Below are 115,343 nucleotides of genomic sequence, written 5' to 3' on the forward strand. Positions count from 1 at the left end.
CCGGACGGAGGGAACGGCGATCGGCCGGCGGGGCGAGCCGGCGGGGCCGGAACGGGATGGAACAGGGCGGTACAGGACGGTACAGGACGAGGCGGGGTGGGACGAGGCGGGGCGGAGGGGGTGGCACGGGTCCGCCGGCCGTAACCTGTCCGGCGGGTCCGAGGGCGCGAGGGGGCGGCATGCCGACGGTGGTTCCGGCGCGGGGCGGTCTGGAGTACGGCGCGCGACTGGCGCTGCTGTTCGTCCTCACGCTGTCCTTCGTCGTCATCCTGGCCGACCAGGACCTGCCGCGCCGCGACGCCGAGGAGCTCATCGCGGACCTGCGGGCGGGGAGGGTCACCACGGTCGTCTACGACCGCGACTGGCCCGCCTACGGCACCCTGACGTGGTCACGCGGCCCGCTGTCCTGGACCCAGGCCGCCCACCGCCAGCCGGACGACGTCTGGGACCACCGGACCGGCGAACTGGTCCGCCCGGCCCTGGAGCGCCGCCAGGGCGCGTTCCTGGCCCGGGTGCGCGCCGCCGCGGACCCGTCGGTGGAGATCGTGCCGGGCGGGCCCTCGTGGTTCCGGGTGGGCTCGCCGGCCTACGCGCGGTGGTGGCCGCCGTTCGCGCCGGTCGCGGTGGCGGCCGAGGTGCTGGTGTGGATGATGATGCTCACCCGCCGCGACCACCGTTTCGCCGGCCGTCGGGCGTGGTTCTGGATCCTGCTGGCCGGGGGCTCACCGCTGTACGCGCTGCTGGAGCCGTACCCGCTGTGGCGCCGGCCGTACGAGGCGCTGCCCGCGCCCGCCAGGCTCGGCGGCCCCGCGGCGTTCGCCCTCGCCGTGACCGCCATGCTCGCCCTGACGATGCTGGGCACCCCCGCCTGACCGTCTTCCGCCTTCCGCCGGACGGGCCGCCGAGGTAGGAAAGAGGGATGACCCCCTTCCCCGCCGGGGTGCGGGAGGGCTGGCGGATCGCCGGCCTGGTCGTCCGGATCGTGCTGCTGGCCGTCCTCCTCGCGGGCGCGCTGGTCGCGGCGCTGAGTTCCGCGCCCACCGCGCGGACCCGGGCCGAGTTCCGCGCCGCCGTGGCCGCGGGTCGGGTGTCGGCCGTCCTGTACCGGGAGCACGGCGACCTGGTCCAGGAGGTCAGGTGGTCCGAGGGGCCCCTCGTCTGGCATCGGGTCGGGGACCCGCCGGTCCATCGCGGCAGGCCGGGGTACACCGCCGCCGAGTTCTGGGCAGAGATCTCCAGGGTGCCCCGGAAGGCGGTGTCCTCCTTCGGCGACCGGAGCGACCCGTCGGGATTCGTCCCCGACTGGCCGTTCCGGGTCCTGCGGTACGGCGGCGTCCCCTGGGTCGCGTTCGCCTGGGGGATCGCCTTTCTGATCATGCTCGGCTCGACGCCCCGGCTGGGCAGCCGGTGGGCGTGGATCTGGCTGTTCACCGTGGGGCAGGTCGGCGCGATCGGCTTCCTGCTGCTGGAGCCCCGGCCGCTGTGGTATCGGGCCGATCGGCAGCCCGCCCCGGTGGTGAGGATGAACGGCGGGCAGGGTTGCCTGATGTCGGTCGGCCTGGCGATCGCCGCCGTGTTCACCGCGATGGGCGTCGGCCTGCTGGCCAGGCTGCTGCTGGACTAGGTTCCGCCCGGCGGGTCTCCGCCGTGGCGAGGACCGGCCGGGCGGCCTTTCGGCGGGGGCGGCTTCCCCGGTCGCGGAGACCGCGCACGGCCCGGACGTGCCGCAGGGCGGCTTCCCCGCCGTGCTCGCCCGGCGGGAGCCGGTCGGCGTCGGTGGGGCGTCGGTGGGGCGTCGGTGGGCGTGGGGACCGGTCAGGCGTCGATCGGCTCGGTGGGCTCCTTCGTGTCCCGCTTCGATCCGTCCTCCGCCTGGCCGGCCCGGATGTCGGCGGCCTCGCGGCGGATCAGCAGGATCCAGCCGCCGATCGCGACGGCGATGAAGAGCCACCACTGCACGCCGTACGCGAGGTTGAGCCCGCCGCCCTCGCCGACGTCCGGCTCGGGCACCGGGACGGGCGCGGCGGCGGCCTGAGGCGACTGGGAGGTCAGCTCCACGAACCCGCCGTAGAGCCGGTACGGCAGGCCGCCGCCGATCCGTCCGGTGTCGATCAGCATGACCTGGCCCGGGGGAAGGCCGGGCCGGTCCTTGATGCCGCTGGTGTCCTCGGTCTCGGCGGGGCGCAGCCGGCCGGTGACGGTCACCCGGCCAGGGGCCGGGGCGGGGACGTCGGGCACGGCGTCGGCCGACGCGCCCGCCTTGACCCAGCCGCGGTTCACCAGCACGGCCTGGCCGTCGCCGGTGACCAGCGGGGTGAGGACGTAGAAGCCGAGCACGCCCTCCTGGGGACGGCGGCGCACCAGGAGCTGGTGGGCCGCGTCGAACGTCCCCGCGGCCGTGACGGTGCGGTACTTGTCCTGGACGCGCACGGTGCCGCCGGGCGTGGTCAGCCGGTCCACGGGCACCGGGGCGGCCGCCAGGTTGGCGGTGGCCTGGTGGCTGGTGAAGGACCGTTCCTCGTAACGCCCGAACTGCCATCGGCCCAGGAACACGAAGGCGGGTATGACCAGCAGCACCACCACGTGCAAGGAGATCCAGCGAGGGGTCAGAAGAAACCGGTACACGCATTCAGGGTAGGCACCGCGGGCACCGCCCCGTCCTTCCGGGTGGGGGGACGGCGTGGTGCGGTACGTGGACACCGGCGCGAGCGCCGACGTGGGCCGACGTGGGGCCGACGTGGGCGCCGGCTTGGTGCCGTCAGACGGAGGCGTTAGGATCACCCGGGCCGGAGCCGTTTCCCGGATCGTTTGCGGAACAAGGTTCTGTTGCCGCACCATGGAATCCGTGAAGACTGCCAAGAGCGGACGTGACGGCCGGTCCCGCATCATCGAGGGCGCCCTGCGGCGGTTCAGCCAGGATGGCGTGTCGGCCACCACTCTGGCCAGCCTCCGCGACGAGAGCGGCGTCAGCGTCGGAAGCTTCTACCACCACTTCGCCAGCAAGGAACACGTCTTCGGCGTGCTCTACGCCGACACCCTGCGCATGTACCAGGAGGCGTTCCTCGACGAGCTGCGGCGCCACGAGACCGCGCGGGAGGGCATCGAGGCCATCGTCGCAATGCACATGACCTGGTGCGGCGAGAACCGCGAGCGCGCCCACCTGCTGATCAGCGAGCGACCGCCCCGGCGCGACGAGCCCGGCGGCACCGAGGTGTCGGAGTCGCGGCGGGCGTTCTTCCGCCAGGTGTCCGACTGGTGGCGTCCGCACATGAAGGAGGGCCTGCTCCAGCCGGTCCACCCGACCATGTGCTACGTGCTGTGGCTGGGCCCGGCCACCGAGATGTGCCGTCTGTGGTTCGCCGGCGCCCACCAGCCGACCCAGGACGAGATAACGGGCCTGTGCGAGGCCGCCTGGCAGAGCCTGCGCCAGCGGCCCTCCTCGGAGCCCGCGTAGAGGGGTCCCGGGGGCTCGCCCACCGTGCGGCGCGGCCATCAGAGCCCACGCGGAGGTCCAGGGGCCTTCGCCGGCCGCCGTGCGCGGGCGGGGACCCGCCAGGTCGTCCCGTCCAGGGTGATGTCCAGCCGCGCGTCGTGCCGCCTGCGCCGCAGGCCGGGGACGGGCAGCCGGTCCTCGGCGTCGAACCCGCCGCGCCGGGCGTGGCCGTACACCAGCTCGCCGGTGAAGACCCGCAGCTCGTCCCGGTTGCCGCACCGGGGGCAGGTCCAGGACACCAGGTCGGCGCGACGGTCGTAGTCGTGGCAGGCGGGGAAGTACTCGTCGGGCCGGAAAGGGGCGTCGCAGGCGAGGCAGGGGATCGGCATCCAAGTCCTCCCGGGGCCGCTGTGGTGGCCGGTCATGGCCGCTTACCGTGATCAACGGCTATCCCGGCCCGCTTGACCTGCGCTTTCAGGATGCTTGACACCCTACGTAGTCGATGGTCACTCTCCGTGTCCGACGATGTCCCGGCCCGTACGGCCCGGCCGGGCCGCGGTGCGAGGATGGGCCGGTGAACGATCTGTTTGACCGGCTCAGGGAGCTGCTGCTCGACGCCGGATACACCATCGACGGCGTCCGGGAGCGCCTCGGCGAGGTCGCCGCCACCGCGCTGTCCCGCGAGGAGACGGTGCCCGCGCTGCGCGCCACCCGCGACGGAGACCCGCTCGGCACGCTGATCCGGCTGTGGTGGCTCGGCGTGCCGGTGGACGCCCCGGCGGGCCTGCCGGTGGCCGAGCTGGCCGCCGCGGGCCTGGTGGCCTCGGACGGCGGCCGGGTGGTCTCCACGGTCCACCTCCAGCCCTGGGAGACCGGCGGCTACGTCGTGTCCGACCGCAAGGTCCGCCCCGGTGACCCGGCGCTGCGCCCGGACCACGTCGTCGGCGCGGGCGGCGCGTCGGCGAACCTGGCCCAGCTCGTGACCCGCCGCCCGGTGGAGCGCGCCCTCGACCTCGGCACCGGGTGCGGCGTCCAGGTGCTGCACCTGGACGGGCGGGCGCGGGAGATCGTCGCCACCGACGTCAACCCGCGCGCCCTGGAGCTGGCCCGGATCAGCTGGGCACTGTCCGGGATCCGCGACGTGGACGCCCGCGAGGGATCGCTGTTCGAGCCGGTCGCCGGCGAGCGGTTCGACCTCGTCGTCTCCAACCCGCCGTTCGTGATCTCCCCGGCCGGCCGGTTCACCTACCGCGAGTCCGGCTTCGAGGCCGACGGCTTCTGCCGCGAGCTGGTACGGCAGGCCCCCCGTTTCCTCGCGCCCGGTGGCACCTGCCAGCTCCTGGCCAACTGGCTGCACGTCCGGGGCGAGGACTGGCGCGACCGGGTGGGCGGCTGGCTGACCGGCACCGGATGCGACGGCTGGGTGGTCCAGCGCGACGTCCAGGACCCCGCCGAGTACGTGGAGCTGTGGCTGCGCGACGCCGCCGAGCAGGGCACCGCCCGCTACCGCGAGCTGTACGACGGCTGGCTCGGATGGCTGGAGTCCATGGACGTCACCGGCATCGGGTTCGGCTGGATCACCCTGCACGACTCGGGCACCCTCGACCCGGTCGTGCGGGTTGAGGAGCTCGGTCAGCGGGTCGAGCTGCCGGTGGGCGGCTACGTGGACGAGGTGCTCGCCTCGATCGCGGCGGCGCACCGGCTGTCCGGCGCGGAGCTGCCGGGCGTACGGCTCGCGCTGGCGGAGGGCGTGCTGGAAGAGCGGATCGGTCCGCCCGGCGCCGAGGACCCGTCCAGGATCACGCTCCGGCAGACCCGGGGGCTGCGCCGTACCGCGCGGGTGGGGACGGTGGAGGCGGCGCTCGCCGGGGTGTGCGACGGCGATTATCCACTGGGCCCGCTGCTGGCCGCGATCGCCGAGCTCACCGGCGAGGACGCCGATGACCTGCTGGCCAAGGCCCCGGAGGCGATCCGGCCACTGGTCGCCGAAGGGTTTTTCCACATATCCACAGGGTGACCGTCCACAGCCTGTGGATATTTTCCGGCGATCGGTTGTTGATCGGACGTTGACCCCCGTGGGAGAGGCTCTGACCACGGACGCGGCACCCGGGGGGAAGGGACCGCGTCCGGTCCGGCCGGTCGCCGGCATGAGGCGGCCGGCCGCCGGGAGACGCGCCGGACAACCGGGCCCCCTATGCGTCCCCGGCGGTCTCGCGACCGGCCGGACACCTGCCCTCGCTGTCCGACCGCCCGGTGCCAGGTCCCCGGGGCGGGAACCAAGACGGGAGCCCGATGAACAACCACGCCTGGATGACACGTCTCGACGACGGCCTGTACGACGGGCTGGAGCCGGTGGCGGACCGCCCGGCGACTCCGGCGTCCCCGGCGGTCTCAGCGGACTGCACGGCGACTCCGGCCTCCCTGGCGGTCTCAGTGGACGGTTCCGCGATCTCGTCGGACGTCCCGGTGGTCCCGGCGGGCGGTCCCGCGGTCTCAGTGGGCGGCGGGGTCGCCGCCCGCGGCGGCCGCCCGGTCGAGCAGCGCCCGCAGGTCCGCGGCCTCGGGGGCGCCGAGCCGGGCGAAGACGTCGTGGGCGCGCCGGAGGCAGTCGTGGCTGCGGGCGGCGTCGCCGAGGCCGTCGAGGGCCCGCCCGAGCACCCACAGTGACAGCGCCTCGCCGTACGGGTGGCCGATCTCGCGGCTGACCGTCAGCGCCTGCTCGGCATGCCGGGTCGCGTCGGCGAACCGCCCGGCGGCGATCAGGGTCTCGGCGAGCCGGGAGCACACCCGCTGCTCCCACACCCGCTGCCGGCTCGCCCGGAAGAAGGCCAGGCACTCGGCGTGGTGGTGGACGGCCTCGTTCAGCCGCCCGACGCGCGACAGCACCATCCCCAGGTGGTAGCGGGCCCGCGCGGTGCCGGGGCCGGAACCGATCTCGGTGAAGAGGGCCAGGCCCTGCTCGGCGGCGGCGATCGCCTCCTCGGCCTGGCCGAGGAACAGGTGGTCACGGGCGGAGTAGCTCAGTGTCAGGGCCTCGCCGCCGCGCGCGCCCGCCTCCCGGAACGCCGTCCGCGCCGCCTCGAACCAGGACAGCGCCTCGGCGTGGCGGCGGCGCCGGCCGGTCACCACGGCCAGCGCGTTCATCGTCTCGCCGGTGACGACCCCGTCGCCCGCGCCGGCCAGGTCCAAGGAGGTGCGGAACTCCTCCTCGGCCTCGGCGAGCCGGTTGGCGTTGAACAGCACCCGGCCGAGCACGTAGTGGCAGCGCATCCGGCAGGAGGCGTCCCCGAGGCGCCGGGCGGCGGCCAGCGTCTCCCTCGCCCGCTGCTCGAACTCGCGGACGTGGCTGCCCGACTCCAGCAGCGGTTCCATGGCCAGCAGCAGGTCCGCGCCGGGCAGCAGCCCTCCGGCGTCCCGCGCGCCGGACGCCTGGGCGATCGCCGCGAACAGCGACTCCGCCTCGGCCGACAGCCAGGCCACGGCCTCGTCGGCGGAGGCGAACGCGTGACCGGGCGCGGTCACCGCGATCCGGTCGGCGACCGTGCTGCCGTCGTAGGCGAGGCGGTGCGCCGACCGCGCGGAGGCCAGGTAGAAGTCGAGCAGCCGGCGCAGCGCGGCCGCCCCGGTGTCGGCGGTCGCCGGCCCGGCCGTCCCGGGACCGCCGGCCTCCGCTTCACCCCCGGCCCCCGCGACGCCGCCCGCCCCGGCCCCCGCCCCCGCCTCGGCCCGTTCCGCGATCCGGCGGGCGAAGAGCCTGAGCAGGTCGTGGAAGCGGTAGCGGCCGGGCGCGGGGGCCTCCAGCAGGCTGGTGTCAACCAGGGACTCCAGGACCTCCTCGGCGCCGCCCTGCCCCGAACCGAGGAGGGCGGCCGCCGCCCCGACCGAGATGTCGGGTCCGCCGGGCAGGGAGAGCAGCCGGAAGGCGCGGGCCTGCTCCGGGCCGAGCTGGCCGTACCCGAGGGCGAAGGTGGCCTCGACCGCGAGGTTGCCCACCCGCATCTCGTCGAGGCGGCGGCGCTCGTCGGCCAGCCGGGGCACCAGCGAGGCGACCGTCCAGGACGGGCGGGCCGCCAGGCGGGCCGCCACGATCCGCACCGCGAGCGGCAGGAACCCGCAGGCGGCGACGACGTCCATGGCCGCGGCGCGCTCGGCCGCCACCCGGTCGGCGCCCGCGACCGTGCCGAACAGGGTCAGTGCCTCGTCGGGCTCCATGACGTCGAGGTCGAACAGCCGGGCCGCCGCCAGGTCGGCCAGCTTGCCGCGGCTGGTCACGATCGCCGCGCAGCCGGGCGTGCCGGGCAGCAGGTGGGCGACCTGCTCGGCGTCCCGGGCGTTGTCCAGCAGCACCAGCATCCGGCGTTCGGCCAGCAGCGAGCGGAACAGCGCCGACCGCTCGGCCAGGCCGTCCGGGATGACGTCGGGCGGCAGGCCCAGCCCGCGCAGGAACGCCGCCAGCGCCGACTCGGGCGCGACCGGGTCCTCGCCGTAGCCGCGCAGGTCGGCGTAGAGCTGGCCGTCGGGGAACAGCTCCTGCAGGGCGTGCGCGACGTGTACGGCGAGCGTCGTCTTGCCGACGCCGCCGATGCCGGAGATGGCGGCCACCGGGACGCCGTCGGCGCCGTCCCCGGCGGACAGCAGGGCGCGCAGCCGGGAGATGATCCGGTGGCGGCCGGTGAAGTCGTTCACGGCCGCGGGGAGCTGTGCGGGCCGCGGCAGCTCCGGGGGGCTCGCCGGGCCCGGCGGGTGCGGCGGCGCGGACGGGTGCGGCGTGGCGGCCTCCGGCGCGTCCCGGCCCGGTCCCCCGGCGGGCGCGGAACCCGCCGCCCCGGCGGGCGAGGCGGACGAGACGGACGAGACGGACACAGCGGGTACGGCGGACACGGTGGGTGTGGTGGGCGCCGCGGAGCCCGCCGGGTCCCCGGCGACCGGCGGGGCCGGAGCCGGGGCCGGAGCCGGGACGGGAACGGCCGGCGGGCGCGGGACGAGGCTCGGGTCGCCGCTGAGGACGCGCCGGTGCAGCGCGGTCAGCTCGGGTCCGGGTTCGATGCCGAGCTCGTCGACCAGCACGGTCCGGGTGTCGGCGAAGACGGCGAGCGCGTCCCCCTGCCGCCCGCACCGGTAGTAGGCCAGCATCAGCTGGGCGCGCAGCCGCTCGCGGAGCGGATGCTCGGCGGTCAGCGCGATCAGCTCGGAGACGACGTCGGCGTGCCTGCCCACCTCCAGGTCGAGGTCCATCAGGGTCTCCAGCACGCTCATCCGGCGCTCGGCGAGCCGGTCGCGCTGGTGCTCGGCGTAGGGGCCGACGGCCCCGGCCAGCGGCTCGCCGGTGTACAGCGCCAGGCTCGTCCGCAGGTGCCCGGTGGCCGCGGTGAGGTCGCCGGCGCCCCGGGCCGCCTCGGCCTGCCGTACCCCGTGCTCGAAACAGGCCAGGTCGAGGGCGTCGTCGGCCAGGCGCAGCGCGTAGCCCCGGCCCACTGAGGTGAGCAGCTCCGGACGGGTGCGGGGCGACCTGCCCGGCTCCAGCACCGACCGCAGCCGGGAGACGTAGGTGCGCAGCGCCCCCAGCGCGCGGGGCGGGGCCTCCTCGCCCCAGACCCCGTCGATCATCTCGGTCGGGGTCACCGCCCGGTTCCCGCGCAGCAGCAGCATCGCGAGGATGGAACGTTGCAGGGGCGTGCCGAGATCCAGCTCCCCGCCGTCACGCCAGGCTTGGACGGGGCCGAGTACGGCGAAGCGCAACCCGCCCGCCCTGCCCTGATCAGCCATTCCGTGGATCTCCGCCCTAATGGGAAGTTTTATTCGCAAATAATAGATCCTTTATCCGCGATCCACAGGAGAGCGGCGGTTACCCCTCGATCACCGTTGATCGGGTATTGATCGGCTGTTGAGCCCCGATGCCGATGATTCCCTATGTCGGGCATGGCGCCATACGGGGGCTGTCATGCCCGACATGTCAGTCAATTGCAGGTATGGAGAAAGATGCGGTAAGCGGGGTGCAGGCGGTCCGGCCTATCAATGAGCCATGGCTCCCCGAACGGAGACGGGAGCCGCCTCACCCCCTGGGAGAACCGCAATGCGCACCACCGCCCGCACCCTCCTCGGCCTCGCAGCCGCCACCGCCGTCCTCGCGGTCACCCCGGCGCTGGCCTCCCCCGCTTCGGCCGCCACGCTCGCCGCCGGCGCCGCCGGCACCGCCGCGGCGTCCACGACGGCCACGACGACCGCGAGCCACGACTACGACGACAGCTGGGGCCCCTACTACTCGAAGTACTTCGGTCACTCCCGCGCCATGGCCGCCAGGGGCCGGGTGTGGACCGACGACTCCGACCGGGTCCACGTCGGGGGCAGGCTCTACGACAGGTACTCGCCGAGCTGGCTCTGCGGCTACGTCCAGGTCAAGTTCGAGAACACCGACGGTGACGAGTCGACCTACTGGGCCAAGAAGTGCGGCTCCAGCGGCTACCGCTCCTTCCACTTCGCCTCCGACGACGTCGACAGCGCCCAGGTCCGGGTCTGCTACTGGCACCAGGGCGAGGGCCGGACGAAGATGTGCGGCAGGTGGAACTACGTCTACGAGGCCGACGGCGACGACGAGTGACGCCGGGTCCGGCTTCCGGACGAACGTCAGGCCCGCCCGGTCCCCGGGCGGGCCTTCCGTTCCAAGAGATCGTCGAAGTGACGGATGACGGGGAGGGTCCTCCCTCTCCGTTGTTCGGCTAGGCGGCCTCGACCAGGCCGAGCCGGGCGTGCAGCCGTTCTCGCACGAGCGGCCACTCGGAGCTGAGGATCGAGTAGTACGCGGTATCTCGGACCGTGTCGTCGGCGCCTCGGGATTCCGCCCGCCGCACACCGTCGAGGTGTGCGCCGAGGGCCTCGATGGCGGCCCGGGAGCGTACGTTGCGCACGTCGGCTTTGAGGGTGACGCGGTGGACCTGCCACGTCTCGAAGGCGAGGGAGAGCATCAGGTACTTGCTCTCCCGGTTGACACCGGTGCCCTGGGCCGACGCCGCCAGCCAGGTGTAACCGATGTCCGCCACGGACGGGACCTCGCCCACCGCTCCACGGGCGCCCGGTGGCCAGGGCATGGGGCCCTGCCAGTACTCCAGGTTCATGAGACGGGTGGCACCGACCACGCGGTCGGTGTGCAGCCACCGGACGGCGAAGGGCATCGTGCGGCCCTCCGCCTGCTCAGCCAGGGCGGCCTCCACGTAGGAGACCACCTCGCCCCGACCATGGGGCACACGAGTGAAGCCGTAGGTGGAGCGGTCTTCACTCGCCGCGGCGACGAGGTCGTCGACGACCGCGAGGCTGAGCGGCTCCAGGCGCACGAGGCGCCCGGACAGGGTGACAAAAGCGGGCATGAGCACATGATGAGGGCTGCCGACGTGGGCTTTTGCCAAATGATGCGGGGCGTTTCGGTGGCCGCTGGGTGAATCGCCCTCTCTGCCCCGTTTTCGACGGTGAAACCGCAGGTCAGAGGCGTGAAGGCCGCCCCGGGGACGGCCGGCCCGCGGGTAAATTTTCCGTCAAGCGCTCACATCGCGGACCACCGCGCCGCCGGAGCGGTGGCTTCACCGCTTCCGGACGTCTTCGGAGCGGTCGCTCCACCCCCTCCGGACGTCTTCGGAGCGGCCCGTCCGCCCTCCCCGGAGGCTTTTCCGAGCGGCCGCTCCACCCCGCCGGGCACCGCCGCGGGCACCGCCGCGGTCAGCGTCCGCCCGGCGTTCCGGCGCCCGCGCCGAGACGGCTCAGGACCCCGGCCAGCCGGTCCAGCGAGGCGGAGATCCAGGGCAGCTCCAGGGGGTCGGGGGCGGCCAGCGCGGCCAGCCGCCGCTCGGTCGTCTCGCCGTACAGGAGGCTGGTCGCCATCCGCACCCGCAGGGCCCGCGGGTCGTCACCGAAGGCGTGGCCGGGGAGCACCCCGACGCCGTGCGCGCCTAGCAGGTGCGCGGCCAGGTCGGCGGAGGTGCCGAAGGGCAGTCCGGTGAAGTCGGGGTACAGGTAGAAGCCGCCGCGTGGCGCGCCGGCCGGCACGCCCGCCCCGGCGAGCAGCCCGTGCACGGCCCGCGCGACCGCGCCGTGCAGCCGCCGGCTCCGCTCGATCCGCTCGGTGAGCTCGGGGGGTTCGGTGTAGGCGTGGGCCGCCGCCTGCTGGACGGGGGCCGCGGGACTGGACCAGATCTCGCTCGCCACGGCGAGCAGCCGGTCGCGCAGCTCCTCGGAGGGAAGGCGGGCCACGCCGATCCGCCAGCCGCCCAGGGCGAGGCTCTTGCTGAGCCCGGTGGTGACGATCGTGCGCTCGGGCGCGACGTCGGCCGGGCTGAGGAACCCCGCCGCGGGGTCGTGGACGAGATCGCGGTAGATCTCGTCGGAGATGATCAACAGGTCGAGCTCGCGGGCCAGCTCGGCGACCCGCCGGACCGTCGCGGCGCCGGCCAGCGTGCCGGTGGGGTTGTCCGGCAGCGTGACCAGCAGCGCGCGCACCCGGCGCCCCCGGGAGCGCGCGTCCAGGACCGCGTCGGCGAGGAGGGCGGGGTCGGGCACCCCGCCCTCGCCGGGCGGCGACGGGACGGGCAGCGGACGCGCCCCGGCCAGTTCCGCCTGGGCGGCGTAGCTGACCCAGCTCGGTACGGGCAGCACGACGTCGCCGCCGATCGCCGGCAGCAGGCCGTACAGCAGGGACTTGCTGCCGGGGCCGCAGACGACCGACTCCGGGTCGGTGGGCAGGCCCCTGCGGCGCCAGTACCCGGCCGCCGCCTCGCGCAGCTCCGGAACCCCGGCGACCGGGCCGTACCCGTTGTGCCCGGCGGCGTCGGCCAGCCGCTCCCGCAGTACCGGGTGGACCGGCAGGCCCGCCTCCCCGAAGGCCAGGTGCAGCACGCGCTCCCCGGCACGCCGCCTGCTCTCGATCTCCTCGTTGGCCGCCAGCGTGGCGGAAAGGGCGATGCCCATGGGTGCCTCCGGTCGTTGCGGAACGCTCCCCAGCATGGTGAGGTGGATCCCTCGGAACAACCATCGGTCGCCGTGGGAAGGCATAAGGAAAACCGATGCTCGATCTGCGCCGCCTGACGGTGATCTGCGAGTTCGCCCGCCGGGGCAGCATCGCGGCGACCGCCGAGGCCCTCGGCTACAGCCCGTCCGCCGTCTCCCAGCAGCTCGCGGTCCTGGAGCGTGAGGCCGGGGCCGCCCTGCTCGACCGGACGGCCCGCAGCGCCGCGCTGACCGACGCCGGCCACCGCCTCGTCGAGCACGCCGAGCGCATCCTGGCCATGGTGGAGGCCGCCGAGTCCGACCTGTCCGCCCAGGCGGGGACGCCCTCGGGCCACGTCGCCGTCACCGCCTTCCCCACCGCCGCGGTCGCCTTCGCGCCCGCCCTGGCCCGGACGCTGCGCCGGCACACCGGGCTGACCCTGCGGATGCGGCAGGCGCCCGCCGGGCGCGGGATCGGCCAGGTGCGGTCGGGCGAGGCGGACATCGCCCTGGTGGACGACTGGCACGGCGGGACGCGCGAGGAACCGGCGCCGCTGCGGGTGTTCCCACTGCTGCGCGACCCTCTGGTGCTCGCGGTGCCGCGCCGGCACCGGCTGGCCGCCCCGGAGGAACCCGTCGACCTGCGGGAGCTGCGCGACGAACCGTGGATGGCGACCCCCGAGGGGGAGCCGTCCCGCCTGGCCGTGGACCGCCTGCTGGCCGGCGTCGGCGGCGCCCGGCCGGTGCCGTGGGAGTTCGAGGGGCTGGGCACCGTCCTCGGCCTGGTCGCCAAGGGCATCGGCATCGCGGCCGCCCCGGCGCTGACCCTGGCCGCCGGGGTGCGTGGCGTCGCCGTACGCGAGCTTCCCGGGCCCCCCATCGTCCGCGAGATCCATGCCGTGGCGCGGGCCGGGAGCGTCCACCGTCCCGCCGTCGCGGTCACGCTGCGCGCCCTGCACGTCGCCGCGCGCCTGCTGGCCGCCGACCTCGCCCCGGTCTCCGCTCCGGCCCTCACCCCGATCATCTCCCCGACTCCCACCCCGGTCGGGCCCGCCGGCGGGTGACCGGAGCCGGGAACGCCCCGGGGACCGGGGCCGTGGTGCCGTACCGGGCGGGGTGGGACGGGTGAGCCGGGAACGCCCCGGGGGCCGGGGCCGCGGTGCCGTACCGGGCGGCGGCGGGGCGGGTGAGCCGGTAACGTCGGGGCCGTGCCTCCCTCCTACGCGCTCGAACGCCTGCTGTCGGCCGGCGGCTCGAAGACGGTGGCCGGGATCGACGAGGTCGGGCGGGGCGCCTGGGCCGGGCCCGTCGCGGTCTGCGCCGTCGTCACCGACCTGTCGGAGCCGCCCGCGGGGCTGACCGACTCCAAGATGCTCACCCCCGCCCGCCGCACCGCGATGGCCGCCGAGATCACCGGCTGGGCGGCCGGGATCGGGTACGGCGAGGCGTCGTGCGAGGAGATCGACGAGCTGGGCATGACCGAGGCCCTGCGCCGGGCCGCCCGCCGGGCGCTGGCCGAGCTGCCGGTCCGGCCGGACGCGGTCATCCTCGACGGCAAACACGACTACCTCGGCGCGCCGTGGCCGGTGCGGTGCGAGGTCAAGGCCGACCTGTCGTGCGTCTCGGTGGCCGCGGCGTCGGTGATCGCGAAGGTCCGCCGCGACTCCTACATGGCCTCGCTCGGTTGTGAGGAGTACGGCTTCGCCGACAACGCGGGCTACCCGTCGCCGGTCCACCAGCGGGCGCTGGCCGAGCGCGGGCCGACGGAGCACCACCGCCTGTCATGGTCCTATCTCGACGACCTGCCCCGCTGGCGCCACCTGAAGCGGCACCGCAATCCCCTGACCGGCGAGGGCCAACTGGGCCTCTTCGGCTGAAAGCCCATTCCCTCTCTCGGGGCCCGGGTTCGAATGGCCGGACGATGTCGGATCGAGCGGCCATGAAGTCCGGGAGTAATGGTGGTCTGGTCTTTCTCGGCAGGGTTCGCTGATCCACAGTGGCGGCATGCGGATGGGCGTCTTTCTGATCGCGGCGGGTTTCCCCGGGCGGGACGCGGGAGAGGTGCTGCGGGACACGGTGGAGGCGATCGCCGTCGCCGAGGAGGCCGGTTTCGACGACGCGTGGATCGCCGAGCACCATTTCATGTCGTACGGCGTGTGCCCGTCGGCGGCCACCCTGGCCGGGGTGGCGCTGGGCCGTACGTCCCGGATCGGGGTGGGGACGGCGGTGAGCGTGCTGTCCACCCGGCACCCGGTGGACCTGGCCGAGCAGGCGGCGATCCTCGACCGCGTCTCGGGCGGGCGGTTCACGCTCGGGGTGGGGCGGGGCGGCCCGTGGGTGGACCTTGAGGTGTTCGGCACGGGGCTGGAGCGGTTCGAGCGGGGGTTCGGCGAGTCGCTGGACCTGCTGTGCGCGGCCCTGGACGCGGGGACGGTCTCGGCGGAGGGGGAGTTCTTCCGGTTCCGGCCGGTGCCGGTGGTCCCGCCCGCGCGGCTGCGGCCGGTGGTGGCGTGCACCTCCGCGCCGACCGTCGCGCTCGCCGCGGAGCGGGGGCTGCCGATGCTGCTGGGGATGCACATCGGCGACGCCGAGCGGGCCGCGATGATCCGGTCCTACCGTACGGCGAGCGAGGGGGCGGGCGGGGAGCGGCGCGGGGGCCGGGACGGCGGCCTCGGGAACGGAGACGGCGACCCGGGCGAGGGGCGGGACGTCGGTCCGGGCGGTGGGGGCCGGGACGGCGGCGCGGGCGGGGACGCGGATCCCGGGCACGTGGGGGCGGCCGTCGGGTACGTGGCCGACACCACCGAGCGGGCCGTGCGGGAGCTCAGGGAGGCCATGCCCCGGTGGCTGGCCCCCGGGCTCGCCGGTCATGTGCCCGTGGACGGCCGGCCGGGCCCGCGGCGCGACATCGGGGCGTACGTGGACTTCCTGTGCGACACGCACCCGGTCGGCTCGCCGGGGCGCTGCGCCGAGAGGATCGCGCGCACCGCCGGAGCCACCGGGCTGCGGCATCTGATCCTCATGGTCGAGGGTGCGGGCGACCACGCCCGCACCCTCGACAACATCCGGCGGCTCGGGGAACAGGTGCTCCCCCTGGTCCGGGACCTCTGACCGGTGGCCCCGGAGGCTCCGCCGTACCGGGCGGCGGCCTCCGGGGCGCGGGCCGGGGGTCCCGGCGGTCCGGACGGTGCGCGGCTAGCAGTCGACGAGTTCGGGTGACTGGTTGAGGATCTGGGACCTGGCGGTGACGAACTCGGCGAGGGCGCCGGTGGCCGCCGGGTCGAAGACCGCGACCCGGTGGCAGTTCTGGAAGGCGAGCCTCATGCCGAAGTGACGCTCCAGGGCGCCGCGCATGGAGTCGCTGGCCAGGCAGCGCAGGAGCTGACCGCGGGCCTGCTCGTCCGGCGGTGGAACGGTGTTGTCGGCGAACTCGGCGCCGGTGCGTTCGCGCCTCTCGACCAGCTCGGTGATCACCGCCCAGGCGTACGGCAGGGAGTCGCGGACGCAGGCGACGAACGCCTCGTCGTCGACCTCGCCGGCCCTGGCCTGGTCGAGAAGATCCTTCGAAACGGTCAGCGACATGCTGCGTTCTCCTTTCGCAGATTGCAAAGGGGACGTTTCCCGACACTAGGTCGGCCTGTCGGCCGCTCCACCTAGCGCGGGAGCGACACTCGTGTGGGTCCGAAGATGAAGCCGGGGTCGACCTGGGCGGCCAGGTCCTCGCCGGTCGTCCGGTTCGCCCAGGCCCGGGCGTTGCGCAGGTGGAACTCCACCGCCTGCTGCCCGAACTTCCACCAGTCCTTCTCCTGGGCGTCCAGGCGCGCGAGAAGCGCGCCGAGCGCCTTCATGCCGGCCGGTTCCAGGTCGCCGAGCGTGAACGGCCGGCCCTGCTCCATGGCCCGGACCGCCGCCGAGTGCTCCAGGCACACCAGCAGGTCGTCGCCCACGTGCTCACGCAGGAACGCGACGTCGGACGGGCCGTGCACCTTGTTGCCGACCACCGCGACCGGCACGTCGAAGTCGGCGGCGTAGTCGCGGTACTGGCGGTAGACGCCCACCCCCTGCCGGGTGGGCTCGGCCACCAGGAACGTCATGTCGAAGCGGGTGAACAGCCCGGAGGCGAACGAGTCGGCCCCGGCGGTCATGTCGACCACGACGTACTCGCCGGCGCCGTCGACGAGGTGGTTGAGGTACAGCTCCACCGCGCCGACCTTGGAGTGGTAACAGGCCACCCCCAGGTCGGTCTCCTCGAACGGGCCGGTGACCATCAGGCGCGGCCCGTCGGGCGTGATGGCCGAGAAGCGGGTGTGCACGGGGTCGTCGAACTCCCCCAGGCGCAGCAGCCGCGACCCGCGGCCGGGCGGGGTGGTCTTGACCATCGCCGCGGCGGAGGAGATGAGCGGGTTGTCGCCGCGGAGGTACTCCTTGATCTCGGTCAGGTGCGTGCCCATCGGGCGCGGCAGCGCGCTCTCGGGCATCCCGAGCGCCATGCCGAGGTGCTGGTTGATGTCGGTGTCGATCGCCACGACGGGTCCGCCCCTGGCGGCGACGTATCTCGCGAACAGTGCGGACAGGGTCGTCTTGCCGCTGCCGCCCTTACCGACGAATGCCACCCTCACGTCAACGATCCAATCATGATTATGAAAACCGTTTCACTCCGCTGGAGCATCATGCCACGAAGGGCGGGTGCGCGGGGGCAGAACCGCTGTGACAGGCTCTGCCAGATGACGATCGCATGGGTGGTGCTGGTGTTGTCGGGGCTGATGGAGACCGCGTGGGCGGTGGCCCTGGACCGGTCCCAGGGGTTCTCCCGGCCGGTGCCCAGCCTGATCTTCGTGGTGACGCTGGCGCTGAGCATGGTCGGGCTGGGGTACGCGCTGAAGTCGATCCCGGTCGGTACGGCCTACGCCGTGTGGGTCGGGATCGGCGCGGTCGGCACGACCGTCGTCGGCATGGCGTGGCTCGGCGAGTCCACGTCGGTGGCCAGGATCGCCTGCCTGGTGCTGGTCGTCGCCGGGGTCGTCGGACTGAAGGTCTTCCACTGAGCCGCGCGGCTCAGGTCACCGGCTCCCCGTGGCCGCCGGGGACGGTGTTCCGGGTGATGTGGGCGATGGTGATCTCGGAGAGCAGGGTCTCCTCGTGCTCGCGAAGCACGCTCCAGACGTGCGCGATGGGCCGCGCGACGCCGGGGTAGTCGTCGTTCCTGAAGTGCTCGGGCCTGCCCTCGATCACCATGATCACATCGGCCAGGGTGATCTCCTCGGGGGGCCGGGCCAGCCAGTAGCCGCCGTCCGGACCGCGCTGGCTGTGGATCAGGCCGGCGCGGCGCAGCTGCAGCAGGATGTTGTCCAGGAACCTCCGCGGGATGTTCTGCGCCGCGGCGACCTTCTCCGCGGGCACGGGCCCCGGGCCGGTGGCGGCCAGCTCGGCGACGGCCCGCAGGGCGTACTGGGTCCTGGCGGAGACGCGCATGCCGTCAGGCGCTCGTCCGGGCGAGGCCCCAGCGGCGGCGCAGCGAGGTGTCGGCCGTCTCGAACAGCAGGTCCACCGCGATGCCGATGACCAGGATCACGATCATCGTGGAGAGCAGACCGGCCGAGTCGGCGAGCTCGCGGTCGAAGAACAGCCGCTCGCCCAGCGACGACTGGTGAGCGATGATCACCACCAGCTCCCCGGCCATCAGCGACCGCCAGGCGAAGGCCCAGCCCTGCTTCAGCCCGGCCAGGAACGACGGCAGCGACGCCGGCAGGATCACGTGGCGGTAGAGCTGCAGGCGGCGGAAGCCGAGCACGTGCCCGGCGCGCAGCAGGATGGGCGGCGTGTAGTCCACCCCGGTGATCAGCCCGTTGGCGATGGACGGCGCCGCGCCGAGGATGACCACGAAGGTGATCGCGCTCTCGGTCAGCCCGAACAGCAGGATGGCCAGCGGGAACCAGGCGATCGACGGCATGGTCTGCAGGCCGGTGATCAGCGAGCCGAAGGCGGCCCGCAGCACCCGGACCCGGGAGACCAGGGCGCCGACCACCAGGCCCGCCACCACCGAGACGGCGAAGCCCGTCACCGCGCGGCGCATCGTCACACCGATCGCCTCCCAGTACTCGCCGGTGGTCAGCCGGTCGAGGAGGACCGGGGCGACGTCGGCGGGCCCGGCGAAGACGTACTCCGGCCAGAAACCGGCCCACACCACGCACTGCCACACCGCCAGCACGATGGACACGGCCAGGGCCATCGGCCACAGGCGGCCCCAGACGCGGGCGGCCGGGCCGCCGGACGACTCGCCGCCCAGCTCCAGCGCGTCGAGCCCGGCGAGCTGCCGGGCGTGGGCGTCGGCGGGCGCGCGGTCCGCGGCGCCGGCGGTGGTTCCGGTGACCCCGCCGTCCCCGGCGACCGCGGTGTCCCCGGGAACCGCGGCGCCGTCGGCGCCGATCGCGGTGTGACCGGTGTCGTCGACGCCGGTGGTGACCCTGGTGTCAGCGGCCATGGCGCATGACCTCCTCCCGGAGCCGGCCCGTCACGGTGCCGGCGATCTCCGCCACCTCGGCGGAGTCGGTACGGCGGGGCCGTTCGAGCGTGATGGGGAAATCCTCGACGACCCGCCCCGGACGGCTGCTGAGCAGCACGACGCGGTCGCCGAGCCGTACGGCCTCGCGGACGTTGTGGGTGACGAACAGGACGCTGAGCCGGCGTTCCCGCCAGATCCGCTCCAGCTCGTCGTGGAGCAGGTCGCGGGTCATCGCGTCCAGCGCGCCGAACGGCTCGTCCATCAGCAGGACGTCGGCGTCCTGGGCGAGCGCGCGGGCCAGGGAGACCCGCTGGCGCATGCCCCCGGACAGCTCGTGCGGGCGCTTGCCGCCGAAACCGCCCAGGTGGACGGTCTCCAGGAGCGCCGCCGCTCGCTCACGCCGTTCCCGGGAGGCCACGCCCTGGACCCGCAGCGCCATCTCGACGTTGGCCGAGACGGTGAGCCAGGGGAACAGGGCCGGCTCCTGGAACATCATGGCGATCTTCCGGCCGCCGGTGCCGATCCGGCCGGCCGTGGGGGTGTCCAGCCCGGCGACCAGGGAGAGCAGCGTGCTCTTGCCGCAGCCGGAGGCGCCGAGCAGGCAGACGAACTCGCCCGGGGCGACGGAGAGCGTGACGTCGTCCAGGGCGTGCAGCCCCTTTCTGCCCTGGCCGTAGACCTTGGAGACGCCGTCCAGCCGGACGGCGGGCCCGGCGTCTCCGGCGGCCCCGGTGTCCTCGGCGTCCTCCGGACGGGCGGTCCCGGGGGCCGGGGCGTCCTCGACGCCCCGGCTGTTCCGGGCGCGTTCCCTGAGCGGAGTCCTCACGTCCTCATCCTTCCGATCGGCGGTTGCGACGGGTTCGACGGGTTCGGCGGGTTCACGACTCACCTGTCGGCGATCTCCGGGCGGCCCTCGGCCTTGTGGATCTGGTTGAGGACCGACAGGTCGTAGATGCCGTTCAGGTCGACCGGCTGGAGCAGGCCGATCTTGATCGCGTGGTCGGCACTGGCGGTCAGCGAGGAGGCGATGGGGTCGTCGGTGAAGGTGATGTTGGCGAAGGCGCGGTCCAGGACCTCCTGCTTGAGCGGCTTGCCGGTCAGCTCGGCGAGGGCCGCGTTCACGGTCTTCGCGGCGTCGGCCGGGTCGGCCTCGATCGCCGCGTTGGCCTCGACGTGCCCTTCGAGGAGCTGCCGGACCGTCTCCGGGTGCTCGGCGGCGAAGTCCTGGCGGACGATGAGGTGGGTGATCACGAACTGCTTGCCCGGCCACAGGTCCCGCTCGTCGACGAGGACCTTGCCCTTGCTCTCCAGGACCAGCCGGCTGGCGAACGGCTCCGGCACCCACGCGCCGTCGATGTCACCGGTGGCGAAGGTCTGCAGGGTCTGGGAGTTCTCCTGGGGGACGATGCCGACGTCGCCGCCGCCCTTGGTGTCGGTCTTCAGGCCCTTCTGCTGCAGCCAGTAGCGCAGGGCGACGTCCTGGGTGTTGCCGAGCTGGGGTGTGGCGATCTTCTTGCCCCGCAGGTCCTCGACGCTCTTGATCTCGGGCTTGACGACCAGCGAGACGCCGCCCGAGGCAGCCCCGGCGATGATCTTTATGGCCTTGCCCCTGGACTTGGCCCAGGCGTTGATGGCGGGGTTGGGGCCGATGTAGGTGGCGTCGACCGCGCCCGAGAAGATCGCCTCGATCGCGGCCGGGCCGGCGTTGAAGGTGCTGGTCGTGAGCTTGGTCGAGCCGAGATGTTTGGCGAAGAGGCCCTTCTCCACGCCGACCAGCGCCGTGGCGTGGGTGATGTTGGGGAAGAACCCGAGCCGCACCTCGGCGAGCTTGTCCCCGCCACCGGAGGCGGTCGCGGTGCCCGCCGTCTCCGATCCCCCGCAGGCGGCCGACAAGGTCGTGAACGCCAGGGCGGCCAGCGCCGCCACCACCCCGCGGGCCCTGCGAGCCTTCATGGCCACTCCTAATTCCTACTAAACAAGTCGGCTATGGGTATATAAAGGCCGACTCTACCCACCTGTCAAGTAGGGAAATGACACGTCCCGGTCACGACGCTCTCCGGCGGGCACCGGGCGTCCCGGGACGGGAGCCGGGCGGGAGCCCGGAGCCGGTGCGGGCGCGGCGGCGCCGAAGCGGCCGTACCCCGAGGTCCGTCGCGGGCGGGACGAAGACGGCGGGCATCACGCGACGGGGTCGCGCGATGCCCGCCGTCCCGGACGGCCTCGCGGGTCAGCCGCAGACGGAGTCGAGGACCGTCGCGGTGTTCGGGCGGAACCGCTGGGAGTCGTCGCGGTGCGCGACGACGGGGGGAGCCGGCTTGACCAGGGTCGCCGCGATCTTGTGCTTGATCAGGTCGTAGTCGGGGTACGCGGTGTTGATCAGCGGCGGGACGAACTGCAGGGTCCGGATCTTCGACCGCTTCACCTTCTCCGCCAGCTCGACCAGGTTCGGCAGCAGCCCCTGCGGGATGTCGGTGGAGACGGCGTGCATCGTGGCGTCGGCCAGCCTCTCGAAGCTCCGGAGGACCGTCACCGGATCGGCCTGCTTGGCGACGGCGTTCATCAGGCACTTCTGCCGGCCCATCCGGACGTAGTCGTCGCTGTAGGTGCGGGCCCTGCCGTACCAGAGGGCCTGTTCGCCGGTCAGCCTGCGGGTGCCGGCGGGGATCAGGCCCTCGTTCTGCCGGCCGTACACGATGGGGTCCCTGACGGTGACCCGCACGCCGCCCATCGCGTCGATGATGTCGGCGAAGCCGAACATGTCGACCATCGCGTAGTAGTGGACCGGCAGGCCGGTGATGCCGCTGACGGTCCTCTTCAGCAGCGTGGGGCCGCGGTGCCCCCGGGGGACGCCCGGGACGACGTCGGGGTGGTCCTCGGCGTACTGCCAGACCTCGTTGAGCAGGCCGGGGGTGTAGGGCGGCTCGCCGCCGAAGCCGTAGGGGAAGTGCTGACGCGCCGGGCCGGGCGGCATCGGGACCTTCTCCAGGTTTCTCGGCAGGCCGAACAGCACGGTGTCGCCGGTATGGGTGTCGACGCTGGCCACGGTCATGCTGTCGGTGCGCACGCCGACCCGGTTGGCCGCGGCGTCGCCGCCGATCAGCAGGATGTTGATCCGGTCGCGGCCCTGCCAGGGGTCCACCGGGATGGGCGCGCCGTCGGCGGTGAAGATCGAGGTCACGACGTGCTGGGAGACGTAGGCGAGCCGGGCCGCGTACGCCATGGGGGCGACCACCAGGGCGCACAGCACGCCCACGGCGAGGGCCGACAGCAGCCGGGCCGGGCCGGACAGCGACTCCGGCCGGACGAGCTGGTAGGAGCGCACGGTCACGGTCACGGTCGCGGCGGCGAACAGCAGCGCGGCCAGTCCGAAGACCCACAGCCAGGCCGGCTGGACGATCAGGGCGAGCAGCTCGGCCCGGGAGGTGAGGAGGAGGATCGCGATCCCTCCGACGAGGGTGACGAAGGTCCCCATCAGGGCGATGCCGGCCGCGCGCCGGCCGGCCCACAGGTGGGCCAGGCCCCACAGGACGGCCGATCCCAAGGTGATCGCCAGGCTCGGCCCAATGTTCAAATGACCCCGTTGACCTGCCATCTCTCTAACATCTCCCGTCCGTTGGCCCCAGGCGTCACAGGTTAGTAACGGTTTTCGGATGAATGCGCTATGAGGCGGTGCGACGCGCGGGGAAGTCCGAGTCAAGGTTCGTTGGGAGGTCCCTGCCGTTTCCGGTGATTGCCCTCATCCAAATCGCGGCCAAAAGAGAGACATATGCGGTTTTCCACGGTGAATTCGGGGATTGCCCATTAAGGGGCGGTGAGGGGGATCGGTGCGGGGAGTGATCAGCGCTTTTTCGATCATGTTCGGTTGCGCGCTCACCCCGTTCGCGCTCGCCGGTTTCTGGGTGGCGGACGAGATATCCGGCTCCGGCCGCTACGTGACGGACGTCGCGCCGACGGCGGCCGACCCCGCGGTCCGCGACGCCGTCGCCGACAGCGTCACCGCCGCGATCTCCCGGTCACTGGACGGCATGGACCGTCCGGCCACCGCGGACCTCGTCCGCCGGTCCGTGAACGCGGTCGTCACCGGCGGCGACTTCCCCGCCGTGTGGGCCGAGCTGAACCGGGCGGCGCACCGGCGGGTGGTCTCCGTGCTGCGGGACGGACCCGGGCGGGCGGTCCCGGACGGCGTGGAGCTCGACCTGACCCCGGTGTACGGCATGGCCCGGCGGGAGCTGGCCGCGGCCGGGCAGGCGGGCGCCTCCCGCCTGCCCGACCTGCACCCGCGGATCGAGCTGTTCCCCGTTCGGGCGCTGCTCGGCGCGCGGACGGCCTGCGACTGGCTGGTCCGGCTGAAGTGGGCGCTGCCGCTGCTGCCCGTGCTGCCGCTGGCCGCGGGGGTGGTCCTCGCGGGCGACCGCGGGGAGGCGCTCAGCGGCGCCGGGTTCGGGCTGGCCGCGAGCATGGTCGCGCTGACCGCCGGGCTGGCCGCCGTCCGCTCGCTCTGCCTGCCTCTCCCGGCGGGCGGCGGTCCCCCGTCCCCAGCCGTCTACTCGATCTTCGACGCGCTCGCCCTGTTCCCGAGGATCGGCCTGCGCGTCGTCTTCGCGGCGGGCCTGATCACGGCCGGGGTCGTCGCCGTCGTCCGCGAGCACCGGTCCTCGCGCGAGTCGCCCCCGGTGCCGGACCCGGGCGGTTCCGAAGCTCCCGCCCTGGTCCAGGGTGGCATGAGATGTTCCTCACGGGGTAGCCGGTGGCGCCATGAGCGACGTTGAGACGGGGACGGTGACCACCAAGGTCCCCGCGCGGCTGGACCGGTTGCCATGGTCACGATGGCACTGGATGATCATCATCGGCCTCGGAACCGTCTGGATCCTCGACGGGCTCGAGGTGACCATCATCGGAAACCTCTCGGCGCAGCTCGCCAAGGAGGGCAGCGGCCTGGCGATCACCCAGGCCCAGGTCGCCGGTACGGCGGCGGCCCTCTACGTGGCCGGCGCCTGTGTGGGCGCGCTCTTCTTCGGCTGGCTCACCGACAGGTTCGGCCGCAAGAAGCTGTTCATCATCACGATGGTGGTCTACCTGGTCGCCACCGCGGCGACCGCCTTCTCGTTCTCCGCGTGGTGGTTCTTCCTCTTCCGCTTCCTGACCGGGTTCGGCATCGGCGGTGAGTACGCGGCGATCAACTCCGCCATCGACGAGCTGATCCCCAGCCGCCACCGCGGCCGCATCGACGTCGTCATCAACGGCAGCTACTGGCTCGGCGCCGCCGGCGGCGCGCTGCTGACCGTCCCCCTGCTCAACGACCTCCCGGTCAACATCGGCTGGCGTGTCGCCTTCGGCCTGGGCGTGGTCCTCGGCCTCGGCATCCTCCTCGTCCGGCGGCACGTGCCGGAGAGCCCCCGCTGGCTGTTCATCCACGGCCGGGGCCGGGAGGCGGAGGAGCTGGTCGACGGCATCGAGGAGCGCGTCGAGACCGAGAAGGGCGAGCGCCTCTCCGAGCCCTCCTCCTCCATGACCATCCACCAGCGCCGGTCGATCGGGTTCGGCCAGATCGCGCACACGATGGTCGCCCGCTACCCCAAGCGCACCGTCCTCGGCTTCTCGCTCTTCATCGGGCAGGCGTTCCTCTACAACGCCATCACCTTCGGGTACGCCCAGATCCTGTCGACGTTCTTCAAGATTGACACCAACACCGGTTACTTCTTCGCGGTCATCGCGGTCGGCAACTTCCTCGGCCCGCTGCTGCTGGGTCACCTGTTCGACACCGTCGGCCGGGTGCCCATGATCTCCGGTACCTACATCGGGTCCGGAGTGCTGCTGCTCGGCACGGCGTGGCTGTTCAACCAGGGCGTGCTGACCGCCGTCACGCTGACCGCCTGCTGGTGCGTCGTGCTCTTCTTCGCCTCGGCGGGGGCGAGCGCGGCCTACCTGACGGTCAGCGAGATCTTCCCGATGGAGACCCGGGCCATGGCCATCGCCTTCTTCTACGCGATCGGCACCCTCGTCGGCGGTGTCGCCGGGCCGCTGATCTTCTCGCACCTGGTCGAGAGCGGCAAGCCGGGTGACACGGCCCTGGCCTTCGTCATCGGCGCGGTTCTGATGATCGCGGCCGGACTGGTGGAGGTGTTCCTCGGGGTCAAGGCCGAGGGCAAGAGCCTTGAGGACATCGCGGAGCCACTGACCAGCGCGTCGGCCAAGAGCAGCGCCGCGGCGGCCTGATCCGGCCTTTCCGGGCCCGCCGGGTTTCCCGGCGGGCTTCGCCGCGGCGCGCGGCCCTGGGAAACGGCGAAAGACTTGGTATGATACTCATTATCATTTGAGCAGTCGTTCAGGAGTTTTCCAATGGATGCCCTCGCCGACCCGGACGCCTGCGCCGGCAGTGAGCCGGACACGGGCCGGGTGGCGGCGACGCGCGACCGGCTTCTCAGTGCCGAGGAGGCCACCCGGCTGGCCGAGCTGTTCCGGCTGCTGGGCGACCCGACCCGGGCCCGCCTCCTGTACGCGCTGCTCGACGCCGGCGAGCTGTGCGTCTGCGAGCTCACCGAGACGGTGGAGGTCAGCGACACCGCCGTGTCGCACGCGCTGCGGCTGCTGCGGACCTCGGGTGTCGTGGCGGCCCGCCGGGCGGGCCGGATGGTCTACTACCGCCTCGCCGACCTCCACGTGCGGATGCTGCTCGACCTCAGCCGCGAGCACCTCCGCCACGGCTGACCCGCCCGCCGTACGGCGGCCCCTTCGCCTAGCCTTGCCGGGTCCTGCCCGTCTTTTCCGTCTTTCCCGGCCGGTGCGCGTCCCCCGTGCCGCCGGGCGGCGTCTCCACGTCACCGGACAGCGGCAGCCGCAGGACGAACCGGGCGCCCTCCCCCCGCAGCCGGTCCGTCGCGTACAGCGTGCCCCCGTGCGCCGTCGCGATGTCCCTGGCGATGGACAGGCCGAGCCCCGTCCCGCCGGCCTCCCGGCTGCGCGCGGTGTCCAGGCGGGTGAACCGCTGGAAGATCCGTTCCCGGTCGGCCTCCGGGACGCCCTGACCGTCGTCGACGACCTCCAGCACGGCGTCGTCCCCGTTCTGGCAGACGTTGACCTCGATCATGCCCGCCGCGTGCCGTTCGGCGTTGGCCAGCAGGTTGGTCAGGACCCTGCTGAGCTGGAGCCGGTCTCCCCGGACGACCACGCCCGGGTGCAGCCGCATGAGCACCTCGTGCCGGGACGGCCGCTGCTCCATCTCACCGGTGACCAGCTCCGCCAGGTCGACGCGCCGGGGTTCGGGTCGCGCTCCGGCGTCGAGGCGGGCGAGCGTGAGCAGGTCGTCGATGACGGCCTGGAGTCGCTCGGCGTCCTTCAGCGCCGACCGCATCGTCAGCGCCGAATCCTCGGCCTCCGGGTCGGCCAGTGCCAGCTCCAGCTTGGTGCGCAGGCCGGTCAGCGGGGTGCGCAGCTCATGGGAGGCGTCGGAGGCGAAGCGGCGCTCCATCTCCCTGGCGTGCTCCAGCCGGTCGAGGGTCCCGTTGATCGACTCGATGAGCGTGTTCAGCTCGCTGCCGGAGGCGGGGACGGCTATCCGGTGGCTGAGGCCGGAAGCGGCGATCTCCGCCATCTCGGCGCGCATCCGCCGCACCGGTTCGAGGGCCCGGCCGACCAGACACCAGGTGCCCCAGCCCACCAGCCCGAGGAGTATGAGGCAGAAGGCGGTCAGCGCGCCCTCCAGGGTGTGGCCGGCCAGCAGGGGCGGTTTCCGCTCCGCCGCGTAGACCATGACGTCGCCGTAGGGGGAGGACCTGTCCTGCAGGCCGACGACGACGAAGCACGTCCGCCCTGCCCCGGGGACCGTCACGCAGGGGTCGTCCACCACACGGGTGTCGTCCGGGCCGGGCCACATGCGGCTGATCGGCGGCATCCCCCGCATCATGGGGCTGGCCGCGACGACCCGGCCGGCGCGGTCGACGACCTGCAGCCAGCCGACGGCGTTCGTGGGGACGGTCCCGTCGGGCATCCCCCGATGGACCTCCCTGACCGCCACCCGGGCCGCCCGGGAGGCGCCGTCCGTCACGGCGCCCAGCGCCTTGTACCGCAGGCCCGCCGACGTCGCGAGCGCGCCGATCCCGAGCACCAGCGCGAAGATCAGAACGGTGATGAGCGTCGCCCGCCCCTGTAAAGAGCGCGGACCTCGCCAAACGGCCACGGACCTCCTCCGGTCTCCTTTCGGTCGAAACACGTACCGAACACTAGGAGCCGGGCATCCATCGGCGGGTAAAGAGGGAAGGCCTTTCGTGGCTTTTTACGCAAAAAGGACAATATCCCGTAGTTCGCCCCGGGAAGCGACGCCGAGCTTTGGATACGCCTTGTAGAGGTGGTATCCGACCGTGCGGGGGCTGAGGAAGAGCTGGGCGGCGATGTCCCGGTTGGACAGGCCGCCGGCCGCCAGCCGTACGATCTGCAGCTCCTGGGGGGTGAGGCGGGCCAGCACGCCGGGGGCGGGCGCCTCGGGCGCGGCGGATCCGGTCGCGCCCAGCTCCGTGCGGGCCCGCGCGGCCCACGGCGCGGCCTCCAGTCGCTCGAAGGTCTCCAGCGCGGCCCGCAGGTGCGGACGGGCGTCCGACTTGCGCCGGGTACGGCGGAGCCACTCGCCGTAGAGCAGCTCCGTCCTGGCCTGCTCGAAGGGCCGCGCACCGGCCTCCAGCGCCGCGGTGAAGCACTCCTCGGAGTCCTCCAGCAGGGCCCGGCAGCGCAGCGCCAGGGCGTGCGCCCAGGGCCGGCCGGTACGGCGGGCCCAGTCGTGGTAGCGGGCGAAGGGGCCAGCCGCCCGTTCCGGGTCGCCGAGCCGTACCGCCGCCTCCACCAGGTCGGGCACGCACCGCGTCTCCGACACCTGGTACCCGCCGGCCAGGGGCGCGAGGCGGGTGAGCGCCGCTTCCACGCGACCGTGGCCCAGGTCGAGTGTGCCCAGCGCCCAGGCCGTCCAGCCCGTCCCGACCACTCCGTCGGCCAGGGCGTCGTTGACGAGCGCGTGGCAGCGCCCGTCGTCGCCCTCGACCGCGGCGAGGTAGGCGAGGAAGGCGCTCAGCTGGCCGGCCCACTGCGCCTGGCCGGTGTCCCGGGCGATGCGCAGCCCCTCGTCGGCGGCGGTCAGCGCGTCGCGGTGCCGTCCGTGGAACAGCTCCGTCTCGGCGGAGAAGAACAGCAGCGTCGGCAGCACCCCGATGGTGCCCCGGGTGCGAGCCTCCTCCACCAGGGACCTGGCGACCTCGCCGACCTCGGCGTCCTGCCCGGCCGCCAGCCCGATCCCGCAGACCTGGACCAGGTCGCGCGGGCTGTCGGCGCCCGCCCGCCGGGCCTCGGCGACCACCTCGGTGAGCGGGGGGAGGTCGCCCGACCCCGACAGCACCGCCGTGACGAAACCGGCGACCGGGGCCAGCGGGTCGCCGGGGGGCAGGGTCAGCGCGCGCAGCCGTTCCGCGACGCGCGCCACCTCGGGCTCGCCGAGGTACCAGGCGCTGTGGAACGCCTGGATCAGCATCCGGGCCGCCCGCGCGCCGTCCACCGGAGCGGCGCCGTCGAGCAGCGCGTCGTAGGCCTCGCGCGGCGCCCCGCGCATGAAGCCCGCCGTCGCCCGGACGTGTGTGAGCCTGGCCCGCAACGCCGGGCTCCCGTCACCCTCACCGGTTCCGGCGCCCGCGCCGCTCCGGCCGCCCTCGTCTTCGCGGCTCTCGCCGCCGGGGCCGCCGTGGTCGTCCGCGTCGCCCGTACGGCCGGCGTCACCGGCGAGTACGGCGAGCTGCCGGGCGCCCTGCTCGGCGAGCGCCCCGGCCCGGTCCAGCTCGCCGGCCCAGATCGCCGCCTCGGCCGCCAGCGTGAGCCGCCGCGCCCGCGCCCCGGGCAGCGCGCTGAGCCGGGCCGCCCGGTCGTAGGCCGAGGCCGCGGCGGCGTACCCGCTGCGCTCGCTCGCGCGGGCCGCGGTGCGTTCCAGCTCCGCGGCCACCTCCTCGTCGGGGCCGGTCGCCGCCATGGCCAGGTGCCAGGCCCGCCGGTCGGCGTCGTCAGCGCCGGTGAGCGCCTCGGCCAGCGCCCGGTGCACGGCCAGCCGAAGGCTGGGCGGGATCCCCTGGTAGACGGCGGCGCGAACCAGGGGGTGGCGGAACACGACGGCGCCCGCCTCGACCCGGACCAGACCCGCGCTCTCCGCCGGGTGCAGGTCCTCCAGATGGTCCCCGAACGTGGCCGCCGCGGGCAGCACGACGTCCAGGCCGCCGGTTCCGGAGGCCGCGGCCACCGCCAGCAACCCCTGCGTCGCCTCGGGCAACCGCCTGAACCGGTCGAGGAAGGCGTCCTGGACCCGCTCGGTGAGCGGCAGCGCCGTATCACCGGCCGGGTCGCCGGCCGGATCACCGGGTCGTCCGCCGGGGGATCCGGCCCGGGAGAGGGCGGCGGGCAGCTCGATCAGCGCGAGCGGGTTGCCCCGCGCCTCGGCGAGCACGCGGTAGCGGACGACCGGGTCGATGCCCCCGCCCGCCACCGAGCCCAGCAGCGCCGAGGCGGCGACGGGGTCGATCCCGCCGAGCGTCAGCTCCGCCACGCCCGGCGCGGTGAACGGCTCGCGGGCGGCGAGGACCAGCGCGATCCCCTCGGCGTCCAGCCGCCGCGCGGCGAACAGCAGCGCCTCGGCCGACGCCCGGTCCAGCCACTGCGCGTCGTCCACCAGCACCAGCAGCGGGCCGTCCTCGGCCAGCTCGCTCAGCAGCGAGAGCACGGCCAGGCCGACCAGCAGCCGGTCCCCGGCCTCCGCGGCGGCCAGGCCGAACGCCGCGCGCAGCGCCCGCTCCTGCTGCGCGGGCAGCGCCCCCGCCCGGTCGAGCACCGGACGCAGCAGCAGGTGCAGGCCGGCGAACGGCAGCTCGGACTCCGGCTCCACCCCGGTGCCGCGGATCACCCGCGTGTTCCCGATGGCCTCGGCCGTCTCGGCGGCGTAGTCGAGCAGCGCGGTCTTGCCGATGCCGGGCTCACCCCGGACGAGCAGGGCGCCGCTCCGGCTCTCGCGGGCGTCCGACAACAGCCGGTCGATGACGGACTGTTCGGCCGATCTCCCGTGCAACATGGGCGGAACCCTACTCATTCGCCCGAATTGAGGGATCAGGCACCCGCGCAGGAGTCGTGGGTGGCGTCGAACCCCTTCAGGCTGTCGGTGTCGTTCGTCCTGAGGGGCTTGAGCCCCTTCCAGTCGTCGCCGATGGTCAGGATGAGCCTCGACGTGGTCGCCCGGGGCACCGCCCGGCCGGTCGAGACGAGCAGGTCGCGGCTGAGCGTGGGGACGCCGGGCTCGCCCTTCGGCGAGTACATGATCGTGGTCTTCGGGTACGGCTTACGCGGCGCGTCACCGATCTTGTAGATGTGGTAGCCCCGCTCCTCAAGCTGGACGGCCACCTGCGACCCCAGGCCGGAGCGGTTCGTCCCGTTGCGCACCTCGACCTGGATCTTCGAGCGGGAGACCTTGGTCTGCCCGCCCTTGATCCCGGAACCGGCGAACGTCCTGTCCCGCGCGACCATCTGGAACAGCGTCCTGCTCTGCGGCTGCACCCACTCCACCCGGCCGGGGTGGGTGGCCGAGTATCTCCAGGGCGTGGTGACGAAGTGGATCTGCCCGGCGGCCATGCCCTTGGCGCTCGTCGCCAGGTCCTTCATGACACCCGTGGTGAGGCCGGAGTCGGTGGTGACCGACTTGGTGGCCGCGTCCAGGAAGCCGAAGAGCCTGGTGGGATCGGTGAGCGTGTCGCCGCTCATCACCTTCTTGACCATGGACGCGACGAACATCTGCTGCCGCTGGATGCGCCCGATGTCGGAGCCGTCACCGAGGCTGTAGCGGACGCGGACGTAGCCGAGGGCCTGCTCGCCCATGAGGACCTGCCGCCCGGCGGGAAGGTTGAGCAGGGCCTTCACGTCGCGGATCGGCTCCGGAAGACAGACCTCGACGCCGCCGACCGCGTCCACCATGCTCTTGAAGCCGGTGAAGTCGACCTTCACGAAGTGGTCGATGCGGATCCCGGTGAGCGACTCGACGGTCTTCCAGGTGCAGCCGATCCCGCCGAAGTTGAACGACTCGTTGATCATGCCGATGTGCGCCCGCTGGCCCTGCAGGCCCCCCGTGGCCTTGCAGTCGGGGAGCTGCACCATGGAGTCGCGGGGAAAGCTGATGACCATGGCGTTGTCCCGCTTCGGCGAGATGTGCGCCAGCATGATCGTGTCGGTCCGCTCGCCGACCTCCCGGCCGTACTTGGCGTTCTTGCCGTTGCGCTGGTCGGAGCCGACCACCAGGACGTTCATCGCCTTGGTTGCGATCTTGGCGGGTCGCGCGCCCAGCTCCTCGGCTCCGACGTCGACCCGCTTGACGTTCCCATTCAGCTTGACGTAGGCGGCGGCCGCCGTGCCGGCCACCGCCACCACGACGGCGGTGCCGCCGGCCACCGTCCACCGGAGCCACCGGCGGCGGCGCCGCCCGGCCCGCGCCGGGGGCTGCGCGGGCGCGGTCTGCGCGGAGGGTTCCGCGGGCGCGTCCATCGACCCGTTGCTCACGTGACTCCCAAGGGGACTGGCCGGGGCGCGCGCCCTCGGCTGGGGCCGGATTCCGGCAGGGGGAGTGTACAGATCCCAGGTAAAAGTCAAGTAAGGATTGCGCATATACCCTTTTGACCTTTGGCTAGGCGTTCGTGAAGAACGAGATGTTCTGGCCGGTCGTGGGCCCCGGCGAGACGGGAGTGCCGGAGTGCGCCCACCGGGGCGGTGGGGCCGGAGAGGGCGGCCTTGTTATGATCCGCCGATGATTATCCGAGTCGGCGGTCTCGCCGATGTCCCGGCGGTACTGGCGATGTTCGACGGCGCGGTGGCGTGGCTGACCGCGCGGGGCCGTACCGGGCAGTGGGGCAGCGAGCCCTTCTCCACCGATCCCGTCCGCGTCGAGAAGGCCACCGCCTGGGCCGCCTCGGGCGGGATGCGCATCGCCGAGATCGACGGCCGGCCCGCCGGCTGCCTCGTCGTCGGTTCCGCGATGGAGTACGTCCCCCCGGCGGCCGAGCCCGAGCTGTACGTGCGGGTCCTGATCAACGACCGGCGGTTCCACGGCCGGGGCGTCGGCGCCGCGCTGCTGGAGCGGGCCGTGACCGAGGCGGCGGAGCTGGGTGTCTCGCTGGTCCGGGTCGACTGCTACGCCGGGGACGACGGCCGGCTGGTGCGCTACTACGAGAGCCAGGGCTTCACCAGGACCGAGACGTTCACGGTGGGCGAGTGGCCCGGTCAGATACTGGAGCGGAGGCTTCCCGTCGCGACGGGCTGACCGGGGCGGCCCCGCCGGACACGGCCGGGTGCGGTCGCGGCGCGGCGCGGGGCGGGGCCGGGTGCGCTTGCAGAGCGGCTCCGGGTGGGTCGTGGGGCGGTGCGGGGCGGGGCCGGGTGCGTTCGCGGGGCGGGGCAGTGCGGGGTGGTGCCGGGCCGGGCCGGGTGCGGTCGCGGGCGCCATGCTTCGGCGGCGGGGCGGTCATATATAGGAAATATCGACAAGAGAGGATTGGGACTGGGTTTACCGTCTTATGGGGGTTTCGTGAACACTGCTCTCGATCATTCCTATCGGGGCGAACATCCCGTCCGTACCCTCGCCTACCTCTTCAAGGAAGACCGGCTCAAGCTCGTCGCCGCGGTCTTCGCCTTCCTCTTCAAACACAGCCCCACCTGGCTGCTGCCGCTGATCACCGCGAACGTCATCAACATCGTGGTCGGTCACCGCCCCATCGTCGAACTGTGGGGCAACACGGCCGTCCTGCTCGTCCTGCTGCTCCTCAACCACCCCTTCCACCTCCTCTACGTCCGCTGCATGCACGGCGCGATCCGGCGGGTGGGCATGAACCTGCGCTCCGCGCTCTGCCGCCGCATGCAGCAGCTCTCGATCGGCTACCACTCCCGGGTCAGCGCCGCCGTACTCCAGACCAAGGTCATCCGGGACGTCGAGAGCATCGAGCAGACCAGCCAGCAGGCGAGCGACATGGGCCTTTCGGCCCTCACCACGCTGGTCGGCGGCCTCGTGGTGATCGCCTTCCGGGTGCCCGCCGCGATCCCGGTCCTGCTGGTGGTCGTGCCGACCGCGGCCTTCCTGGTGATGCGGCTCCGCACCCGCCTGCGGGAGGACAACGAGAGCTTCCGCCGCGAGGTCGAGACGCTCTCCAGCCGGATCAGCGAGATGACCACCCTCATCCCCATCACCCGGGCGCACGGCCTGGAGCGCGACGCGCTGCACCGCGTGGACGGCACGCTGACCAAGGTGCTGCGCAAGGGACTCAAACTCGACCTGCTCAACGGCAGCTTCGGCGCCCTCGCCTGGATCCTGCTCAACGCGCTGGGCGTCGCCTTCCTGACGGGCTCCGCGCTCATCGCCTACTACCAGGTCATCCCGATCACCGCCGGCGACGTGGTCATGCTGACCACCTTCTTCACCACCCTCACCTCCGCCGTCACCTCCCTGCTCAGCCTGACCCCGGTGATCAGCAAGGGGCTGGCGTCGGTCCGGTCGATCGGCGAGGTGCTCCAGGCCCCCGACCTGGAGCACAACGAGGGCAAGGTGAAGATCGACTCAGTGCGCGGCGAGGTGGAGTTCCGCGACGTCGAGTTCTCCTACGGCGAGCCCGGCGAACCCCCCGCGGTCACCGGCCTCACCCTCAGGGCGGTGCCCGGCGAGACGATCGCCCTCGTCGGACCGTCGGGCGCGGGCAAGTCGACCGTGCTCAACCTCGTCATCGGCTTCCTGCGGCCGACCTCCGGCCGGATCCTGCTCGACGGCCGCGACATGGAGACGGTGGACATGCGGACCTACCGCCGTTTCATGTCGGTCGTGCCGCAGGAGTCGATCCTGTTCGAGGGCAGCATCAGGGAGAACGTCACCTACGGCCTGGCCGACGTCTCCGAGGAGCGGCTGACACGGGCCCTGCGGGACGCCAACGCGCTGGAGTTCGTCGAACGGCTGCCCGCCGGGCTCGACACGGTCGTCGGGGAACGCGGGGCCCGGCTGTCCGGCGGCCAGCGGCAGCGCCTGGCCATCGCCCGCGCCCTGATCCGCGACCCGCGCGTGCTGATCCTCGACGAGGCGACCTCCGCCCTGGACTCCCGGTCGGAGGCGCTCATCCAGCAGGCGCTGGCCCGGCTGGTCGCCGGCCGTACGGTCTTCGTCGTCGCGCACCGGCTGTCCACGATCCGGAACGCGGACCGCATCGCGGTCATGCGGGACGGCGGCATCGTGGAGGTGGGAACCCACGAGGAGCTGATGCGGCTGCGCGGCGTCTACGCGGGACTCCAGCAGGCCCAGCTCGCCTGACGCGGCGAAGCCGGGAAGAACGGATCCGGGAACGGCGGATCCGGGAACAGCGGGGTCTGGAACGGCGAGGCCGGAAAGAAGGAAGGGCGCGGGACGGTCGCCGTCCCGCGCCCTTCACCGCTCAGGTCGCCCGGCGGGGGATCAGCCCGTACCGGCGGCGTTCAGCGGATAGACCCGCAGCCAGTCGACCTCCATCCACGCCTCTCCCTCGGTGCCTCCGCCGGGGAACCAGTCGAGCTGCAGGCACGGCTGCATCACACCGGTCGTGTGTTTGGTAGAGCGGAACCACTCCTTGCCGTCGATGTAGCCGACCGTGCCCTGCGGGCTGACCTCGACCGCGTAAGTGTGCCAGGTGGTCACGTCCACGTCGGAGTAGGACTGCTCCTCGCCCTGCGGGGTCTGCAGGTAGAAGTTGGGCCGCCACTTGCCCGGGTAGTCGTAGACCCCCAGGAAGTCGATCTCCTCGCCCGTGGTGCTCAGCACGTCGCCCCCGCCGTCACGCGGCCACAGCAGGGCGAGGGGGCGGTAGGCGGTCGCCCCGCCCTCGTACATCCGGACCCGGGTCTCCCAGCGTCCGTACGCCTGCTCGTGGCGGGCGCCGATCCCGGCCGTGGTGCCGTCGGCGCGGCCGTAGAAGTAGAGCGAGCCGTTGCCGACGTAGAGCTGGTCGGGGGAACGACGGCCCTTTCCGGCGTGACCGGCCGAGTTGTAGATCACCCAGTCGGCCGGGTCGAGGACGCCGTCGAACTCCGCGCACCACGACGGCGTGCCCCAGCCGAGGGCTCCGGCCGCGCTCGCCTGGCCGGCCGAAGCCGGGCCGCAGACGGCCCTCGCGGCGCCGGACGCCGCCGCACCGGGGGCGGCGCCGATCGTGCCCGCCGCCAGCGCGGCCACCAGGCCGAGTACGGCCGTCCGCGCCGGTAATCGATGGATCATGGTTGCTCCCTGGAACTGGCACAGAGCGCCGAGGGGCTGAAGCCCCAGCAACCGGCCTTGACCGGTGTCACGGGCTGCGGGACGGACCCGCTCGGCGCGAGCGGAACGGAGTATGCGGGTGGTGCGAAGGCCCACCGGGGCGCCCAGGACGGCGCCTGACGGCCGGTGGCCGGGAGTGGCGCGGCGGAGCCGATCGTACGGCCGTGCCAGGGCGCGAGACTCCAACATGCCGAATCCCGCCACGACGCGCAGCCTCCGGAACCCACGACCCCCGAGGTGAAGAAGGAGCGCGCCAGCGGGGGCAGCGGCAGGACCGGCCTGGTCGCGGGGACTCCGAGGAGGGACGCGGCCGAGTCGGCGCCGGACTCGGCGGCCGGCTGACCGATGGAGAACGCGAGGGTGGTGGGGGTCACGGTGGGGGTCACGGCGGGGGTCACGGCGGGGGTGGGGAAGGGCGCCGCGGTCGGATCGGCCGTGGGCCACGCCGTACGCGCGGGCGGGACCGGGTCGGGGACGGCGGGCGCGTCGCCGGTGACGTCGGCTTCACCCGCGTCATCGGCGGTCGGGGCGGGAGAGGGCCTCGCCGTGTCCTTCGGGGCCTTCCTGGACGTCTTTCCGGACCTGTCCGGGGCGCCGTCCCCGGGCGTGACCTTCTTCGACGACTCCTTGGCACCCTTCCCGGACGGTTCCCTCGCCGACTCCCCGGCGTCCTTCTTTCCGGGGTCCTTCTTCCCGGACTCCTTTTCGGAGGACTCTTTCGTTCCCTTCCCGGCCTTTTCCCCTTTTTCCTTTTGGGTGTCCTTGGCGGTGCCCTTGTCCTTCTCCTTCTCCTCGTTCTTCTTCCCCGAGCCGTCCTGCCCGGTGGAACCCTCGCCGCTCTGGGACGGCTTGGGCTCCGCCGGTTTCTGGGACCGCTCGGGCGCCTGCGGGGCCGGGGACTCACCTCCCGAGGACGGGGGCTGCGCCGTGGTCTCGGGCGTGGCGCTGGGAGCCGGGGCGGGGAAGTCCTTCTTTCCTCCGCCACCGGAGTCGGGCGCGTCCTCGCCCTTGGCGTCCGGCTGCGGCGCGGCCTTGCCCTTGTCATCGGAGTCGGGCGTGCTCCTGGTGTCCGGCTGCGGCGCGGCCTTGCTCTTGGTTTCGGCGTCCGGTGTGCCCTTGCTCTTGGTGTCCGGCTGCGATGCGGCCTTGCTCTTGGTTTCGGCGTCCGGTGTGCCCTTGCTCTCGGTTTCGTCGGCGTTCTTGGCGGTGGAGTCGGACGTGCCCTTGCTCCTGGCGTCCGGTTGCGGCGAGGTGCTCCGCTCGGTCCGCTCGGTCCGCTCGGTCCGCTCGGTCCGCTCGGTCTCACGCCCGGCGTCGCGGTCGGTGTCACGGCCGGAAGGGCGGCCGGAGTCGTCCGCCGCCCTCCGGCCGGTCCCGGGGGCGCCCTCCGCCTTTCTCGGCGCGGATTCGGACCGGGTGGCCGGTCCGGATCGGGGCGCGGAGCGGGGCTCGGGCGCCGGATCGGATCGCGGCGCCCGGTCGGAGCCGGACCGGGGCGCCGTGTCGGACTCGCGGGCCGTATCGGACTCGCGGGTCGGGCCGGTCTCGCCGCTCCCGCGGGAGCGCGAGGACGTGCCGGTCTCCGCGCCGGAGGAGCCGCCTCCTTCGTTCCGGGGCGCTCTTTCGGTGGTGGGTTCGTCGCGGGAGGAGCCGCCTTCTCCGTTGCGGGGCGCTCTTTCGGTGGTGGGTTCGTCGCGGGAGGAGCCGCCTCCTCCGCTCCGGGGCGATCCTTCTATGGTCGATGACTCGTCACGGGAGGAATCACCCGGTGGCGCGGGCGCGTGTTCCCGGCCGCCGGGAGGGGGTTCGCCCGGGGCGATGGCGGAACCGCCGGCCGGGTCGGACGACGCGCCGGTCCAGCCCTGGTCGGCCTTGGCGTACCAGGGCTGGGCGACGACCGCGCCGGCCGCCGCGGAGACCCCTGCCAGGAGGAGGCCGGAGACCAGGGTGACGCGGCGAGGTGAGCTGCGTGGGGACATGTGCGGTCTTCCTCGTTCCGTGGGCGTTCTACGCGTTCCAGGTGTTCTACGGGGTGGGATCGGGAGAGGGATCGGGAGCGGACAGGGACTTCCAGCCCGCGGCGGTGAACTCCGGGGTCCCGGGCAGGGCGACGGCGGGCAGGGCGCCGGGGGACGGGTCCGGGATGTTGACCCAGTCGCCCTTCCCCCCGGCCCGCATGTCGGGGTGCCAGGTCATGAGCAGGTTCATGGCGTACGGGCTGGAGTAGATCGGGTCGGTGTCCTGGGTGCCCTTGGTGGCGGTCACCTGCACCAGCACGGACACCTGGATCTGGTCCTGGGCGCGGACCCGCCACTGGACCCCGATCGTCCGCGTCCGCATGGCGGCGCCGTCCGGGAGAGCGCCGGTCTTCGGCAGGCCGAACGTCTCGCGCCAGCTCGCGACGGTGTCGCGGGCGCCGGTGCGGGCCGCCTCCTGCTGGTCGGGCGGGACGTACAGGACCGCGGCCTGCTCGGCCTGGGCGGCGTCCAGCGTCCAGGCCGCCTCCAGGGTCGCCGCCGCCGCCGAGACCGCGCCCAGCTCGGTGTGGGGGAACCCGACGGGGTAGCCGGCCTGACCCTCGTACCCGGAGGGGGTCGCGAGCACGACGGAGTCGGTGGCGGCGTTCGTCACCCGCACCGTCGGGGGCTCGGCCCCGGGCCGCAGCACGTGCCACGCCCAGACCGCGGCGAGGATCGCCCCGACGATCGAGACGACCACGATGATCATCCGTCGGGGGGAGCGGGACGGCGATCCCAGATCCCAGTCGAGATCGGCGTCCTCGGGAACGGGCGGCACTAGCGGCTCCGGTCGGGACGCTGGCCGAATGCCTGGCCGGCCGCCGCCGCCAGGCGCAGGTACGCCCCCCGGGTCGTGGGCCGCAGCCGGGCGAGATCGACCTCCGCGCCCTCCTTGAGATGCGGGTCGTAGGGGATGCGGACCACCGCGCGGCAGCGGGAGGCGAAGTGCCGCTCCAGCAGCGACAGGTCGACGTCGGTCTTCGGCTCCACGGCGTTCAGCACGACGATGGCGTTCTTGACCAGGTCGGCGTGCCCGTGGGCGGTGAGCCAGTCGAGCGTGGCGGCGGCCGAGCTGGCCCCGTCCACCGCGACCAGGGTGACCAGCACGATCTGGTCGGCCAGCTCCAGCGTCGCGTCCATGGCGCCGTGCAGCAGGCCGGTCCCGCAGTCGGTGATGCAGATCGAGTAGTAGCGCTCGATGATCCCGGCCACCGTACGGTAGTCGTCGGCGTTGAACGCCTCGCTCACCGCGGGGTCGGTGTCGGACGCGAGGACCTCCAGGCGGGCCGACGACTGGGAGGTGAAGGCGCGCGCGTCGGCGTAGCGGAGGATGTGCGGGGCCTCGGCCAGCATGGTGCGGATGGTCGCGGCCGTCTCCGACTTGACCTTCAGGCCGAGGGTTCCGCGGTCGGGGTTGGCGTCGATGGCGATGACCCGGTCACCGCGCAGCGAGGCGAGCGTGTTGCCGAGCGCCACGGTCGTCGTGGTCTTGCCCACCCCGCCCTTGAGGCTCATGACCGCTATCCGGTGGTGCCCGCTCGCGACGGGCGTCTGGGCCTGGGCCATCAGCGTGCGGCGTTCCAGTTCGGCGGAGGACTCGGCCGGGGTGATCCGGCCGCCGGAAAGCCTCCAGACGAGCCGCCGCCATCCGCCCGTGGGTTCGGGGCGGCGGTTGGTGAGCAGGTGTTCCGCGGTGAGCGGGATCACGTCGTGGAACTGCTCTGCCGGGCCGTGCGGCGAACGCTGCGTCCTCGGGGGCGTCTCCGTCATAGCCGGGGTCCTTTCGCGTAGAACTTGCATGAGGCTGGGGGACGGGGCGGTCAGCAGGTGCGCCAGCGCACCGTCGTGGTCACCGAGTCGTCGGGGCCGAACACGGTCAGGGGGGCGGAGACGGAGGCGGGGACCCCGCACCACTGGCGGACCCGGAGGGCGCGCAGCGCGATCACGCTCGTCTCGCCCTGCCGCAGCGTGCCGCTGGACGGGGTCACGGCCAGCCCGGGAGCCGAGATCCGCCACTCCAGCGGCTCGCCCGTGAGGGTGAGGAGCAGGCTGCCCTGTCCGAACTCGTCCAGCGTCACGACGGGCGGCACGCGCAGCCGCCCGGCGAGCCCGCCCGAGGGTGCGGGGGCGGTGCCGGTGTCCGTGGGCGGGGCGGTCTCGGACCCGGTGGCGGCGGACGACTGCAGGGGACCCGCCGGGTCCTCGGCGCCGATGACCGGCCCGAGGAGACTCATCCCGGTCAGCGTGCCGGCCGTGCCCGCGACCACGATGATGGCGACCTTGATCGTCGTGGTGCGGAGCCTCGTCCCGGCCCACGACATCGCCTCGGCGAACCGGACCCCGGCTCCGAACCGGATCCCCTCCGGCCCGTCGTCCGGTCCGTCGTGCGTCCCGGCGTCCGTCCCCGCCCGTGTGCCGCGCCCGCCCGGCGGGGTCCGGCCGGTGACCGCGGGCATGGAGGGAACGGTGACCGCCGCGTCCTGCGCGCGGGTCTCACGCGTCCACGACTGGGAGAGCAGGGCGTTGTAGAGCGGGGTGTCCTGGCCGGGCGGGGGCGGGGACGGCGACCGGGTCTTCGGCGGGGACGGCGGCGCGGGTGTGGAGCGGTCCGGGAGGGCCGGCCGGTAGGGGTTCCTGGAGCGGTCCTGGCGCGCGGGACGCGGCGCGGCGCGGTCGGCCTGCTGCCGTTCGGGGCGGACCGGCATGTAGGGGGGCCTGGCACGACCCGGCCGGGGACGCCGTACGGCGATGCCGGGCATGGTGTCCTCCTGCGACCTCGGCACCGGGCCGGGATCGGCCGCTCCGGCTCCGGCGGTCTCCGCGGACGGCGGCGCGACGGGTGCGGGGGGCACGGCGGACGCGGGGGGCACGGCGGGCGCTGTGGGCGTGGGTGCTGTGGGTGCTGTGGGCGCGACCGGCGCGGGCATGGGAGCCGCGGGAGCGGTGGACGACGCGGGTGCCGCGGTCACCGAGCCGGTCTCCCCGCCCGGTGGCGGGGGCGGGGCGGTGGAGGCGGCCCTCGGTGCCGGCGGCCGCGTGGCGGGCCGGAGGGAGTCCAGGAGTCGCTGCCTGACCTCGGCGGTCAGCGGCGTGATCCGGGGGTGGGAGATCATCTGCGGGACGGTGTAGCGGATGTTGATCGGCCGCGTGCACACGGAGCACCGCACCATGTGGGACAGCAGGTCCTCGCGGGCATCCGCGAACTCCGCGGCTGGTGGGACCGTTCCCTCGCGGGGGAACACGCGCTCGGCCAGCGGGGCGAGGTCGGGGCAGGTGGAACGGCCGTGGGCGAGGGAGTCCAGCCCGCTCACGAGGGTCTCGATCAGGTCCTGGGTGCGGGTCGTGAGACCGGGGACCTCCTCCACGGAGATCGACAACGCGTGGACGAGGTCCTCGGTGGTCAGCTCGTGCCGGTACATCAGCCGGAGCGCCTCCGCGCCCAGCGGATCGACGATCGTCCAGGCGCGTTCGATCAGCCGGCGTTCCGGCATTCCCAGCATGTCGGCATCCGGCACGTACCCCGCCCGATAGCCGGGCGAGATACGGCACTCCCGCCGGAGGAAGGCCAGCAGACGCCCCCGGGGCGTGACGCCCCGGGGCGCCGGTCCGCTCCGGCACGCGGCCAGCGCGGACGCCGCCGCCGCCACCGCCCGGTCGGGCGGGAGGTGGCGGACGGCGTAGTCGATCAGGTGTGCGCCGTGCTCGCCCACCCAGGCCGCGGCCTGGCCGGGACCGAGCACGGCGCGCCCCGCTCCGGGGGACGTGCTCATGAGCCCGAGTACTCGCCCTGGTCCTGCTCGGCCTGATCCGGTTCGACCTGGTCCTGCTCGGTCTGACCCGGTTCGACCTGGCCGGTGCCGGGCTGAGCGGGCTGGACGTCGGACGGGTCGGTCACCACGAGCTCCAGGTTGCGTTCGGGGAGGCCGGTGAACTTGGTCCAGTTGCTGACCTGGCCGGGAGCCGGGTCGGCGTACAGCCAGCGGACGAACGCGGGCCACGCGCACGAGTCACGCGGTACGGCGAAGCCCCCCTGGGACGTGTCCAGGTTCGCGAGCTCGTCCTCGGAGTAGTTCCGGCACTCGGGGGTGCCGGGCGGGGCGATGTTGAGGTCCCACACGCCGTTCTCGTCGGTGTAACGCATGTTCTTGTCCAGCCCCAGGGCCTCCTGGGCCCGCCGCATGAGCTCCGGGTCTCGGAAGATCGGCAGGGTGGAGGCGGAGGGGTCAGGGGCCTCGCTTCGGGGTGCGGACCGGTCCGCCGGGAGCTGGTCGGCCGGAGGCCGCGCGTCCTGGCCGGTCGGCGGGACGTTGTTCCGATCGGTGTTCGGGTCGGTGTTCGGGTCGGTGTTCCGGTCGTTCGGCGGAACCGCGTCCTGGCCGGTGGGCGGGAGCGCGTTCTGGTCGGCCGGCGGGAGCTGGGCGTCACCGGACGGCGCCACGGGCGGGAGCTGTGAGCCGTCGGCGGACGGGAGCCGGTCCTGGGGAGAGGGCAGGGGAACCGGGGTGATCCGGGCGGAGGGCCGCGGGTCCACCGGCTGCCGGGCGGAGCTCGTCGGCTGCGGGCCCGCGGGAACGATCGGCCTCATGGTGCTGTTGGGCGCCGCCGGGGTGAGGGTGCCGGTCGGCCGCGTGCCGATGGACGCGTCGGAAGGCCGGTTCGCCGTGCGCGGGTCGGCCGGCGGCCGGGTCGCCATGCGGCGGTCCACCGGCGGCTGGGTCTCCACCCGGGGAGCGCTCGGCGGCTGGGTCGCCGTGCGGGGGTCCCCCGAGGGCCACGCCTTCACCCGCGGGTCGGCCGACGGCCGGCCGGCTCGCCGGTCCCACCGCGACCGGTCGCCGGGCGAGGGCTGGGCCGTACGGATCGAATAGCCGTCACGCGGGGAGCGGCTCCGCTGGTCGTGGTCGCCCTTCCGGGGGGAACGCGGGTACGCCGACGGCGGCGGGGTCCGGGAGCCTTCGGACGGCCGTGCCACGTCGGGCCCGTCCGAGGGACGGGTGGCGGACCCGTCCGGGGGACGGGTGCCGGGCCCGTTCGAGGGGCGGGCGTCGTTCCGCGGGGAGGGAGGCGGCGGAGGAGGTGCGATGACCTCCTGCTGCTTCTGCTCGGCGGCGGGCTGCTGGATCTTGCTGCCGTTCTCGGAGAGGCTGCGGCCCACCTGCTCCGTCGGGGCGGGCTTGGGAGGCGGCGCCTTGGGAGCGGGGGCCTGCGGCTGGGCGGCCACCTGGCGGGTGTTCGCGGGAGGCTGCTGCACCGGGGCGGCGTCCTGCTGCTGCGCGCGCGGGGCGGCCGGCGGGTTCGGCACGGGCTGGGTCTTCGTCTTCTCGCTGGCCTTCGGCGCGGAGCTCTCCTTGGGGGGCGGAGCCGACTTGGCGGCGTTCTCCGGAGTGCCCGGCCGCAGCAGCGCGCCGACCGCTCCCGCCACGGCCGGGAGCGCGACGCAGCCGCTCGCCCCGCCCGCGATCGCGTGCCCGTCGGTGGTCGCGGCCAGGCAGACCTTCGTGTTGCCGGTGGCGGCGCCCTGGGCGGCCTGGCCGCCCCCGGAGAGCCGGCCCGCGTCGGACGCCCCCAGCGCCGTCCAGGCGCCTATCCGGTCGTCCAGGCGGTAGGTGCCCGCGACCAGGCGCATCCCTCCTGCTTCGGAGGGGCCCGCGGAGTCGGACCGAGTGGCGATGACGGCTCCCAGCCCGGCGCCGGCCCCGAACACGCCGATCGCGACACTGGCGGTGATCACCGTCGCGCGTGAGGCCCTACGTGAGGGTGTCATCATGAACGTTCCTCTTCTTTCGGTGGTACGTCAGTCGCCGTGGCTCTCCAGGACCTCGCTCCAGTCGCCCAGCACGCGGACGGGATCGGGGGAGCCGGCGGGGGGGATGTAGGTCACGTACATGCGTCCGTAGGAGGCCCGCGCCGAGTGCGCGAAGGACCTGTTGCCGGTGCGCACGGCCGCCGCCCCCTTCAGCCCGACCCGCGCCCCCGGCCGTTCGACCTTGCGCGTGTCGGTCGAGCGGGCCCCGTACCAGACCAGGGCGCCCCCGTCGGCGGTCCGCAACGCGCGCACCGGGCCCTCGGGCAGGTACGACAGCGTGAGGCTCCAGCCGGCGTCCTCCAACTGGGCGCGCTCCTCCTGCCAGAACAGCGCGATGTCGCTGGTCCACGGCCCGTCGGCGAACATCGGGTCGATCTCGGCCCGCTCCATGCTCGCCAGGTGGGCGTCGACGACCTGGCGCGGGGTGGCGACCAGGCCCGTGGCGTTCTCGGACAGGCTCGTGGCATAGCCGTCGTCGTCGGTCGCGATCACGGGGAACCGGTCGGGGGTGGGCCGCGTGTCGGCGGCGGAGGCCACCAGTCGCCAGCCGTCGGGGGTGGAACTCATCAGGTCGGCGACCCGGCCCACTCCGGGCTTGGTGGAGATCGCCACGAACCAGTCGGGGCGGCCCGCGACGTGGCGGGGGATCCACACGCGTGGGTTGGGCCATATTCCCGCGGCCACCGAGCCGCCTTCCATCTCCGCGGTTTTGAAACCGGCCCGTGTCATCTGCACCGCGAGACCGCCCTCCAGCTTGCCCATCGCGACCTGGTCGAGGTCTCGCTGGGCAGCCGACAGCCCGTGCTGGTAGTCGCTGTGGATGCGATACGCCTGTTTGGCGGTGAGCTGGGCCGAACCGCCCTTGGCCGAGGAGTCGGCCGGGGAGGGGGAGGAGACGGGGGGAGGAGGCACCACCGCCCTGGTCTCCGTCCCCTCACCGGCGTCGGTCTTGGGCGCCGTGGACGGCGGAACCGCGGGTTTCGTGTCGGCCTTGCCGGACTTGTCGTTCTTCTCGGGTTTCTCGGGTTTCTCGGGTGCGCCGGACGGGCTGGGAGCGTCCGGCTCGGGGGACGAGGCGGGGACGGAGGGAGAGGGGGACGAGACGGAGGCCGACGGGGAGGCGGGGGCCGAGGAAGACGCCGACCCCCAGTCCGCGTCGGGCGGCGCGGATGACGGATCCGCGGCCAGCGCGCCGGGGCGAGGGGTGTTCGAAGTGGTCAGCCAGACCCCCGCGCCGATCAAGATCACCAGAATTGCGCCGAGCAGAATGAGCTTCCGCGGGTCGAATGCGAGCAGTCGCGACGGGTGCCAGTCCGACAGATGATCGAATTCCTGTCCGCGGGAAGATCCTGCGGGGTAGGCGGAACCAGCGTTCCTATCTGGGAAATCTGATGCGCGCCATGACATAGGTCCAAATATTAGACTGACCGTGATCCATAGGGAAGGTAAAGGGGGCGGGTAATCATCACTTATGGTTATTAGGTTTTAATTAGTTCATAATTCTTATAAGTGACTGTCCGAAACCCCGGCCCGCTGGCCCGTTCCACGGGTGGCAGGCGCGTCCCGAACCCCGTCGGGTGGCCGCGACGGGCGCGATGTCCTCGGGTTCGGCCTTTCTTGTTATCCAATATTCATCTCTGGCGGGTTTGGCGTTGCTCTTGCGGTGAATTGCCGCGCTTGCGGGGGATTGCCGTGCCGGTGGCGGTGCCGCATTCGCGGTTCCGGCTCCGACTCCGGCTCTCGGGTCCGTGATCGATATGAACGGTCTTCGTATTCCGGACGGCCGGGTTGCGGTCCGTCGCCGCCGCCCGGAGGACCCGGGGAACGACCTGCCCGGGACCCGTGCGAGCCACCGAAGGAACGACCCGCCGCGCCCCCGAACCCGTGCGAGCCACCGAAGGAACGACCCGCCGCGCCCCCGAACCCGTGCGAGCCACCGAAGGAACGACCCGCCCGGGACCCGCCACGAACCCGTGCGGAGAAGAGCGCTTCGGCGGGCGCGTCACCCCGGCATCGCCGCTTTGTCGTGCGCCCCGCCCCGGTCGTCGAGGACCACCTCGGGGATCACCTTGGGGACGCCGCGCAGGGCGAGCAGCACCGCCACCGCGAGAAGCGCGAGAAGCGCGGCGCCGGTCAGCACCGTCAGCTGCATGGCGGTGACGAACGTCCGCCGTGCCGCCTCGGTGACCGTCCCGGCCAGCGCCGGAGGCAGGGCGGCCGCGGTCTCCAGCGCCCCGCCGAGCGACTCGCCGATCTGACGCGCCGCCTCCGGCGACACCCCGGAGGGCAGCTCCAGGCGGTCGCGGTAGACGCTGTTCAGCACGCTTCCCAGTACGGCGATGCCCAGCGCGCCGCCCATCTCCTGCGCGGTCTCCGCGATCGCGGACGCCGCGCCCGCCCGTTCCCTGGGCACCGAGGCCAGGACGGTGTCATTGGTCACCGCGAAGGCGAGACCCGTGCCGGAGGAGGCGACCAGCATCGCGGCCAGGAGGTACGCGTAACCGGTGCCGGCGTCCATCCGGCCGTACATGAGGAACCCCGCGGCGGTCATCGCCAGCCCCAGGGCGGCGACCCGGGCCCGGCCGACGGTCATGACCAGACCGGAGGCCAGGGCCCCGCCCAGCGCCGCCCCCAGGCCGCCGGGCAGGCTCGCCAGCCCGGAGACCAGCGGTGACCAGCCCCGGACGAGCTGGAAGTACTGGGCGAAGGTGAGGGACGACGCGAGCATCGCGAAGACCCCGATCATGTTGGCCCCGATCGCCCCGGAGAAGGCGCGGCGGCGGAAGAGCCGGACGTCGATGAGGGGCTCGGCCAGCCGCGTCTGGCGCCGGACGAACAGGATGAGCGCGGCGGCGCCGAACGCCCCCGCCCCCCAGACCTCCGCTCCGGTGACGCCGTCGTGGGCGGCGGTCTTCAACGCGTAGATCACGGCGACGACGCCCGCGGCGGACAGCGCCACGCTCACCGCGTCGATCCGGCCGGGGCGGGGGTTGCGCGACTCGGGGAGCACGAAGGCGCCGGCCACCACGATCAGCGCGGCCACCGGGACGTTGATCAGGAAGACCGAGCCCCACCAGAAGTGGTCGAGCAGGAGCCCGCCGGCCAGCGGACCGACGGCGAACCCCAGCGCCGAGACGCTGCTCCAGGCGCCGACCGCGGTGGCCCGCTCCCTCGTGTCGGTGAAGACGTTCCGGATGATCGACAGTGTGGACGGCATGATGGTGGCGCCCGCGACGCCGAGCAGCGCCCGGGCCGCGATGAGCCACGCCGGGGTCGGCGCGTACGCGGTCAGCGCCGAGGCCGCCCCGAAGGCGGCCATGCCGAACAGCAGCAACCGCCGCCGCCCGATCCGGTCACCGATGTTGCCCATGGTGACGAGGAGCCCGGCCAGCGCGAATCCGTACACGTCGGCGATCCACAGGAACTGGGTGGCGGAGGGCCGCATGTCCTCGGCCAGCCTGGGCGCGGCCAGGTGCAGCACCGTGAGATCGATGGAGAGGAGCAGTACGGCGAGGCAGGCGATCACCAGCGTGCCCCACCTGCGTGACGAAGAGGGCGTGGGGGAGGTCATGGACGCAGCGTCGCGGGTCTCTCCTACGGCCGGCTGACCGGACGCTGACGGGCCCCCGACGGTCCGTGGACCACGGTCCGGGCGGCGGCGATCCCTGACCGCGGGTGGCTCGCGGTCCGGGCGGTGGCGATCCTCCGCCCGCGAACGGCCCGCGGCCCGTGGGGCCTTCGGTGAGGCGCGAACCGTGGTCCGGTCGGCGGCCGGACCACGGCGTGCGGGTCACCGCCCGGACGTGGACGGCTGCCCGGCGCCGGTGCGGATCCGGTCGAGGGCGGCGAGCGCCCGGCCAACGGTGAGGCCGCCGCCCCGCCGGTGGGCCGCCTCGAACCTCGCGTCACCGACCAGAGAACGGGCCCCGGCTCCGACCCGGGCGATGTCCGGGTCGTTCGGACCGTCCGGTGCGGAGTCGCCGCACAGGGCCACCCCGAGACCCAGCAGGAAGGCGGCCCGTTCGCCGTCCCCCTCCAGCAGGGCGACGCCCGCCAGACCTTCCGCGGCGAGGGCGGCCAGCGGCGGGTTGCGCCGCCACGCCGTACCGGAGAGCACCGAGAGGTGCCGGTCCAGCGCCTCGCGGGCGTCGCCCTCCATCTCGGCGAGCCGGCCCAGGGCGATGCGCAGCCGCCCGCGCACCTCTTCGGCGAGGTGCCCCTCCAGGTCGCATCCGGCGAGAGCGGCCTTGTAACAGGCGCGGGCCTCGGTGAGGTCGCCGCGGATCCGGGCGACCTCACCGAGACCGAGGCGGGCGCCGGCCAGTGTCGCCGGATCACCCGCCCGGCGGGCGAACCCGGCCGCGCGCTCGTACCCGGCCCGAGCGCCGTCCAGATCTCCCGCCCGTACGTCCAGCTCGGCGCGGCGGCACAGCAGGTCGGCCAGGTCGGTGGTGGCACCCAGCTCCTCGGCGAGGGACATGGCCTCGCCGACCAGCCCGGCGGCTCTGCCGTCGTCCCTCCGCCAGATGGCGAGCTCGGCCAGCGAGGTGAGCGCGGTGACCGTTCCCCAGCGGTCGCCGATGGACCGGGAGTTCTCCAGGGCCGCCTCGAAACCACGCTCGGCCTCCACCGGCCGCCCGTTCGACCACCAGTGGTAGCCGAGTCCGAAGTTGACCAGCGCGCGGGTCCACGGGTCCGGGCCGAGCCGGTCCATCCGCCGGATGGACCGCAGGTGGTGGTCCTCGTCCGGCAGTCCGAGGACCACCGCCTGGACCACGAGGGCGAAGGGCTGCCGGGGCATCCCGTCGAGGCCGGCGAGGATCGACCTGGCGGCCTCGACGTGAGGCTTGAGCCGTGGGTCGTACCCGCCCGCCGACGCCGCGAGGAACACGCACAGGGCGTACTCCTCCTCCGCGCCGGCCGGGGGGTGAAGGCCGATCCGGCCGAGGAGCCGCCGGGCCGGGGCGGCCGCCTCGCCCCGCAACCCTCGCAGCCACCAGTACGGGGTCAGGGCCGACAGCAGCCGCAGAGCGAACACCGGATCGAAGGAGCCGCGGGAGCCGGAGGAGCCGCGGGAGCCGGAGGAGCCGGCGGTACCGGAGGTTTCCAGGGAGCCCGGGAACCCCGGGGCCTCTGGAGGGAGGACCGCCCGGTGCATCGCGGCGCGCAGGTCCTCGTACTCCCGGTCCAGCCGCCGCAGCCATTCGAGCTGCCCGGCGTCGCGCAGGTGCGGGCCGGCGGTCTCCGCCAGGCCGAGGAAGTACTCGCCGTGCGCCCGGCGCAGCGCCTCCTCCTCTCCCGCCTCGGCGAGCCGTTCGGCGCAGAAGGCGCGGATCGTGTCGAGCATCCGGTAGCGGTCGCCCACCATCTCCACCAGCGACTTGTCCACCAGGCCGGCCAGCAGGTCGATCGCGTCGGGCAGCCCGGTCACCCGTTCGACGGCCTCCAGCGTGGCGCCGCCCGCGAAGACCGTGAGGCGTCCGGCCATCGTCCGCTCGTCCTCGCCGAGCAGGTCCCAGCTCCACTCCACCGCCGCCCGCAGCGTCCGGTGACGTGGCTGGGCCGTACGGCTGCCGCGGGACAGCAGGCGGAAGCGGTCGTCCAGCCGCGCGGCGACCTCGGCGGCCGTCAGCGACCGCAGGCGGGCCGCGGCCAGCTCGATCGCCAGCGGCAGGCCGTCGAGGGCCCGGCAGACGCGCAGGACCGCGTCCGCCTCGGACTCCACCGCGTACCCGGGTCGTACGGCCGCCGCCCGCTCGGCGAACAGCCGGACGGCCGGGAAGCCGAGCGCCTCGGCGGCGGGGGTCTCCGGGGGCGGGAGCGCGAGCGGAGGGACGGGGCACAGCGTCTCACCGGTGATGCCGAGCGGCTCGCGGCTGGTGGCGAGGACTCGCAGCCCGGGGCAGCCGCCCAGGAGCCCGGCGGCCAGCGCGGCGGCGGCCTCGACCACGTGCTCGCAGTTGTCCAGGACGAGCAGCGTCCGCCGCTCGGCGAGCGCGGCGACCATCCTCGCGACCGGATCGGGCACGGCTCCGCCCGGGGTGGGCAGCATCCCGGATTCGTGGAGTCCCAGCGCGCCGAGCACCGCGTGGGGCACGGCGGCGCCGTCGGTGAGCGGCGCCAGCTCGACGAAGCAGACATCGTCGTGACCGTGCGCGGCCGCCTCGACCGCCAGCCGGGTCTTGCCGGTGCCGCCGGGACCGGTGAGCGTGACGAGGCGGGCCCCGGTGAGCAGTCCGCGGATCCGGGCCAGCTCGTCCGCACGGCCCACCAGGGGCGTGAGCTGCGCGGGCACGCCGGCCCGCGCGGTCATGCCGTCCCCGGCCAGGGGGACGTCCGGTCCGGGAACGGGCAGGGCGGCCCGGAGGACGGAGAGGTGGATCGCGCTCAGCTCCGGCGACGGGTCGGCGCCGAGCTCGTCGGCCAGCCGCGTGCGGACGTCCTCGTAGACCGCGAGCGCCTCGGCCTGCCGGCCGCACGCGTACAGTGCGCGCATGAGCTGACCGCGTGGCCGTTCGCGCAGTGGATGGGCCGTGACCAGCTCCCGGAGGTCCGTGACCAGCGTCCGGAGGTCCGCGGTCGGCTCGCGGTGCCGGCCGAGGGCGAGCCGGGCCTCGGCGTGGTCCTCGGCGACGGCGATCCGCGCCTCCTCCAGACGGGCGGCCGCCGCGGCGGCGAACGGCGCGTTCAGGACGTCGGCCAGGGCGGGCCCCCGCCACAGGCCCAGGGCCTCGCCGAGCAGTTCCCCGGCCCGTTCGTGCTCCCCCGAGACCAGGGCGGCGCGGCCCTGCCGGGCGAGCCGCTCGAAACGGTGCGCGTCCACGGCTTCGGGCGGTACGGCGAGCCGGTAGCCCGCGGGGTGGCGCGTCACCATCCCGCCGCCTCCACCGCCGTCCGCGGCGTCGTCCACATCGCCATCCGTGCCGCTGCCCGTGCCGCCGTTCGGGTCGTCGCCCACGGTCCCGGCCGTACCGCCGCCCGCGTCGGCGGCGTCCAGCAGGTGGCGGAGCCGGGAGATCTGCGCCTGGAGGGCGTTGCCGGCGCCCGCGGGCGGGTCGGCGCCGTACAGGCCGTCGATGAGCCGGGAAGTGGTCACCACCCGGCCGGGGGTGAGGAGCAGGAGCACCAGCAGCGCGCGCAACCGCGGCCCGCCGACAGGCACGGGGGGCCCACCGGTGAGCCGTACCTCCGTCGGGCCGAGGATGCCGAACCGCACGACTCCGATTCTCCATCATGGGCGCCCGGACGGGGCGTTCCGGCGACCGGAGGATCGCCGGAACGCCCCGGGGCCGGCAGCCCGCCGGGGGATGCCGTTGATGCGCCGTCAGAGAATCGGAAAGAAACCGACAAAACGGTGGAATGGCGAAGAATGGGGGAATTGTCTCTTGAGGGTGCTGTTCTTCAGCATCGATGTCTTCGATGTGCGGAGGGGTGCCGAGGGGCGCCGAGGGACGGGCGCCGGCGCGGGGACGGCCCTCACGGCGACCCGCGGGAAACGGGGGTCGGCATGACATACGGCGCGCGGGCGAGCGGCTGGCTCGGCTGGATATGGTTCGCCGCGGTGATGATGATCCTGGTGGGCGTCTTCAACGTCATCACGGGCCTGTCGGCCATCCTCCGGGGCGCCCTCTACGTGCAGACGGGCGACCAGGTGCTGGTCCTCAACCTGCCGGCGTGGGGGTGGATCCACCTGATCCTCGGCGTCCTCCTGATCGCCGCGGGCATCGCCCTCGTCGCCGGGCAGACGTGGGCACGCGCCGTGGCGGTCGTGCTCGCCGCGCTGAACGCCATCGAGCACATGCTCTTCATCCCCGCCTATCCCTGGTGGTCCCTGATCGTCATCGCGATCGACATCCTCGTGATCTACGCCCTGGTCGTGCACGGGCACGAGATGGAGAGAACGGCCTAGCGGCCGCCGGCGGTCACGGCGCGACGGGACGGCCGCGGAACCGGCGGACTGGGAGGAGCGGCACATGCGGGTGGCGGTGCTGGGAACGGGACGGATGGGCACGGCGCTGACCCGGCGGCTGCTCGCCCGCGAACACGTGGTGCGGGTCTGGAACCGTACCCGGGGCAGGACCGGAGAGCTGGTCCGGGCCGGCGCCGAGGAGGCGGCCAGTCCCGAGGCGGCCGCCCATGGCGCCGACGCCGTCCTGATGACGCTCACCGACGACCGGGCGTGCCGCGACGTCCTGACCCGTATCGCGGCGCACATGGGCCCCGACCCGCCGGTCGTCGTCGACCTGAGCACCGTGTCGCCGGCCACGGCCCGGGAGCTGCGGGAGATGACGCCGGAGCACCGGTTCGTGGCCGCCCCCGTCGTCGGGGGACCGGCCGCGCTCGCCGCCGGTCAGGCCATGGGGCTGCTGAGCGGGGACCGGGAGGTCATGGGCCGGCTCCGGTCCCTGTGGCCGGACGTCTTCTCGGTCCAGCGTTACTGCGGGGAGGACCCGGGCGCCGGCCTGATCTACAAGGTCCTCAACAACCACCTGCTCATGTCCGGTGTGGCCCTGGTCTCCGAGGTGGTCGCCACGGGACAGGCGGCCGGGCTCGACGAGAGGATGCTGCACGACTTCCTCTACCAGTGGTCGACCGTCGCCCCCGGCATGCGCAACCGGCTCGACGACATCTTCCACGGCGACCACGAGGGCTGGTTCACGACGCGTCTCGGCGCCAAGGACCTGCGGCTCGTGATCGAGCTCGCCCGGTCGCTCGGCCTCGACCTGCCGATCGCCCGGACGGTCGAACGCCGTTACGAGGAGGCGGCCGCGAGCGGCTGGGGGGACGCCGACCTCGGCGCGGTCGTGGAACTGCTCCGCTCGGAGCACCACTCCGAACACCCCCCGGGACACGAGTCCCCGGAAAACGAGGCAACGGAACACGGGACCGCGGGACACGGGACCGCGGAACACGAGGCAACGGAACACGGAACCGCGGAACACGAGGCAACGGAACACGGCACGTGACGACGTCCCGGACGCCCGGGACGGGAAGACGAGAGGAAGAGAGGAGCGGTGCGATGGCCGAGCGTGGGAACGGATGGCCGGCGCTGCCGGTGAGCGGATGGCAGCACACCTACGACACGCTGCACATGTACGCGCAGGTGGTCGGGAAGATCTCGCTCGCCCTGCGACCGATGGTCAACCACTGGTGGCAGGTGGCGTTCCACCTCACGGCCCGGGGCCTTTCCACCGGCCCGATCCCGTACGGCGAACGCACCTTCGAGATCTGCTTCGACCTGCTGGACCACTCCCTGCACATCGAGACCTCCGACGGAGGGAGCCGCACGATCGCGCTGGGCGGCGCGGTGCGCGACTTCTACGCCGAGGTCCTGCGCTCCCTGGCCCACCTCGGGGTGGACGTCGAGATCCGCACGATGCCGGTCGAGTTCGCCGACCCCGTACGGTTCGACCGGGACGACCGCCACTCCACCTACGAGGCGGCGCAGGTCCAGCGGTTCTGGCAGGTGCTCCTGCGGGTGGAGGAGATCTTCACCGAGTTCCGGGCCCGGTTCACCGGCAAGTGCAGCCCGGTGCAGTTCTACTGGGGCGCGTTCGACCTGTCCACCACCCGCTACTCCGGCCGGCCCGCCGAACCGCCGGCCGACGCCGACCCCGTCACCAGGCTGAGCTTCAACGCCGAGCAGAGCGACCTCGGCTTCTGGCCGGGCGGAACGTGGATCAACGGCGCGCGGATCGACCAGCCGGTGTTCTACTCCTACGCCTATCCCGAGCCTCCCGGCTTCCGCGACCGGTCCGTCCTACCCGAGGCGGCCTACTACGACGACGCCTTCGGCGAGTTCGTGCTGCGTTACGACGACGTCAGGAACGCCCCCGACCCCCACCGGGCGATCCTCGACTTCGCCCAGTCCACCTTCGAGGCCGCGGCGCGCCTGCAGGACTGGCCGGCCGAGGCGCTCCAGTGGGCCCAGCCCCCGCCCGCCGGCCGGGCCGCGGGCCGGGCGCCCGCCGCCTCGGGTTCCCGGAACGCCCGCTGACGGCACGCCGTCCGCGCCGCGTTCCCGTCCGTGCCGCGTTTCCGTCCGCGTGGCGCCCCGGCCGTGCCACCGGGCGGTCCTCGGACCCGGGCGTGCCCGGGTCCGCGCGGCGTGCCCGGGTCAGTCCTCGAAGGTGATGACCACCTTGACGTCGTCGGGCTCGGCGGTGAACGCCTCCGCGAACCGCTCCAGCGGCACCCGCCGGGTGATGAGCCGGCCGAGCCAGTCGCGGTCGGCCTTGGCCAGCGCCTCGGCGGCCGCGGCGTAGTGGTCGAGGTTGGCGTTGACGGACCCGATCACCGCGTCGTTCTCCAGGACGATCTCCCGGTTCAGGCCGCCCGCGTCGATCGTCAGCCGCCGCCCGGACGAGGAGACGCCCGTCAGGCAGACGATGCCGTAGGGCACCGTGGCGGTGATGGCGTCGAAGACGACCCGGCTGGCCCCGGTCGCCTCGATCACGATGTCGGGCCTGGCGGCGGCGGCCGCGTCGGAGAGGTCACCGGAGTGGTAGGTGGCCCCGAGATCGGCCACGAGCCGCGGCTTGGGCCCCTCGGTGACCACGTCCAGGACGTGGACGTCCAGGCCGCGCTGCACGCCCAGCAGCGCGGCCAGCAGCCCGATCGGCCCCGCGCCGGCGACCAGCACCGTCTCCGGCTCGAACCACGACCGGCCGCCGACCTTCTCGACCTGCTCCCACGCCTTGGCGACCACGCTGGTCGGCTCCATCAGCACGCCGACCTCGCTGAGGCCCGGGTCAAGCTTGACCGCGTAACCGGTCTCCACGGTCCAGGACCGGCTGCCGTAGCCGTCGAGATCCTTGATGCCGCGTTCGGTGTAGCGGCCGTTGCGGCACATGTCGAACTGGCCGCGCGCGCACGCTCCGCAGGGCACCGGGTCCGGGCGCCGCACCACGCCGACCACGAGATCCCCCTCGGAGAAGCCGCTGCCGTCCGGCGCCCGCCGTACACGGCCCAGGGACTCGTGGCCGATCACGAGGCGGTCCCGGCCGTCCGGCGCCGTGCCGTAGTCGCCGGCCGCGATCTCCCGGTCGGTCCCGCACACCCCGAGGGCGAGCGCGTCCACGAGGAGGTCGTTCTCGCCGGGCTCGGGGTCGGGGACGTCGATCACCGCCAGCGAGTCCTTCCGCTGGGGTACGACGGTCAGGGCGCGCATGGTCACTGGTTCCTCCTGGTGGTCCGGTCGGTGGACGGCTGGTCCGAGGCGTGCCCGGCGCCGGGTTCCTCACCGGTCCGCGCGGCGGCGGTGAACTCGGTGAGGGCTCCGGCGAGCGCCCGCCGGGTGCCGGGCGGCAGGCGGGTCAGCGTGGCGGCGATACGGCGGCGGCGGGCGGCGCGCAGGTGTCCGATGGCCCGGCGGCCGGCCGCGGTGACGTCGATGCTGATCTCACGGCGGCTGTGCGGGGACAGCAGGCGGATGAGCAGCCCGGCGTCGTCGAGCCGGGCGACCAGCCGGCCGGCGGCGGAGACCGACACGGCGAGATGGGCGGCGAGCGCGCTGAGGTTGAGGGGGCCGTGCCGGTCGACCGCCAGCAGCACGCGCAGCTGGGTGACCGACAGATCGCTGTCCTCGGCGACGGCGTCGAGCGTCATCTCCACCAGGGCGAGCGACGCCTCCTCGACCCGCCAGGCCGCCTCGGCCAGGCCGTTCCGGGGTCCGGCGGCGGTGTCGCGGGCTTCGTCGGTGTTCATCGCGCCTTTCTCGGGTGGGCCGCCGGTCGCGGGCGCCGGAGGCTCCCGGCGGGTGCGGCCTCGGGTGACCGCCCGTGCGGCGCGTCCTCTCCGGTCCCGGGGTCGCGGCCCGCGGCGGTCGTCGACGTGGTGAGTTCCCCGTGATCCACGGTTCTCACCTCCCGCCGCGAACCGGCCGTGCCCCGTCCGCTCCCGCCCGTGCCGCCTCCGCACCCGCCTGGTCCGCACGCGTCCCGGACCCGTCCGCCCGCGCCGCGTCCGCCCGTGTCCCCTCGGCCCGGTCCCGTACGGCGGCGGCGAGGACCTCCGCCAGGTGCAGCGCCCGGCGGCCGGTCCCGGCCTGTTCGAGCTGGGTCCGGCAGCTGAACCCGTCGGCGAGGACCAGCGTGTCCGGCCCGGCCGCGCGCACGGCGGGAAGCAGCTCCTGCTCGGCGCAGGCCATCGACACCTCGTGGTGGCCGGCGGTGAAGCCGAAGTCCCCGGCGAGGCCGCAGCAGCCGCCGACCACGTCGAGACGGACCCCGGCGCGTTCCAGCAGGCGGCGGTCGGTGTCGTAGCCGAGGATCGAGTGGTGGTGGCAGTGCGGCTGGGAGACCGCCGTCCCGCCGATCCGCGGCGGCTCCCACCCCTCGGCGCCGGTGAGCAGCTCGGCCAGCGTGCGGGTCTGCTCCGCCAGCCGGGACACGTCCCGGTCGTGCGGGAACAGCCCGGCGGCGTCGTCGCGGAACACGGCGGCGCAGCTCGGCTCCAGCGCGACGATCGGCACGCCGCGGCGCAGCAGCGGGGTGAGCGTGCGCACGGTACGGCGCAGCACCCGCCGGGCCGTGCCGAGCTGGCCGGTGGAGATCCAGGTCAGCCCGCAGCACAGCGTGCGGGGCGGGACGAGGACGCGGTATCCGGCCTCCTCCAGGACGTCCACCGCGGCGCGGCCGATCCGCGGGGAGAAGTTGTCGGTGAAGGTGTCGGGCCACAGCAGCACCGGCCCGCGCTCCCCGCCGCCGCGCGGGCCGCGCCGCCGGTACCAGTCGCTGAAGCGGGTGTCGGCGAACTCCGGCAGGCTTCTGGCCGGATCCACGCCGCCCAGCCGTTTGAGCAGCGCCGCCGTGCCGGGCCCGTGGGCCAGCGCGTTGACCGCCCGCGGGGCGAGCGCGGCCAGGCGCGCCCACAGCGGCAGCCAGCCCATCGAGTAGTGGGCGGCCGGGCGGAGCCTGCGGGCGTAGTGGTGGGAGAGGAACTCGGCCTTGTAGGTGGCCATGTCGACGTTCATCGGGCAGTCGTGCTTGCAGCCCTTGCACGCCAGGCACAGGTCGAGGGCGTCCCGTACGGCCTCGGAGCGCCAGCCGTCGCCGACCGGCGAGTCGGCGTGGCCGCCGAGCATCTCGAACAGCAGCCGGGCGCGGCCCCGGGTGGAGTGCTCCTCCTCGCGGGTGGCGCGGTAGGAGGGGCACATGACGCCGCCGTCGTGCCTGCGGCACTGGCCGACGCCGACGCAGCGCATGACGGCGCGCTGGAAGCTCCCGTCGTCGTCGGGGTAGCCGAAGTGGACGCGCGGGTCGGCCGGGGTCCAGCCGGTGCCCAGCCGCAGGTTCTCGTCCACCCGGTAGGGGGCGACGATCTTCCCCGGGTTCATCCGGTCGTCGGGGTCGAACACCGCCTTGACCCGGCCGAACGCCGCCATGACCGTGTCACCGAACATCCTGGGCAGCAACTGCCCGCGCGCCTGCCCGTCGCCGTGCTCCCCCGACAGCGACCCGCCGTAGGAGACGACCAGGTCGGCGGCCCGGCCGAGGAAGGAGGTGAAGGCGGCGACGCCGTCGGCGGTGACCAGGTCGAACGGGATGCGGGTGTGCACGCAGCCCTGCCCGAAGTGCCCGTACAGCGAGGCGGCGCCGTACCCGTGCTCCTCCAGGAGCCCGCGCAGATCCCGCAGATAGCCGCCGAGCCGTTCCGGTGGCACGGCCGAGTCCTCCCAGCCCTCCCACGTCTCATGCATGCCGGGGACGCGCGCGGTGGCCCCCAACCCGGACTCGCGGAGCTCCCACAGCTGCTTCTCGGTCCTCTCGTCGTCGAAGAAGGCGATGTGCGGCTCGTGCTCGGTGCCGTCGAGGTCGTCGGTGAGGGCGCGGGCCCGCTCGTCGGCCTCGCGCTGGGAGCCCGCGCCGAAGGACACCATCAGCCAGCCGCCGCCCTCGGGCAGCCGCTTCACCGCGTCGGGGTGCATGCCCTTGCGCCGCTCGTAGTCGATCAGCTTGTCGTCCACGCCCTCCAGTTGCAGCGGACGGTGGGCGGCGATGCGCGGCACCGCGTCGGCGGCGGCGATGATGTCGTGGTAACCGAGCAGGACGAGGCTCTCGGCGGCCGGGGCCGGCACCAGGCACAGCTCGGCCCGCAGCACGGCGACCAGCGTGCCCTCGGAGCCGACCAGCGCCCTGGCCAGGTGGAAGTCCCCGCCGGGCAGGAGCTGGTCGATGTTGTAGCCCGACACCCGCCGCGGGATGTCGGGGAAGCGGCGGCGGATCTCCCCGGCGTCGGCGGCGACGATCTCCCGCAGCTCACGGTAGATCTCCGCGCGCCGGCCGCCCCCGGCGAGGATCCGCGCGTACTCTTCCTCGTCGGTCGCGCCGACCCACATCCGCGTGCCGTCGTAGGTGAGGATCTCCAGGCGGTTGACGTTGTCGGCGGTCTTGCCGTACGCCTGCGCGGTCGATCCGCAGGAGTTGTTGCCGATCATCCCCCCGAGCGTGCACTGGGAGTGCGTGGAGGGCCGGGGCCCGAACATCAGCCTCGTCGGCGCCAGCCGCGCGTTGAGGACGTCGAGCACGATCCCCGGCTCGACGACGCAGGTCCGGGCTTCGGCGTCCACGGAGACGAGACGGTCGCAGTACTTCGACCAGTCGATCACCACGGCGACGTTGCAGGTCTGCCCGGCCAGGCTGGTTCCGCCGCCCCGCGAGGTGACGGGCGCCCCGTGCTCCCGGCAGACCGCGATCGCCTCGACGGCGGCCTCGACCGTGCGGGGCACCACCACGCCCAGCGGCACCTGCCGGTAGTTGGACCCGTCGGTGGAGTAGGCGCCGCGGCTGCCGGGGTCGAACCGCACCTCACCGTCCACCCGGGCGGTCAGGTCGCGCTCCAGGCCGCGCACCCGCACGTACGGCTGGGCCGGGCGGGTCGTGACCGGAGACGGCACCGGGATGACCGGGCTCATCGCGCTCACCTCCCCAGCTGGGAGATCTTGTCCTTGAACAGGGTGGTGGCGATCGCCGCCCGGTGCGGCTGCCCCCTGAGGAACGCCTCGGCGAACTTGACCGCCTGGTCGTGGCCGACCTTGCCGGGCATCGGCGGCTCGTTCGGGTTGACGTCCACGTCCACCAGGGCGGGACCGTCGTGCGCGAGCGCCTGCCGTACGGCCTCCTCGACGTCGCCGGGGGCCTTCACCTTGCGGCCGTAGGCCCCGCAGGAGCGCGCCCAGGCGGAGAAGTCGGAGGCCGGCTCGGCGAACCGCACACCGTGCTCGGGGTAGCCGAGCACCATCTGCTCCCACAGGATCTGGCCGAGGGCGTTGTTGTTGTTGATCACGACTTTGATCGGCAGCCGGTGCTGCGCGGCGGTGAGGAACTCGGCCATCAGCATCGCGAAGCCGCCGTCGCCGACGAACGCGATCACCTGCCGGCCGGGGAAGGCGTGCTGTATCGCGATCGCGTACGGCAGGCCGGGCGCCATCGTGGCGAGGTTGCCCGACAGGTAGAACCGCCGGTCGCCCCGGATCGTCCAGTGCCGCGCCGCCCAGGTGGCGATCGTTCCGGAGTCGCAGGTGAGGATCGCGTCGTCGGCCGCGGCCCGGTCCACGCAGCCCATCAGGTACTGCGGGGCGATCGGGTCGCGGTCGGGCGACTCCAGGGCCGCCATGTCGGCGCGCCAGCGGTCCATCGCCCGCCGGTACTTCTCCAGGTGGCTCCGGTCGTCCTTGCGCCTCAGCAGCGGCAGCAGCGCGGCCAGCCCCTCCTTCGCGTCGCCGATCATCGGCACCTGGGTCGGCATGCGCACGCCGGCCCGCGCCGGGTCGGCCTCGATCTGCACCACGCGGACCTTGCCCGGCTCCGGCAGGTGCTTGGTGTAGGGGAAGTTGGTGCCGACCATGAACAGGGTGTCGCAGTCATCGACGAGGTCCTCCCCGGGCCTGGTGCCCAGCAGGCCGATCCCGCCGACCGCGTAGGGCGAGTCGTCGGGGATGACGGCCTTGCCGGGCAGCGTCTTGATCACCGGGGCGCCCAGGACGTCGGCGACGGCCAGCACCTCCTCCCGCGCGTGCAGGGCGCCGGCCCCGGCCAGGATCGCCACCCGCTCGCCGGCGTTGAGCACCCGGGCGGCGGCCTCCAGGTCCTCGGGGCGCGGCATGCCGGGCGCGGGCAGGTAGATCGGCGCGGTCGCCGGGGGCCGCGCCGGGGCGACGTGCTGGTAGGGGTCGGCGTCGGCCGGGGCCACCTGCACGTCGTTGGGCAGGCACAGGTGGGCCACGCCGCGCCGGGCGTAGGCGGTGCGGATCGCGAGGTCCACCACCCCGGGAAGCTGCGCCGGGTTGTCCACGACGAGGTTGTACTCGGCGAGATCGGCGTACAGCCGGTCGAGGTGGACCTCCTGCTGGTAGCCGGTGCCCAGCACGCTGGTCTCCTGCATTCCGGTGATCGCCAGCACGGGCTGGTGGTCGAGCTTGGCGTCGTAGAGGCCGTTGAGCAGGTGGATGCCGCCGGGTCCGGAGGTCGCCAGGCAGACCCCGATGCGCCCGGTCGCCTTGGCGTGGGCGGTCGCCATGAACGCGGCGGCCTCCTCGTGGTGCACGAGGACGAACCGGACCCGGTCGGTGTGGCGGCGCAACCCTTCCATGATCCCGTTGATGCCGTCGCCGGGCAGGCCGAAGACGGTGTCGACTCCCCAGGCGGCCAGTCGTTCGATGAGCACTTCGGAGGCGATGTCGGTCATACATGCGAGCGTGCGCCGGGCGGGTGCCACCAAACGTTCGCCGAATGGAAAGTCTCGCCTTTTGCCGAGATTTGCCGTTAATCAAATGTCCCGGGGATATGGCGGCCCGACTTCCGGCGGGAGGCTCGGCAGAGGGGGGAGGCTCCGCAGGGGGAGGCGTGATGACGGCGATCAAGGAGATACGCGCCGCGGCCTACCGGGTGCCGACCGACCGCCCGGAGGCGGACGGCACCCTGGCCTGGGACGCGACGACGCTGGTGGTGGTCGAGGCCGCCGCGGAGAACACCGCCGGCACCGGCTGGACCTACGCGCCCGCGGCCGCCGCGGCCTTCGTCACCGAGGTCCTGGCCGGTACGGTGGCCGGCGCCGACGCGATGGACACCCCCGCGACCTGGACGGCGATGACCCGCCGGGTGCGCAACGCCGGCCGCCCCGGGATCGCCGGATACGCGATCTCCGCGGTGGACGTCGCCCTGTGGGACCTCAAGGCCCGGCTGCTGGGCACGCCGCTCACCCGCCTGTTCGGCGCCGCGCGCCCGGACGTGCCGGTCTACGGGTCGGGCGGGTTCACCACCTACGACGACGACACCACCCGCGCGCAGCTCCGGCACTGGGCGCACGAGCTGGGCATCCCCCGCGTGAAGATCAAGATCGGCGAGTCCCGCGGCACCGCCCCCGGCCGCGACCTGCACCGCGTCGCCGTCGCCCGTGAGGCCGTCGGCCCCGGCGCCGAGCTGTACGTCGACGCCAACGGCGGCTACACCGCCAAGCAGGCCGTACGGCTGGCCTCCCTCCTCGACGGCCAGGGCGTGAGCTGGTTCGAGGAGCCGGTCTCCTCCGACGACCTGGCCGGGCTGCGCCTCGTGCGCGAGCGGATCGGCGCCGACGTCGCCGCCGGCGAGTACGGGAGCGACCTGACCTACTTCACCCGGATGTGCCAGGCGGACGCCGTGGACTGCCTGCAGATCGACGCCACCCGCTGCGGCGGCTACACCGGCTGGTTCGGCGCCGCCGCGATCGCCGCCGGGCACCACCTGGAGGTGTCCGCGCACTGCGCGCCCAACCTGCACCTGCCCGCCGCCGCGGCCACCCCCGGCCTGCGCCACGTCGAGTGGTTCCACGACCACGCGCGCATCGAGGCCGAGCTGTTCGACGGCGCCGCCGACCCCGCCGGGGGGACCGCGCGCCCCCGAACCGACACGCCCGGCCACGGCCTGACCCTGCGGCCCGGCGCCGCCGGCCACCGCGTCGCCTGACCGGGGAAGGCCACCGGAGACCGGCGGAGGGCACGGGGCAGACCGGTAGAAGCCGATAGAAGCCGGTAGAAGACGGCATGGGACGGACCGGTGGGAGGCGCGGGACAGACCAGAAGGCGGCACGGGACGGACCGGCAGGAGGCACGGGATGCGGATCGAGGACTACGCGCTGGTCGGTGACATGCACACCGCCGCCCTGGTCGGGCGGGACGGCTCGGTGGACTGGCTGTGCCTGCCGCGCTTCGACTCCGGGGCCTGCTTCGCCGCGCTGCTGGACGGCCCGCGCGCCGGACGCTGGCTGCTGGCGCCGGCCGGCCGGGAGACCTGCACCGGACGCCGCTACCGTGGCGACACGCTGGTGCTGGAGACGACGTGGGACTCCCCGGACGGGTGCGTGCGCGTCGTGGACTTCATGCCGGCCCGCGGCGAGGCGCCCGACCTGGTGCGCGTCGTCGAGGGCGTCCGCGGCCGGGTCGAGATGCGCACCGAGCTGACGCTGCGCTTCGACTACGGCCGCGTCGTGCCCTGGCTCCGCCACGAGGGCGGCCGGCTCGCCGTCGTGGCCGGCCCGGACGCCGCCTGGCTCCAGTGCCCCGTCCCGCTGTGCCCCGACAAGGAGGCCCACCGGACCACCGCCGCCTTCACCGTCTCCGCCGGGGACCGGGTGCCGTTCGTGCTGACCTGGCGGGAGTCGTGGCTGCCCCGCCCCGAGCGGACCGACGCCGAGGAGTCCCTGACCGCCACCGAGCGGATGTGGACCCGCTGGCTTTCGGGCTGCCGCTACGACGGGGAGTACGGCGAGGCCGTCCGGCGCAGCCTCCTCACCCTCAAGGCGCTGACCTACGCCCCCACCGGGGGCCTGGTCGCCGCCCCCACCACCTCCCTGCCCGAGCGGCCCGGCGGCACCCGCAACTGGGACTACCGCTACAGCTGGCTGCGGGACGCGACCTTCACCCTGCAGGCGCTGATGCACGCCGGGTACGACGACGAGGCCACCGCCTGGCGCGACTGGCTGCTGCGGGCCGTCGCCGGCGAGCCCGCCGACCTCCAGACCATGTACACCCTCGACGGCGGCCGCCGGATCCCGGAGTGGAACCCCGACTGGCTGGCCGGCTACGAGGGGGCGCAGCCGGTGCGGATCGGCAACGCCGCCTCCGCCCAGTTCCAGCTCGACGTCTACGGCGAGATCATGGACTGCCTGGAGCTGGCGCGCGACGCCGGGCTCAGGCCGGACGACGACGCGTGGGACCTCCAGCTCGTCCTCATGGACTACCTGGAGGGCGCCTGGCGCAAGCCCGACAACGGGCTGTGGGAGACGCGTGGCCCGCGCCGCGACTTCGTCCACTCCAAGATCCTCGCGTGGGTCGCGGCGGACCGCATGATCTCCGCCGTCGAGAACCACGGCCGCGAAGGCCCCGCGCACCGCTGGCGGGCGCTGCGCGAGGAGATCCACCGGGACGTCTGCGCCCGCGGCTACGACCCCGGCCGCAACACCTTCACCCAGTACTACGGCTCGACGGGCCTGGACGCCGCGCTGCTGCTCATCCCCAGGCTCGGCTTCCTGCCGCTCGACGACCCCCGCGTCGCCGGGACGGTGGACGCGGTACGGCGCGAGCTGTCCCGGGACGGCTTCGTCCATCGCTACCGCTCCGGCACCGGGGACGTGGACGGCCTGCCCGGGGACGAGGGGGCCTTCCTCGCCTGCTCCTTCTGGCTGGCCGACGCCCTGGCCCTGCTCGGCCGCCGGGAGGAGGCCCGGGAGCTGTTCGACCGGCTGCTCGCGGTCCGCAACGACGTCGGCCTCCTCTCCGAGGAGTACGACGCCGCCCACCACCGCCAGCTCGGCAACTTCCCGCAGGCCTACAGCCACGTGTCGGTCGTCAACACCGCGGTCGCGCTGGCCGGTGACAACCGCACCCGCCGCGCCCGCGGCCACCCGGGCCGCTCCTGACCCCGCCCCCGGACGGCCCGCACCGGCCGGCCGGGCCCGGTTTCCGTACGGCCGGCGACGGGCTGGATGTGGACCGCAAGAGGTCCCTGATCCTCGCGGTCATTGAGGGCTGCCACCTCCATCAGAAGGGGCGTGGTGTTCGCCGCGCCGATGAGCGGCATGTTGATGTGGTGTTCAAGGCAGGAGACTCCGCGAAGGTCGCGATCATCTAACACAGAAGAGGAAGCGGGATGAAATCCCGAAGGGCCCCTGTCCTGGGAAATCCTATTCTCCGGAGGGTGCTCTCAGGAGAGTCATACCCCCACCCTTGACGGCGGCTCCACTCCCTCAAGCAGCGCCGCACAGACATTGATCAGCCGGGCGCGCAGGTGACCAGCGCGTTGAGAGAACGCACGTTGACGGGCCACGTACTCCGCCTTGCCCTCCGGCGTCTCGATGGCTACCGCTGGCTGTCCGTACGAGGACAGGTCATATGGGGACGCCTGCATGTCGAGTAGCCGGATGTCCTTTGCCAGCTCAAAGCAATCGAGCGCCAGTTCACCGGGGACCGCAGGACCAAGTTTGGTTGCCCATTTGTGACAGTCCATCGAGGCATGCAAGCAGCCCGGCTGGTCAAGCTCTGCCTGGCTCTTCCTCGTGGGCCGGAGCCGGTTGAGGCTCACAGCGTCCGGCGTGAAGAACCGGAACGCATCAAAGTGCGTGCAGCGGATCTGGTGAGACTCGACTACCGCATCAGTGCCTTCCTGCCCGAGTCGTAGAGGAAGTGGATGCCGATGCTCGCGTTGACGGTACACCATCGCCCACTCATGCAAGCCAAAGCAGCCGGTGAAGGCCGGCCGCGAAGCGATCGCGGACAGCAACCGATGGATGAAGCGCACCGAGTCGACCCGGTCGGCGAGGAACGCTGCTGCGTTGAAGCTGACGACGCCGTCTGCGTCCGTGGCGTACCAACGCCACTGCTGATGCGGTGCGGAACCGTTCGGCCCGGGTTCCAAGGCGATGCCTACGCCGGGATGCCAGCGTCGCAGAACAGAAGGCCTTGTGCCGTAGTAGTCGTAGAGGAAGTCATCGATCGCGTGGCGTTCTCTCGCCGCCTTGCGGGCACGGTGCTCAGCGGTCAGGGAGGCAGCGCGCTTCTCATGAGCATGTGAGAGGGAAGCCCAGGTGGAAGCGGGCAGAATGGTCATTGGTTTCACCCCCTTTATCCGCTTTGTTCGTCTTCAACACCCTATCTTTCTGGGTTTCTGAGTTGCGCATACGTAGATCCGTGTGACGTGCAGGCAGTCGCACGATCCACTCGACGGAGGATCCGCGCCGGCCCATCAGCGCCATCCACGCCTCGACGCGCCGCTCGTAGGCCGCCGCCCGGGCCCGCCACTCCTCCGGTTCCAGAACCTCCACCGCTGCATGGTATGCGCGCCCGGACGGCGCCCGTCGCACGGCCTGGCCCCCCGGGGCCCGCGCTTCCCGGGGCCCGGGGTCCCGGCAGGCCGACGCCGCCGAGCGGGCCTCCCGGCACCGCGATCCCGCGGGCTCGGGGCCCCGGGCGCCTCCCGCGACCTCGTCATTGATTGCCGTCCGTTGACCCGCTCACGTCCAGCTCCGTGATCAACGGTTCGATAACCTGGCGATCGTCACAGATAGTGACAGTAAGTGGACAGGAGGTCATATGACTGTGATCCGCCGGCTCCTTCTGGCCGGTTCCGTCTGCGCCACGCTCGCCGTCGCGGCGCCGGTCGCCGCTTCGGCGGCCGTCACCGTCCCGGCCCGTCCGACCGGCCTCACCCAGGCCGGTTTCACGGCGGGCGGCCCTGGCTGGGGCGTCCCCGGTGGCGGGTTCGTCCGTCCCGTCGGGGGCTTCTACCCGCCCGGCGCCGGTTTCGTCCGTCCCTGGGGTGGGTTCGTCCGCCCCGTGGGCTACTGGGGTCCGCCGGTCGTCGGTGGCTACTGGGGCGGCACGGCCCTCGTCGGGGGCGGCTGCGTCCCCTCGTACTACACGGGCTACACGGGCTACACGGGCTACACCGCCGGGTGCTGCTGATCCGGGATCCGTCAGCGGATGACCGGAGCTGAGGAGCCCGCGCCTTCGCCCCTGTTCACCGGCGGTTTTCGCCGGTGAACAGGGGCTCCCGTCCGATGCGCTCCGCCGGGGAACCCGGACCGCGCCTCTCCGCCCATCCCGGCCCGGCTCGGACCGGTCAGCCCCCGGGTGTGAGGACCACCACGCCGCCGAGCGCCACCAGCGAGATGAGGACCGTCGACAGGGCGCCGAGCACGACGGCCCGGCGGCCGGTGCGCGCCAGCGCCCGAAGGTCGACCGCGGTCCCCATGGCGAACAGCGCGGCGGTGAACAGCAGGGACTCGGCCGTCTTGAGCGGCGCCAGCCAGGTGGCCGGCAGGGCGCCGAGGCTGCGCAGCGCGACCATCGCGAGGAAGCCGGCCACGAAGAGGGGGACGATGGGCGGCTTCCCGCCCGTCCGGGACCCGGCCGTACGGCGGCGCAGGACGCTGACGCCGGCGATGAGCGGGGCGAGCAGCACGACCCGGGTCAGCTTGACGACCACGGCCGTCGCGAGCGCCGCCGTACCGGCCGTCTGCGCCGTGGCCACCACCTGGGCCACCTCGTGCACGCTCGCCCCGCTCCAGACGCCGAAGCCCTCCGCGGGAAGGCGCAGGAGTCCCTGGAGCAGCGGGAGGGCGACGATGCAGACGGAGCCGAACAGGGTGACCAGGGCGACCGCGGTCATGACGTCCTCCTCCTCGCCGTCGGCCACCCCGTTCATCGCGGCGACCGCGGCCGCGCCGCAGATGGCGAAGCCGGTGGCCACCAGCAGTGAGAGGTCGCGGCTCAGCCCGAGCCGGCGTCCGAGCCACCACGTGCCGGAGAAGGCGACGACGACCGTCGCCACCACCAGCAGCACCACCGGGAGCCCGAGCGCGAGGACGTCCCGTACGGCGAGCTGCGCGCCGAGGAGCACGACGCCGAGCCGGAGCAGCCGTCTGGAGGCGAACGCGAGGCCGGGCCGCAGGGCCGCCGGGCACGCTCCGAGGTTCGCCACGAGGGCGCCGAGCACGACCGCCGCCATCAGCGGGCTCACGGTGGGTAGGAGGGCGTTGATCCCGGTGGCCGCCGCGACACCGGCGGCCGACGCGACGAGCCCGGGCAGGAGGGAGCGGATGCCGGTGGCGGGTGCCGGCGCGGTGGACAGGGTCATGTCCGCATTTCTGTCAGGTGTGATGTTGGTCCGGTAGCCACCGATTTCGCGGCAGGTCATACGGTGACCGCATGAGCAACGCGCGATGGCCCGACCTGGCGAGCCTCGAACTCCTGCTCCTGGTCGCCGAGCAGGGCAGCGTCGGCAAGGCGGCCCGGCTGCACGGCATCACCCAGGCGTCCGCCAGCCGCCGGCTCGACACCCTGGAGCGGGAGCTGGGCCTGCCCCTGCTGCGCCGCTCGACGACCGGCTCCCGCCTCACCCCGCAGGGCCGGATCGTCGCCGACCAGGCCCGGGCGGCGCTGGCCGCGGCGGACGGCCTGCTGGCGAGCGTGCGGGCCCTCCGCCGGGAGCACGACGCGCTCGTGCGGGTGGCGGCGAGCATGACGATCGCCGAATACCTCATGCCGGGCTGGCTGGCCGCGCTGCGCCGTACCCTGCCCGGCGTCGAGGTGAGGCCGCGCGTGGTCAACTCGGACATGGTCTGCCGGCTGGCGCGGGACGGCGAGATCGACGTGGGCTTCATCGAGTCGCCGTTCCTGCCGCGGGGGCTGAGCACCCGGTACGTCGCCTATGACCGCCTCATCGTGGTGGCGGGGCCCCGCCATCCCTGGGCGCGGCACCCGGTCCATCTGCGCTTCGCCGATCTCGCGGCCACCCCGCTGGTGGTGCGGGAGCCGGGGTCGGGCACGCGCTCCGCCCTCGACCGCGTCATGGCCGGGCGGGTCACCGTTCCGCCCGCGCTGGAGCTGTCCTCCAACGCCGCGGTGAAGGTGGCGGTGGAGGCCGGCGCCGCCCCGGCGGTGCTCAGCGCGCTCGCCGTCGCGGCCGAGCTCCGTGAGGGGCGGCTGGTCGAGGTCCCCGTCGCGGGGTTCGACCTGCGCCGGCCGCTGCTGGCGGTCTGGCGCAGGCGGACACGCCTCCCCGGCGCCGCCGCCGAACTCGTCCGCCTCGCCGCCGCCTCCGGCCGGCCCGCGCCACCCTCCTGACCGTGGAACCACGGACCCACCCAGGGTGAAAACCATTTTTCCGGGCTAAAGCCGGATAAAGCATTCTGGGGATATCGGGAAGGGTAAAAGCCCGATGGATGAAGCTTTGTTCGCGGTGCTTCGGGAAAATGTTTCGTGTATCCATTGAACGCCCATGTCTAATGGTGTTGACGGGAACCAGGAGCTTGGGCATGAAATATGGGCTGAATACCGGCGATTCCGCATGGGTGCTCGTCAGCTTCGCCATGGTGCTGCTCATGACACCGGGCCTCGCCCTCTTCTACGGCGGAATGGCCCGGGCGAAGAACCTCGTCAGCGTCCTGTACATGAGCTTCGTCTCGATCGCAGTGGTGACCGTCATCTGGTTCGTCTACGGGTTCGGCCTGGCGTTCGGCGATGACGTGGGAGGACTCGGCCTGATCGGCTGGGGCGAGTGGGAGTTCTTCAAGACCACCCCGTCGGTCCTGCGGGGCGTCATCCCGATGTACGTCTTCTCGCTCTTCCAGCTCGTCTTCGCCATCATCACGCTCGCGCTGGTCAGCGGTTCGGTCGCCAACCGCGTCAGGCTCGGACCCTGGATGGTCTTCGGCGCGGTCTGGGTGACCCTGGTCTACCTGCCGGTCGCCCACTGGGTGTTCTCCAAGGACGGCTGGCTCAACAGGTGGGGGGTGCTGGACTTCGCCGGCGGCCTGGTCGTCGAGCTCAACTCCGGGATCGCGGGCCTGGCGCTGGCGCTGGTGCTCGGGCCGAGCCTGTCCTTCCGCAGGGAGGGGCCCCCGGAGCCGAAGAACATCCCGCTGGTCATGGCGGGCATGGGGCTGCTGTGGTTCGGCTGGTTCGGGTTCAACGGCGGATCGGCCCTGACGGACGGCGCCCTGGCGGCGAACGCGGTGGTCAACACCATGATGTGCGGCTGTGTCGCGATGCTGGTCTGGATGCTGTTCGAACGGGTCCGGTTCGGGCGGTTCTCCAGGCTGGGCGGCACGACCGGCGCGCTCGCCGGTCTGGTGGCCATCACCCCGGCCTGCGGGTACGTCAACCTCTTCGGCGCGACGATCATCGGCATCGTCGTCGCCGTCGTCTGCACCTACGCCGTGGAGGTCAAGACGACCGTCGGATACGACGACACCCTGGACGTCGTCGGCATCCACGGGGCCGGCGGCATCGTCGGCGTGGTGCTCCTCGGGTTCTTCGCCACCGGGAAGTACGCCAAGCCCATCGCCGGTCTCTTCTACGGCGGCTCGGTCTCCCTACTGGGCAAGCAGGTGGTCGCCGTCCTCGCCGTCGCCTGCTACACCTTCGTGCTCACCTACCTCATCGGCAAGGTCGTGGAGGTCCTGTTCACCTTCCGTCCGAGCCCCCACGAGGAGACCGCGGGCCTCGACACCGAGCTGCGGATCGGATGAGACCCGCCGGCGCGAGGTCGTGACCGACGGCACGCGGGGCGGTGGCCGGCTCGACGGGCCCCTGCCGTACGTGCTCGTCGCGCTCGCCTTCACCACCGGGATGATCGACGCGACGAGCTTCCTGGACCTCGGCCAGATCTTCGTCGCCGCCATGACGGGGAACGTCATCATCCTCGGCCTCGGCCTGGCCGGTCACGGTACGCCGCTGTCCTCCGCGCTGTCACTCATGTCCTTCGCGGCGGGAGCGGCCGGCGGCGGCGCCGTCCTGTCGTGGTCCGGGCGCCGGCACCGCGGCCTGCTGCTGGCCGCGGGCACCGCGGTCCAGACGGTGCTGGTCTGCGGCGCCTCGGTCCTGGCCTCCCGGTACGGGCTCGCCGATCCCCGGGTGCGATGGCCGGTCATCATGACGCTCGCCTTCTCCCTGGGCTGGGAGTACGCGGTCGTACGCGGGATCAGGGTGCCCGACCTGAACACCACGGTCGTCACGACCACGCTCACCTCGCTGTTCGCCGAATCCGTCGTGCCCGCCAGGCAGGGCCGGAGACTCGTCTCGATCTGCGCGCTGCTGGCCGGCGCCCTGGTCTCGGGCACGCTGCGGCGGGTGCTCTTCCCGGTGGCCCCGCTGTGGACGGCGGTTCTCATCCTCACCGGGTGCACCGTGATCGTGTACGTCGCCGCCAGGCGTCCCGGCGCGGAGCGCTGGGGCTGAGGACGCCTTCCGCGGATCGGCGCGGGCCCCCCTCTCCGGCGGCCCCGTGCCGGGCACGGCGGCGGACGGGACGGAGTCCGCCGGAGCGTGCCGGCTCACCCGGGAGCCCGGGGACGGACCGGACCGCGCCCGGCCGGGCGGCCGTCACACCGCCCGGAACGCGATGTACAGGAGCGTGAGGACGATGAAGCCGAGCACCATGGAGACGAGCACGTTCGTCACGGCCCTGGCGTACCTCCCGTCCTGGAAGAGGTGGACGGTCTCCAGCTCGAAGGTGCTGAACGTCGTCAGCGCGCCGCAGAAGCCCGTGCCGGCCAGGGCCTCCGCCCCGATCCCCACGCCCGCTCCGTGCAGCGCCCCCAGAATCCCCGCGCCCAGGAGGTTGACCGTCAGGGTCCCCCAGGGGAACGCCTTGCCGAACCGCTTCTTGACCGCCGCGTCGAGGACGTAACGCAGCACGGCGCCGAAGGCCCCTCCGATGAGCACCAGCAGGATGATCATGATGGCGCGCCGCCTCCGGACCCGTCCGCGCGGTGCGGCACCAGCCTCCCGAGCCTGAGCCCCGCCACGATCGCGATCCAGCCGCCCACCACGCTGACCACCGCGTAGGTGACGCTCAGGTCCCAGCTCCCGGCGCGGCCGAGGGCGTGTATCCCGTCGATGAGATGGGAGAACGTGGTGAAACCGCCCAGGTAGCCGGTCACCAGCAGCGGGCGGGCGAAAGCATGCGGCCGGCCCTTGAGCAGGTACGTCGTCAGCGTCCCCATGAACAGGCAGCCGAGGACGTTCACCAGGAGGGTCCCCCAGGGAAAGCCTCCCCGCCCCCCGGGCATCGCCTCGGTGATCAGGTGACGCAGCAGGGCCCCGACCGCTCCTCCGACGGCGATGTCGAGGAGCGCGCCGGGCCGGACCCCCGGATGGCGGGGCGGCCCCTCCCTGCGCCGGTCCAGGACGGACGCCTCGGCTCTTTCACGATGGAGCAGATGCCCCTCCGCCCTTCCCGGGGACTCCATGGCCTCCTCCTCCAGGTCTTCTCGCCGTCGAGAGCACCGGGCCGGTGTCAGCGTCCGCGCGGGGCGGGCGCGGACGTTCCCGGCAGCAGCCCGCGGACGGTGTCCAGGGCCTGCCCGAAGGCGGCCTCGACCTCGGGTGACCGCTCACCGAGGACACGGGCCCAGGCGCCCCGCTCGCCCGGCAGGACGCCGGCCCCGGCTCGCGACCCGGTGCGGGTGAGCGCCTCGTGCATCGCGTCGGCCAGGATCCGCGCGGGCCGCGCCCCGGTGACGACGTACAGGGACGCCAGGACCCCGTACCGGTCCATCACCGCCGGTCCCGTCACCGCCCGTTCTCCCGGCACCAGGCGGAGCGGGTCGGCGAACAGCAGCCGCCCCGCGGTGTCGCGTACCTCGACGTCGCCGCAGTACGCCGTGTACGCGTGCCGTTCCCCCCGGGCGAGCCGGCCGGCCAGCAACGTCTCGCCCAGCACGACGGTGGAGTCGGGGTGGGCGGTGACGTCGATCCGCTGGTAGTACCGCGTGCCGCCGAACGGGATCGTCCTGTCCGGCAGGTACTCCAGGTGACCGCCGGGCCCCACGGTGAGGCGGACGAGCTGCGTGGCGTAGTCCTGCTCCATCCGGTAGAGCCGGGTGGCGCCCTGGGTGGTCAGGTGCACGGCCGCTCCCGGCCCGCAGGAGACGTCGACGCGGTAGCGATCCCCCTGGAGGACCCCGCCTCCGGACGACATGATCATGACGTACGGCAGGCCCGGGTCCTCGGGGTCACGGTAGAGCGGCCGGGTGATGTGCAGCGGCGCCTTCTGGTAGTGGCCGGTCAGCTCCGTCCGGTCGCCGATCCGCTCGAACGCGAGGTCGAGGATCCCGACCTTGCCGGGGCTGCCGACCGGCAGCATGTCCGGGGTGCCGGCGTGCCGCCGCACCGGTTCGGGCACCCAGCCGGGGAGGTACCACTCCGGTGAGAGGCGGTCGCCGGTCCTCCGTGAGCCGTCCACCGTCCCTACGCCGGCGAGGTGCACGCCGCTCCCGCCCGCGCCTCGATGAAGTCGACGACCTGGGGGACCCCGGTGCCGGTGAGGCAGTCGGTCAGCGCGACCGGACCGTCGCCGCGCACCGCCCGCGCGTCCCGTTCCATGACCCCCAGGTCGGTGCGGACGTACCGGGCGATGTCGATCTTGTTGATGACCAGCAGGTCGGAGTCCGTGGTGCCCGGACCGCGCTTGCGCGGCATCTTCTCGCCCTCGGCGGTGTCCAGGACGAAGATGTACACGTCGGCCAGCGCCGGGCTGAAGGTGAGCGTCAGGTTGTCGCCGCCGCTCTCGAACAGCAGCATGTCGAGGTCGGGGAAGCGGTCGAGCATCTCGGCGGCCGCCGCCAGGTTCATGGTCGGGTCGTCCCGGACCGCGGTGTGCGGGCAGGCCCCCGTCTCGACGCCCACGATCCGCTCGGGATCGAGCGTCCCGGCCAGCGTACGGCGGACGTGCTCGGCGTCCTCCTGGGTGTAGATGTCATTGGTGATCACACCGATGCGGTGCCCCCGGGCCTGCAGGTGGGGGACCAGCGCCTCGATCAGCGCCGTCTTGCCGGATCCGACGGGGCCGCCGATCCCTACCTTGAAGACCTTCTCCAGCTCCATCTCGTTCCTCCCACGTACGAACGGATCAGGTGGCGAACAGGCGGGCCTCCGCCCGCTCGTGCGCGGCCGAGACGACGTCGGCGAGGGGCACCGCGCCGTGCAGGTCCCGCGGATCCCCGGCGGCGAGCGCCGTCCGCGCGACCCGCGCGAGATCCGGGCGGATCTCGCGTAGCAGCCCCTGCGCGCGGCGGAAGTCGGTACGGCCCAGCCGCACCGCCGCCGCCGTCCAGCTCGCGGCGAAGGCGTACAGGTCGGCGGCGACCGCGTGTGCCACCGGCACTCCGAGCCCCGCGTACAGCGCGCCGACCACGACCGCGTGGTTGCCCGGTGTGGCCTTCTCCGCCACCAGCTCCGCCAGCCGGGCGGCCTCCGGCACCGGGAAGGCGAAGGCCGCCGTGTCGAGGACCTGCCGGCCGGTCCGCACCGAGGCGGCCCGCTGCTCGCTGTTGAGCTTGATCGCGTGCAGCCGCCGGTCGACCTGGACCAGCCGCTCCCAGTCCCCCTCGCCGGCGGCGCGGTGCGCCAGCACCAGGGCCGCCGCGTCCGCCGGGCCCACCGCGTTGTACAGCAGGTCGGTCAGCAGTTCACGCAGGTTCTCCGGACCGGTGATCCGGAGCTGGACGTACCCCTCCAGCCCGTGCGACAACGTGTACATCCCGCTGGGGAAACCGGAGTCGGTGAGCTGGAACTGGGCCAGCAGCGGGTCCAGATCGCCGGTGCCGGGAGGTGCGCTCATGCCAGGAAGTACAGCCGGTTCAGCGGCAGCTTCTTGGCCGGTTCGATGTGCGCGGGCTCCCCGTCGACGGTCACCCGGTAGGTCTCGGGATCGACCTCGATCCGGGCGAGCGTGGAATTGCGGATCATGTGGCGCTTGTCGACGGTACGGCACTGCCGTACGGGCCGGATCAGCCGTTGCAGGCCGAGCCTCTCCGGTACGCCCGCCTCGATCCCGGCGCCGGACATGAAGGTGACGCAGGTGCTCGACAGCGCCCTGCCGAAGGCCCCGTACGTGGGACGGTAGTAGACCGGCTGCGGCGTCGGCAGGGACGCGTTCGGGTCGCCCATCTGGGCCCAGCTGATCAGGCCGCCCTTGACGACCATGGCGGGCTTGGCCCCGAAGGAGTGGACCGGCCACAGCACGATGTCGGCGAGCTTCCCGTCCTCCAGCGAGCCGATCGTGTCCGCCATCCCGGAGGCGCGGGCCGGGTTGATGGTCACCTTGGCCAGGTAGCGCAGCACCCGGAAGTTGTCGTTGCGGGCGGAGTCCTCCGGCAGCGTCCCCCGCTTGTCCTTGTTGTGGTGGGCCACCTGGAAGGCCCGGGTGAACGTCTCGCCCACCCGGCCCATCGCCTGCGAGTCCGACCCGATGATGCTGATGATGCCCAGGTCGTGCAGCACGGTCTCGGCCGAGATGGTCTCGGCGCGCACCCGGCTCTCGGCGAACGCCACGTCCTCGGGCACGTCGTAGCTGAGGTGGTGGCAGACCATCGTCATGTCCAGCAGCTCGTCCACCGAGTCGGCGGTGTACGGCAGCGTCGGGTTGGTGGAGGCCGGGAGCACGTTGGGCTCGCCGGTGACCCGCAGGATGTCGGGGGCGTGCCCGCCGCCGGCGCCCTCGGAGTGGTAGGTGTGGATCGTGCGGCCGTTGATCGCGTTGATGGTGTCCTCGACGTAGCCCGCCTCGTTCAGCGTGTCGGTGTGGATGTTGATCTGGATGTCGAGCTCGTCGGCGACCGACAGCGCGCAGTCGATGACGGCGGGGGTGGTGCCCCAGTCCTCGTGCACCTTCAGGCCGGCCGCCCCGGCCCGGATCTGCTCCTCCAGCGGGGCCGGCAGGCTGCTGTTCCCCTTGCCGTACACCGCGATGTTGATCGGGACGGCCTCGTAGGCCTGGAGGATGCGGGAGATGTTCCACGGGCCGGGCGTGGTGGTGCAGCCGCGGGAGCCGTCCGCCGGGCCGGTGCCGCCGCCGACCAGCGTGGTGATCCCGTTGCTCAGCGCGTGCTGGGCCTGCTGGGGGGTGAGGAAGTGGACGTGCGTGTCGATCCCTCCGGGCGTGGCGATGAGGTTCTCACCGGAGAGCACCTCGGTGCTCGCGCTGACGATCAGGCGCCGGTCGACCCCGTTCTGGGTGTGCGGGTTGCCGGACTTGCCGATCCCGGCGATCTTCCCGTCCTTGACGCCGATGTCGCCCTTGACGATGCCCAGCACCGGGTCGATGATCACCGCGTTGGTGATCACCAGGTCCAGGGCGACCGAGCTGTCCGAGGCCGGGTCGGCCGACATCCCGTCCCGGGCGGTCTTGCCGCCGCCGTACTGGGTCTCGTCCCCGTAGTGCCCCTCGGTGTAGTCCTTCTCCACCTCGGCGATGAGGTTGGTGTCCCCCAGATGGAGCCTGTCGCCCACCGTCGGCCCGTACATCGTCGCGTACTGCTTGCGGCTCATCGTGGCCATGGCGGTTCAGCCCTTCTTCCCGGAGCTCTGGGATTTCGACTTCCTGGCCGGCTTCTCCTCGGACGTGCCGGACGTGCCGGACGTGCCGGACGTGCCGGACGTGCCGGACGTGCCGGACGTGCCGGACGTGCCGGACGTGCCGGACGTGCCGGGCTCGTCGTGGTAGCCGCGTTCGCGCATCCTCTTCAGCGCCCTGCGGTGCGCCTCGCCGGAGCGGACGCTGCCGTTGAGGAGACCGCCGAAGCCCACCAGCCGCTGACCGCCGCCGTACTCGACCAGGGTCACCTGCTTGGTGTCCCCGGGCTCGAACCGGACGGCTGTCCCGGCGGGGATGTCCAGGCGTTTGCCGAACGCCTCGTCGCGGTCGAAACTCAGCGCCCGGTTGACCTCGAAGAAGTGGAAGTGGGAACCGACTTGAACGGCGCGGTCGCCGGTGTTGTGGACCGTGATGGTCGCCCTGGGCTGGCCGGCGTTCAGCTCGATCTGCCCTTCGCCGTACATGTAAACGTCATCCGACATGGGATGCCGCCCCCTTCAGGTCCGCCGTCACCGGTACGGACGGGTTCCGGTGACGATCTGTGTGGTCATGCTCGTCGCGATGGCCGCGGCCGTGCCCGTGCTCACGGCCGTGCTCGTGGCCGTGGCCGTGGCCGTGGCCGTGTTCGTGGCCGTGGCCGTGGTGGACGGTCGCCAGCCCGTCGTCGCCGTACCGGTCCCACCGGTGTTCCGCCTCGGCCACCCGCTCGCGGACCAGCGTGGCGAGCGAGGCGGCCCCCAGGAGCGGGCCCGCGGTCCGGACGCCGGGCCGCGGGGCCACCGGAACGAACGAGGCGGGCACCAGCACGACGCCGTCGGCCCCCAGTCGCAGGCAGCGTCCCACGCCCTCGTCCACGTCCGGGTCACCGCCGATCAGCGCGACCTCCACCCAGCGCACGGAGGTGTACTGCCGCACCAGCCGCGCCACCCTGAACAGTTCCGCGTCCGGCTCGGGCCCGGCCGCCGGCGCCACCAGCAGCACCGCCTGCCGCGGCGGCCCGTCGCGCAGCGCCCGGGTCACCGCACCCCTGATCCAGCCGACCAGATGCCCGGTCGTGCCCAGCGGCCCGGCCAGCAGCAGGTCCCCCGGCGCACGCTCACGAGCCGCCCACCTCAGGGTCTGCGCGGCGACGGCCGGCAGTTCCGGGTCCCGCCCGAGCGTCATCGGCACCGCCACGATCCGGTCGCGGCCGGCGAGCGCGGCGTGCAGGTCGCGGCCCACGGCGCGGACCTCGGGACCGTCCGGCCCCACCAGGCCGGTCAGGCACCGGCCGTCCCGGCTCTCGTGCCCGCCGACCAGCAGGACCCTGCGACGGTCCGGCCTCACTTCCCGCCCACCGGGTCGTGGCAGGAGACCAGCTTGGTGCCGTCGTCGAAGACCGCCTCCACCTGGATCAGCTTCATCATGCCGCGCACACCGGGCAGGACGTCGTCGGGCCCGACGACCTGCTTGCCCAGCTCCATGCACTCCGCGACGGTCTTGCCGTCCCGGGCCGCCTCCACGATCGCCGAGCTGATCAGCGCCACCGCCTCGGCGTAGTTGAGCTTCAGGCCCCGATCCCGGCGCTGCTGTGCCATCTGCGCGACGGTGAAAATGACCAGCTTGTCCATCTCTCGCGGTGTGAGGTTCATTGACGGTCCTTTCCGCGCCCGCGGCCATCGACGGTCATCCGGCGCGCTTGATCTTGTTGAACATCGGGACGGCGACGAGGAATACCCAGGTCACGAGTACGAACGGCCAGGTGAGAGTGTGGCCTCCGACCACCCGGAACAGATTGCCGACACCGGCCGTCAGCCCCGCCGCCGACACCGCGCCGATCACGGCGTAGGCGGCGCTCACCGGGGTGACCGCGATGAAGGTGCCGAACAACGCGAGCCCGGTCAGCGCGGAGTTGTAGCCGTACAGTCCCGCTCCCAGGTCCGCGGCCTGCGCGCCCAGCGCCCAGCCGGTGAGCAGGCCGATCAGGCTGGACACGAACGCCACCAGTCCGGTCATCCATCCGCTGACGAACAGCCCGACCAGGAAGATCACGCCGACGTACCACTTGTTCTGGAAGAACACCTGGCCGACGCCGTTGAAGGTGCCCTGCCAGAAGTGGCTCCAGGTCATCGCGGTGCCGGGAGCGGTGGCGGACGGCGGGGCCGCGCCCGCGTGGCCCGCCCAGATCCGGTGGAAGGACGGCCCTCCGATCACCATCACCGTGGTGATCACACAGAAGGGCGCGGTGAGGGTCGGCAGGCGGTACGGCGTGAGGAGCACGTTCAGCGCCGAGGTGAGCACGCTTCCGGCGATCGCGCCGACGACGACGAGCGCGACCGTCATCCACCGGACGTCCAGATAGAGCACCAGGCTGACACCGATCAGCGTGCCGCAGAAGCCCTCCAGGCCCGGCGAGACCCGGTCCGGCCAGGAGACGCCGAACAGGTGGGCGGTGAGCGTGGCGACCACCGTCCCCAGCAGCCCGAAGACACCGAACTGCCAGCCCCCCACGAACAACGCGACAAGGAACACCAGGCCGGTCCAGAGACTCGACTGGAAATCGACCTGTGCGACACCCTTCGGAACGGTGCGCAGAAAGTCGAGGCCTCGCGGCCTCTCCGGGTGGGTCGTCTGCTCCGCCGGATCCGGTGGTGCGGGTGCCGAGGACAAAGACGCCAACCCCTTGGACTCCGACGGTGTGATCAGGGCGAGGGGACCCCACGCGCTGCGGCGATGATTCCCGGGCCCTCGGACCAACAAAAACCGCAAAAGGTCATGCTCTGGTCAATCATTTTATTCATGGCATTGACCAGATATGCGGGTATTAGCCATGACTGAGGCCACCGGCGAATTCGGAGAATCCGGGCGGACGTCGAAACGTAAGTGGGAAAATGTCAACCAGTGAAAAGCCAGGAACGCCCGTGCCGGTGGGAAACGGAAGCTCTTCCCGGTCCTCCTCCTCTGCCGCCGGTCCCACGATCAGGAGAACGGCCGACCGGAGGACGGGCTCCGGGGCGTCATGAAGGCCTCGTGACATGCCCTCACTCCCGCGGTGGAAACGCCGGGGCTCCAGGACCCCGATCGCCCGCCGCAGGCTCCAGCTGCGACACGGCGAAGGGGACAGGCAGCATCTGACCAGCCTGGAGGGACTGGCCGCACTGTCGCTGGACGCGCTCAGCTCGGTCGCCTACGGGCCCGAGGAGATCGCACTCGTCCTGGCGGGCGCCGGCGCGCTCGCGGTGGGCGGCACACTGCCGATCACTCTGGTCATCGTGGGACTGCTCATGGTGCTCGTGCTCTCCTACCGCCAGGTGATCGCCGCGCATCCCCAGGGCGGCGGCTCCTACGGGGTGGCCAAGGAGAACCTGGGCGAACGGATGAGCATGCTGGCCGCCGCGGCGCTCATCGTCGACTACGTGCTCACCGTGGCGGTCAGCCTCGCGGCCGGGGCCGCCAGCCTGGCCTCGGCCTTCCCCGTTCTGGCCCCGTACCTCACGGAGACCTGCCTGGCGGGGCTGGCGCTGCTGACGGTCGTCAACCTGTACGGGATCTCCGACAGCGCGCGGGTGCTGATGGCGCCGACCGTCCTGTTCGTGGTGTGCATCGTCGGCGTCGTGATACTGGGGCTGGCCCGCTCCCGGCCGGTGGCGGTGGTGGGAGCGCCCATGACCGTTCCCGTGACCGAGACGCTGGGGGCGCTGCTGATCCTGAAGGCGTTCTCCTCCGGCTGCTCCTCACTGACCGGCGTCGAGGCCATCGCCAACGGCGTTCCCATGTTCCGCGAGCCCAGGACCGTGCGGGCACGGCGGGCCGAGCTGATCCTCGGACTGCTGCTCGGCTCGATGCTGCTCGGACTGGCGCTGCTCATCCACCGGGACCACGTGCTGCCCCGGGAGGGGGTCACCATCCTCTCCCAGCTCGTGGCCGGCTCCTACGGCACCGGCTGGGCGTACTACGTGACCAACATCGTGGTCACGCTCGGCCTCGCCCTGGCCGCGAACACCAGCTTCGGCGGCCTGCCGGTCCTGCTGAGCCTGCTGGCCCGTGACGACCGCCTGCCGCATCTGTTCACGCTGCGGACCGAACGCCCCGTCTACCGTTACGGCGTCGCGGTCGTGGGGGTCCTGGCCGCCGTGCTGCTGATCGCGGTGGGCGGACTGACCCACAAACTCATCCCGATGTTCGCCATCGGGGTGTTCACCGGCTTCACCATCAGCCAGGTCGGCATGGTCAAACGCTGGTGGAGCCTGCGCCCGCCACGCTGGATCGGCAACGTGATGCTCAACGGCATCGGCGCCCTGCTCACCTGCGTCGCCGCCCTGGTGCTGCTCGTCTCCAAATTCCGGGAGGGCGCCTGGGTCGTCGTCATCGTCGTCCCCCTGCTCATGCTGCTGTTCAGCCGGATCCAGCGTTACTACACCGAGATCGGCGCCGAACTGGGGACACACCGGATACCGGCCAAGCCCACCGGATCCGCCGGGACGGCCGGCCGGGAGAAGCTGGTCATCATCCCGGTCGGCGCCGTCACCGCCATGACGGAGCGGGCCCTGAGCGCGGGCCTGGCGCTCGGCGGAGAGGTCGTCGCCGTCACGGTGTGCTTCGACTCCGCGGGCGCGGACCGCATGCGCGAACAGTGGGCGAGGTGGGATCCGGGCGTCCGGCTCGAGACCATCGTGAACCCCCACCGCACGGTGGTGCATCCCGTTCTGGAGTACGTCCGCGCGGCGGACGCCACGGGCAGGCGGGTGATCGTCCTCATCCCCCTCATCGAGCCGAGGCATTTCCGCTACCGGATACTGCACAACCAGCGTGGCCTCTTCATGGCCCTCGTACTGCGGGAGCACCTCGACGTGGTCGTCGCCCTGCTGCCCTTCCGGCTCAGGATGTGACCGGACGGTGAGCCGGCGGCATCCCACCACGGACCGCCCCTCCCGGTGCGCCCGCCCCGCCGGACGCCGCCGGAAACGCTCCGGACGGCGGGCCTCGTCGGAAAGACCATGACCCACGACATCCCGGGTCCCCGACCGGTTCACGACCCGGAAAGCACGAAGTCCTGGCCGCTCTTCCAGCGACCAGGACTCCTGAGCCATCGAATGTGTCCGAGGGGGGACTTGAACCGTTCGCCCATCTCCTGAGGGCCCAGGAGGCCCCTTGGCTGGACGTCGACTGAGGCTCAGCTCACCCCCACAAGCGTAGGGAGGACTGTGACGAGCAGCCGGGGCAGGTGTAGATGCCCGGCTCACCCCCACGGGCGTGGGGAGGACGGCCTTGGGGTCAGGGCGGGCAGCCGCACCGTCGGCTCACCCCCACGGGCGTGGGGAGGAAAAGGCCGCGCACGAGGCCGCCCAGCTCCACGCCGGCTCACCCCCACGGGCGTGGGGAGGACGACGACATCACCCAGCCGGAGACCACCTGGGTCGGCTCACCCCCACAGGCGTGGGGAGGACACAGTCTCCCTCAGCCCGAGCGGGACGTTCAGCGGCTCACCCCCACGGGCGTGGGGAGGACCGTTGGCCAGCTCGACCCCGGCGGCCTCGACCGGCTCACCCCCACGGGCGTGGGGAGGACGCCAGGCCGCGCTTGGCGGCGGACGTCTCGCACGGCTCACCCCCACGGGCGCCCGTGGGGGTGAGCCGACCCTGGGGCTGAAGATGGCCACCGACACCGCGTCCTCCCCACGCCCGTGGGGGTGAGCCGGCCAACCTCGCGATCCTGCGTGAGCACGGCGAGTCCTCCCCACGCCCGTGGGGGTGAGCCGCTCACGCTCATCGTCGCCGCGGCCGGGCTGCTGTCCTCCCCACGCCCGTGGGGGTGAGCCGCAGCTCGCCCGTGGTATCGCCGCTGGGCAGGAGTCCTCCCCACGCCCGTGGGGGTGAGCCGTCATGCCACAACCTCGTCATCTCGACGGCCACGTCCTCCCCACGCCCGTGGGGGTGAGCCGCCACCGATCCAGGGACACAGCTCTGGGGTGGGGTCCTCCCCACGCCCGTGGGGGTGAGCCGGGTGACAGCCCCCTTCAGGGGTTCCCATTGGAGTCCTCCCCACGCCCGTGGGGGTGAGCCGCGATCGAGATCGTGCAGCAGGGCGGATGCCGCGTCCTCCCCACGCCCGTGGGGGTGAGCTATTCGGTCACGACGAGGAGGCCATGGCGCGGGAGTCTCCCTAGAAAGAGGACTTGGCTGAGCTAGGTGCATGGCGCGGTGCAGGCCGATGATTGCTCGATTGGGCTGCAAGTAGAGTGACATTGATGTATCCGACCTTGCTACCTAAGCAACCCTGGAGTTGATCACGGTGGGCAGTCCTCAGGATGAGGTGGGAAGCTCGGCGTCCTACCTGGCGCCGCGTTCCGGCGGAGCGGTGGACGCCTGGTCGGAGGAGCTCGCCGCGAAGGGGGAGAGCGGCTCGCAACGGCTGCTTGAGGTGAGGGAGATGGCCCCTCCCGCCCAGGTGGCCGAGTCCCTGGAGCTGTCGGCCGGAGACATGGTGATCGTCCGTCGCCGGATGATGCTCGTGGACGAGCGGCCGGTCGAGCTCACCGACTCCTACTATCCGTCGTCCGTGGCCGCGGGCACGGGCCTCGCCCAGATGGCGAAGATCCGCGGTGGGGCTCCGACGTTGCTGGCGGAGCTCGGCTATTCGCCGGCCGAGGCGTACGAGGAGCTGATCGTCCGGCCCGCGACCGCGGAGGAGGCCGAAGCCCTCCGGCTGAGCGAAGGGGCGCTGGTGATCGTGCTGGTCCGGACGGTCTTCACAGCCGACGGGGCGCCGTTCGAGACGTCGCTCATGACGATGCGCCCCGAGGGGCGGCGCTTCACCTACCGGATCAAGGTGTGATCACCCATGCCCAAGAAGGACGGCCGTCCCCGTCACCAGCAGATCGCGGCGGAGCTGCGAGCCCTCATCATGTCGGGAGACCTGGCCCCGGGAACCCGCCTGCCGACCACGCAGCAGTTGATGGCCCAGTACGCGGTGACCAGCCAGACGGTGCAGCGCACGCTCAACGTCCTGAAGGACGAGAACTTTATCGTCGGCCGGGCCGGCGTCGGGGTCTACGTCCGTGACGAGCCTTCACTGGCCATCACCCCGGCGTCCTACATGACTCCGGCGGCTAGGGACGAGGCGTACCCGTGGATGACCGAGGCCGCGAAGCGCTCGCAGCGGGGGGCGATCCGGCTGCTCGGCGTCTCCGAGGTCGCACCGCCGGCGGCCGTGGCCGAGGCGCTCGGCCTGGACGACGGTGAGGCCGTCTCCCTGCGCCACCAGATGCTGCTGCTGGACGACCGGCCCGCCGAGCTGGCGTGGATCTATCACCCGCTGAGCATCGCCCAGGGCACTCCCCTCATGGACAGGAAACGCATACCCGGTGGCTCGCCCCGGCTGCTCGCCGAGCTCGGTCATCCGCCGCGGCAGTGGGTGGATCGGCTCTCCTCGCGCCTGCCCACCACGGAGGAGCTGGAGACGCTGGAACTGCCGGATGACGTGCCCGTACTCCGGACGCTCCGGGTCGTCTACACCGATGAGACGCGGCCGATCGAGGTGCAGGTCCTGGTCAAGGGCGGTCATCTCTACGAGCTGATGTACCGGCAGGACGTCGACTGAGAAGAGTCCCGCGAGGGCATCGACCTGGGAAAGTCGCGTTGAGAACCTTGCTACCTTAGCGGCTAAGGAGTTATGGTCGGCTCGTACAATTGAAGAGGCCCCAGCGGGTTCTGCGAGAGGTGCGTCAACACCTCTCTCCGCCGGGGCCGTCGCATCAGCCCAACCTCGCCAAAGGAGCACTGATGCAGGAGCAGACTATCTCCCCCGCTGTGCTGGAGATGGCCAGAGCCCTTGTCGCGGCCGGGTTCGCCGCGACCTCGGCCGAGCCTGCCAACGAGCCCGTCCCGCACCAGGAACGGCGCAAGCCGTACCGGGTCGCCGAGGTCGCGCGGATCCTCGACGTCCACCAGTCGACGGTCTACCGCGAGATCGAGTCCGGGCGCCTGCGGGCGTTCCGCGTCGGCAACCGGCGTGGCACGCTCCGGATCCCCGCCGACGCGTTCGAGGACTACCGCCTCCGCCTCGTTCTGGCCGCGTCCGAGACCCCGGATGAGGTGGCGTGACATGGCGCGCACTCACCGGAACCCCGCAGACGTCCGCCTCATCGCCCGTGCCCTCCGGCATGCCGGCCCGCGCGGCGGGCGGTGGGAGGCGTGAACGAGACGACCGCGACCTCCCCTGTCCCGCCGCGCCATCCGTCGGCCGTTCCCACCCGTCCCCGGACGAAGGCGCAGCGGCTCGCGGCCGCCGCCCGATCGGCCGCCGACGTCCGTGCCTACCAGGTCGACCCCGACGTGGTGGCGCTGCGCATCGAGCGCATGCGCGCCTGGGTCGACCGGCTCATCTGGACCGGCATGATCCTGGGCCTGGCGTTCACCGCCGTCAACGTCCAGCAGTTCGCCGCTGGAGACGCCGAGCGGTACTCCCTGGCCTGGTGGTCCGCCTGGCTGCTGGATCCGCTGGTCTCCCTCATCCTGATCGGCGCGCTGATCGGCGAGCAGGTCATCAGCCGTCACCAGCTCAGGGCCGGCCCCTGGGTGCGGGCGCTGAAGTGGGTGGCCCTCACCGCCACGTACACGATGAACACCTGGGAGGCGTGGGCGGCCCTGAGCCCCGCGCTGATCCTTCTGCACTCGGTTCCGCCGATCATGGTGTTCGTCGCCGCCGAGGCCGTCAGCGACCTGCGGTACTGGATCACCGAGGCGGTGAACGTCGCCTACCGCGTCACCGCCGAACACGCGCTGAGCGTCCAGGCGGAGCCGGTCCATACGGACCTCACCCCGGTCGGGCCCGTCCCAGCGGTGGAGGCCCGTACGGATGCCGAAGGCGGCGCCCGTACGGAACCGAAGGAAGCACCCCGTACGGACGCGGAGGACGCGCGGCCCGTACGGCTGGAGCCCCGTACGGCCCCGGCCCTGACTCCGACGCCGGTCGACCGCGACGCCGTCGTGGCGGACCTCCGCAACCAGATCCTTGCCGCCGCCGGGCGCGGGGAGAAGTGGACCCCTGACTACTCCGACCTGGAGTTCCGCACCGGCCGCCGCCGGTCCTGGTGTGAGAAGGCCGTGCGCGACGCCCGCAACGGCGTGATCGGCGCGGACGGCGACCGGCCCCGTACGGCTCCGGTCGACCCGGCGGACGAGGACGTCCGTACGGAGACACGAGGCGATGGCCGTACAGACGCGGAGACCGCGAGGGAGACCGTCCGCGCTCTCCGTACGGGCCGCGAGGACGAACACCCCGTACGGCCCGCGCCGAGCCGTACGGACGACGGCGAAGGCGACGAGACCCGTACGGAGGAGGCGGCATGAGCGCCCGTCGGATCACCCAGGACCTGACCCTGTGGGCGGCCGACCGCCCCGACTGCCCGCTCGCGGCGGTGCTGTCCTACGACGCCGCCGACCCGTGCGCGGTCCGCCTGGCCTTCGTGCAGGGTCACCGTGAGACCGTTGTCTACGGGTTCGCCCGGGACCTGCTGGCGGACGGCCTGCACGGTCCCGCCGGGCAGTGCGACGTGATCGTGGGACCGCACGAGCACGGCACCCATCTGGTCGTCGTCCTGCGTCCCGAGTACGGCTACCCGTTCGTCGTCTACGCCCTCCGCGACCAGGTCGAGGACTTCGTCGACCGGATGTACCGGCTGGTCCCGATGGGGTGCGAGAGGGTCGACGTCGACGCCTGGATCGAGCGGATCCTCGGGGAGGTGGCCTCGTGAGCTCCCTGAGCGAGGCCACCGCCCGCGGTTCGACCGTCGAGGACCGCCTGGCGCTGCTGCAGGCCACCTACGTCCAGCTTCTGGCGGCCGCCCGCGCCTGCGTGGCCGCCGAGCGGCTCGGCGAGGCCGACCCCGTCGGCTACGTGCGGGAGCTGCTCGCCGACAACGGCCAGCTGCCGCCGGTCGGGGTGCGCCCGTCGCACCTGCTGGCCGACACCTCGGCCGCCGGGGACAACCCCGTCTACGAGAGGTCCTTCGCCGGTCGCGCGGAATCCGTCCCGCAGGTCCGCCGGTTCGTGACGACGCTGCTGAGAGGCTGCCCGCGCGCCGAGGACGCCGCGTTGTGCGCCTCGGAGCTGGCCTCCAACGCGCTGCTGCACACCCGCTCCGGCCGGGCCGGCGGCCGGTTCGTCGTCCGGCTGCAGGTGTGCGGCCAGGTCTGCGTCCGGATCACCGTCGCCGACCAGGGTGTGGACGACGGTCAGGACGAGCAGCCGGGGGAGACCGGCACGCGGGATCCGGAGCTGACCCGCCCGGCCGGAGAGGGCGGGTACGGCCTGGCCGTCGTGCGCGCGCTGGCGGGCGGCGGGCCGGGCCTGACCTGGCGGCGCACACCGGCGGGCGGTGTCGCCTCCTGCATGCTCGCCTGGCCCGCCCAGGTGACGGGGGTGAGCGCGTGATGAGCGGGCTTCCTCCTTCCCGGGGCGAGTCCGGCGAACCGGCCGTGGTCTACGTCGTCACCGACGCGGGGCGGCCGGCCGGGGAACGGCCCGGCGATCCGTACGCCGCGCTGTGGGCCGTGCTGCGGCCGCTGCTCGTCCTGGCCCTGGTCGTGGTGCCGGTGCTGGCCACCACGGCCCTGCTGGCCGGGCTGCTGCTGGGCTGGCCGCCGGGCGCGCTGGCATCAGCCGCCTTCCTGGCCCTGCCGATCCTGGTCAACCTCACCGACCTGTTCGGCGCCCGGCTGGGCTGGCCTCCGCTGGCCTGGACCGCCGCCCGTATCGCGGAGAAACGCCGCCCCGCGCTGGCGGGGCCGACCGAGGAGACGCCGACCGATGACTGAGCAGAACACCGACCGCAAGAAGAGCTCGATCCCCGAGCTGTCGACGATCGAGCTGCGATCGACCGCCGCGCTGAAGCAGTACGTCGACGCGAGCCGGGCGCTGGCCCGGGAGTTCGCCGGCGAGTTGGAGTGGGCGGCCGAGGAGCTCACCGCGGTGCTGACCGTGACCGCCAGGGGCAACCCGTGGCTGATGGGGATGGACGTGAAGATCCGTGCCCGCCGGGTCGCGAACCGGGCTCGCCGAGCCTCCGAGCTGCAGCGCGGCAGCGCCGTCGAGATGGTCAAGCTCTGGCAGGACTTCCTGGTCCAGTTCGCGCCCGCCATCGAGAAGAAGCCCAACCCGAAGGTCAAGTCCTTCGACTTCGACGCCTGAGACGGGCGGTCGGCCTTCGTATCCGACGACGTCCGGCGCCCCGGCCACGATCCGACAGGAGGACCACAATGGGCCGCAGGAAGACCACCGCGCCCGCCCGCGCCATCACCGAGGGCGGCGTGATCTACGACAACGTCCTGGAACGCGTCGTCGCCGCCGGGATCGCCAAGGCCGCCCCGCACGCGGTGCCGTGGCTGGCGGGGGCCGGGATGGTCCCGGTGGCCGCCGCCACCCACGGCATGTGGGGCACCGCGGAGGCGCTGCCCTGGGCCTCGGCCGGCCTCGCCCTGTCCGGGGCCGGGCTGACGGCGGTGACGTGGGCCATCTCCCGCTACCGGCACGTGCTGGGCCGCCTGCAGTCCACCGGCACCACCGCCGTGGCGTCCGGGTGGCTGCTGGCCGCGACCATCACCGGGCCGACCGCCCGGCCGACCCTCGACTTCGGGCTGTGGCTCGGCGGGACGCTGGCGGCGGCGTGGAACATCCGCAACGTCGTCCGGCCGAACGACGCGGGCGATCTCGGCGGTGCGCTGCCCGCCGGCCGTGACCTGTTCAAGCGGCTGCTGACCGGCACCGCGGAGAAGGCCGGGATGGAGGTGCGGGTCGGCTCCGTCACGGCCGAGCCGCACCGCATCACCGGCGCGGTCGAGCTGGCCGACGGCGACACGGTGGAGGACCTGCAGCGGAGCATCCCGGCCATGGAGGCCGCCGGGCGGCTGCCCACCGGGGCGCTGGTGGCCACCCCGAACCCGGCCAACGCCGGGACTCCGACGGTCACGCTGTCGGACCCGCTGCTGCTGGAGGAGCCGATCCTGTGGCCGGGCCCGTCCCGGCCGGGCGGATCCATCGCCGAGCCGCTGCGGATCGGCATCTTCCAGGACGGCACGACCTTCGAGATCTGCCTCGTCGGCTCCCACCTGCAGATCATGGGCATGACCGGATCGGCCAAGTCGACCGGCGGCGGCTGGACGATCCTGGGCGAGATCATCACTCGCCGCGACGTCGTGGTCCTCTTCGTCGACGTCACCAAGGGCGAGCAGACGGTCGGGCCGCTGCGCCCGGCCCTGCACCGGGTGGAGTCCACCGTCTCCGGCGCCAGGACCCTCATGGGCGAGCTGTCGGCGATCCTGGCCGAGCGCACCAACGACCTGGCCGCGCGGGACCTGCTCAAGTGGGCGCCGGGCTGCGGCCTGCCGTACATGGTGCTGTGGATCGAGGAGGCGGCCGACGTCTTCGACCACATCGACATGGAGGAGTTCATCAACCTCATGCGGGCCATCCGCTCGGCGGGCGGCTCGATCGTCTGGTCGCTGCAGCGGGCCGACTCCACGCAGATGCCGACCATGGTCAAGGGCCAGGGCGGCGCGTGGATGTGCTTCGGCGTCGCCAACGGCCACGACGCCGGGTGGGGCCTGTCGGACGCGCAGCGAGACGCGGGGGCGGCGCCCGAACGGTGGAAGAACACCAACCCCGGCAAGGTCTACGCCGAGGTGCCCGGCGTGGCTCCGGAGCGGATCGCGATGGCGGCCCGCGTCTACGACTGGGGGACCACCGACGAGCGCCGGGTGGCCGCCATGCGCGCCCACGCCGCCGCCTGGCCCGCCGCGGCCAAGCCGGTGGACGCCACCACCGCCAGGCTCTGCCGTACCGGTCCCCACCACCCCGCGGACGGAGCCGGGATCCTCACCGCGGTCCCGGCCGCCGCTGACGACGACCTGGAGGTCACCGCCGTGACGACCGAGTACCTGCGCACCGAGGACCCCGACCCCGGCCGGCCTCAGCCGGACATCGACGCCGAGCTCGACGACGTCGAGGACACCCCGCTCGGCGAGCCGGTCAAGCTCAGCCCCGCCGAGGCCCGCGAGGTCCTGGACCGGGCCCTGGCCGCGCTCGCCGACGGCCGTCCCTTCGCGCCCCGGGACCTCGGCCACGTCCTGGACGCCACCGGCATGGGCCGCGCCTGGATCCAGAAGTCGCTCAAGGCCCGGGTCGAGGCCGGAGAGCTGGAACACGACCCGGAGCGGGGCACCTACCGCGTCCGCGCTCTCGCGGCCGCCTAGCAAGATCACTTGAAGACGTGCCGTGCGCCCGATCCCGGAGCGGCGCCCGTGACAGGGGCCGGGGTGTCACGACCGGCGTGACAGGTGGAGAACCACAGGTCAGCGACGCTGTGACACCCCGTGACACCCCTTCGTGACACCTCCCGTGACAGCAGACACAACGGGACGAATCTCCGGCATGACGTCCGCGTGACACCCCGGCCGACCGGCCCGTGACACCCGACCGAACCCCGAACGAGGAGACACCGGTGATCCACCGACCAGACCCCGGCGAAGCCGCCGGACCACGCCACACCGCTCTCGGCGATGCCCTGTTCGCCCGCGCCGCTCGCACCGACCTGACCCCGATGATCCGCTACGCCGCAGCCGAGGAAGCCGCCGCGCGCGCCGGCCGCCGCGCCCCGGCACGCGCGGGCAACGATCTGGAGGGTCTAACCGGTCTGGCGTGGGCCCTGCACCGGGCCGCCGGGCTGCCCGGCGTCCTGGTCCACATCGACGATGAGCTCGGCGACAACGCCGCGGCCGTCGACACCGGACGCTGCCACCGGACCCCGATGGTGGAACTCGGCTCCGGCCTGCTGGACGGCCCCGCCGACGTGCTGGCCGCGACCCTGGCCCACGAGATCGCCCACGTGGCACTCGGCCACCACGACCGGCGACGGATCCCGTGGGCCGAACGGACCTGTGCCGTTGCGGGAACGGCCGCAGCCATCGCCCTCGTCACCTCCCAGGTGATGTTCGGCATCGCGGCCGCGGTGGTGGCCGCCGGAGCCCACCTGCTCGGCGCCTACTGGGCGCGCCGCCAGGAGTACGCCGCGGACGCCCGAGGCGCCGGCCTGCTGGACGAGATCGGCCTGCCCGGCGCCTCGGCCATGAGCGCCATGCTCCATGGGCTGGAGGCCCATGAGAGCACCGCTTATCGGCGGGGCGGATGGATCGGAGCCACCCACCCGACCTCCCGGCAGCGCCGTCGCGCGCTCGTCCTGCCGCCGCGTCGCATCCGGTGGGCATCGATCGGGATCTGCCGTTCGACCGGCCACCGCGTCGGCACCGCGGGCCACCGCCACGCCCACAGGGCCCTCGGCGGCCCCCGCTGCCTGCCGACCTCCTGGCGGTGGCTGCCCACCCTGCACCGGCCCGACCGCTGACCCTCCGGACGGGCGCGCACCAGCGTGGTCACTCCGCCAAGAACGCCCACGCCGGGCGCGCCCGCTCGCCCCGCTCATCCATCCAGATCAGGAGGCACATCCAATGATGCCAACCACCGGCCGAACTCCGTCAGGGCCCACCGCGGCCCGGGAGGTCCTCGAACGGGAGTCGGCCGCCGTCCGCGCCGAGCTCGCCCGCGTCGACGCCAAGTCCGGGCTGCTGCTGTCCTGGGCCGGCGGCGCGTTCGCGGTCGTCGCCGCCCTCGGCGTCACGGGCGCGGACCGGCTGCCCGGACCGGCCGCGGCCGGTCTGTGGTCGTCCGCGGCGCTCTTGGCGGCCGCGGCGGCGGTGCTGCTGACCGCGGTCCGGCCGCGCATCCCTAGGGACGGGGGAACGGGCTTCGTCGTCCACGCCGCCGCCGGGAACGACGCGGAGCTGCTGTACCGGCTCGACCTGTCGGAGACCGGACGGCTGCAGGAGGCCGCCCACGAGGTGTGGCTGCTGTCGCGGCTCGCCGTGGCCAAGTACCGGACCATCCGGGTGGCCGTGGACCTGCTGCTGCTCGCCCTGGTCGTGCTGGCCGTCGCCCTGCCGCTGGCCAGGGGCTGAGGGCGGGGCACGTGAGCATCGCGGTCATGAACTGGGTGTGGCAGCACTCGCCCACCTCCGGCAACCAGCGCCTGGTCCTGCTCGCCCTCGCCGATGCCTGCTCGCGCGACGACGGGACCGGCTGCTGGCCGGCCGTGGCGACCATCGCCCGCAAGGCCAACATCAGCCCCCGCTCGGTACGGCGGGTCATCGGCGACCTGGTCGCCGCCGGACACCTGGTCGTGCACCGCGGGATCGGACCGCGCGGGACGAACGGGTACGCCCTCGTGCTCCGCGCGCCTGTGCGCAACGAGATCGAACCTGTGTACGAGTCTGTGGAAACTGTGGATAACTCGTTCGACCCCGGACAGGATGTCACCCCTGACAACCTGTCCGGGCTGACACCGGCGACCGCGAGGGGTGACACGGGTGACAGGGGAGGGGTGACACGGGTGTCACCCGATCCACCAAAGAACCACCAGGAACCACCACCGCCTCCGCGGGCGCGCGCGACCGCCGCTCCGGCGGCGAGCCGGGCGCCGGGCGGCGGCGGGGAGCCCGGACAGGAGATCCCCGAACCGGTCCGGCGCTTCACCGCCGCGCTCGGAGCGGCCTGGCCGCTGTCGCCGACGCAGGTCCGCCGCCTCGCCCCGGCCGTCACGGCCGCGCTGGCCGAGGGCTGGACGCCCGCCGAGCTGGCCGGGCACGTCGGCGCGAACACCCTCGGCGTCCGCAACGCCTACGCCGTCCTGAGCAGCCGCCTGGCCGACCTGCCCGACCCGCCGCGCGCGACGCCCCGGGTCGATCCCGCCGACCGGACGCTGGCCGAGGCCCTGGCCGCCGGCTGCCCGCACGGCGCCGCCCACCCCGGCCGGTGCGCCCTGTGCCGACGTGGCCGAGTCACGGATGCCCCGTGACGGCCCGTCCAGAAGCGGCCCCGGAGCCAACCGCCAAGCAAGCCACCGGGGCCGCACTCCCGAACGACGAGACGACGAACAGGAGCGTGACCATCATGACCGCGACCAGGAGAACCGACCAGCAGGGCGTCCACGTGGTGCTCCCGCAGGGCCCGCCGGCGCTGAACGCCCGCGCCGCGCGGGAGCTGTTGGAGATCCTGCTGGAGGCGCACGCCGAGCTGCGCGGCGGCGCCGTACCCGACGTCGCCTGACAGCCCGGAAGGTCCCGAGGAAGGAGTTGGAGAGCACGATGCGGTTCGCGTTCTACGGCCGGGTCTCGACCGAGGACAACCAGGACCCCGAGTCGTCAAGGGCCTGGCAGATCACCCGGTCCCGGGCGCTGATCGAGGCGAGGGGCGGGGAGATCGTCGCCGAGTTCTTCGACGTCGACAAGTCCCGCTCGATCCCCTGGCAGCGGCGTCCGCGGGCCGCGGCCCTGCTGGCCGAGCTGCGCGACCCGGGCCGCGGGTTCGAGGCCGTGGTGATCGGCGAGCCGCATCGGGCGTTCTACGGCAACCAGTACGGCCTGACCTTCCCGATCTTCGAGCACTTCGGGGTGCCGCTGTGGGTGCCGGAGGTCGGCGGGCCGATCGACCCGGCCAACGAGGCGCACGACCTGGTGATGAGCGTCTTCGGCGGGATGAGCAAGGGCGAGCGCAACCGGGTCAAGATCCGGGTGCGCAGCGCCATGTCGGCGCAAGCCCAGATGGAGGGCCGCTTCCTCGGCGGGCGGCCACCGTACGGCTACCGCCTGGGCGACGCGGGCCCGCACCCCAACCCGGCCAAGGCAGCCGACGGCCGACGGCTGCACCGGCTGGAGCTCGACCCCGTGGCCGCGCCCGTGGTGGCCCGGATCTTCGCCGAGTTCCTGAACGGCCACGGCCTGTTCGCCATCGCCGAGGGCCTCACCCGCGACGGCGTCCCCAGCCCTTCGGCGCACGACCCCGGACGCAACCGGCACCGCGTCGGCATCGCCTGGTCCAAGGGCGCGGTACGGGCCATCCTCACCAACCCCCGCTACACCGGCCACCAGGTGTGGAACCGCCAGCGCAAGGACGAGGTCCTGCTCGACGTCGACGACGTCGGCCTCGGGCACACCACCAAGCTGCGGTGGAACTCCCGTGAGGAGTGGGTCTGGTCCGACGACGTGGCCCACGCGCCGATCGTCAGCCCGGAGGACTTCACCGCGGCTCAGGACACGCTCGCGGGCCGGGGCGGACGGCGCAGCGGCCGGCGGACCCGGCGAACGAGCAATCCCTACCTCCTCCGGGGCCTGCTCTTCTGCGGCGTGTGCGAGCGGCGCATGCAGGGCAACTGGGTGAACGAGGCGCCGTACTACCGGTGCCGGTTCCCCGAGGAGTACGCGCTGGCCAACCGGGTCGTCCACCCGCGCAACGTCTATCTCCGGGAGGACGTCCTCGTGCCGCGGCTCGACCGCTGGCTCGGCCGGCTCTTCGCACCGCATCGCGTGGAGGAGACCCTGAACGCCCTCGTGGCCGCCCAGCTGGTCGAGGCTCCGGAGGGCGAGGCGCTCGCCGTCGCGCGGCGGCAGATCGCCGAGTCGGACCGCAGGCTGGCCCAGCACCGGGCGGCGCTGGAGGCCGGCGCCGATCCGGCGGTGGTCGCGGGCTGGATCCGCGAGGAGCAGGCCAGGAAGGCAGAGGCCGAGGCGAGGCTCCGGCGGGTTCCGCTGCGCCGGCGGCGGCTCGACCGCGACGACCTGGCGGCCATGATGCGGACGCTGGGCGACATGGTGCGGGTGCTGGGCGAGGCCGAGCCCGCGCGCAAGGCGCGGATCTACGGGGGACTGAACCTGAGGCTGACCTACCACCCCGGCAAAAGAAAAGTGCTGGTCAGCTCTGGAGCTGACCAGCACCTCATAGGCGAATCGAATGTGTCCGAGGGGGGACTTGAACCCCCATGCCCCGCAAAGGGCACTAGCACCTCAAGCTAGCGCGTCTGCCTATTCCGCCACCCGGACGTGGTGCCTGCACGAGAGACCGTCATCGCTCGTCGGCGGATTTAGGTTAGCAAACTCTTGGGCGTGCGTCATATCGGTTGCCCGGCGGCCCTCCCGGTGATGCCCCGCCGTCCCGGCGGCGGCAGGATGGGACGGCAAGCCGTACCAAGCGTAAGGAGTCGACATGACCGTGCTCAATGGCGAGGACGAGGTCGCCGAGCTGTGTCGTGACCTGATCCGGATCGACTCGACCAACACGGGGGACAACACCGGCCCCGGCGAGCGGGCCGCCGCCGAGTACGTCGCCGGGAAACTGGCCGAGGTCGGGCTGGAGCCCCGGATCCTGGAGTCGGACGACCGCCGGGCGAGCGTGATCGCCCGCATCGAGGGGGAGGACTCCTCCCGTGGCGCGCTCCTCCTGCACGGGCACCTCGACGTCGTCCCCTTCCACGCCGAGGACTGGACCCACCACCCGCTCAGCGGGGAGATCGCCGACGGCTGCGTCTGGGGACGCGGCGCGGTCGACATGAAGAACATGGACGCGATGATCCTCGCGGTCGTCCGGCAGCGGCTCAGCGAGGGCCGCCGCCCGCCGCGGGACGTGGTGCTGGCGTTCACCGCCGACGAGGAGGCCGGCGGCGCGTACGGCGCGCAGTGGCTGTCCGAAGAGCACCCCGAACTGTTCGAGGGCTGCACCGAGGCGATCGGCGAGGTCGGCGGGTTCAGCGTCTCCCTCGACGACGACCGCAGGCTCTACCTCATCGAGGCGGCGGAGAAGGGCATCGCCTGGATGCGGCTGACCGCCCGCGGCCGGGCCGGTCACGGCTCGATGCTCAGCGCCGAGAACGCGATCACCGAGCTCGCCGAGGCCGTCGGCCGGATCGGCCGCTACGAGTGGCCGGTACGGCTCACGCCCACGGTCGAGACCTTCCTCGTCGAGACCTCCCGGGCGCTGGGGGTGGAGCTCGACCTGGACGACGCCGAGGCGACCGTGGCCAAGCTCGGCCCGCTGGCCCGGATGATCGGCGCGGTGCTGCGCAACACCGCCAACCCGACCATGCTGCAGGGCGGTTACAAGGCCAACGTCATCCCGCAGACCGCGACCGCGCACGTGGACGGGCGATTCCTGCCCGGCTACGAGGACGAGTTCTTCAAGACGATCGACGAACTGCTCGGCCCCAACGTGACCAGGGAATTCGTCTACCACGACATCGCCCTGGAGACCGGGTTCGACGGGCCGCTGGTGCGCGCGATGGCCGACGCGCTGGTCGCGGAGGACCCGGGGGCGCTGGCCGTGCCGTACACGCTGTCCGGCGGTACGGACCTGAAGGCGTTCAGCAGGCTGGGCATGCGAGGGTTCGGCTTCGCGCCGCTGCGGCTTCCCGCCGACCTGGACTTCTCCGGGATGTTCCACGGCGTGGACGAGCGGGTGCCGGTCGACTCCCTGCAGTTCGGTGTACGGGTTCTTGACCGTTTCCTGGACGCCTGCTGAACCGATCCTCGGAAAAGCATTACGGTGACTCCGTGTAGTGCTAACGTAGCTTTCCGTTGATGGGGGCGGGCCATGCGAAAAGCAGGTCCACCAGAGCTTCGAGGAGGCTGCGTGGCACGCGTGCCGTATGGGCGGTGGGGGGCGTTCTCGCCCGCCGTCCGGCGCGTGCCCGCGGCCGTCTCCGCCGACGGCGCGGTCTTCGCGCGGGATGACCGGATGGCGCGGTTTGCGGCCGGCTCCCGGCTGATCGTCAGGCGAGTGCTCTCCATCGGCGGCCTGCTGGCCGCCGGATGGCTGCTCGCGGTCGTCTTCGGACTTCTCGGCGCCGCTCCGGCCGCTGCGGACACCACCGCGGCGGCCGGAGCGGCCGGTTCGCGCGCCCCCGTCCCCGCCGCTTCCGGACCGGCCGTCAGGGCCGGTGTCTTCCCCGCGGAGAGTGGCATGTCTTCGGCGTCGGGCGACGCCGAGGCGATGGCCGGGCGAGGCGTGGACGGGCTCACCAGCCAGTCCGGGCCGGTGTCCCCGACCCCCGCCGCCGTTGACCACGGCTCCGGCACCGATGGGTTCCTGCCTCAGGGCAACGGCGGTTCCGGCCCCTCCGGGCCGGGTGTGGGGGATGTCGCGAGGTTCGTCTACGACCCGCGGCCCATGGCGCGGCGCGCCCCGCTGGCGTGCGTGCTCCCCCCTGTCGTCCGCACAGCGGCGGACGACCCCTCCTTCTCCCCTGACTGACGCCGTGTCCCGCGTGCCCGGGTTTCCCCACCGGACACGCTCACCGGCCGCGGAGCGCGTCATGGCCTCCCCTCTGCGGGGAGTCGCTCCGCCCGCCGGACGACCGGTGATCTCCAGTTCCTCGTGACGGCCGTCGGGGCTTTCCGCTGCACGCGTTCCCGTCAGGTTCTCGCGCGGCCTCGCATGCCCGCCACGAGACGTCAGGTATTCCCCCCGAACAACCGCAAGGAGCATCAAACATGCGTACGTGGGTTAAGGGCTCGACCCCCGCGGCACTGCTCGCGCTGGGTGTCATGACACTCGGCAGCGGTACGGCTTTCGCGGACACCTCCGGTGACCATTCGGTCGGCGGTGGCAACCAGGTCAACCTCCCGATCACCCTGCCGATCGACATCAGCGGCAACGCCGCCGCGGTCGCCGGGAAGTCCCGGGCGGGCTCCACGGGCGGCGCCTCCGCCGGCGCCACGAACACCGCCGGCGCCACCGGCGGCACGGGCTCCGGCGTCCCCGGCGAGACCTCCGGCAGGGGCAGCGTCCTGGGCGGCAACCAGGTCAACGCCCCGATCACCGCGCCCATCGACGCCTGCGGCAACGCGCTCTCCCTGTTCGGCCGCTCCGAGGCCGGCTGCCGGGGCGGCGCGTCGGTCTCGCGGGGCGGTGGCGGCGGGGCGGGTGGCAACCGTACGAACGGTGACCACAGTGTGGTGGGCGGTAACCAGGTGGTCGCGCCGATCACCGCTCCGGTCAACGTGTGCGGCAACTCCGTCGCGGTCGTCGGCAGGGCTGTCGCGGGGTGCCGGGGTGGCGCGTCCGTTCACGGTTCCGGCGGGGGCAGCGGCGCGGGGGGCAACGTGACCTCCGGGCGTGGGTCCGTGCTGGGCGGCAACCAGGTGGTCGCCCCGATCACCGCGCCGATCAACATCTGCGGCAACTCCGTCGCCGTCATCGGCCGGGCCTTCTCCGGCTGCGTCGGCGGAGCCAGGGTCGGTGACGACGGACCCGGCGGTCCGGGCCACCCCGGCGGTCCCGGTCACCCGGGGGGTCCGGGCCAGCCCGGTGGTCCCGGTCAGCCCGGCGGGCCTGGTCACCCGGGCGGGCCTGGTCACCCCGGTGGTCCGGGCAAGCCTGGTTACCCGGGTAAGCCCGGTTACCCGGGCGGGCACGGCGATCCCGGTAAGCCGGGCGGCCACGGCCGTCCTGGGCAGCCGGATGGGCACGGCCGCCCCGGCGGTCCCGGTCACCCGGGTCGTCCCGGCCACCCCGGTCAGCCGGGCGGCCCGGGTCAGCCGGGCGGTCCCGGTCAGCCGGGCGGTCCGGGTCGGCCGGGCGGTCCCGGTCAGCCGGGCGGTCCCGGTCAGCCGGGCGGTCCGGGTCGGCCGGGCGGTCCCGGTCAGCCGGGCGGTCCGGGTCGGCCGGGCGGTGACGACGGTTCCGGTCCGCGTCCGGGTTCCACTGGAAACGACACCGACGGCCGGTTCAGTGTCGGCGGCGGTAACCAGGTGGTCGCGCCGATCACCGCTCCGGTTGAGACCTGCGGCAACGCCGTCGGCAACGCCACGGCCGGCTGCCCGGGCGGGGTGTCCGTTCCCGGCTCCGGCGGGGGGCGCGGCACCGGGGGCGCGGGGGGCAACGTGACCTCCGGGCGTGGGTCCGTGCTGGGCGGTAACCAGGTGGTCGCGCCGATCACCGCGCCGATCAACATCTGCGGCAACGCGGTCGCCGTCATCGGCCGGGCCTTCGCCGGATGCCAGGGCGGTGCCTCCGTCGAGGGCGGCGGTGGCGGCGGGGCGGGTGGCAACCGTACGAACGGTGACCACAGTGTGGTGGGCGGTAACCAGGTGGTCGCGCCGATCACCGCTCCGGTCAACGTGTGCGGCAATTCCGTCGCGGTCGTCGGCAGGGCGGTCGCGGGGTGCCGGGGCGGTGCGTCCGTTCACGGTTCCGGTGGGGGCAGCGGCGCGGGAGGCGCGGGGGGCAACGTGACCTCCGGGCGTGGGTCCGTGCTGGGTGGCAACCAGGTGGTCGCGCCGATCACCGCGCCGATCAACATCTGCGGCAACGCGGTCGCCGTCCTCGGTGACGCCGCCGCCGGTTGCCTGGGCGGCTCCCACGCCGGCGGGCCGGGGCGCTCCGGGGTCTCCGCGATGCCCACCGCCGCTGGGGCGGGCCGTACCGCGCTACTGCCCGAGATCCCCGTCCTGCCGGGCGCCCGCGGGGCCGCCCAGCACCCGGACCGCGGATTCGGTCAGAACGCGGGTCGCGAGTCCGGCCTGAACGCGGGTCGCGGGGTCGCGCAGCATCCGGGCCGCAAGGCCGGCGCCCAGGGCGCGGTCACCTCCGCCCCGGTCGGCCGTACGCTGCCCGCCGGCGATCTCGGTCTGATGAGCGCCGCCCGGCCCGCGGGTGTGGCCGGCATGAACTCCGGCGCCCTGGCCGCCCTTCTGGTCGGTGCCATGGCCGCTCTCTCCGCCACCCTGTTCGCGGCCACCCGCCGCTTCCGGCTCGGTCGGAAGTAACGCCGAGGCGGTCCGGAACCATCCGGAACCAGCCGGAGCGGTGATCCGGACCCAGGGCCGGACACAGAGCCGGATCCAGGGCCGGGAGCCGACCGCCGGACAACGGGGCGGGAAGCGAGACGGCAGGTAATACATCAGTAACTCTTTGGTCATGTCCCCTCAGAGCCGCTGGGGGAGACGCGCAGGCGCTCCGCCGCCGGTGAGAGGAACCGCGGGCCCAGGCGGCCCGGGTTCCGATCGCCGGGCGGAGCGGGAGTGCTTTGCCCGTTCCGGGGGCGCGGCCCGGGGCGGGCAAAGCCATGTCGGTCCACCGCCTTCGCGGGTTGCGGGGACCGCGGCCGGTCACATCGTCCTGGCCACACGTATGATCTTGCGACGCAACCGGACGTCCCTGCGGCCGTCGGGATACAGTCGCAGACGGTCGAGCTCCCAGCCGCCGTACTCTGCGTGTTCGGTCAGGATCTGGCGGGCCGTGTCCCGGGTCGTACCGCGCGGAAGGTGGAGAACCAAGTAGGAGTAGTCCAGCACAGCGATTAGTCTCCGAGGATGGGCTGGGGGACGTCAGCACTCATAGGGCTTTATTGTGCGTCCTTGCGGCTTTCCTTGGGAGTGCGCCCGATCTGGATCGGGTAACCCGAGGGGAAGTGAACGGGGAACGAATGCGAACAGCGAGGTAGGAAGCAGCGTGCCAGCCAAGAACGGCAACGCCGGCGGAACCCGCCTGGTGATCGTCGAGTCGCCTTCCAAGGCGAAGACCATCGCCGGGTACCTCGGCCGCGGCTACATCGTGGAGTCCAGCATCGGGCATATTCGCGACCTCCCCGAGAAGGCCGACGACATCCCTGAGAAGTACAAGGGCAAGTCGTGGGCCCGCTTAGGCGTCAACGTGGAGCATGAGTTCGAACCACTCTACGTGGTCAACCCGGACAAGAAGGCCCAGGTCAGCAAGCTCAAGCAGCTGCTCAAGGATGCCGACGAGCTCTACCTCGCCACCGACGAGGACCGCGAGGGCGAGGCGATCGCCTGGCACCTGCGCGAGGTGCTCAACCCCAAGGTCCCGGTGCACCGCATGGTGTTCCACGAGATCACCCCGCGGGCGATCCAGGAGGCGGTGGCCAATCCCCGGTCGCTGAACCTGCGGCTGGTCGACGCCCAGGAGACCCGGCGCATCCTCGACCGCCTCTACGGCTACGAGGTCAGCCCCGTCCTGTGGAAGAAGGTCAAGCCCCGCCTGTCCGCCGGTCGGGTGCAGTCCGTGGCGACCCGGCTGGTCGTCGAGCGCGAGCGTGAGCGCCTGGCCTTCACCAGCGCGACCTACTGGGACCTGCAGGCGCTGTTCGACACCGGTCGCGACGAGTCGCCGAGCGAGTTCACCGCCACGCTGACCGGCGTGGACGGCAGGCGCGTCGCCCAGGGACGCGACTTCGCCTCCACCGGCACGCTCAAGAGCGCCGGCGTGGTCCACCTGGACGAGGCCGCCGCCCGCGCCCTGGCCGCCCGGCTGGACGGCGCCGCCTACCGGGTCGAGTCCGTCGAGCGCAAGCCGTACACCCGCAAGCCGTACGCGCCGTTCCGGACGACGACGTTGCAGCAGGAGGCCAGCCGCAAGCTGGGCTTCTCGGCGAAGTCGACCATGCAGATCGCCCAGCGCCTGTACGAGAACGGCTTCATCACCTACATGCGGACCGACAGCATCACGCTGTCGGAGACGGCCGTGGCCGCGGCGCGCAACCAGGCGATCAACCTGTACGGCGCCGCCTACGTCCCCGACAAGCCGCGCGTCTACACCAGCAAGGTCAAGAACGCCCAGGAGGCGCACGAGGCGATCCGCCCCTCCGGTGAGGTGTTCCGCACGCCGGGCGAGACCGGGCTGACCGGTGACATGTTCCGGCTGTACGAGCTGATCTGGCAGCGGACCGTCGCCTCGCAGATGAAGGACGCGGTCGGCGAGTCGGTCACCGTCAAGGTGGGCGGCACGTCCAGCGCGGGCGAGCGGGTGGAGTTCAGCGCCTCCGGCCGGACGATCACCTTCCATGGTTTCCTCAAGGCCTATGTCGAGGGCGCCGACGACCCGGCCGCCGCCCGCGACGACGCCGAGCGTCGCCTGCCCAACCTCACCGAGGGCGACCGCCTCACCGCGGCCGAGCTCAAGGCCCTGGCGCACGCCACCAAGCCGCCGGCGCGGTACACCGAGGCCACGCTCGTCAAGGAGCTGGAGGACCGGGAGATCGGCCGTCCGTCGACCTACGCGTCGATCATCGGAACGATCCTGGACCGCGGTTACGTGTTCAAGAAGGGCACGGCGCTGGTGCCGTCCTTCCTGGCGTTCGCCGTGGTCAACCTGCTGGAGCGGCACTTCGGCCACCTCGTCGACTACGACTTCACGGCCGACATGGAGAAGGTCCTCGACGACATCGCCAACGACCGGGCGGAGCGGGTGCCGGAGCTGCGCCGCTTCTACTACGGCGACGGCGGCGAGGGCGACGAGGGGCTCAAGGAACTGGTCACCGACCTCGGCGAGATCGACGCCAGGGAGATCAGCTCCTTCCCGATCTCCGGCACCGACATCATGATCCGGGTGGGCCGCTACGGCCCCTACCTGGACCGTGACGGCGTCCGGGTGAACGTGCCGGAGGACCTGGCGCCCGACGAGCTCACCGCCGAGATGGCCGAGGAGCTGTTCTCCCGCCCGACCGGCGTCCGCGAGCTGGGCCGGGACCCGGCCACCGGCAACCTGATCGTGGCCAAGGACGGCCGGTTCGGCCCGTACGTGACGGAGATCCTTCCCGAGGAGCCCCCGGCCGAGGGCGCGAAGAAGCGGACGAAGAAGGCCGACGCCCCCAAGCCGCGCATCGAGTCGCTGTTCAAGACGATGTCCCTCGACACCGTCACCCTCGACGACGCCCTGCGCCTGCTGATGCTGCCCAGGCTCGTCGGCGAGCTGGACGGCGAGGAGGTGAGGGCGCACAACGGCAAGTTCGGGCCCTACCTGAAGAAGGGCTCCGACTCGCGGTCGCTGGCGTCCGAGGACGACCTGTTCACGGTCACCATCGAGCAGGCCAAGGAGCTGTTCGCCCAGCCGAAGACCAGGGGGCGCCGCGCCGCCGCCGCGCCTCCGCTGCGCGAGCTCGGCGCGGATCCGGTCTCCGGCAAGCCGATCGTGGTCAAGGAGGGGCGGTTCGGCCCCTACGTGACCGACGGCGAGACGAACGCCTCACTGCGCAAGGGCGACGAGGTCGAACAGATCACCACAGAGCGGGCCGCCGAGCTGCTGGCGGACCGCCGCGCCCGGGGCCCGGCGCCGAAGAAGCGCCCCGCCGCCCGCCCGAAGGCCAAGACCAAGACCTGACGGCCGGGGCCGTGCCGCTGGAGCCGCCGCGTACCTGAGGGAGCTCTCAGGTACGCGGGAACGCGCCGCCCGTGTCCGGCGTTCTCGAAAGCACGTCGGGCACGTCGGGCACGTCGGGCACGCCGGGTCGCGGTGCGGTCCGGCGTGAGCACGGCGGTCGCCCGGATCACCGTGCGGTCCGGTGCGAGCGCGGCGGTCGTGCCGGGACGACGTGACCCGGCGCGGGCACGGCGGCGGAGTACGGCGGGCGCGGCGACGGGTACGACAGGCGCGGAGAGCGAGCGGTGGCGGGCGTGGGTTTCATAGCGATGGTCCTGACGGCGGTCGTGCTGGTCCACTACTACCTGTGGCGCCGCCTGGTCAAAGACACCACCGTCCCCGGGCGGGCGCGCGTCGTGCTCACCGCGGCGCTGGTGGCCCTGGCCGCGCTCCTCATCGTGATGCGGGCCGGTGAACGGCTGACGTGGGGCCACCTGCTGGCCTGGCCGGGTTACCTCTGGCTCGCCGTGATGTTCTACCTGTTCGTCTTCCTGGTGGTGCTGGAGATCCCGCGGGCGCTGGCCCTGCTGGCCGTACGGCGGGCCGGGCGGAGGGCCCCGGAGCGGGAGCCGGAGCGCGTGGCCGTACCGGCGACCGCGGGGTCCGCGGGGTCCACGGTGGCCGGGCCGGGGGCCGCGGGCATGCCGGACTCCCCGGACGTCGCGGGTTCCCCGGACGCGACCGGGGCCGCGGGCACGGAAGGCTCCCAGGACGCGACGCGGGGCCCCGGTGCGGCGGGCGCTTCGGACGCCGGGGGAGACCCGGCCGGGCCGCGCGGTCCCGCCGGGGCGCCGGTGGGGCGCAGGCTCTTCATCGGCCGCACGGTCGCCGCCGTCGCCGGGGTGGGCGCGCTGGCCGCCGTCGGGAGCGGCGTCCGCACCGCGCTCGGCGACCCGGTGATCGAGTCGGCCGGGGTCAGGCTGCCCCGGCTCGACCCGCGGCTGAACGGGCTGCGCCTGGCCGTGGTCAGTGACATCCACCTCGGCCCGCTCACCGGGGTCGGGCACACCGAGCGCATCGTCCGCATGATCAACTCGTTGGAGGCCGACGTGGTCGCCATCGTCGGCGACCTGGTCGACGGGACGGTGGCCGAGCTCGGCCCGCAGGCCAAGCCGCTGCGGAACCTCGAATCCCGCTACGGCTCCTACTTCGTCACCGGCAACCACGAGTACTACACCGCGGGCGGTCCCGGCGAGTGGATCGAGGAGCTCCGGCAGCTCGGCGTCCGACCGCTGCAGAACGAGCGCGTCGAGATCGCCCATGCGGGGGCCGTGCTGGACCTCGCGGGGGTCAACGACATCTCCGGTGGCCCGGCGGACGGTGCGTCCGGCGGCCCGGACTTCGAGCGCGCGCTGGGCGGCCGGGACCGCTCCCGCTCCACGGTCCTGCTGGCCCACCAGCCGGTCCAGGCGGACGAGGCGGCCCGGTACGGCGTGGACCTCCAGTTGTCCGGCCACACCCACGGCGGGCAGATGGCGCCCTTCAACCTGCTCGTCTCCCTCCAGCAGCCGATCGTCTCCGGGTTCGGCCAGGTGGGCGACACCCGGGTGTACGTCACCCGGGGTGCGGGTTTCTGGGGGCCGCCGGTCCGGGTGGGGGCGCCGCCGGAGATCACGCTGCTGGAGCTGCGCGGCTGAGCGGCCCGGCGGGCGGGTGAGGACAGGGGACACGGGACACGGGCGAGGGCACGGGGGTCTCCGCCGCGCTTCGTGCCCGCCGCGCCTCCTGCCCGCCGTGCCTCCTGCCCGCCGGACGCGGGACGGCGTGGTCCGGCGAGTGGGACAAAGGGTGGGGTGAAACGGGCGGGTGGCGCGTATCACCCGACTCATTACTCGGATGGGCATATCGGCTCGACCGGTGTTCGCCCCAGCCAGGTGGACGTCTCGATACGCTGAGACCATGACCACCCCTGGCCCGAGCACCGCACGACGCAAGCCGCCTCACGTGCTTGCCCACACGCCGTTCCGCAAGCTGTGGACGGCGATGGCGGTGTGCAGCCTGGGAGACTGGCTCAACATCATCGCGCTGACCGCCCTGGCGGGTAACCTCACCGCCGGGCAGGGGTACACCACGCAGAGCCTGGCCATCGGCGGCGTCTTCGTCGCGAAGATGCTGCCGGCGGTCCTGCTCGGTCCCGTCGCGGGCGCGTTCGCCGACCGGTTCGACCGCCGCCTGACGATGTTCACCTGCGACCTGCTCAGGTTCGCGCTGATCCTGTCGATCCCGCTGGTGCTGTCACTCACCTCGGTCGGCAACTACCAGTGGGTGATCATCGCCACCCTCCTCGTCGAGTGCGTCAACCTCTTCTGGGTCCCGGCCAAGGACGCCACGGTCCCCAACCTGGTGCCCAAGGACCGGCTGGAGTCGGCCAACCAGCTCAACCTCCTGGTCACGTACGGCACCGCCCCGGTCGCCGCGCTGCTGTTCGCGGTGCTGTCGGTCGCCGACGACGCGCTGGGCCGGTTCATCCCGTACTTCTCCGGCCGTGACACCTACCTGGCGCTGCTCATCAACGCCGTCGCCTACCTGGTGTCGGCGGTCATCGTCTTCACGCTCAAGGAGATCCGGAGGGTCCCCACGGGGGACATCGTGATCTCCACGCCGTCGGTGCTGCGGCAGATCGTCGAAGGCTGGCGGTTCGTCGGCGGCAACCGGGCGATCCGGGGGCTGATCATCGGCATGCTGGGCGCGTTCGCGGCCGGCGGCGCGGTGGTCGGCGTGGCCAAGATATACGTGGGCGCGCTGGGGGGCGGCGACGCCGCCTACGGCGTGGTGTTCGGCGCGGTCTTCCTCGGCATGGCCGGCGGCATGTTCTTCGGGCCCAGGCTGCTGAGGGAGCTGTCGCGGCCGAGGCTGTTCGGGCTGTCGATCATCGTCGCGGGGCTGGTGCTCGCCGCGGTCGCGGTCGTCCACAACCTGGTGATCGTGGTGCTGCTCACCGTGGTCCTCGGAGCGTGCGCCGGAACCGCCTGGATCATCGGCTACACCATGATCGGGCTGGATGTGGAGGACGGCCTGCGGGGCCGTACGTTCTCGTTCCTGCAGTCGCTCGCCCGGGTCACCCTGCTGCTGGTGGTCGCGGTGGCGCCCACCCTGGCCGGCCTGTTCGGCAGGCACCTGGTCCGGGTGCGCGGCGAGACGGTGTACCAGTTCGACGGCTCCAACCTGGTGCTGCTGGTCGGCGGATTGCTCGCGACGGTCGTCGGGTTCCTCGCGCTGCGCCAGATGGACGACCGCAGGGGCGTCCCGATCCTGACCGACCTGCTGGCGGCGGTGCGCGGCGAGCGGTTCGTCCCCGAGGTCGCGGAGCAGCCGCGCGGGATGTTCGTCGCGTTCGAGGGCGGCGAGGGGTCGGGCAAGACCACCCAGTCCCGCCTGCTGGCGATCTGGCTGCGCGACCAGGGCTACGACGTCGTGCAGACTCGCGAGCCCGGCTCCACCAAGATCGGCATGCGGCTGCGCGCGATCCTGCTGGACGCCGTGCACCAGGGGCTGTCGGCCCGATCCGAGGCGCTGCTGTACGCGGCGGACCGCGCCGAGCACGTCGAGAAGGTCATCCGCCCGGCCCTCTACCGGGGGTCGATGGTCGTCTGCGACCGCTACGTCGACTCCTCGCTGGCCTACCAGGGCGCCGGGCGGTCCCTGGAGAAGGAGGACGTGGCGAAGATCAACGAGTGGGCCACCGGCGGGCTGATCCCCAACCTGACCGTGCTCATCGACACCCCGCCGTCCATCGGGCTGACCCGGCTCGGCGGGGCCGCCGACCGGATCGAGTCCGAGCCGCTGGAGTTCCACGAGCGGGTGCGCCGCGAGTTCCGCGCGCTGGCCGCCGCCCACCCGGACCGCTACCTCGTCGTCGACGGCACCCTCGACCAGAGGTTGATCTCCGAGATCGTGCACGACCGGGTGCGCGAGATCCTGCCCGACCCGGTCCCCCGGGAGGCGGAGGACGCCACGAGCACCATCCCGGTCATCCACGACTGATCCCGGCGGTAGGTTGGTCGGGTGGGAGTCTTCGATGACCTGGTGGGCCAGGAGCGGGCGGTCGAGACGCTCCGCAGGGCCGCCGCGTCGGCGGCCGAGACCCTGTCCGGAGGCCGCGGGGCGGGGATGACCCACGCCTGGCTGTTCACCGGCCCGGCCGGGTCCGGCAAGGAGGAGGCCGCGAGGGCGTTCGCCGCCGCGCTGTTCTGCCCCGACCGGGGGTGCGGCCACTGCGACATGTGCCACCAGGTGGCCGTCGGCTCTCATCCGGACCTGGAGGTGGTCCGCCCGCAGGGGCTCTCCTACGGGATCAAGGACACCCGTCAGCTCATCCTCCGCGCGGCCGGCGCCCCGACGCTGGGCCGCTGGCGGGTCGTGCTGTTCGAGGACGCCGACCGCGCCACCGAGGGCGCCTCCAACGCGTTGCTCAAGGCGATCGAGGAGCCGCCGCCGCGGACGGTCTGGCTGCTGTGCTCGCCCTCCCCGGACGACATGATGATCACCATCAGGTCCCGCTGCCGGGTGGTCACGCTCGTCACCCCGCCCGTCGCCGCCGTCGCCCACATGCTGGTCACCCGGGAGAACGTGCCGCCGGAGACGGCGGAGTTCGCGGCCAGGGCCGCCCAGGGGCAGGTCGACCGGGCCCGCAGGCTGGCCCTGGACGCCGAGGCGCGCGGGCGCCGCGAGGCGGTGCTGTCCATCCCCGCCTCGCTCGCCGGTGTGGCGGAGTGCGTGACGGCCGCTGAGCGGCTGGTGAAGACGGCCGAGGAGGAGGCCGCCGCCGTCACCACGGCGCTGAACGAGTCGGAGATCGCCGAGCTGCGCAAGGTCTACGGCGAGGGCTCCTCCGGCAAGGGGCTCAACAGGGGGCTGATCCGCGGCGGCGCCGGGGCGCTCAAGGAGCTGGAGGACCGGCAGAAGTCCCGGGCCACCCGGACCAAGCGCGACGTCATCGACACGGCCCTGCTCGATCTGGTGACGTTCTACCGCGACGTGCTGGCGGTGCAGTTCGGCGCCCCCGTCGAGCTGGCCAACGACGACCGCCGTGCCGACCTGGAGAGCCTGGCCCGCTCCGCCACCCCCGAGGAGACCCTGCGCAGGATCGACGCGATCATGCTGTGCCGGGAGCGGCTGGCGGCCAACGTCAACCCGCAGATGGCCGTGGAGGCGATGACCCTCTCGCTGCGGTGGCCCGTTTCCTGACCCGGTCTCGCTCCTGGCCCTGATCCCGGTTCGGGTCCTTCCGCTTCGTCCTGGGTCCTGTCCCCTGACGCGGCTTCAGGGTCCGTTCTCCGGTTTCGGCCTGGATTCCGGTTTCCTTTCCGGTGCCGGCGCGTTCTCCGGTTTCCGAGCGGTTCGTTTTTCTCGTGACTTCGCCGCTTCCGATGATGTCTTCACAGGTCAGCGGCCGGTATCGAGCCCGTGGCCGGGCGGGGCCCGTTTCTGGTCCGCTGGGGCATGCAACCTTACGGGTGGCTTTCGAGTCTTTAAAGGTATGCAGTGTGATTTTCCGGGATTGTCTTACCGGGGAACCGAGGCCGTCCCCAGTGCGTTCCGCGCCGGGGACGCCGCCCGGCTCCGGAGCGGGGCGCCCGGCGGTACGGCGCCGCCCTCCGGCGTGACATCCGGCGGCGCGGATCGTCCCGGGGGCCCGGGTGCGCCCGGCGGTACGGGGCGCCTCGGGAGTCCGGGTGTGGCGTCCGGCGGTGCGGGCCGTTCCGGGGGGCCGCCGGGTGCGTCCGGGGGTGCGGGCCGTCCGGGGAGCCAGGGTGTGGCGCCCGGCGGTGCTCCGGGCCCGCGACGGGCGCGAGGCGGGGCGGCGCTCGCGTCGCCGTACTGATCGGTGGCGCTTTTTCGCGTCAAATCCCCTCGAAGGGGAAGTGAAGATCGTTAGAATTCCCAGCGAATTTATACACACTTGTTGCCAATTTAAGTTCTATGCGTGCTCTACGGGGTGAGCAGGCAAGACGGGGGTTCCTCGATGGGTACGGGAACGCAGGGCGGAGCGGTCGTGGCCGGAGGCAGGAGAGCCGTCACCGGCAGGGTGGACGGCGACGACGTCCTGAGGGTCGAGTGGCCGGACCCCGGCGGCGGACGGTCGGGGGCGGAGGACGGGGACATCGTCCTGCGGCACGCCGAGACCGGCGAGGAGCACGCCGGCACCGCCCTGGCCGGGCTGGCGCCGGGCATCTGGGTGGTGTCGTACCGGGGCGAGCCCATCGCCACCGACGACCCGGGTTTCTCGCTGGACGGCCTGATGAGCTACGCCGCCATGCCCCGCGAGCGGGAGATCCGGGCCTTCCGCACCTCGGTCGGCACGCTCGCGCTGACCGTCCGGGAGGTCCGTCCGTACGTCGAGGTGACCGGTGTCGTCTCCGACGACGGCGTGGTCGGGGTGACGGGCGTGATCGCCTACGGCGAGCCGATCGAGGGCCCCGCCCGGCTGGTGGCCGTGCCGAGGAAGGGGGCCGAGCCGGTCGGCGGCCCGGGAGCGTTTCACGGGCGGAGCTTCGAGGGCGGCGTCCGGATCGAGCCGATGGCCGAGGGACAGCGCCGCCGCCGGACCTTCTGGGACCTGTACGCCGAGGCCGGCGGGGCGCGGCTGCCGCTGGCGGCCCGCCTCGACGACGTCACCGACAAGAAGACCAAGGTGCGCTTCCCCGCCCAGCACGTGGGACAGGTGCGGGTGCGGCCGTACTACACCGACACCGACTCCCTGGCCGTGGCCCTGACCATCGAGGAGGAGGGTACGTGAAGATCTCCTTCCTGATCCTCAACGCCTACGGCATGGGCGGGACGATCCGCGCCACCTTCGACCTCGCCACCGAGCTGTCCCTGCGTCACGACGTCGAGGTGATCAGCGTCTTCCAGCACGTCGACCGGCCCTTCCTGCGGCTCGGCCCCCGGGTGCGGCTGCGCTCGCTGGTGGACCTGCGGGAGGGGGCGAGGGTCCGCTGGCCGTACACGAAGCGGGCCGAACGGCTGAGCGGGCAGGAGAGCGCGCTGATCCACCCGGAGGAGCGCGCCTACGCCTCCTTCAGCGCCTGGAGCGACGACGTGCTCAGACGCGAGCTGCGGCGGCTCCGCACCGACGTGCTGATCACCACCCGGGCCGGGCTGAACATCATGGCCGCCAGGTTCGCGCGCCGGAAGGTCGTCACCATCGCCCAGGAGCACCTGCACTTCGAGGCGCACAAGCCCGGCATCTTCCAGGAGATCCGGGAGTGGTACCCCAACCTGGACGCGGTGATCACCCTCACCGAGGCCGACGAGCGGGACTACCGCGCCATGCTGGGCGGCGGGCGGACGCGGGTGATCACCATCGGCAACGGCCTGCCCGCCACGCCCCGGCCCCGCTCCCGGCAGGAGAACAGGATCGTGCTGGCCGCCGGGCGGCTGGTGCCGGTCAAGGGGTACGACCGGCTGCTGAAGGCGTTCGCCCAGGTCGTCCAGAAGCGACCCGACTGGAAGCTGCGGATCTACGGCGAGGGCCGCTCCGGTGACAAGCTGGTACGGCAGTCCGTCAAGCTGCGCCTGCACAACAACGTCACGTTCATGGGCCCGACCGAGGACATCGAGGGAGAGCTCGCCAAGGCGTCGATCCACGCGGTCAGCTCCCGGTTCGAGGGCTTCGGCATGACCATCATCGAGGCGTTCTCCTGCGGGGTGCCGGTGGTCAGCTTCGACTGCCCGAGAGGGCCGCGTGAGATCATCACCTCCGGTCACGACGGCCTGCTGGTACCGGCCGACGACGTCGACGCGCTGGCCGAGGGGCTGCTCCGGATGATCGACGACGAGGAGGGCCGGCACCGGATGGCCCGCAACGCGCTGGAGACGGCCGCGCGTTACGACATGTCCGTGGTCGCCGAGCGCTGGGAGCGGGCCTTCGCCGAACTGGTCGGCTGACGCGGTGCCGTACGGTGAGCCGCCGTGGCGCACGTGAGCTGCCGTGCTGCCGCACGTGAGCTGACGCGGTGCCGTACGGTGAGCCGCCGTGCCGCACGTGAGCTGCCGTGCCGCCGTACGGTGAGCCGCCGGGAGTCCACTGGAGGCCCGCCTGAGGATCCGCCGGGCCGCCGGGGCTCGCTGAGGGATCCGCCGGGAAGGTCGCCGGAAAATGTACGCCGGACCGAGCAGCAGACGACTCGGTCCGGCGTCTCTGTGACGTGACCATGTCATTCTCGGGGACGACCCCGGAACCGAAGACCGAGGCTCCTCCCCGTGCGGAGCGTCCGGCGAGGGACCGCGTCGACGTCGCGGGACTGTTCGCCGAACACCACCTCGGCCTGGTGCGGCTGGCCCTGCTCATGGTGGGCGACCAGGCCACCGCCGAGGACGTCGTGCAGGAGGCGTTCGCCCGGACGCACGCGGGGCGGCTCCGCCTGCGCGACCCCGGGCGCGCGCTGACCTACGTCCGCTCGGCGGTGCTCAACGGGGCCCGGTCGGTGCTGCGGCGCCGGGCGGTGGCGTTCCGGCGGGCCGTGCCGTACGAGCCGCCCGTCTGGTCGGCCGAACACGCGGCGCTGCTCGGCGAGGAACGCCGCGAGGTCCTGACGGCGCTGCTCGGCCTGCCGAAGCGGCAGCGCGAGGCGCTGATCCTGCGCTACTACCTCGACCTGCCCGACCAGGAGATCGCGGAGGTCATGGGCATCAGGGCCGGCACGGCCCGGTCCACCATCGCGCGCGGGCTGGCCGCCCTCGCCCGGACGCTTGGGGAGGAATCATGAACACCGACCGGAACGCCACCGAGGGCCGCCTGCGCGACGCCCTGTCCGCCGCCGCCGGGACGGTCGCGGACGTCCGCCCACTGGCCGTTCCCGCCCGCCGGCGCCTGCGGGTCCCGCTGCGGATCGCCGCCGCCGCGCTGGCCGTCACGGCCGTCGCCGTCGGCGTCACGAACCTCGCCGCGCCCTCTCCGCTGCCCGGGGAGGCGATGGTCGTCGCCATGGCCGCGGGCGGTACCGGGCCGTCGGGGATGGCCGACGTCTCGGTCTTCCTGTGCAAGGACCAGAGCCCCTTCCCCAACTGCGGGGGCAAGGGGGTCACCGAGGCGGGACGGGAGGAGCTGCGCCGGGCGCTGGCAGGCCGGCCCGAGGTGGAGAGCGTCACCTTCGAGGATCAGCGGACGAACTGGGAGAACTTCCGGCGGCAGAACGCGGACAACACCATGCTCCTCAACGTGATCCGCCGCGAGGACATGCCCGAGGTATTCCGGCTCCGGGTCAAGCCGGGCACGGACTCCCTGGCCCTGACGCGGGCGGTGGGCGGGCTGCCCGGCGTGTCCAACGCCGTCGACACCCGGTGCCTGATCGAGAAGGGTTCCCTGTTGGGGAGGATCAAGAGCAGACTTCCGTGGTCGGACGACCCGCAGCGGTGCTCCTTCCCCGAAATCACCTTCCCGGACGCCACCCCTTCGAGCGGGGGATGACCGTCCACCCCGACTGGGCGGAGGAGCACGGCCCGCGCCCATGAAACCGCTCCGGTGAGGCCGGTGAGGGATCACGCTCCACGAGGTACGGCCCGGCCCGCGAAGCGGCTCCCTCACGAGTCGCTTCGCGGGCCGCCGCACCGTCACGGATCCGCGCGGCCGGCGGGACCCGTGGCGACCGGCCGCGGAGGATCCAAGAGCCCTGCGGCGGTCGGCCGCGGGAGGATCCCGGGGGGTCCGAGGTGATCGGTCGCGGAGGCTCCGGGGGGTCGGCGGCGGTCGGCGGCGGAGGACCCGAGGGGGCCCTGCGGCAGCCGGTCGCGGGGGGATGTCGCGGGGGGATCCAGGGGGTACGCGGCGGCGGTCCGGCGCGTAGGGTGGCGTGGAGGGCGCCAGCCGTACCCCCTGCAGTTTGGAGCCTCATGAGCATGATCATGGCGGTGAGCTTCACCCGCTACGGCCGTCTTTACTACCTCGACCCCGGCGAGCACAGCCCCAAGGTCGGCGACAAGGTGCTCGTGCCGACCGACGCCGGGCCTGAGGTGGCCGAGTGCGTGTGGGCTCCGCAGTGGACCAGCGAGGAGATCGGTGACCTGCCGGTGTGCGCGGGCATCGCCGGCGAGGAGCACCTGGCGCGCGACGAGAACAACCGGCGGCGGCGCGCGGAGGTCAGGAGCGTCGCCAAGCGGCTCATCAAGCGGCACGAGCTGCCGATGAAGGTCGTCGGCGTCGACTACCTCGACGCCGACAACGTCTACACCGTCTACTTCTCCGCCCCGCACCGCGTCGACTTCCGCGCCCTCGTCCGCGACCTCGCCCGGAACCTGCGCGCCCGGGTCGAGCTGCGGCAGATCGGCCCGCGCGACGAGGCCCGCCTGCAGGGCGGCATCGGCCCGTGCGGCCGCGACCTGTGCTGCGCGACCTTCCTGAAGGACTTCGAGCCCGTCTCGGTGCGGATGGCCAAGGACCAGAACCTCCCGGTCAACCCGATGCGGATCGCGGGGGCGTGCGGGCGGCTGATGTGCTGCCTGAAGTACGAGCACCCCCTCTACATGGAGGCCAACCGCACGATGCCCCGGGTCGGGTCGAAGGTGGACACCCCCGAGGGGCCGGGCACCGTCGTCGGGCGCAACGTCCCCTCCGACTCGGTGACGGTACGGCTGGACGAGGGCGGCCGCCGCTGCGCCTGCCCGTCGGCCTCGGTCTGCTCACCCCGCAAGCAACACGACGCGATGTACGGCGCGGCGCCGGAGACCGCCTCCGGAGGTTAGACGGACTCCGGAGACCGGGGCGGGTGCGGCGGGAGGCCGGGGCCGGGGCGGAGGCCGGCTGAGCCGCGAGACCGGGGTGGACGGCGCCCGCGCGGTGACGGCGGGCCGGCGTGTGTTCCGACACGGAGAAATCCGTTGGACGATCCGCCCGGAGGGCTGTCAGCCTCGGAACATGGTTGCGGAGGCGGCGAAGCGGTCGTTCGACGATCTGGTGGCGGAGGCCGAGTCGGTCTCGGTCGACGGCTGGGACTTCTCCTGGCTGGACGGCCGGGCGACCGAGGAACGGCCCTCCTGGGGATACTCGCGGCTGATGGCGGGGCGCATGGCGCGCGCCCACGCCGCGCTGGACGTCCAGACCGGCGGTGGCGAGGTGCTCGCGGGCGTTCCGCGGCTTCCCGCCGTGACGGTCGCCACCGAGTCCTGGCCGCCGAACATCGCCCGTGCCGCCGCGAGGCTGCGCCCGCGCGGGGTCGCGGTCGTCGCCGACGACGACGAGCCGAGGCTCCCGTTCCGGGACGGCGTCTTCGACCTGGTGACGAGCCGCCACCCGGTGACCACCTGGTGGGAGGAGGTCGCCCGGGTGCTCCGGCCCGGCGGGACGTACTTCTCCCAGCAGGTCGGCCCGCGGAGCGTCGTGGAGCTGACGGAGTTCTTCCTGGGGCCGCAGCCGCGCGACAGCGCCCGCGACCCCGAGCTGACCCGGGCCGCCGCCGAGAGCGCCGGCCTGGAGGTGCTCGACCTCCGGCCGGAGCGGCTGCTCACCGTCTTCCACGACGTCGGCGCGGTGATCTACTTCCTCCGGAAGGTGATCTGGATCGTCCCCGGCTTCTCCGCCGGCCGTTACCGCGCCGAGCTCCGGGAGCTCCACGACCGCATCCAGGACGAGGGGCCCTTCGTCGCGTACGCGACCCGCTTCCTCATCGAGGCCCGCAGACCCCTTCCCGCCTGAGGCGCGTTCCGCTGAGCCGGGATCGGGCGGGCCGATCCCGGACCGCCCGCCGAATCCGGGGATCGACCGATTGGTATCGCCAGGGGAAGGCCGGGTCCGTCGACGAGGCGGAACTGGAGGCGTACTCGGTGGCGGAGACGGAGTTCCTGGTGGCTGGGCCGGACCGCGGCCGCCACGACCTCACCCCCGAGGTGTGGGCGGCGGCGCTGGAGCGCCCGGTGGAGTTCACCGCCGCCCTGAAGGACTTCCTGGCGGCGCTGTAGAGCGGGCGGGGTCAGGGGAGGAGGCCGGCGCGGGCGCCGGCGGTGGCGTCCAGCGCGCGGTGTTCCCGGCGGCGCCGATCCGCGCCGCGCCGCGCGCGCAGCTCCAGCTCCTCCAGGCGCGCCTCGGTGTCGAGCCGGACGCGCCTGTTGTAGACCATCTCCTGCGCCTGGTTCGTCCGATCCACCATGCGGTCGTAGGCGGTCGTCCCGCTCATGATCTTGACGAGGACGGGCAGGCAGTCGACGAGGATCAGGAAGAAGCGGAGCAGCCACGTCGCCTGCCTGAGGTAGACGTTCGCCGCGGTGACCTCGTGCAGCGCCCGCATGCGCTCCAGCAGGCCGACGGGGTCGTCCTTGCCGGGCATCGCGGCCAGCCGCTCCTCGACGCGCGCGTCCAGCCGCCGCTCGAAGTCGGCCTGCCGCTCGGCGAGCGGGCCGCGCAGCGTCGATATCCGGCCCTCCAGCCTCTGGAGCTTCTTCTGGTTCTCCCCCAGCCCGCTGCGGTCCATGAAACGCTTGGCGGCGGCGTCGAGGCGTCTGCAGAGCGGGCCCCTGCCCCTCCTGCCGCTCAGGCCCTCACCGCTTTCACCGGCGCATTCGGCCGTCGCCTGGTCAACCAACCTGTCGTACCGATTCCGGTCGGCGGTGACCTGCGTCCGCAGCGTGCCGGCGTCGCGCTCCAGGCTGCTCAGCCGGTTGAGGTCGGCGTCGGCCGTCGAGGTCAGAAGCCTGGCGTTCGTGCAGTCCCGGTGGCCGGACGTCCTGCCGGGCACCCGCGAGTTGCACTCCAGCAGCCGGTCGCGTTCCGCGATCAGCGCGGCCTCGCGGCCGTCGATCACGTGCTGGACCACGGCGGTCTCGAAGACCCGCAGGACCAGGGGCTCGGCGATGATGAAGCCCAGCACCACCGCGACGAGCAGCCGGGGGACCAGCAGCATCAGCCTGGCCCGCCAGGTGCCGGTGACGGTCGAGACGAGCCAGCGGTCGAGGTTGAGCACGATGAGCGCCCACACCGCGACGGGGATGAGCATGGCGACGTGGGCGCCGCCCAGGACCTGGCTCAGCGCGAACCACATCGAGATCCCGGCGACGACGGCCGTGCCCAGGACCACGCCGCCGAGGCCGACGTAGCGGGTCCGCTCCAGCGGTATCCGGCTCAGGACGCCCTCGTCCACACCCGCCAGCGTCCGCAGCCGCCGGCCCAGGCCGCGCCGTCCGGCGACCACCTCTTCCGCGGCCCTCGAACCGCCCGGGGTGGCGAGGGGGCGTGTGAAATGGCTGCTTCCCATGGATTCTTTCCGGTTTCCCGCGCGTCGCCGCCGCTACCTGGTCGGAGTCACCCGGGTGGGGTGACGGGCGGGACGTTCCGCGTCAGTGGGAATGTGTCCCGCCGGTTATGAAGAATGAGGCTCAGAATGCATTGATTCATGTTCGTACCACGCTCATCGCTATCGGCCGATGGTGACCCGCGTGGCTGGGGAAAACGTTACTTTGGGCCGAACAAGCGCCTCATGGATCGACAAACGGGGGATCAGCCGGGATGCGCGCCGTCGGCGCCTGTTCCGGGCACCGCACCCGTTGCCTGCGGTGAGGATGCGGCGGCTGCCGTCCGCCGTACGGTGTCGTTCCGGGGATCGCGTCCGTTGTCCGTGGCGGGTGCCGCCCGGCCCGCCGTACGGTGCCGTTCCGGGGAGTGGTTCAGGGCGATGCCGGATGCGCGGACGGTGTTCCATGGCGTGGCGGGTGGGGTTAGCGTGGTCCTCGCCGCCCGTCCGGGCGGGTGCGGACGCGGCGCGGCGACCCTCCTTCCCCAAGGGCGGGCGCGGTTCGCCGGGTGATCCGGGGCCCCGGGTCTGGAGGACGAAGCAGTGCGTAGACGCGCCGGGCACCCGCCCTCCGAGGCTCCGGCCGCCTCCCGGGCCGTCACCGTCGTCGTCGCGGTCCTCACGGCGCTGGCCGTCCTCGCCACCGGCTGCGCCGGGGAGACCAGGCCGGACACCGGGCTCGCGTGGAAGGACTGCGGCGACGGCTTCGAGTGCGCGAAGCTCCCCGTGCCGCTGGACTACGGAAAGCCGGACGGCGAGCGCATCGAGATCAGTGTGATCCGGCTCCCCGCCACCGGCCGCCGCATCGGCTCGATCCTCATCAACCCCGGCGGCCCGGGCGCCTCGGGCGTCGAGTACGCCCGCAGCGCGCGTTCCGTGCTGAGCGGCGCGGTCCGTGCCCGTTTCGACGTGGTGGGGTTCGACCCGCGCGGGGTCGGCGAGTCCTCGCCCGTACGGTGCCTGTCGTCGGGCGACCTCGACGCCTACACCGGCCTGGACGCCTCCCCCGACTCCCCGGCCGAGGTGGCCGCCCTGGAGGGGGGCTCGCGGAAGTTCGCGGCCGGCTGCCAGGCCAGGTCGGGACGGCTCCTGCCGCACGTCGGCACGGCCGACGCGGCCCGCGACATGGACCGCCTGCGCGCGGCCCTCGGCGACAGCCGCCTCACCTACCTCGGCAAGTCGTACGGCACGCAGCTCGGCGCGGTCTACGCCGACCTGTTCCCCGCCCGGGTCCGCGCCCTCGTGCTGGACGGCGCCGTGGACACCTCGCTGTCCCCGATGGCGATGAGCGCCGCCCAGGCCCAGGGCTTCGAGGTCGCCCTCGACGCCTTCCTGGCCGACTGCCTCACCACCGACGACTGCCCGTTCACCGGCACGGCGAAGTCCGCCCGGCGGGAGGTCGCCGACCTGTTGCGCCGTGTCGACCGGCAGCCGCTCGCCAACCGGAACGGCGACGACCGCCAGGTCAACGAGGCGTGGACCGTCCTCGGTCTGATCACCCCCCTCTACGACCGGCAGGCGTGGCCGGTGCTCCGCCAGGCGCTGAACGAGGCGCTCAAGGGCGACGGGAGCCTGCTGCTGCGCATGGCCGACCTGCTGATCGACCGCAGGGAGGACGGCTACTCCAACCAGACCGAGGCCAACATGGCCGTCAACTGCGTCGACGCCCGCTACCCCGCCGGCCCCGCCGCCTTCGCCGAGGCGGCGGACCGGGCGG

General features: G+C 73.0%; 95 protein-coding genes, 1 tRNA gene, 1 pseudogene and 1 CRISPR repeat array (1 of these 98 cut by a window edge). Of the genes and pseudogenes, 53 read left to right on the forward strand and 44 right to left on the reverse strand.

From position 1 onward, the window contains the following. Positions 1-179: 179 nt before the first annotated feature. Complete coding sequence (locus tag IEZ10_RS14110; RefSeq protein WP_189246947.1) at positions 180-872, forward strand: hypothetical protein; 693 nt, start codon at positions 180-182, stop codon at positions 870-872. A gap of 47 nt (positions 873-919) precedes the next feature. Continuing rightward, on the forward strand, positions 920-1,624 hold the full coding sequence (locus IEZ10_RS14115) for a hypothetical protein (protein ID WP_189246948.1): 705 nt from the start codon (positions 920-922) through the stop codon (positions 1,622-1,624). Between the two features lie 191 nt (positions 1,625-1,815). On the opposite strand, the gene IEZ10_RS14120 is transcribed toward IEZ10_RS14115, so the two are convergent. After that, on the reverse strand, positions 1,816-2,625 hold the full coding sequence (locus IEZ10_RS14120; protein ID WP_189246949.1) for an SURF1 family cytochrome oxidase biogenesis protein: 810 nt from the start codon (positions 2,623-2,625) through the stop codon (positions 1,816-1,818). Between the two features lie 220 nt (positions 2,626-2,845). On the opposite strand from IEZ10_RS14120, the gene IEZ10_RS14125 reads away from it, so the two are divergent. Next, positions 2,846-3,454, forward strand: coding sequence for a TetR/AcrR family transcriptional regulator (locus IEZ10_RS14125; protein WP_189246950.1), 609 nt, complete (start codon positions 2,846-2,848; stop codon positions 3,452-3,454). Between the two features lie 38 nt (positions 3,455-3,492). Here IEZ10_RS14125 and IEZ10_RS14130 read toward each other — a convergent pair whose 3' ends face one another. Then, positions 3,493-3,822 (reverse strand): hypothetical protein, encoded by a 330-nt coding sequence (locus IEZ10_RS14130; protein WP_189246951.1) that lies wholly within the window; start codon positions 3,820-3,822, stop codon positions 3,493-3,495. Positions 3,823-4,007: 185 nt separating this feature from the next. Here IEZ10_RS14130 and IEZ10_RS14135 point away from each other — a divergent pair, with 185 nt between their 5' ends. Further along, complete coding sequence (locus IEZ10_RS14135) at positions 4,008-5,450, forward strand: DUF7059 domain-containing protein (protein ID WP_229811248.1); 1,443 nt, start codon at positions 4,008-4,010, stop codon at positions 5,448-5,450. 476 nt (positions 5,451-5,926) lie between these two features. Here the strand turns inward: IEZ10_RS14135 and IEZ10_RS14140 are convergent, their stop codons facing one another. After that, a complete protein-coding gene (locus IEZ10_RS14140; RefSeq protein ID WP_229811249.1) occupies positions 5,927-9,199 on the reverse strand; it encodes an AfsR/SARP family transcriptional regulator in 3,273 nt (1,090 codons plus the stop codon). Positions 9,200-9,506: 307 nt separating this feature from the next. On the opposite strand from IEZ10_RS14140, the gene IEZ10_RS14150 reads away from it, so the two are divergent. Then, positions 9,507-10,031, forward strand: a complete 525-nt coding sequence (locus tag IEZ10_RS14150; protein WP_189246953.1) for a hypothetical protein — start codon at positions 9,507-9,509, stop codon at positions 10,029-10,031. A 118-nt stretch (positions 10,032-10,149) separates the two neighbouring features. Here the strand turns inward: IEZ10_RS14150 and IEZ10_RS14155 are convergent, their stop codons facing one another. Together IEZ10_RS14155 and IEZ10_RS14160 are read right to left on the reverse strand one after the other, a co-directional pair. Further along, on the reverse strand, positions 10,150-10,794 hold the full coding sequence (locus IEZ10_RS14155) for a GNAT family N-acetyltransferase (protein WP_189246954.1): 645 nt from the start codon (positions 10,792-10,794) through the stop codon (positions 10,150-10,152). 346 nt (positions 10,795-11,140) lie between these two features. Beyond that, positions 11,141-12,385 carry a pyridoxal phosphate-dependent aminotransferase gene (locus IEZ10_RS14160; RefSeq protein WP_189246955.1) on the reverse strand — a complete coding sequence of 415 codons (1,245 nt, stop codon included), beginning with the start codon at positions 12,383-12,385 and terminating at the stop codon, positions 11,141-11,143. 95 nt (positions 12,386-12,480) lie between these two features. Between IEZ10_RS14160 and IEZ10_RS14165 the strand changes: the two genes are divergently transcribed. The 3 genes from IEZ10_RS14165 (at position 12,481) to IEZ10_RS14175 (ending at position 15,514) form a co-directional block, all read left to right on the forward strand. Further along, a complete protein-coding gene (locus IEZ10_RS14165) occupies positions 12,481-13,467 on the forward strand; it encodes a LysR family transcriptional regulator (RefSeq protein WP_189246956.1) in 987 nt (328 codons plus the stop codon). Positions 13,468-13,611: 144 nt separating this feature from the next. Beyond that, positions 13,612-14,280 (forward strand): ribonuclease HII, encoded by a 669-nt coding sequence (rnhB, locus tag IEZ10_RS14170; RefSeq protein WP_189246957.1) that lies wholly within the window; start codon positions 13,612-13,614, stop codon positions 14,278-14,280. A 127-nt stretch (positions 14,281-14,407) separates the two neighbouring features. Further along, complete coding sequence (locus tag IEZ10_RS14175) at positions 14,408-15,514, forward strand: LLM class flavin-dependent oxidoreductase (RefSeq protein WP_189246958.1); 1,107 nt, start codon at positions 14,408-14,410, stop codon at positions 15,512-15,514. Positions 15,515-15,598: 84 nt separating this feature from the next. Here the strand turns inward: IEZ10_RS14175 and IEZ10_RS14180 are convergent, their stop codons facing one another. Continuing rightward, the gene (locus IEZ10_RS14180) at positions 15,599-15,985 is read right to left on the reverse strand and encodes an SCO5389 family protein (RefSeq protein ID WP_189246959.1); all 387 of its coding nucleotides are present in this window, start codon (positions 15,983-15,985) and stop codon (positions 15,599-15,601) included. A gap of 71 nt (positions 15,986-16,056) precedes the next feature. Continuing rightward, positions 16,057-17,022 (reverse strand): ATP-binding protein, encoded by a 966-nt coding sequence (locus IEZ10_RS14185; RefSeq protein ID WP_189246960.1) that lies wholly within the window; start codon positions 17,020-17,022, stop codon positions 16,057-16,059. 111 nt (positions 17,023-17,133) lie between these two features. Here IEZ10_RS14185 and IEZ10_RS14190 point away from each other — a divergent pair, with 111 nt between their 5' ends. Next, complete coding sequence (locus tag IEZ10_RS14190) at positions 17,134-17,448, forward strand: DMT family transporter (RefSeq protein WP_189247142.1); 315 nt, start codon at positions 17,134-17,136, stop codon at positions 17,446-17,448. A 10-nt stretch (positions 17,449-17,458) separates the two neighbouring features. Here the strand turns inward: IEZ10_RS14190 and IEZ10_RS14195 are convergent, their stop codons facing one another. From IEZ10_RS14195 to IEZ10_RS14215, 5 genes are all read right to left on the reverse strand, one after another. Further along, on the reverse strand, positions 17,459-17,875 hold the full coding sequence (locus IEZ10_RS14195; RefSeq protein ID WP_189246961.1) for an RrF2 family transcriptional regulator: 417 nt from the start codon (positions 17,873-17,875) through the stop codon (positions 17,459-17,461). Between the two features lie 4 nt (positions 17,876-17,879). Next, a complete protein-coding gene (locus IEZ10_RS14200; protein WP_189246962.1) occupies positions 17,880-18,884 on the reverse strand; it encodes an ABC transporter permease in 1,005 nt (334 codons plus the stop codon). Then, positions 18,874-19,602 (reverse strand): ABC transporter ATP-binding protein, encoded by a 729-nt coding sequence (locus IEZ10_RS14205; protein WP_189247143.1) that lies wholly within the window; start codon positions 19,600-19,602, stop codon positions 18,874-18,876. The genes IEZ10_RS14200 and IEZ10_RS14205 overlap by 11 nt, the downstream gene beginning before the upstream one ends. A gap of 188 nt (positions 19,603-19,790) precedes the next feature. After that, positions 19,791-20,858, reverse strand: a complete 1,068-nt coding sequence (locus tag IEZ10_RS14210; protein WP_189246963.1) for an ABC transporter substrate-binding protein — start codon at positions 20,856-20,858, stop codon at positions 19,791-19,793. Positions 20,859-21,132: 274 nt separating this feature from the next. Then, a complete protein-coding gene (locus tag IEZ10_RS14215) occupies positions 21,133-22,476 on the reverse strand; it encodes an LCP family protein (protein ID WP_229811250.1) in 1,344 nt (447 codons plus the stop codon). A 262-nt stretch (positions 22,477-22,738) separates the two neighbouring features. On the opposite strand from IEZ10_RS14215, the gene IEZ10_RS14220 reads away from it, so the two are divergent. The 3 genes from IEZ10_RS14220 to IEZ10_RS14230 all read left to right on the forward strand — a co-directional run bounded on the left by IEZ10_RS14220 (position 22,739) and on the right by IEZ10_RS14230 (position 25,613). Next, entirely contained in the window at positions 22,739-23,674 is a 936-nt protein-coding gene (locus IEZ10_RS14220) for a hypothetical protein (RefSeq protein WP_189246965.1), read from the forward strand. Next, positions 23,661-25,121 (forward strand): MFS transporter, encoded by a 1,461-nt coding sequence (locus IEZ10_RS14225; RefSeq protein WP_189246966.1) that lies wholly within the window; start codon positions 23,661-23,663, stop codon positions 25,119-25,121. Before IEZ10_RS14220 ends, IEZ10_RS14225 begins: the two co-directional genes overlap by 14 nt. A 123-nt stretch (positions 25,122-25,244) precedes the next feature. Then, positions 25,245-25,613, forward strand: a complete 369-nt coding sequence (locus tag IEZ10_RS14230; protein WP_189246967.1) for an ArsR/SmtB family transcription factor — start codon at positions 25,245-25,247, stop codon at positions 25,611-25,613. 28 nt (positions 25,614-25,641) lie between these two features. Here IEZ10_RS14230 and IEZ10_RS14235 read toward each other — a convergent pair whose 3' ends face one another. The 3 genes from IEZ10_RS14235 to IEZ10_RS14245 form a co-directional block, all read right to left on the reverse strand. After that, the gene (locus tag IEZ10_RS14235) at positions 25,642-27,081 is read right to left on the reverse strand and encodes a sensor histidine kinase (protein WP_189246968.1); all 1,440 of its coding nucleotides are present in this window, start codon (positions 27,079-27,081) and stop codon (positions 25,642-25,644) included. Positions 27,082-27,177: 96 nt separating this feature from the next. After that, positions 27,178-29,991, reverse strand: coding sequence for a helix-turn-helix transcriptional regulator (locus IEZ10_RS14240; protein WP_189246969.1), 2,814 nt, complete (start codon positions 29,989-29,991; stop codon positions 27,178-27,180). Positions 29,992-30,026: 35 nt separating this feature from the next. Further along, positions 30,027-31,463 (reverse strand): LCP family protein, encoded by a 1,437-nt coding sequence (locus tag IEZ10_RS14245; protein ID WP_229811251.1) that lies wholly within the window; start codon positions 31,461-31,463, stop codon positions 30,027-30,029. A 244-nt stretch (positions 31,464-31,707) separates the two neighbouring features. Between IEZ10_RS14245 and IEZ10_RS14250 the strand changes: the two genes are divergently transcribed. After that, complete coding sequence (locus IEZ10_RS14250) at positions 31,708-32,220, forward strand: GNAT family N-acetyltransferase (RefSeq protein ID WP_189246970.1); 513 nt, start codon at positions 31,708-31,710, stop codon at positions 32,218-32,220. Positions 32,221-32,484: 264 nt separating this feature from the next. Then, on the forward strand, positions 32,485-34,245 hold the full coding sequence (locus IEZ10_RS14255) for an ABC transporter ATP-binding protein (RefSeq protein ID WP_189246971.1): 1,761 nt from the start codon (positions 32,485-32,487) through the stop codon (positions 34,243-34,245). A gap of 141 nt (positions 34,246-34,386) precedes the next feature. Here the strand turns inward: IEZ10_RS14255 and IEZ10_RS14260 are convergent, their stop codons facing one another. From IEZ10_RS14260 to IEZ10_RS14300, 9 genes are all read right to left on the reverse strand, one after another. Continuing rightward, positions 34,387-35,181, reverse strand: coding sequence for a glycoside hydrolase family 16 protein (locus IEZ10_RS14260; RefSeq protein ID WP_189246972.1), 795 nt, complete (start codon positions 35,179-35,181; stop codon positions 34,387-34,389). Beyond that, positions 35,178-37,199 (reverse strand): hypothetical protein, encoded by a 2,022-nt coding sequence (locus IEZ10_RS14265; RefSeq protein WP_189246973.1) that lies wholly within the window; start codon positions 37,197-37,199, stop codon positions 35,178-35,180. Before IEZ10_RS14265 ends, IEZ10_RS14260 begins: the two co-directional genes overlap by 4 nt. 46 nt (positions 37,200-37,245) lie before the next feature. Beyond that, positions 37,246-38,016, reverse strand: coding sequence for a hypothetical protein (locus tag IEZ10_RS14270; protein ID WP_189246974.1), 771 nt, complete (start codon positions 38,014-38,016; stop codon positions 37,246-37,248). Then, on the reverse strand, positions 38,016-39,008 hold the full coding sequence (locus IEZ10_RS14275; RefSeq protein ID WP_179821824.1) for a MinD/ParA family ATP-binding protein: 993 nt from the start codon (positions 39,006-39,008) through the stop codon (positions 38,016-38,018). Before IEZ10_RS14275 ends, IEZ10_RS14270 begins: the two co-directional genes overlap by 1 nt. Positions 39,009-39,058: 50 nt before the next feature. Continuing rightward, on the reverse strand, positions 39,059-41,008 hold the full coding sequence (locus IEZ10_RS14280) for a hypothetical protein (RefSeq protein ID WP_189246975.1): 1,950 nt from the start codon (positions 41,006-41,008) through the stop codon (positions 39,059-39,061). Further along, entirely contained in the window at positions 41,005-43,002 is a 1,998-nt protein-coding gene (locus IEZ10_RS14285; protein WP_189246976.1) for a hypothetical protein, read from the reverse strand. The genes IEZ10_RS14280 and IEZ10_RS14285 overlap by 4 nt, the downstream gene beginning before the upstream one ends. A 30-nt stretch (positions 43,003-43,032) precedes the next feature. Next, a complete protein-coding gene (locus tag IEZ10_RS14290) occupies positions 43,033-44,286 on the reverse strand; it encodes a DUF8094 domain-containing protein (RefSeq protein ID WP_229811252.1) in 1,254 nt (417 codons plus the stop codon). Positions 44,287-45,046: 760 nt separating this feature from the next. Continuing rightward, the gene (locus IEZ10_RS14295) at positions 45,047-46,615 is read right to left on the reverse strand and encodes an MFS transporter (protein WP_189246978.1); all 1,569 of its coding nucleotides are present in this window, start codon (positions 46,613-46,615) and stop codon (positions 45,047-45,049) included. 219 nt (positions 46,616-46,834) lie between these two features. Next, entirely contained in the window at positions 46,835-50,260 is a 3,426-nt protein-coding gene (locus IEZ10_RS14300; protein WP_189246979.1) for an AfsR/SARP family transcriptional regulator, read from the reverse strand. Positions 50,261-50,551: 291 nt separating this feature from the next. Between IEZ10_RS14300 and IEZ10_RS14305 the strand changes: the two genes are divergently transcribed. The 3 genes from IEZ10_RS14305 to IEZ10_RS14315 all read left to right on the forward strand — a co-directional run bounded on the left by IEZ10_RS14305 (position 50,552) and on the right by IEZ10_RS14315 (position 53,041). Continuing rightward, the gene (locus tag IEZ10_RS14305; protein ID WP_189246980.1) at positions 50,552-50,953 is read left to right on the forward strand and encodes a DUF7144 family membrane protein; all 402 of its coding nucleotides are present in this window, start codon (positions 50,552-50,554) and stop codon (positions 50,951-50,953) included. Between the two features lie 64 nt (positions 50,954-51,017). Continuing rightward, positions 51,018-52,010, forward strand: a complete 993-nt coding sequence (locus IEZ10_RS14310) for an NAD(P)-dependent oxidoreductase (protein ID WP_189246981.1) — start codon at positions 51,018-51,020, stop codon at positions 52,008-52,010. A 53-nt stretch (positions 52,011-52,063) separates the two neighbouring features. After that, entirely contained in the window at positions 52,064-53,041 is a 978-nt protein-coding gene (locus IEZ10_RS14315; RefSeq protein WP_229811253.1) for a DUF5996 family protein, read from the forward strand. Between the two features lie 120 nt (positions 53,042-53,161). Here IEZ10_RS14315 and IEZ10_RS14320 read toward each other — a convergent pair whose 3' ends face one another. From IEZ10_RS14320 to IEZ10_RS14335, 4 genes are all read right to left on the reverse strand, one after another. Then, positions 53,162-54,214, reverse strand: a complete 1,053-nt coding sequence (locus IEZ10_RS14320) for a glucose 1-dehydrogenase (RefSeq protein ID WP_189247145.1) — start codon at positions 54,212-54,214, stop codon at positions 53,162-53,164. Between the two features lie 2 nt (positions 54,215-54,216). Further along, a complete protein-coding gene (locus IEZ10_RS14325) occupies positions 54,217-54,750 on the reverse strand; it encodes a MarR family winged helix-turn-helix transcriptional regulator (protein WP_189246982.1) in 534 nt (177 codons plus the stop codon). A 154-nt stretch (positions 54,751-54,904) separates the two neighbouring features. Further along, complete coding sequence (locus IEZ10_RS14330) at positions 54,905-57,958, reverse strand: FAD-binding and (Fe-S)-binding domain-containing protein (RefSeq protein ID WP_189246983.1); 3,054 nt, start codon at positions 57,956-57,958, stop codon at positions 54,905-54,907. 5 nt (positions 57,959-57,963) lie between these two features. Then, positions 57,964-59,730 (reverse strand): thiamine pyrophosphate-dependent enzyme, encoded by a 1,767-nt coding sequence (locus IEZ10_RS14335; RefSeq protein ID WP_189246984.1) that lies wholly within the window; start codon positions 59,728-59,730, stop codon positions 57,964-57,966. 161 nt (positions 59,731-59,891) lie between these two features. Between IEZ10_RS14335 and IEZ10_RS14340 the strand changes: the two genes are divergently transcribed. Both IEZ10_RS14340 and IEZ10_RS14345 read left to right on the forward strand, forming a co-directional pair. Continuing rightward, entirely contained in the window at positions 59,892-60,986 is a 1,095-nt protein-coding gene (locus IEZ10_RS14340) for an enolase C-terminal domain-like protein (protein ID WP_189246985.1), read from the forward strand. Positions 60,987-61,134: 148 nt separating this feature from the next. After that, complete coding sequence (locus tag IEZ10_RS14345; RefSeq protein WP_189246986.1) at positions 61,135-62,937, forward strand: glycoside hydrolase family 15 protein; 1,803 nt, start codon at positions 61,135-61,137, stop codon at positions 62,935-62,937. A gap of 293 nt (positions 62,938-63,230) precedes the next feature. Here IEZ10_RS14345 and IEZ10_RS14350 read toward each other — a convergent pair whose 3' ends face one another. After that, positions 63,231-64,124, reverse strand: a complete 894-nt coding sequence (locus IEZ10_RS14350) for a 3-methyladenine DNA glycosylase (RefSeq protein WP_189246987.1) — start codon at positions 64,122-64,124, stop codon at positions 63,231-63,233. After that, positions 64,075-64,338 (reverse strand): hypothetical protein, encoded by a 264-nt coding sequence (locus IEZ10_RS14355; RefSeq protein WP_189246988.1) that lies wholly within the window; start codon positions 64,336-64,338, stop codon positions 64,075-64,077. Before IEZ10_RS14355 ends, IEZ10_RS14350 begins: the two co-directional genes overlap by 50 nt. A 268-nt stretch (positions 64,339-64,606) precedes the next feature. Between IEZ10_RS14355 and IEZ10_RS14360 the strand changes: the two genes are divergently transcribed. Further along, on the forward strand, positions 64,607-64,978 hold the full coding sequence (locus tag IEZ10_RS14360) for a hypothetical protein (RefSeq protein ID WP_189246989.1): 372 nt from the start codon (positions 64,607-64,609) through the stop codon (positions 64,976-64,978). A 157-nt stretch (positions 64,979-65,135) separates the two neighbouring features. Here IEZ10_RS14360 and IEZ10_RS14365 read toward each other — a convergent pair whose 3' ends face one another. Continuing rightward, positions 65,136-66,152 (reverse strand): YeiH family protein, encoded by a 1,017-nt coding sequence (locus IEZ10_RS14365; RefSeq protein ID WP_189246990.1) that lies wholly within the window; start codon positions 66,150-66,152, stop codon positions 65,136-65,138. Between the two features lie 71 nt (positions 66,153-66,223). On the opposite strand from IEZ10_RS14365, the gene IEZ10_RS14370 reads away from it, so the two are divergent. From IEZ10_RS14370 to IEZ10_RS14380, 3 genes are all read left to right on the forward strand, one after another. Next, a complete protein-coding gene (locus IEZ10_RS14370; protein WP_189246991.1) occupies positions 66,224-67,141 on the forward strand; it encodes a LysR family transcriptional regulator in 918 nt (305 codons plus the stop codon). Between the two features lie 191 nt (positions 67,142-67,332). Continuing rightward, positions 67,333-68,547, forward strand: a complete 1,215-nt coding sequence (locus IEZ10_RS14375) for an ammonium transporter (protein ID WP_189246992.1) — start codon at positions 67,333-67,335, stop codon at positions 68,545-68,547. Between the two features lie 19 nt (positions 68,548-68,566). Further along, complete coding sequence (locus IEZ10_RS14380) at positions 68,567-69,256, forward strand: YoaK family protein (RefSeq protein ID WP_189246993.1); 690 nt, start codon at positions 68,567-68,569, stop codon at positions 69,254-69,256. Between the two features lie 144 nt (positions 69,257-69,400). Here the strand turns inward: IEZ10_RS14380 and crcB are convergent, their stop codons facing one another. From crcB to IEZ10_RS14430, 10 genes are read right to left on the reverse strand one after another with little or no spacing between them, the layout of a single operon-like run. Next, entirely contained in the window at positions 69,401-69,757 is a 357-nt protein-coding gene (gene crcB / locus IEZ10_RS14385) for a fluoride efflux transporter CrcB (RefSeq protein WP_189246994.1), read from the reverse strand. Beyond that, a complete protein-coding gene (locus IEZ10_RS14390; protein WP_189246995.1) occupies positions 69,754-70,269 on the reverse strand; it encodes a fluoride efflux transporter FluC in 516 nt (171 codons plus the stop codon). The genes crcB and IEZ10_RS14390 overlap by 4 nt, the downstream gene beginning before the upstream one ends. 47 nt (positions 70,270-70,316) lie before the next feature. After that, the gene (locus IEZ10_RS14395) at positions 70,317-71,264 is read right to left on the reverse strand and encodes an urease accessory protein UreD (protein WP_229811254.1); all 948 of its coding nucleotides are present in this window, start codon (positions 71,262-71,264) and stop codon (positions 70,317-70,319) included. Positions 71,265-71,269: 5 nt separating this feature from the next. Then, on the reverse strand, positions 71,270-71,905 hold the full coding sequence (gene ureG / locus IEZ10_RS14400) for an urease accessory protein UreG (RefSeq protein WP_189246996.1): 636 nt from the start codon (positions 71,903-71,905) through the stop codon (positions 71,270-71,272). Positions 71,906-71,930: 25 nt separating this feature from the next. Then, positions 71,931-72,641 (reverse strand): urease accessory protein UreF, encoded by a 711-nt coding sequence (locus tag IEZ10_RS14405; RefSeq protein WP_189246997.1) that lies wholly within the window; start codon positions 72,639-72,641, stop codon positions 71,931-71,933. Then, positions 72,638-74,359 carry an urease subunit alpha gene (gene ureC, locus IEZ10_RS14410; protein ID WP_189246998.1) on the reverse strand — a complete coding sequence of 574 codons (1,722 nt, stop codon included), beginning with the start codon at positions 74,357-74,359 and terminating at the stop codon, positions 72,638-72,640. The genes IEZ10_RS14405 and ureC overlap by 4 nt, the downstream gene beginning before the upstream one ends. A 6-nt stretch (positions 74,360-74,365) precedes the next feature. After that, on the reverse strand, positions 74,366-74,878 hold the full coding sequence (locus tag IEZ10_RS40550; RefSeq protein WP_189246999.1) for an urease subunit beta: 513 nt from the start codon (positions 74,876-74,878) through the stop codon (positions 74,366-74,368). Next, positions 74,868-75,722 carry a sirohydrochlorin chelatase gene (locus IEZ10_RS14420; RefSeq protein WP_189247000.1) on the reverse strand — a complete coding sequence of 285 codons (855 nt, stop codon included), beginning with the start codon at positions 75,720-75,722 and terminating at the stop codon, positions 74,868-74,870. Before IEZ10_RS14420 ends, IEZ10_RS40550 begins: the two co-directional genes overlap by 11 nt. Beyond that, positions 75,719-76,027: an urease subunit gamma gene (locus IEZ10_RS14425; RefSeq protein WP_189247001.1), complete on the reverse strand. Its 309-nt coding sequence runs from the start codon at positions 76,025-76,027 to the stop codon at positions 75,719-75,721. The genes IEZ10_RS14420 and IEZ10_RS14425 overlap by 4 nt, the downstream gene beginning before the upstream one ends. A gap of 34 nt (positions 76,028-76,061) precedes the next feature. Then, on the reverse strand, positions 76,062-76,970 hold the full coding sequence (locus tag IEZ10_RS14430; protein ID WP_189247147.1) for an urea transporter: 909 nt from the start codon (positions 76,968-76,970) through the stop codon (positions 76,062-76,064). A 440-nt stretch (positions 76,971-77,410) separates the two neighbouring features. Here IEZ10_RS14430 and IEZ10_RS14435 point away from each other — a divergent pair, with 440 nt between their 5' ends. The 15 genes and pseudogenes from IEZ10_RS14435 to IEZ10_RS40405 form a co-directional block, all read left to right on the forward strand. Then, positions 77,411-79,264, forward strand: coding sequence for an APC family permease (locus IEZ10_RS14435; protein ID WP_189247002.1), 1,854 nt, complete (start codon positions 77,411-77,413; stop codon positions 79,262-79,264). A 779-nt stretch (positions 79,265-80,043) separates the two neighbouring features. Continuing rightward, positions 80,044-80,499: direct repeats of the CRISPR family, unit length 29 nt; unit sequence GTCCTCCCCACGCCCGTGGGGGTGAGCCG. Between the two features lie 167 nt (positions 80,500-80,666). Continuing rightward, on the forward strand, positions 80,667-81,209 hold the full coding sequence (locus IEZ10_RS14440; RefSeq protein WP_229811256.1) for a GntR family transcriptional regulator: 543 nt from the start codon (positions 80,667-80,669) through the stop codon (positions 81,207-81,209). A gap of 6 nt (positions 81,210-81,215) precedes the next feature. Next, complete coding sequence (locus IEZ10_RS14445) at positions 81,216-81,974, forward strand: GntR family transcriptional regulator (RefSeq protein ID WP_189247003.1); 759 nt, start codon at positions 81,216-81,218, stop codon at positions 81,972-81,974. A gap of 182 nt (positions 81,975-82,156) precedes the next feature. Next, positions 82,157-82,477 carry a helix-turn-helix domain-containing protein gene (locus IEZ10_RS14450; protein ID WP_229811257.1) on the forward strand — a complete coding sequence of 107 codons (321 nt, stop codon included), beginning with the start codon at positions 82,157-82,159 and terminating at the stop codon, positions 82,475-82,477. A 90-nt stretch (positions 82,478-82,567) separates the two neighbouring features. Beyond that, entirely contained in the window at positions 82,568-83,725 is a 1,158-nt protein-coding gene (locus IEZ10_RS14455; protein ID WP_189247004.1) for a hypothetical protein, read from the forward strand. Further along, on the forward strand, positions 83,722-84,129 hold the full coding sequence (locus IEZ10_RS14460; protein WP_189247005.1) for an SsgA family sporulation/cell division regulator: 408 nt from the start codon (positions 83,722-83,724) through the stop codon (positions 84,127-84,129). Before IEZ10_RS14455 ends, IEZ10_RS14460 begins: the two co-directional genes overlap by 4 nt. Beyond that, the gene (locus IEZ10_RS14465; protein WP_229811258.1) at positions 84,126-84,809 is read left to right on the forward strand and encodes an ATP-binding protein; all 684 of its coding nucleotides are present in this window, start codon (positions 84,126-84,128) and stop codon (positions 84,807-84,809) included. Before IEZ10_RS14460 ends, IEZ10_RS14465 begins: the two co-directional genes overlap by 4 nt. Beyond that, on the forward strand, positions 84,809-85,192 hold the full coding sequence (locus tag IEZ10_RS14470; RefSeq protein WP_189247006.1) for a hypothetical protein: 384 nt from the start codon (positions 84,809-84,811) through the stop codon (positions 85,190-85,192). The genes IEZ10_RS14465 and IEZ10_RS14470 overlap by 1 nt, the downstream gene beginning before the upstream one ends. Beyond that, positions 85,185-85,565, forward strand: a complete 381-nt coding sequence (locus tag IEZ10_RS14475; protein WP_189247007.1) for a TraA-like protein — start codon at positions 85,185-85,187, stop codon at positions 85,563-85,565. The genes IEZ10_RS14470 and IEZ10_RS14475 overlap by 8 nt, the downstream gene beginning before the upstream one ends. Positions 85,566-85,633: 68 nt before the next feature. Continuing rightward, complete coding sequence (locus IEZ10_RS14480; RefSeq protein ID WP_189247008.1) at positions 85,634-87,625, forward strand: hypothetical protein; 1,992 nt, start codon at positions 85,634-85,636, stop codon at positions 87,623-87,625. A gap of 248 nt (positions 87,626-87,873) precedes the next feature. Further along, a complete protein-coding gene (locus IEZ10_RS14485) occupies positions 87,874-88,773 on the forward strand; it encodes a M48 family metalloprotease (protein WP_189247009.1) in 900 nt (299 codons plus the stop codon). A 103-nt stretch (positions 88,774-88,876) separates the two neighbouring features. Then, the gene (locus IEZ10_RS14490) at positions 88,877-89,383 is read left to right on the forward strand and encodes a Pycsar system effector family protein (RefSeq protein WP_189247010.1); all 507 of its coding nucleotides are present in this window, start codon (positions 88,877-88,879) and stop codon (positions 89,381-89,383) included. A gap of 11 nt (positions 89,384-89,394) precedes the next feature. After that, positions 89,395-90,279, forward strand: a complete 885-nt coding sequence (locus IEZ10_RS14495) for a helix-turn-helix domain-containing protein (RefSeq protein ID WP_189247011.1) — start codon at positions 89,395-89,397, stop codon at positions 90,277-90,279. 86 nt (positions 90,280-90,365) lie between these two features. Further along, entirely contained in the window at positions 90,366-90,530 is a 165-nt protein-coding gene (locus IEZ10_RS14500; protein ID WP_189247012.1) for a hypothetical protein, read from the forward strand. A gap of 38 nt (positions 90,531-90,568) precedes the next feature. After that, a pseudogene (locus IEZ10_RS40405) lies at positions 90,569-91,723 on the forward strand (recombinase family protein); the annotation flags it as partial. Positions 91,724-92,213: 490 nt separating this feature from the next. Here IEZ10_RS40405 and IEZ10_RS14510 read toward each other — a convergent pair. Beyond that, positions 92,214-92,299: transfer RNA gene (locus tag IEZ10_RS14510), tRNA-Leu, on the reverse strand. A gap of 163 nt (positions 92,300-92,462) precedes the next feature. On the opposite strand from IEZ10_RS14510, the gene IEZ10_RS14515 reads away from it, so the two are divergent. The 3 genes from IEZ10_RS14515 to IEZ10_RS39930 all read left to right on the forward strand — a co-directional run bounded on the left by IEZ10_RS14515 (position 92,463) and on the right by IEZ10_RS39930 (position 97,018). Beyond that, positions 92,463-93,770 (forward strand): M20/M25/M40 family metallo-hydrolase, encoded by a 1,308-nt coding sequence (locus IEZ10_RS14515; protein ID WP_189247013.1) that lies wholly within the window; start codon positions 92,463-92,465, stop codon positions 93,768-93,770. Positions 93,771-93,881: 111 nt separating this feature from the next. Next, on the forward strand, positions 93,882-94,502 hold the full coding sequence (locus tag IEZ10_RS14520; RefSeq protein WP_189247014.1) for a hypothetical protein: 621 nt from the start codon (positions 93,882-93,884) through the stop codon (positions 94,500-94,502). A 239-nt stretch (positions 94,503-94,741) separates the two neighbouring features. Next, positions 94,742-97,018 carry a chaplin family protein gene (locus IEZ10_RS39930; RefSeq protein ID WP_189247015.1) on the forward strand — a complete coding sequence of 759 codons (2,277 nt, stop codon included), beginning with the start codon at positions 94,742-94,744 and terminating at the stop codon, positions 97,016-97,018. Positions 97,019-97,360: 342 nt separating this feature from the next. On the opposite strand, the gene IEZ10_RS14530 is transcribed toward IEZ10_RS39930, so the two are convergent. Beyond that, a complete protein-coding gene (locus tag IEZ10_RS14530; protein ID WP_189247016.1) occupies positions 97,361-97,546 on the reverse strand; it encodes a DUF5703 family protein in 186 nt (61 codons plus the stop codon). A 157-nt stretch (positions 97,547-97,703) separates the two neighbouring features. Here IEZ10_RS14530 and topA point away from each other — a divergent pair, with 157 nt between their 5' ends. The 11 genes from topA to IEZ10_RS39935 all read left to right on the forward strand — a co-directional run bounded on the left by topA (position 97,704) and on the right by IEZ10_RS39935 (position 112,301). Further along, on the forward strand, positions 97,704-100,367 hold the full coding sequence (gene topA, locus IEZ10_RS14535; protein ID WP_189247017.1) for a type I DNA topoisomerase: 2,664 nt from the start codon (positions 97,704-97,706) through the stop codon (positions 100,365-100,367). Between the two features lie 293 nt (positions 100,368-100,660). Continuing rightward, positions 100,661-102,043: a metallophosphoesterase gene (locus IEZ10_RS14540; protein ID WP_229811260.1), complete on the forward strand. Its 1,383-nt coding sequence runs from the start codon at positions 100,661-100,663 to the stop codon at positions 102,041-102,043. Between the two features lie 262 nt (positions 102,044-102,305). Next, positions 102,306-104,390 carry a dTMP kinase gene (tmk, locus tag IEZ10_RS14545; protein WP_189247018.1) on the forward strand — a complete coding sequence of 695 codons (2,085 nt, stop codon included), beginning with the start codon at positions 102,306-102,308 and terminating at the stop codon, positions 104,388-104,390. A 21-nt stretch (positions 104,391-104,411) separates the two neighbouring features. Further along, on the forward strand, positions 104,412-105,593 hold the full coding sequence (locus IEZ10_RS14550) for a DNA polymerase III subunit delta' (RefSeq protein WP_189247019.1): 1,182 nt from the start codon (positions 104,412-104,414) through the stop codon (positions 105,591-105,593). A 778-nt stretch (positions 105,594-106,371) separates the two neighbouring features. Next, a complete protein-coding gene (locus tag IEZ10_RS14555) occupies positions 106,372-107,145 on the forward strand; it encodes a hypothetical protein (protein WP_189247020.1) in 774 nt (257 codons plus the stop codon). After that, a complete protein-coding gene (locus IEZ10_RS14560) occupies positions 107,142-108,296 on the forward strand; it encodes a glycosyltransferase family 4 protein (RefSeq protein ID WP_189247021.1) in 1,155 nt (384 codons plus the stop codon). Before IEZ10_RS14555 ends, IEZ10_RS14560 begins: the two co-directional genes overlap by 4 nt. Positions 108,297-108,562: 266 nt before the next feature. Beyond that, complete coding sequence (locus IEZ10_RS14565) at positions 108,563-109,117, forward strand: SigE family RNA polymerase sigma factor (protein ID WP_189247152.1); 555 nt, start codon at positions 108,563-108,565, stop codon at positions 109,115-109,117. Next, positions 109,114-109,818 carry a permease-like cell division protein FtsX gene (locus tag IEZ10_RS14570; RefSeq protein ID WP_189247022.1) on the forward strand — a complete coding sequence of 235 codons (705 nt, stop codon included), beginning with the start codon at positions 109,114-109,116 and terminating at the stop codon, positions 109,816-109,818. The genes IEZ10_RS14565 and IEZ10_RS14570 overlap by 4 nt, the downstream gene beginning before the upstream one ends. A gap of 428 nt (positions 109,819-110,246) precedes the next feature. Further along, positions 110,247-111,089: a PSP1 domain-containing protein gene (locus tag IEZ10_RS14575; protein WP_189247153.1), complete on the forward strand. Its 843-nt coding sequence runs from the start codon at positions 110,247-110,249 to the stop codon at positions 111,087-111,089. Positions 111,090-111,261: 172 nt separating this feature from the next. Next, entirely contained in the window at positions 111,262-112,038 is a 777-nt protein-coding gene (locus IEZ10_RS14580; RefSeq protein WP_189247023.1) for a class I SAM-dependent methyltransferase, read from the forward strand. Between the two features lie 128 nt (positions 112,039-112,166). Further along, a complete protein-coding gene (locus tag IEZ10_RS39935; RefSeq protein ID WP_268246314.1) occupies positions 112,167-112,301 on the forward strand; it encodes a hypothetical protein in 135 nt (44 codons plus the stop codon). Between the two features lie 11 nt (positions 112,302-112,312). Here IEZ10_RS39935 and IEZ10_RS14585 read toward each other — a convergent pair whose 3' ends face one another. Then, positions 112,313-113,590, reverse strand: a complete 1,278-nt coding sequence (locus tag IEZ10_RS14585) for a DUF4407 domain-containing protein (protein ID WP_189247024.1) — start codon at positions 113,588-113,590, stop codon at positions 112,313-112,315. 579 nt (positions 113,591-114,169) lie between these two features. On the opposite strand from IEZ10_RS14585, the gene IEZ10_RS14590 reads away from it, so the two are divergent. Further along, on the forward strand, positions 114,170-115,343 hold the 5' portion of the coding sequence (locus tag IEZ10_RS14590; protein ID WP_189247025.1) for an alpha/beta hydrolase. 329 nt of this gene lie beyond the right edge of the window; the window shows 1,174 of its 1,503 coding nt (coding positions 1-1,174); the start codon lies at positions 114,170-114,172; its stop codon lies off the right edge, out of view.

The sequence above is a fragment of the Streptosporangium pseudovulgare genome (genome assembly GCF_014648055.1).
GTDB classification, from domain to species: domain Bacteria; phylum Actinomycetota; class Actinomycetes; order Streptosporangiales; family Streptosporangiaceae; genus Streptosporangium; species Streptosporangium pseudovulgare.

Bases quoted from the DNA above. Each gene is read 5' to 3' on its own strand.
- IEZ10_RS14110 (WP_189246947.1), top strand. From the start codon at position 180: ATGCCGACGGTGGTTCCGGCGCGGGGCGGTCTGGAGTACGGCGCGCGA.
- IEZ10_RS14115 (WP_189246948.1), top strand. From the start codon at position 920: ATGACCCCCTTCCCCGCCGGGGTGCGGGAGGGCTGGCGGATCGCCGGC.
- IEZ10_RS14130 (WP_189246951.1), bottom strand. From the start codon at position 3,822: ATGCCGATCCCCTGCCTCGCCTGCGACGCCCCTTTCCGGCCCGACGAG.
- IEZ10_RS14140 (WP_229811249.1), bottom strand. From the start codon at position 9,199: ATGGCTGATCAGGGCAGGGCGGGCGGGTTGCGCTTCGCCGTACTCGGC.
- IEZ10_RS14150 (WP_189246953.1), top strand. From the start codon at position 9,507: ATGCGCACCACCGCCCGCACCCTCCTCGGCCTCGCAGCCGCCACCGCC.
- IEZ10_RS14155 (WP_189246954.1), bottom strand. From the start codon at position 10,794: ATGCCCGCTTTTGTCACCCTGTCCGGGCGCCTCGTGCGCCTGGAGCCG.
- IEZ10_RS14160 (WP_189246955.1), bottom strand. From the start codon at position 12,385: ATGGGCATCGCCCTTTCCGCCACGCTGGCGGCCAACGAGGAGATCGAG.
- IEZ10_RS14165 (WP_189246956.1), top strand. From the start codon at position 12,481: ATGCTCGATCTGCGCCGCCTGACGGTGATCTGCGAGTTCGCCCGCCGG.
- IEZ10_RS14175 (WP_189246958.1), top strand. From the start codon at position 14,408: ATGCGGATGGGCGTCTTTCTGATCGCGGCGGGTTTCCCCGGGCGGGAC.
- IEZ10_RS14180 (WP_189246959.1), bottom strand. From the start codon at position 15,985: ATGTCGCTGACCGTTTCGAAGGATCTTCTCGACCAGGCCAGGGCCGGC.
- IEZ10_RS14195 (WP_189246961.1), bottom strand. From the start codon at position 17,875: ATGCGCGTCTCCGCCAGGACCCAGTACGCCCTGCGGGCCGTCGCCGAG.
- IEZ10_RS14200 (WP_189246962.1), bottom strand. From the start codon at position 18,884: ATGGCCGCTGACACCAGGGTCACCACCGGCGTCGACGACACCGGTCAC.
- IEZ10_RS14210 (WP_189246963.1), bottom strand. From the start codon at position 20,858: ATGAAGGCTCGCAGGGCCCGCGGGGTGGTGGCGGCGCTGGCCGCCCTG.
- IEZ10_RS14225 (WP_189246966.1), top strand. From the start codon at position 23,661: ATGAGCGACGTTGAGACGGGGACGGTGACCACCAAGGTCCCCGCGCGG.
- IEZ10_RS14230 (WP_189246967.1), top strand. From the start codon at position 25,245: ATGGATGCCCTCGCCGACCCGGACGCCTGCGCCGGCAGTGAGCCGGAC.
- IEZ10_RS14240 (WP_189246969.1), bottom strand. From the start codon at position 29,991: ATGTTGCACGGGAGATCGGCCGAACAGTCCGTCATCGACCGGCTGTTG.
- IEZ10_RS14250 (WP_189246970.1), top strand. From the start codon at position 31,708: ATGATTATCCGAGTCGGCGGTCTCGCCGATGTCCCGGCGGTACTGGCG.
- IEZ10_RS14260 (WP_189246972.1), bottom strand. From the start codon at position 35,181: ATGATCCATCGATTACCGGCGCGGACGGCCGTACTCGGCCTGGTGGCC.
- IEZ10_RS14265 (WP_189246973.1), bottom strand. From the start codon at position 37,199: ATGTCCCCACGCAGCTCACCTCGCCGCGTCACCCTGGTCTCCGGCCTC.
- IEZ10_RS14275 (WP_179821824.1), bottom strand. From the start codon at position 39,008: ATGACGGAGACGCCCCCGAGGACGCAGCGTTCGCCGCACGGCCCGGCA.
- IEZ10_RS14280 (WP_189246975.1), bottom strand. From the start codon at position 41,008: ATGAGCACGTCCCCCGGAGCGGGGCGCGCCGTGCTCGGTCCCGGCCAG.
- IEZ10_RS14285 (WP_189246976.1), bottom strand. From the start codon at position 43,002: ATGACACCCTCACGTAGGGCCTCACGCGCGACGGTGATCACCGCCAGT.
- IEZ10_RS14295 (WP_189246978.1), bottom strand. From the start codon at position 46,615: ATGACCTCCCCCACGCCCTCTTCGTCACGCAGGTGGGGCACGCTGGTG.
- IEZ10_RS14305 (WP_189246980.1), top strand. From the start codon at position 50,552: ATGACATACGGCGCGCGGGCGAGCGGCTGGCTCGGCTGGATATGGTTC.
- IEZ10_RS14310 (WP_189246981.1), top strand. From the start codon at position 51,018: ATGCGGGTGGCGGTGCTGGGAACGGGACGGATGGGCACGGCGCTGACC.
- IEZ10_RS14315 (WP_229811253.1), top strand. From the start codon at position 52,064: ATGGCCGAGCGTGGGAACGGATGGCCGGCGCTGCCGGTGAGCGGATGG.
- IEZ10_RS14320 (WP_189247145.1), bottom strand. From the start codon at position 54,214: ATGCGCGCCCTGACCGTCGTACCCCAGCGGAAGGACTCGCTGGCGGTG.
- IEZ10_RS14325 (WP_189246982.1), bottom strand. From the start codon at position 54,750: ATGAACACCGACGAAGCCCGCGACACCGCCGCCGGACCCCGGAACGGC.
- IEZ10_RS14330 (WP_189246983.1), bottom strand. From the start codon at position 57,958: ATGAGCCCGGTCATCCCGGTGCCGTCTCCGGTCACGACCCGCCCGGCC.
- IEZ10_RS14335 (WP_189246984.1), bottom strand. From the start codon at position 59,730: ATGACCGACATCGCCTCCGAAGTGCTCATCGAACGACTGGCCGCCTGG.
- IEZ10_RS14340 (WP_189246985.1), top strand. From the start codon at position 59,892: ATGACGGCGATCAAGGAGATACGCGCCGCGGCCTACCGGGTGCCGACC.
- IEZ10_RS14345 (WP_189246986.1), top strand. From the start codon at position 61,135: ATGCGGATCGAGGACTACGCGCTGGTCGGTGACATGCACACCGCCGCC.
- IEZ10_RS14350 (WP_189246987.1), bottom strand. From the start codon at position 64,124: ATGACCATTCTGCCCGCTTCCACCTGGGCTTCCCTCTCACATGCTCAT.
- IEZ10_RS14360 (WP_189246989.1), top strand. From the start codon at position 64,607: ATGACTGTGATCCGCCGGCTCCTTCTGGCCGGTTCCGTCTGCGCCACG.
- IEZ10_RS14365 (WP_189246990.1), bottom strand. From the start codon at position 66,152: ATGACCCTGTCCACCGCGCCGGCACCCGCCACCGGCATCCGCTCCCTC.
- IEZ10_RS14370 (WP_189246991.1), top strand. From the start codon at position 66,224: ATGAGCAACGCGCGATGGCCCGACCTGGCGAGCCTCGAACTCCTGCTC.
- IEZ10_RS14375 (WP_189246992.1), top strand. From the start codon at position 67,333: ATGAAATATGGGCTGAATACCGGCGATTCCGCATGGGTGCTCGTCAGC.
- crcB (WP_189246994.1), bottom strand. From the start codon at position 69,757: ATGATCATCCTGCTGGTGCTCATCGGAGGGGCCTTCGGCGCCGTGCTG.
- IEZ10_RS14390 (WP_189246995.1), bottom strand. From the start codon at position 70,269: ATGGAGTCCCCGGGAAGGGCGGAGGGGCATCTGCTCCATCGTGAAAGA.
- ureG (WP_189246996.1), bottom strand. From the start codon at position 71,905: ATGGAGCTGGAGAAGGTCTTCAAGGTAGGGATCGGCGGCCCCGTCGGA.
- IEZ10_RS14405 (WP_189246997.1), bottom strand. From the start codon at position 72,641: ATGAGCGCACCTCCCGGCACCGGCGATCTGGACCCGCTGCTGGCCCAG.
- ureC (WP_189246998.1), bottom strand. From the start codon at position 74,359: ATGGCCACGATGAGCCGCAAGCAGTACGCGACGATGTACGGGCCGACG.
- IEZ10_RS40550 (WP_189246999.1), bottom strand. From the start codon at position 74,878: ATGTCGGATGACGTTTACATGTACGGCGAAGGGCAGATCGAGCTGAAC.
- IEZ10_RS14425 (WP_189247001.1), bottom strand. From the start codon at position 76,027: ATGAACCTCACACCGCGAGAGATGGACAAGCTGGTCATTTTCACCGTC.
- IEZ10_RS14435 (WP_189247002.1), top strand. From the start codon at position 77,411: ATGCCCTCACTCCCGCGGTGGAAACGCCGGGGCTCCAGGACCCCGATC.
- IEZ10_RS14445 (WP_189247003.1), top strand. From the start codon at position 81,216: ATGCCCAAGAAGGACGGCCGTCCCCGTCACCAGCAGATCGCGGCGGAG.
- IEZ10_RS14450 (WP_229811257.1), top strand. From the start codon at position 82,157: ATGCAGGAGCAGACTATCTCCCCCGCTGTGCTGGAGATGGCCAGAGCC.
- IEZ10_RS14460 (WP_189247005.1), top strand. From the start codon at position 83,722: ATGAGCGCCCGTCGGATCACCCAGGACCTGACCCTGTGGGCGGCCGAC.
- IEZ10_RS14470 (WP_189247006.1), top strand. From the start codon at position 84,809: ATGAGCGGGCTTCCTCCTTCCCGGGGCGAGTCCGGCGAACCGGCCGTG.
- IEZ10_RS14475 (WP_189247007.1), top strand. From the start codon at position 85,185: ATGACTGAGCAGAACACCGACCGCAAGAAGAGCTCGATCCCCGAGCTG.
- IEZ10_RS14480 (WP_189247008.1), top strand. From the start codon at position 85,634: ATGGGCCGCAGGAAGACCACCGCGCCCGCCCGCGCCATCACCGAGGGC.
- IEZ10_RS14490 (WP_189247010.1), top strand. From the start codon at position 88,877: ATGATGCCAACCACCGGCCGAACTCCGTCAGGGCCCACCGCGGCCCGG.
- IEZ10_RS14515 (WP_189247013.1), top strand. From the start codon at position 92,463: ATGACCGTGCTCAATGGCGAGGACGAGGTCGCCGAGCTGTGTCGTGAC.
- IEZ10_RS39930 (WP_189247015.1), top strand. From the start codon at position 94,742: ATGCGTACGTGGGTTAAGGGCTCGACCCCCGCGGCACTGCTCGCGCTG.
- tmk (WP_189247018.1), top strand. From the start codon at position 102,306: ATGACCACCCCTGGCCCGAGCACCGCACGACGCAAGCCGCCTCACGTG.
- IEZ10_RS14555 (WP_189247020.1), top strand. From the start codon at position 106,372: ATGGGTACGGGAACGCAGGGCGGAGCGGTCGTGGCCGGAGGCAGGAGA.
- IEZ10_RS14565 (WP_189247152.1), top strand. From the start codon at position 108,563: ATGTCATTCTCGGGGACGACCCCGGAACCGAAGACCGAGGCTCCTCCC.
- IEZ10_RS14570 (WP_189247022.1), top strand. From the start codon at position 109,114: ATGAACACCGACCGGAACGCCACCGAGGGCCGCCTGCGCGACGCCCTG.
- IEZ10_RS14575 (WP_189247153.1), top strand. From the start codon at position 110,247: ATGATCATGGCGGTGAGCTTCACCCGCTACGGCCGTCTTTACTACCTC.
- IEZ10_RS14580 (WP_189247023.1), top strand. From the start codon at position 111,262: ATGGTTGCGGAGGCGGCGAAGCGGTCGTTCGACGATCTGGTGGCGGAG.
- IEZ10_RS14585 (WP_189247024.1), bottom strand. From the start codon at position 113,590: ATGGGAAGCAGCCATTTCACACGCCCCCTCGCCACCCCGGGCGGTTCG.